This is a genomic window from Gemmata sp. SH-PL17 (genome assembly GCF_001610855.1).
GTDB classification, from domain to species: Bacteria; Planctomycetota; Planctomycetia; order Gemmatales; family Gemmataceae; genus Gemmata; species Gemmata massiliana.
The window spans coordinates 8,109,648-8,224,990 of sequence record NZ_CP011271.1 but is presented as its reverse complement, the minus strand read 5'-3'; the positions used below and the strand labels follow the sequence as shown (position 1 = coordinate 8,224,990).

The 115,343-nt window shown below is 64.8% G+C and carries 91 protein-coding genes and 1 tRNA gene (2 of these 92 cut by a window edge); 48 read left to right on the top strand and 44 right to left on the bottom strand.

Annotated elements, in window-relative coordinates:
• From gatA to VT84_RS34180, 11 genes are all read right to left on the bottom strand, one after another.
• Positions 1 to 1,411, bottom strand: the 5' portion of a protein-coding gene (gatA, locus tag VT84_RS34230) for an Asp-tRNA(Asn)/Glu-tRNA(Gln) amidotransferase subunit GatA (protein WP_052550681.1). The gene continues 53 nt to the left of window position 1, outside the view; the window shows 1,411 of its 1,464 coding nt (coding positions 1-1,411); the start codon lies at positions 1,409 to 1,411; its stop codon lies beyond the left edge, outside the window.
• Positions 1,412 to 1,496: 85 nt separating this feature from the next.
• Positions 1,497 to 1,805 carry an Asp-tRNA(Asn)/Glu-tRNA(Gln) amidotransferase subunit GatC gene (gatC, locus tag VT84_RS34225; RefSeq protein ID WP_052550683.1) on the bottom strand — a complete coding sequence of 103 codons (309 nt, stop codon included), beginning with the start codon at positions 1,803 to 1,805 and terminating at the stop codon, positions 1,497 to 1,499.
• A 300-nt stretch (positions 1,806 to 2,105) separates the two neighbouring features.
• A complete protein-coding gene (locus VT84_RS34220; protein ID WP_052550685.1) occupies positions 2,106 to 2,591 on the bottom strand; it encodes a hypothetical protein in 486 nt (161 codons plus the stop codon).
• Positions 2,592 to 2,862: 271 nt separating this feature from the next.
• Positions 2,863 to 4,776, bottom strand: a complete 1,914-nt coding sequence (gene dxs, locus VT84_RS34215) for a 1-deoxy-D-xylulose-5-phosphate synthase (protein ID WP_052550687.1) — start codon at positions 4,774 to 4,776, stop codon at positions 2,863 to 2,865.
• A 79-nt stretch (positions 4,777 to 4,855) separates the two neighbouring features.
• Positions 4,856 to 5,770, bottom strand: a complete 915-nt coding sequence (locus VT84_RS34210; protein WP_082842702.1) for a polyprenyl synthetase family protein — start codon at positions 5,768 to 5,770, stop codon at positions 4,856 to 4,858.
• A gap of 116 nt (positions 5,771 to 5,886) precedes the next feature.
• Positions 5,887 to 6,207 carry an exodeoxyribonuclease VII small subunit gene (locus tag VT84_RS34205; protein ID WP_052550692.1) on the bottom strand — a complete coding sequence of 107 codons (321 nt, stop codon included), beginning with the start codon at positions 6,205 to 6,207 and terminating at the stop codon, positions 5,887 to 5,889.
• A 69-nt stretch (positions 6,208 to 6,276) separates the two neighbouring features.
• The gene (gene xseA / locus VT84_RS34200) at positions 6,277 to 7,560 is read right to left on the bottom strand and encodes an exodeoxyribonuclease VII large subunit (protein WP_082842701.1); all 1,284 of its coding nucleotides are present in this window, start codon (positions 7,558 to 7,560) and stop codon (positions 6,277 to 6,279) included.
• A 39-nt stretch (positions 7,561 to 7,599) separates the two neighbouring features.
• On the bottom strand, positions 7,600 to 9,285 hold the full coding sequence (locus tag VT84_RS34195) for an ArnT family glycosyltransferase (RefSeq protein ID WP_157470156.1): 1,686 nt from the start codon (positions 9,283 to 9,285) through the stop codon (positions 7,600 to 7,602).
• Between the two features lie 136 nt (positions 9,286 to 9,421).
• Complete coding sequence (lnt, locus tag VT84_RS34190; protein ID WP_162271944.1) at positions 9,422 to 11,173, bottom strand: apolipoprotein N-acyltransferase; 1,752 nt, start codon at positions 11,171 to 11,173, stop codon at positions 9,422 to 9,424.
• 34 nt (positions 11,174 to 11,207) lie between these two features.
• Positions 11,208 to 12,413: a gephyrin-like molybdotransferase Glp gene (gene glp / locus VT84_RS34185; RefSeq protein ID WP_052550701.1), complete on the bottom strand. Its 1,206-nt coding sequence runs from the start codon at positions 12,411 to 12,413 to the stop codon at positions 11,208 to 11,210.
• A gap of 223 nt (positions 12,414 to 12,636) precedes the next feature.
• Positions 12,637 to 13,158: a hypothetical protein gene (locus tag VT84_RS34180; RefSeq protein WP_052550703.1), complete on the bottom strand. Its 522-nt coding sequence runs from the start codon at positions 13,156 to 13,158 to the stop codon at positions 12,637 to 12,639.
• Between the two features lie 123 nt (positions 13,159 to 13,281).
• Between VT84_RS34180 and VT84_RS34175 the strand changes: the two genes are divergently transcribed.
• The 3 genes from VT84_RS34175 (at position 13,282) to VT84_RS41495 (ending at position 15,025) form a co-directional block, all read left to right on the top strand.
• A complete protein-coding gene (locus VT84_RS34175; RefSeq protein ID WP_052550705.1) occupies positions 13,282 to 13,737 on the top strand; it encodes a YaiI/YqxD family protein in 456 nt (151 codons plus the stop codon).
• Positions 13,738 to 13,890: 153 nt separating this feature from the next.
• Positions 13,891 to 14,466, top strand: coding sequence for a hypothetical protein (locus VT84_RS34170; protein WP_239465556.1), 576 nt, complete (start codon positions 13,891 to 13,893; stop codon positions 14,464 to 14,466).
• Between the two features lie 241 nt (positions 14,467 to 14,707).
• The gene (locus VT84_RS41495; RefSeq protein WP_239465555.1) at positions 14,708 to 15,025 is read left to right on the top strand and encodes a hypothetical protein; all 318 of its coding nucleotides are present in this window, start codon (positions 14,708 to 14,710) and stop codon (positions 15,023 to 15,025) included.
• Positions 15,026 to 15,159: 134 nt separating this feature from the next.
• Here the strand turns inward: VT84_RS41495 and VT84_RS34160 are convergent, their stop codons facing one another.
• Positions 15,160 to 16,587, bottom strand: a complete 1,428-nt coding sequence (locus tag VT84_RS34160) for a HEAT repeat domain-containing protein (protein ID WP_082842697.1) — start codon at positions 16,585 to 16,587, stop codon at positions 15,160 to 15,162.
• A gap of 158 nt (positions 16,588 to 16,745) precedes the next feature.
• Here VT84_RS34160 and VT84_RS34155 point away from each other — a divergent pair, with 158 nt between their 5' ends.
• Positions 16,746 to 19,991 carry a LamG-like jellyroll fold domain-containing protein gene (locus tag VT84_RS34155; RefSeq protein WP_082842696.1) on the top strand — a complete coding sequence of 1,082 codons (3,246 nt, stop codon included), beginning with the start codon at positions 16,746 to 16,748 and terminating at the stop codon, positions 19,989 to 19,991.
• Between the two features lie 36 nt (positions 19,992 to 20,027).
• On the opposite strand, the gene VT84_RS34150 is transcribed toward VT84_RS34155, so the two are convergent.
• On the bottom strand, positions 20,028 to 21,212 hold the full coding sequence (locus VT84_RS34150) for a hypothetical protein (protein ID WP_082842695.1): 1,185 nt from the start codon (positions 21,210 to 21,212) through the stop codon (positions 20,028 to 20,030).
• A 159-nt stretch (positions 21,213 to 21,371) separates the two neighbouring features.
• Between VT84_RS34150 and VT84_RS34145 the strand changes: the two genes are divergently transcribed.
• Positions 21,372 to 21,665, top strand: a complete 294-nt coding sequence (locus VT84_RS34145; RefSeq protein WP_082842694.1) for a PAAR domain-containing protein — start codon at positions 21,372 to 21,374, stop codon at positions 21,663 to 21,665.
• Between the two features lie 127 nt (positions 21,666 to 21,792).
• On the top strand, positions 21,793 to 22,560 hold the full coding sequence (locus VT84_RS34140; RefSeq protein WP_157470154.1) for a CPBP family intramembrane glutamic endopeptidase: 768 nt from the start codon (positions 21,793 to 21,795) through the stop codon (positions 22,558 to 22,560).
• 123 nt (positions 22,561 to 22,683) lie between these two features.
• Here VT84_RS34140 and tssH read toward each other — a convergent pair whose 3' ends face one another.
• Positions 22,684 to 25,341, bottom strand: coding sequence for a type VI secretion system ATPase TssH (gene tssH / locus VT84_RS34135; RefSeq protein ID WP_204249838.1), 2,658 nt, complete (start codon positions 25,339 to 25,341; stop codon positions 22,684 to 22,686).
• Between the two features lie 291 nt (positions 25,342 to 25,632).
• Here tssH and VT84_RS34130 point away from each other — a divergent pair, with 291 nt between their 5' ends.
• Positions 25,633 to 26,250 (top strand): RNA polymerase sigma factor, encoded by a 618-nt coding sequence (locus VT84_RS34130; RefSeq protein WP_082842691.1) that lies wholly within the window; start codon positions 25,633 to 25,635, stop codon positions 26,248 to 26,250.
• Between the two features lie 95 nt (positions 26,251 to 26,345).
• Positions 26,346 to 29,921, top strand: coding sequence for a serine/threonine-protein kinase (locus VT84_RS34125; RefSeq protein ID WP_082842690.1), 3,576 nt, complete (start codon positions 26,346 to 26,348; stop codon positions 29,919 to 29,921).
• 381 nt (positions 29,922 to 30,302) lie between these two features.
• Here the strand turns inward: VT84_RS34125 and sucD are convergent, their stop codons facing one another.
• The 4 genes from sucD to sucC form a co-directional block, all read right to left on the bottom strand.
• Positions 30,303 to 31,217: a succinate--CoA ligase subunit alpha gene (gene sucD, locus VT84_RS34120; protein WP_082842689.1), complete on the bottom strand. Its 915-nt coding sequence runs from the start codon at positions 31,215 to 31,217 to the stop codon at positions 30,303 to 30,305.
• Complete coding sequence (locus tag VT84_RS34115; RefSeq protein WP_082842688.1) at positions 31,214 to 31,531, bottom strand: hypothetical protein; 318 nt, start codon at positions 31,529 to 31,531, stop codon at positions 31,214 to 31,216. Before VT84_RS34115 ends, sucD begins: the two co-directional genes overlap by 4 nt.
• 87 nt (positions 31,532 to 31,618) lie before the next feature.
• Positions 31,619 to 32,602: a hypothetical protein gene (locus tag VT84_RS34110; RefSeq protein ID WP_082842687.1), complete on the bottom strand. Its 984-nt coding sequence runs from the start codon at positions 32,600 to 32,602 to the stop codon at positions 31,619 to 31,621.
• Between the two features lie 32 nt (positions 32,603 to 32,634).
• Positions 32,635 to 33,846, bottom strand: a complete 1,212-nt coding sequence (gene sucC / locus VT84_RS34105; protein WP_082842686.1) for an ADP-forming succinate--CoA ligase subunit beta — start codon at positions 33,844 to 33,846, stop codon at positions 32,635 to 32,637.
• 203 nt (positions 33,847 to 34,049) lie between these two features.
• Here sucC and VT84_RS34100 point away from each other — a divergent pair, with 203 nt between their 5' ends.
• Positions 34,050 to 35,201 (top strand): M20 family metallopeptidase, encoded by a 1,152-nt coding sequence (locus tag VT84_RS34100; protein ID WP_082842685.1) that lies wholly within the window; start codon positions 34,050 to 34,052, stop codon positions 35,199 to 35,201.
• 214 nt (positions 35,202 to 35,415) lie between these two features.
• Positions 35,416 to 35,589, top strand: a complete 174-nt coding sequence (locus VT84_RS39230) for a hypothetical protein (RefSeq protein ID WP_157470152.1) — start codon at positions 35,416 to 35,418, stop codon at positions 35,587 to 35,589.
• An 83-nt stretch (positions 35,590 to 35,672) separates the two neighbouring features.
• Here VT84_RS39230 and VT84_RS34095 read toward each other — a convergent pair whose 3' ends face one another.
• Complete coding sequence (locus tag VT84_RS34095; protein ID WP_082842684.1) at positions 35,673 to 39,518, bottom strand: serine/threonine-protein kinase; 3,846 nt, start codon at positions 39,516 to 39,518, stop codon at positions 35,673 to 35,675.
• A 314-nt stretch (positions 39,519 to 39,832) separates the two neighbouring features.
• Between VT84_RS34095 and VT84_RS34090 the strand changes: the two genes are divergently transcribed.
• From VT84_RS34090 to VT84_RS41870, 6 genes are all read left to right on the top strand, one after another.
• Positions 39,833 to 40,315, top strand: coding sequence for a CAP domain-containing protein (locus VT84_RS34090; protein WP_082842683.1), 483 nt, complete (start codon positions 39,833 to 39,835; stop codon positions 40,313 to 40,315).
• 79 nt (positions 40,316 to 40,394) lie between these two features.
• The gene (locus tag VT84_RS34085) at positions 40,395 to 41,075 is read left to right on the top strand and encodes an SDR family oxidoreductase (RefSeq protein WP_082842682.1); all 681 of its coding nucleotides are present in this window, start codon (positions 40,395 to 40,397) and stop codon (positions 41,073 to 41,075) included.
• Between the two features lie 35 nt (positions 41,076 to 41,110).
• On the top strand, positions 41,111 to 41,707 hold the full coding sequence (locus VT84_RS34080; RefSeq protein ID WP_082842681.1) for a hypothetical protein: 597 nt from the start codon (positions 41,111 to 41,113) through the stop codon (positions 41,705 to 41,707).
• 34 nt (positions 41,708 to 41,741) lie between these two features.
• The gene (locus VT84_RS34075) at positions 41,742 to 42,629 is read left to right on the top strand and encodes a hydroxypyruvate isomerase family protein (RefSeq protein ID WP_082842680.1); all 888 of its coding nucleotides are present in this window, start codon (positions 41,742 to 41,744) and stop codon (positions 42,627 to 42,629) included.
• Positions 42,630 to 42,846: 217 nt separating this feature from the next.
• Positions 42,847 to 44,022 (top strand): hypothetical protein, encoded by a 1,176-nt coding sequence (locus VT84_RS34070; protein ID WP_082842679.1) that lies wholly within the window; start codon positions 42,847 to 42,849, stop codon positions 44,020 to 44,022.
• Between the two features lie 128 nt (positions 44,023 to 44,150).
• Positions 44,151 to 44,276, top strand: coding sequence for a hypothetical protein (locus tag VT84_RS41870; RefSeq protein WP_255359522.1), 126 nt, complete (start codon positions 44,151 to 44,153; stop codon positions 44,274 to 44,276).
• Between the two features lie 102 nt (positions 44,277 to 44,378).
• On the opposite strand, the gene VT84_RS34065 is transcribed toward VT84_RS41870, so the two are convergent.
• The gene (locus VT84_RS34065) at positions 44,379 to 47,321 is read right to left on the bottom strand and encodes a serine/threonine-protein kinase (protein WP_082842678.1); all 2,943 of its coding nucleotides are present in this window, start codon (positions 47,319 to 47,321) and stop codon (positions 44,379 to 44,381) included.
• A 122-nt stretch (positions 47,322 to 47,443) separates the two neighbouring features.
• The gene (uvrB, locus tag VT84_RS34060; protein ID WP_082842677.1) at positions 47,444 to 49,534 is read right to left on the bottom strand and encodes an excinuclease ABC subunit UvrB; all 2,091 of its coding nucleotides are present in this window, start codon (positions 49,532 to 49,534) and stop codon (positions 47,444 to 47,446) included.
• Positions 49,535 to 49,727: 193 nt separating this feature from the next.
• Here uvrB and VT84_RS34055 point away from each other — a divergent pair, with 193 nt between their 5' ends.
• The 6 genes from VT84_RS34055 (at position 49,728) to VT84_RS34030 (ending at position 54,539) form a co-directional block, all read left to right on the top strand.
• Positions 49,728 to 50,120 (top strand): hypothetical protein, encoded by a 393-nt coding sequence (locus VT84_RS34055; protein WP_082842676.1) that lies wholly within the window; start codon positions 49,728 to 49,730, stop codon positions 50,118 to 50,120.
• 158 nt (positions 50,121 to 50,278) lie between these two features.
• The gene (locus VT84_RS34050) at positions 50,279 to 51,316 is read left to right on the top strand and encodes a LysR family transcriptional regulator (RefSeq protein ID WP_157470150.1); all 1,038 of its coding nucleotides are present in this window, start codon (positions 50,279 to 50,281) and stop codon (positions 51,314 to 51,316) included.
• A gap of 454 nt (positions 51,317 to 51,770) precedes the next feature.
• Positions 51,771 to 51,843: transfer RNA gene (locus VT84_RS34045), tRNA-Met, on the top strand.
• Positions 51,844 to 52,632: 789 nt separating this feature from the next.
• Positions 52,633 to 52,836, top strand: coding sequence for a hypothetical protein (locus VT84_RS34040; RefSeq protein ID WP_052550765.1), 204 nt, complete (start codon positions 52,633 to 52,635; stop codon positions 52,834 to 52,836).
• A gap of 737 nt (positions 52,837 to 53,573) precedes the next feature.
• Complete coding sequence (locus tag VT84_RS34035) at positions 53,574 to 53,861, top strand: hypothetical protein (RefSeq protein ID WP_082842674.1); 288 nt, start codon at positions 53,574 to 53,576, stop codon at positions 53,859 to 53,861.
• Entirely contained in the window at positions 53,862 to 54,539 is a 678-nt protein-coding gene (locus VT84_RS34030) for an HARBI1 family protein (protein WP_239465554.1), read from the top strand.
• 123 nt (positions 54,540 to 54,662) lie between these two features.
• On the opposite strand, the gene VT84_RS34025 is transcribed toward VT84_RS34030, so the two are convergent.
• The 4 genes from VT84_RS34025 to VT84_RS34010 form a co-directional block, all read right to left on the bottom strand.
• Complete coding sequence (locus tag VT84_RS34025) at positions 54,663 to 56,315, bottom strand: hypothetical protein (RefSeq protein ID WP_082842673.1); 1,653 nt, start codon at positions 56,313 to 56,315, stop codon at positions 54,663 to 54,665.
• An 89-nt stretch (positions 56,316 to 56,404) separates the two neighbouring features.
• The gene (locus VT84_RS34020; protein WP_082842672.1) at positions 56,405 to 56,884 is read right to left on the bottom strand and encodes a hypothetical protein; all 480 of its coding nucleotides are present in this window, start codon (positions 56,882 to 56,884) and stop codon (positions 56,405 to 56,407) included.
• An 83-nt stretch (positions 56,885 to 56,967) separates the two neighbouring features.
• A complete protein-coding gene (locus VT84_RS34015; protein WP_082842671.1) occupies positions 56,968 to 57,924 on the bottom strand; it encodes a polysaccharide biosynthesis/export family protein in 957 nt (318 codons plus the stop codon).
• Positions 57,925 to 58,053: 129 nt separating this feature from the next.
• Positions 58,054 to 59,067, bottom strand: a complete 1,014-nt coding sequence (locus tag VT84_RS34010; RefSeq protein ID WP_082842670.1) for a magnesium transporter — start codon at positions 59,065 to 59,067, stop codon at positions 58,054 to 58,056.
• Between the two features lie 258 nt (positions 59,068 to 59,325).
• Here VT84_RS34010 and VT84_RS34005 point away from each other — a divergent pair, with 258 nt between their 5' ends.
• The 5 genes from VT84_RS34005 (at position 59,326) to VT84_RS33985 (ending at position 65,064) form a co-directional block, all read left to right on the top strand.
• Positions 59,326 to 60,303 (top strand): AAA family ATPase, encoded by a 978-nt coding sequence (locus tag VT84_RS34005; RefSeq protein WP_082842669.1) that lies wholly within the window; start codon positions 59,326 to 59,328, stop codon positions 60,301 to 60,303.
• A 130-nt stretch (positions 60,304 to 60,433) separates the two neighbouring features.
• Positions 60,434 to 60,790, top strand: coding sequence for a four helix bundle protein (locus VT84_RS34000; protein WP_082842668.1), 357 nt, complete (start codon positions 60,434 to 60,436; stop codon positions 60,788 to 60,790).
• A gap of 74 nt (positions 60,791 to 60,864) precedes the next feature.
• Positions 60,865 to 62,235: a DUF58 domain-containing protein gene (locus tag VT84_RS33995; protein ID WP_082842667.1), complete on the top strand. Its 1,371-nt coding sequence runs from the start codon at positions 60,865 to 60,867 to the stop codon at positions 62,233 to 62,235.
• On the top strand, positions 62,232 to 63,161 hold the full coding sequence (locus tag VT84_RS33990; RefSeq protein ID WP_082842666.1) for a UbiA family prenyltransferase: 930 nt from the start codon (positions 62,232 to 62,234) through the stop codon (positions 63,159 to 63,161). Before VT84_RS33995 ends, VT84_RS33990 begins: the two co-directional genes overlap by 4 nt.
• Positions 63,162 to 63,366: 205 nt before the next feature.
• A complete protein-coding gene (locus VT84_RS33985; RefSeq protein WP_082842665.1) occupies positions 63,367 to 65,064 on the top strand; it encodes a M2 family metallopeptidase in 1,698 nt (565 codons plus the stop codon).
• Positions 65,065 to 65,100: 36 nt separating this feature from the next.
• On the opposite strand, the gene VT84_RS33980 is transcribed toward VT84_RS33985, so the two are convergent.
• Genes VT84_RS33980 through VT84_RS41860 form a run of 4 tightly spaced genes read right to left on the bottom strand, consistent with a single transcriptional unit; the run spans position 65,101 to position 68,694 of the window.
• Positions 65,101 to 66,411 carry a PQQ-binding-like beta-propeller repeat protein gene (locus VT84_RS33980; RefSeq protein ID WP_052550791.1) on the bottom strand — a complete coding sequence of 437 codons (1,311 nt, stop codon included), beginning with the start codon at positions 66,409 to 66,411 and terminating at the stop codon, positions 65,101 to 65,103.
• Positions 66,412 to 66,432: 21 nt separating this feature from the next.
• Positions 66,433 to 67,545, bottom strand: coding sequence for a hypothetical protein (locus tag VT84_RS33975; RefSeq protein WP_082842664.1), 1,113 nt, complete (start codon positions 67,543 to 67,545; stop codon positions 66,433 to 66,435).
• 25 nt (positions 67,546 to 67,570) lie between these two features.
• A complete protein-coding gene (locus tag VT84_RS41865) occupies positions 67,571 to 68,083 on the bottom strand; it encodes a DUF1559 domain-containing protein (protein WP_162271943.1) in 513 nt (170 codons plus the stop codon).
• Positions 68,050 to 68,694, bottom strand: a complete 645-nt coding sequence (locus VT84_RS41860; protein WP_157470148.1) for a DUF1559 domain-containing protein — start codon at positions 68,692 to 68,694, stop codon at positions 68,050 to 68,052. Before VT84_RS41860 ends, VT84_RS41865 begins: the two co-directional genes overlap by 34 nt.
• 319 nt (positions 68,695 to 69,013) lie before the next feature.
• On the opposite strand from VT84_RS41860, the gene hemP reads away from it, so the two are divergent.
• The 3 genes from hemP (at position 69,014) to VT84_RS41485 (ending at position 71,197) form a co-directional block, all read left to right on the top strand.
• A complete protein-coding gene (gene hemP / locus VT84_RS33960; RefSeq protein WP_082842662.1) occupies positions 69,014 to 69,187 on the top strand; it encodes a hemin uptake protein HemP in 174 nt (57 codons plus the stop codon).
• Positions 69,188 to 69,899: 712 nt separating this feature from the next.
• Positions 69,900 to 70,424: a type 1 glutamine amidotransferase domain-containing protein gene (locus tag VT84_RS33955; RefSeq protein ID WP_082842661.1), complete on the top strand. Its 525-nt coding sequence runs from the start codon at positions 69,900 to 69,902 to the stop codon at positions 70,422 to 70,424.
• 77 nt (positions 70,425 to 70,501) lie between these two features.
• A complete protein-coding gene (locus VT84_RS41485; RefSeq protein ID WP_239465553.1) occupies positions 70,502 to 71,197 on the top strand; it encodes a hypothetical protein in 696 nt (231 codons plus the stop codon).
• A gap of 11 nt (positions 71,198 to 71,208) precedes the next feature.
• On the opposite strand, the gene VT84_RS33945 is transcribed toward VT84_RS41485, so the two are convergent.
• The 3 genes from VT84_RS33945 to VT84_RS33935 form a co-directional block, all read right to left on the bottom strand.
• A complete protein-coding gene (locus tag VT84_RS33945) occupies positions 71,209 to 71,967 on the bottom strand; it encodes an SgcJ/EcaC family oxidoreductase (RefSeq protein WP_082842660.1) in 759 nt (252 codons plus the stop codon).
• A gap of 208 nt (positions 71,968 to 72,175) precedes the next feature.
• Complete coding sequence (locus VT84_RS33940; protein WP_082842659.1) at positions 72,176 to 74,377, bottom strand: SUMF1/EgtB/PvdO family nonheme iron enzyme; 2,202 nt, start codon at positions 74,375 to 74,377, stop codon at positions 72,176 to 72,178.
• 139 nt (positions 74,378 to 74,516) lie between these two features.
• Positions 74,517 to 76,136, bottom strand: a complete 1,620-nt coding sequence (locus VT84_RS33935) for a TIGR02996 domain-containing protein (protein WP_082842658.1) — start codon at positions 76,134 to 76,136, stop codon at positions 74,517 to 74,519.
• A 636-nt stretch (positions 76,137 to 76,772) separates the two neighbouring features.
• Between VT84_RS33935 and VT84_RS42575 the strand changes: the two genes are divergently transcribed.
• Entirely contained in the window at positions 76,773 to 76,973 is a 201-nt protein-coding gene (locus VT84_RS42575; protein ID WP_082842657.1) for a DUF1778 domain-containing protein, read from the top strand.
• Positions 76,974 to 76,975: 2 nt separating this feature from the next.
• Here VT84_RS42575 and VT84_RS33925 read toward each other — a convergent pair whose 3' ends face one another.
• Positions 76,976 to 78,283 (bottom strand): PLP-dependent aminotransferase family protein, encoded by a 1,308-nt coding sequence (locus tag VT84_RS33925; protein WP_052550806.1) that lies wholly within the window; start codon positions 78,281 to 78,283, stop codon positions 76,976 to 76,978.
• A gap of 431 nt (positions 78,284 to 78,714) precedes the next feature.
• Between VT84_RS33925 and VT84_RS33920 the strand changes: the two genes are divergently transcribed.
• The gene (locus VT84_RS33920; protein WP_162271942.1) at positions 78,715 to 80,715 is read left to right on the top strand and encodes a protein kinase domain-containing protein; all 2,001 of its coding nucleotides are present in this window, start codon (positions 78,715 to 78,717) and stop codon (positions 80,713 to 80,715) included.
• Between the two features lie 355 nt (positions 80,716 to 81,070).
• Here VT84_RS33920 and VT84_RS33915 read toward each other — a convergent pair whose 3' ends face one another.
• Complete coding sequence (locus tag VT84_RS33915) at positions 81,071 to 81,484, bottom strand: FHA domain-containing protein (RefSeq protein ID WP_082842655.1); 414 nt, start codon at positions 81,482 to 81,484, stop codon at positions 81,071 to 81,073.
• A 588-nt stretch (positions 81,485 to 82,072) separates the two neighbouring features.
• Between VT84_RS33915 and VT84_RS33910 the strand changes: the two genes are divergently transcribed.
• The 3 genes from VT84_RS33910 to VT84_RS33900 all read left to right on the top strand — a co-directional run bounded on the left by VT84_RS33910 (position 82,073) and on the right by VT84_RS33900 (position 83,829).
• Entirely contained in the window at positions 82,073 to 82,333 is a 261-nt protein-coding gene (locus VT84_RS33910) for a hypothetical protein (RefSeq protein ID WP_082842654.1), read from the top strand.
• 177 nt (positions 82,334 to 82,510) lie between these two features.
• Complete coding sequence (locus tag VT84_RS33905) at positions 82,511 to 82,966, top strand: hypothetical protein (protein WP_082842653.1); 456 nt, start codon at positions 82,511 to 82,513, stop codon at positions 82,964 to 82,966.
• Between the two features lie 89 nt (positions 82,967 to 83,055).
• Positions 83,056 to 83,829 carry an NIPSNAP family protein gene (locus VT84_RS33900; RefSeq protein ID WP_082842652.1) on the top strand — a complete coding sequence of 258 codons (774 nt, stop codon included), beginning with the start codon at positions 83,056 to 83,058 and terminating at the stop codon, positions 83,827 to 83,829.
• Positions 83,830 to 83,887: 58 nt separating this feature from the next.
• Here VT84_RS33900 and VT84_RS33895 read toward each other — a convergent pair whose 3' ends face one another.
• Positions 83,888 to 86,584, bottom strand: a complete 2,697-nt coding sequence (locus VT84_RS33895; RefSeq protein WP_239465552.1) for a PAS domain-containing sensor histidine kinase — start codon at positions 86,582 to 86,584, stop codon at positions 83,888 to 83,890.
• Positions 86,585 to 87,007: 423 nt separating this feature from the next.
• Positions 87,008 to 90,904, bottom strand: a complete 3,897-nt coding sequence (locus VT84_RS33890; RefSeq protein WP_082842651.1) for a protein kinase domain-containing protein — start codon at positions 90,902 to 90,904, stop codon at positions 87,008 to 87,010.
• Positions 90,905 to 91,396: 492 nt separating this feature from the next.
• Here VT84_RS33890 and lpxA point away from each other — a divergent pair, with 492 nt between their 5' ends.
• The 12 genes from lpxA to VT84_RS33830 all read left to right on the top strand — a co-directional run bounded on the left by lpxA (position 91,397) and on the right by VT84_RS33830 (position 104,243).
• Positions 91,397 to 92,251, top strand: a complete 855-nt coding sequence (gene lpxA, locus VT84_RS33885) for an acyl-ACP--UDP-N-acetylglucosamine O-acyltransferase (protein ID WP_052550820.1) — start codon at positions 91,397 to 91,399, stop codon at positions 92,249 to 92,251.
• 44 nt (positions 92,252 to 92,295) lie between these two features.
• On the top strand, positions 92,296 to 94,803 hold the full coding sequence (locus tag VT84_RS33880; RefSeq protein WP_082842650.1) for an RNA polymerase sigma factor: 2,508 nt from the start codon (positions 92,296 to 92,298) through the stop codon (positions 94,801 to 94,803).
• Positions 94,804 to 94,975: 172 nt separating this feature from the next.
• Positions 94,976 to 95,572, top strand: coding sequence for a 50S ribosomal protein L25 (locus tag VT84_RS33875; protein ID WP_082842649.1), 597 nt, complete (start codon positions 94,976 to 94,978; stop codon positions 95,570 to 95,572).
• A gap of 168 nt (positions 95,573 to 95,740) precedes the next feature.
• Positions 95,741 to 96,385 (top strand): aminoacyl-tRNA hydrolase, encoded by a 645-nt coding sequence (pth, locus tag VT84_RS33870; RefSeq protein ID WP_082842648.1) that lies wholly within the window; start codon positions 95,741 to 95,743, stop codon positions 96,383 to 96,385.
• Positions 96,386 to 96,640: 255 nt separating this feature from the next.
• Entirely contained in the window at positions 96,641 to 97,156 is a 516-nt protein-coding gene (locus VT84_RS33865) for a 30S ribosomal protein S6 (RefSeq protein WP_052550828.1), read from the top strand.
• A gap of 157 nt (positions 97,157 to 97,313) precedes the next feature.
• Positions 97,314 to 97,829, top strand: a complete 516-nt coding sequence (locus VT84_RS33860; RefSeq protein WP_052550829.1) for a single-stranded DNA-binding protein — start codon at positions 97,314 to 97,316, stop codon at positions 97,827 to 97,829.
• Positions 97,830 to 97,937: 108 nt separating this feature from the next.
• The gene (gene rplI, locus VT84_RS33855) at positions 97,938 to 98,510 is read left to right on the top strand and encodes a 50S ribosomal protein L9 (RefSeq protein ID WP_052550831.1); all 573 of its coding nucleotides are present in this window, start codon (positions 97,938 to 97,940) and stop codon (positions 98,508 to 98,510) included.
• Between the two features lie 886 nt (positions 98,511 to 99,396).
• On the top strand, positions 99,397 to 100,242 hold the full coding sequence (locus tag VT84_RS33850) for a hypothetical protein (RefSeq protein WP_082842646.1): 846 nt from the start codon (positions 99,397 to 99,399) through the stop codon (positions 100,240 to 100,242).
• A 187-nt stretch (positions 100,243 to 100,429) separates the two neighbouring features.
• Entirely contained in the window at positions 100,430 to 101,059 is a 630-nt protein-coding gene (locus tag VT84_RS33845) for a Fe(2+)-trafficking protein (RefSeq protein ID WP_052550835.1), read from the top strand.
• Positions 101,056 to 101,724, top strand: coding sequence for a hypothetical protein (locus VT84_RS33840; RefSeq protein ID WP_052550836.1), 669 nt, complete (start codon positions 101,056 to 101,058; stop codon positions 101,722 to 101,724). The genes VT84_RS33845 and VT84_RS33840 overlap by 4 nt, the downstream gene beginning before the upstream one ends.
• Before the next feature lie 120 nt (positions 101,725 to 101,844).
• The gene (locus VT84_RS33835; protein WP_082842645.1) at positions 101,845 to 103,044 is read left to right on the top strand and encodes a hypothetical protein; all 1,200 of its coding nucleotides are present in this window, start codon (positions 101,845 to 101,847) and stop codon (positions 103,042 to 103,044) included.
• Positions 103,041 to 104,243 (top strand): PQQ-binding-like beta-propeller repeat protein, encoded by a 1,203-nt coding sequence (locus VT84_RS33830; RefSeq protein ID WP_082842644.1) that lies wholly within the window; start codon positions 103,041 to 103,043, stop codon positions 104,241 to 104,243. Before VT84_RS33835 ends, VT84_RS33830 begins: the two co-directional genes overlap by 4 nt.
• Positions 104,244 to 104,349: 106 nt before the next feature.
• On the opposite strand, the gene VT84_RS33825 is transcribed toward VT84_RS33830, so the two are convergent.
• On the bottom strand, positions 104,350 to 104,613 hold the full coding sequence (locus VT84_RS33825; protein WP_082842643.1) for a YunC family protein: 264 nt from the start codon (positions 104,611 to 104,613) through the stop codon (positions 104,350 to 104,352).
• A 153-nt stretch (positions 104,614 to 104,766) separates the two neighbouring features.
• Positions 104,767 to 106,146, bottom strand: a complete 1,380-nt coding sequence (locus tag VT84_RS33820; RefSeq protein ID WP_082842642.1) for an OprO/OprP family phosphate-selective porin — start codon at positions 106,144 to 106,146, stop codon at positions 104,767 to 104,769.
• Between the two features lie 250 nt (positions 106,147 to 106,396).
• On the opposite strand from VT84_RS33820, the gene VT84_RS33815 reads away from it, so the two are divergent.
• On the top strand, positions 106,397 to 107,833 hold the full coding sequence (locus VT84_RS33815) for a carbohydrate porin (RefSeq protein WP_204249680.1): 1,437 nt from the start codon (positions 106,397 to 106,399) through the stop codon (positions 107,831 to 107,833).
• Between the two features lie 48 nt (positions 107,834 to 107,881).
• Here the strand turns inward: VT84_RS33815 and VT84_RS33810 are convergent, their stop codons facing one another.
• The 6 genes from VT84_RS33810 to VT84_RS33785 form a co-directional block, all read right to left on the bottom strand.
• Positions 107,882 to 109,921: a SpoIIE family protein phosphatase gene (locus VT84_RS33810; protein WP_082842641.1), complete on the bottom strand. Its 2,040-nt coding sequence runs from the start codon at positions 109,919 to 109,921 to the stop codon at positions 107,882 to 107,884.
• A 246-nt stretch (positions 109,922 to 110,167) separates the two neighbouring features.
• Positions 110,168 to 111,133 carry a DUF1559 domain-containing protein gene (locus VT84_RS33805; protein WP_082843488.1) on the bottom strand — a complete coding sequence of 322 codons (966 nt, stop codon included), beginning with the start codon at positions 111,131 to 111,133 and terminating at the stop codon, positions 110,168 to 110,170.
• Positions 111,134 to 111,204: 71 nt separating this feature from the next.
• Entirely contained in the window at positions 111,205 to 111,555 is a 351-nt protein-coding gene (locus tag VT84_RS33800; RefSeq protein WP_157470146.1) for a hypothetical protein, read from the bottom strand.
• A gap of 357 nt (positions 111,556 to 111,912) precedes the next feature.
• On the bottom strand, positions 111,913 to 113,205 hold the full coding sequence (locus VT84_RS33795) for a hypothetical protein (RefSeq protein WP_082842639.1): 1,293 nt from the start codon (positions 113,203 to 113,205) through the stop codon (positions 111,913 to 111,915).
• A gap of 65 nt (positions 113,206 to 113,270) precedes the next feature.
• On the bottom strand, positions 113,271 to 114,218 hold the full coding sequence (locus VT84_RS33790; protein ID WP_082842638.1) for an SgcJ/EcaC family oxidoreductase: 948 nt from the start codon (positions 114,216 to 114,218) through the stop codon (positions 113,271 to 113,273).
• 20 nt (positions 114,219 to 114,238) lie between these two features.
• A protein-coding gene (locus VT84_RS33785) for a BatD family protein (RefSeq protein WP_052550860.1) crosses the window boundary here: on the bottom strand, positions 114,239 to 115,343 show its 3' portion. 182 nt of this gene lie beyond the right edge of the window; only the last 1,105 of its 1,287 coding nucleotides appear in the window; its start codon lies beyond the right edge, outside the window; it ends in the stop codon at positions 114,239 to 114,241.

Sequence of the window (115,343 nt, the reverse complement as noted above, 5' to 3'; positions counted from 1 at the left end):
CGATGCGGAGCAGTTTCTCTTCCGCGAACGGGGCGCCGAGCAGTTGCAAGCCGATGGGAAGCCCCGTCTTGGTGAAGCCGCAGGGCATGCTCAGGCCGGGAATCCCCGCGAGGTTACACGACACGGTGTAAACGTCCGACAGGTACAGCGCGAGCGGGTCGTCCGACTTCTCGCCCGCCTTGAACGCGGCCGTCGGGGTGGTCGGCCCCATCACCACGTCGCACGACGCGAACGCCTCGTCGAAATCCTTCTTCACGAGCCGCCGCACCTTCAGCGCCTTCACGTAGTAAGCGTCCTTGTACCCGCTGCTCAGCACGTAGGTGCCGAGGATGATGCGGCGCTGCACTTCCGGGCCAAAACCCTCGCCGCGCGACTTCGAGTACGTCGCGATGAGGTCGCCCTTCTTCGCGGTGCGGTGCCCATAGTGCATCCCGTCGAAGCGCGCGAGGTTGCTCGACGCTTCCGCCGGCGCCACGATGTAATACGCGGCCAGCGCGTAGGGGCTGTGCGGCAGCGACACGTCCACGAGTGTTGCGCCCAGTTTCTTGTACTCGTCGAGCGCGGCCCGCACGGAGGCTTCGATCTCCGGGTCCAAGCCCTGGCCGAAGAATTCTTTCGGGACGCCGATGCGCAACCCCTTCACCGGGTCGTTGACGGTCTTCGTGTACGCGGGCACCGGCTCGTTCACGCTGGTGCTGTCGCGCCCGTCGTGGCCCGCGATCGCTTCCATCATGAGGGCGCAGTCGGTCACGTCGTGCGTGAACGGCCCGACCTGATCGAGCGAACTCGCGAACGCGATCAGCCCGTACCGCGACACGCGGCCGTAGGTCGGCTTCATCCCGACGATGCCGCACAGCGCTGCGGGCTGCCGGATCGAGCCGCCGGTGTCGGTACCCAGCGATACCGGCGCTTGGCACCCGGCGACGCACGCCGCGCTGCCCCCGGACGACCCACCGGGAATGCGGTCCGTGTCCCACGGGTTCCGGGTCACCTGGTACGCGCTATTCTCCGTGGACGAACCCATCGCGAACTCGTCCATGTTCGTCTTGCCGAAGACGATCGCGTCTTCGGCGTGCAGGCGCTCAACGGTGTGCGCGTCATAGGGCGGAACGAAGTGTTCCAGGATCTTGCTCGAACAGGTGGTGCGAACGCCCTTCGTGCAGAGCACGTCTTTGACCGCCACGGGCACACCGGCGAGCTTGCCCAGCGGGGCCTTCGCCGCGCGCTTCGCGTCGATGGCCTTGGCGTGGGTGCGCACCGCGTCCGGGTCGGGCGGGAGCATGAACGACTTGAGTTTCGGCTCGCGCACGGCGGACGCGGCGAGGAACGCATCTGCGATTTCCAGCGCGCTTGCCTGCCCCGCGTTCTGAAGGGCAACGAGTTCGGCCGCGGTCTTCTCAATGAGACTCATGATGTGTCCTGGCGAGCGGCCGGGATGAGCCGGCCGGTGAAGCATTGGTTCGGTGAGTTCGGGCTGCGTGCGGCGGAACGACCGCTTAGTGGCTCACGGGTTCGTCGGTGTCGAAGACCGCCGGGACGCCGAAGTATTCGCCGACCTTGCTCGGCGCGTTTTGGAGCGCGGCCTCGACGGGGAGTGACGGGACCGGTTCGTCGGGGCGGAACACGTTCTGCACCGGCAGCGGGTGCGCGAGCGGTTCGACGCCGTCGGTGTTCAGTTGGTTCAGTTGGTCGACGTAATCGAGAATTGCGGAGAGTTGCTTTTGCATCCGCAGGAGGTCCGCTTCGGACATTTCGAGGCGCGCCAGCTTCGCGACCTTCGCAACCTGTTCAATCGAAAGCGACATTGCTTCGCCCTAGTGTGCGCTAAGATGTCGTGATTATAGGTGAATGGCACCAGAATGGACGGTCAACCCCGGCTACGAGTTCGGGGCTTGTAGGTGAATCCCGCCCGCAAGTGAAATCTAACTGCAAGGGTGGGGTCGTTAGCGCTGGGATCAAGGTCGCGGGGGTTCAGTACAGCCTATTTGCGACACGCTACCGGGCGCACTCACTGACCCGAGTTAAATATCGTGCCGGCGCAGTGGACGGTGCTTGGGCGGTCCTCCGACGTCTTGTCGCGCCGAAGGCCCGCTTAATCTTTGGAGCTACTTGAGGCACTTGACCATCCCAATTACGGCCCAGATGAACCCCCAATATTCGAGTGGAATAAAAAACATCGTGTGCCCGCCGCCGAACTGAGCCTGAACGAGTTCCCCGCTTTGCAGGTCCGCGAGGGTGCGAGTCTCGCTTTTGTTCATCCAGCGCCCGAGCGGCCAGAGAACTACGGCCGATACCAAGCCACCGATCAAGTACCCGACATCGTTGGCCCGTTTGGTCGCCTTCGCGCGCTCTTGTGCGCGCGCTGCGACTCGTTTGAGTTCGGTCGCCTTCACTTCCTCGGGATCTTCCTCTGGCGGGGGCGTCTCCGCGTCGTCAGTATCGTTCTGGGTTTGTTTGACGGCTTTTCGCTCCGCGCTTAGCGCTCGTATCGCGCGCTGTTTGGCAACTGCTTCCGCCCCGCCGATCGCGATCACGATAAGCACTGTTGGGATGAGGAGTCCGAGGATTCCCCACCGGGTCCAGATCACCATTGCTGCACTCCTCCGCCGAACAACCCAATTTACCTGTCCGGCCAACAGGCTGCGTATACGGGACCGCGCGGACACGCGATGCACACAACTGTATGCATTGCCCTTGTAAGTATTAAGACGATTTTTCGTAAGAAACTCCACCCGCTCGTTGTCACTCGCGGTTCGCCATACGACTCAGGCGAACCGCGAGTGACAACGAGCGGGTGGAGTTGTTGGCTGTCGGCGGATTACCCGCCGCCCTTGCGGGCGGGGTTCACCTGTGGGCGGCTCACTACCCGCACTTGGCGACTTCGGCCGAGCGGCTCGTGAGCACCAGTTCCACCAGGGCGTCCACGCTCAGCCCGATGTCCGCGAGCAGTTCGTTGCGCTCGCCGTGTTCGATGAACTTGTCGGGGATGCCGCGGCGCACCACGTTCCGGGCGTCGAGTCCAGCAGCGTTCGCGGCTTCCAGTACCGCGGAGCCGAACCCGCCCTCAATGGTCCCCTCCTCGACCGTCACCACGAGCGGGAGCGTTTCGACCGCTCGCAGGATGGTTTCCTTGTCGAGCGGCTTCACGAACCGGGCGTTGATGACGCCCATGTGGATGCCCTTGGCCTTCAGCTTCTTCGCGGCGGCGGTGCAGTTGGACAGCAGCGTGCCGAACGCGACGAAGCACCCGTCCTCGCCCCAATCGATGACTTCCGCCTTGCCGAGTTCGATCGGCGTGGGGGCTTCCGTGCGCTCGACCTTCTCCAAGTTCGCCTTCGGGTAGCGGACGGAGATCGGCCCGGTGTGCTTGAGCGCGAACTTCAGCATCGGCTGGACGTCGGTCTCGTCGCCCGGGGCCATGCTCACCATGTTCGGGAACAGCCGCATGTACGGCACGTCGAACACGCCGTGGTGCGTCGGGCCGTCCGGCCCGGTCAGCCCGGCCCGGTCCATGAGGAACGTGACGTGCAGGTTCTGGAGGCACACTTCCTGGAAGATCTGGTCGAAGCTGCGCTGGAGGAACGTGCTGTAGATGTCCACTACGGCGTTGGCGCCGGCCTTCGCCATGCCCGCGGCGAACGCGACCGCGTGGCTCTCGCAGATCCCCACGTCGTAGAAGCGCTGCGGGAAGTCCTCGCGCACCTTTTCGAGCTTGTTCCCCTGGCACATCGCGGCCGTCATCACCGCGATCGTCGGGTCGTCCTGCATCGCTTGGTGCAGCGCGAAACTGATCGCGTCCGTGTACCCTTTCGCCCCGCCCTTCTTGAAGGACACGATGGCCCGGTTCGGCCCGACCTGCTCGAACACCGGGGGCGTGTGGTAGGTGACCGGGTCTTCCGCCGCTTGCGGGACGCCGTGCCCCTTGTTCGTGAACACGTGCAGCAGGATTGGGCCTTCTTGCGACTTCAGGTCGCGGAGGATCTTCCGCAGCCCCGGGAGGTCGTGCCCGTCCACCGGGCCGAAGTACCGGAACCCGAGTTCCTCGAACAGCATGCCGTCTTTGAAGAACGCCTTCAGTCCGTCGCGGAACTGCTCCAGGGCGGAGTGGGCCATACCCCCTATTACCGGGATGTTGTTGAGGAGCTGGTTCAGCTTGCGCTTGCTCCCCTGGTACAACCCGGTCATGCGGCACTGGTCGAAGTACTGTGCCAGCCCGCCGGTGCGGGGGCAGATGCTCATCTTGTTGTCGTTGAGGATGACCAGCGTGTTCTGCTTCATCCCGCCGATGTTGTTGAGCGCCTCGAACACGATCCCCGACGGGAACGCGCCGTCGCCGATGACCGCGACCGCGTGGTTGTCTTTGCGGCCCATCAGCTCGTCGCCGGCCTTGAGGCCGGAGGCGGTCGACACGCTGCACCCCGCGTGCCCGGTCATGAACAGGTCGTACTCGCTCTCGCCGGGGTGCGGGAACCCCATCAACCCGCCCTTCGTGCGGATCGTGTGGAACTGCTCGTAGCGCCCGGTGATGAGCTTCTGCGGGTAGATCTGGTGGCCCGTGTCCCAGATGAGCCGGTCCTTGTCCTTCGAGAAATCGAAGGAGAGGTGCAGGGCCAGGCACAATTCGACCACGCCGAGGTTACTGGCGAAGTGTGCCGGGCGGTTGGTGAGCACCCGGATCAGCTCGTCGCGGATCTCGTGGGAGAGGGTCTGCAGTTGCTCGTCCGAGAGCTTCTGCATGTCGGCCGGGGACTTGATCTGCGGAAGTAAGTTTGTCATGTCGTTCCCCTTGGGCGAACCCCGCCTGTTTCGGGCGGTGGGTGGAGGTCGTGAACCCGCTCGAATGAGTGGTCGCGGCCTACCGGTCCCTCTGAACCACGTACCGGGCCAGGTCCGCGAGCAGCGCGCTACCGAGTTGTTCGGCCGCCGCCACCGCTTGTTGGCCCAGTTCACCCGCCCGGCGCCGGGACTCCTCAACTCCAAGGAGCCCCGGGTAGGTCAGTTTGCCGCGAGCGGCGTCTTTGCCCACTCGCTTGCCTGTTTTGTCGGCCGTACTTTCAACGTCGAGCAGGTCGTCCGTTACTTGGAACGCCAGCCCGAACGCCGCGGCGAAGTCGTCGGCCGCTTTCAGCGCCTTCGGATCGGCCCCCGCGGGCCGTTCGGCCTGCGCCGCGAACACCCCGAGCCGCAGTGACGAGCGGAACAGCGCCCCGGTCTTGCGGCGGTGAATGTTTTCGAGGTGATCGACCCCTCGATCTTTTTCCGTGGGGGCGGGAGTCGCCCCCGACAATCGCCCTTCGGCTTCCAGATCGAGCGTCTGACCGCCGACCATCCCCACCGCTCCGGAGCCGCGGGCCAGCTCTACACAACTAACCGCAGCCGTGCGCGCGGGGTAACCCACTGCGATCACCTCGAACGCGCCCGTCAGGAGCGCGTCGCCCGCGAGGATGGCCAGCGCCTCGCCGAATTTCTTGTGGCACGTCGGCTGTCCGCGTCGCAGGTCGTCGTCGTCCATCGCCGGCAGATCGTCGTGGATCAGCGAGTACGTGTGAATCATCTCCACCGCACACGCCGATGGCAACGCCAACTCCAGCGAGCCCCCGGTCGCCTCGCACGCGAGCGCCACCAAGAGGGGTCGGAGCCGCTTGCCGGGCGAGAACAGGCTGTACGCCATCGCCTCGGCCAGAGCCGGCGGCGCGTCCCGCGTGACGTCCCGGAGCGCGGCGCGGAGGGCCTGATCCACTCGGTCCTGGCGCGATTTCAGATCGGCCATTAACCGGTCGCCCGCCGACGCGGACCCACGGTCCGTTCCGGAGGAAGATGCAATGTTATCAACTTTACGTTGCAAAGCTAGGCGACTTTGAACGTCGTCTGTAATTGATCCCGGCGTCATTCGGATATTCCCGGGTCGCGTGCGGACTTGGGGGCGGGTTTGCGCACAGCGGCCTTCGCGGTTTCGATGGAGGCGACGTGGTCGAACGGCTTCAACTCGGCCCCACCTTCTTCGCTGACGCCCGCGAGCAGTTTCACCTTTTGCTCGGCGTCGCGGAGCTGGCCGTAACACTGGCGCAGGAGCGCCACCCCGCGCTCGTAGCGAGCGAGCGCGTCTTCGAGCGTGGTGGTGCCGTCTTCCAGTTCGCGCAGGATGCCGTCGAGTTCGGCGAGCGCTTCCTCGAAGCGCAGCGGTGCGGCCGGGGATGGGTCGGGCATGTGCGCGTCCCGTGCGTGGAGCGAGGGGCCGTCCGTGGCGGCGAGCTTCGCCCGCGAGTGGGGCGAAACTTACCCGGCACCGCGCGGTGCCGGTTCGCCGTGAGCCGTCGAGCGTTCGTGTTCCGTGCCTTGGGCGTCGGTGACGAGGGACCGGATAACTCCGGTGGCGACCCGCGTGACGAGCAGGTCGCCGGGGCGCAGGGCGCCCGCGTCGCGAACGAGTTGGCCGTCGTTCGTGTGCGTCAGACTATAACCACGGGCGAGAACCTGCAAGGGGCTGAGTGTTTCCAGTTGGGCGGAAAGGGCGGCGAGCTTCTCTCGTACCTGAACGAGCTTCTGGCGGGTAGCGCGTGCGAGACGCTCACTTGTGTCATCTAACCGCTGCCCGAGGTTCTCGATGCGCTGGAGCGGTAACCGAAACGCGGGGCGCGACGCGATCTGGTCGAGGTGCTGCTTGCCGAACCTGATCCGGCGCTCGACGGCGTCGCCCATTCGGGTGCGCAAGTCGCGCAACGCGGCGAGCAGCTCCTGTCGATCGGGGGTGAGCGCAACAACTGCGGCCGTCGGCGTTTCGGCCCGGTGATCGGCGACGAGGTCGGCCACCGTGACGTCGATCTCGTGGCCCACCGCGGAAATGACGGGCACGTTCGAGTGGAAGATCGCGTCCGCGACGGCTTCCTCGTTGAACGCCCACAAGTCTTCCGCACTACCGCCCCCGCGCCCGAGGATGATCGCGTCGAACGAGAGCTTGTTGTTCCGGTGCAACCAGTTCAGTTGCCGCACCGCGAGCGAGATGTCGTGTGCGGCCCCCTCACCCTGGACCCGAGACGGGCGCACGATCAGTTCCGTAAACGGCCACCGCTGCGCGAACACTTCGATCATGTCGCGTATCGCGGCACCTGTCGCACTGGCGACCAACCCCACGCGGCGCGGCGGGCGCGGAAGGGCGCGCTTGCGGGCCGGGCTGAAGTACCCCTTCGCGAGCAACTTTTCCTTGAGTTGACGCAGCGCGAGTTCCGCAGCGCCGACGCCCTTCGGCTGCAACTCTTCGACGATGAACTGGTACTCGCCGCGCGGGTCGTACACCGTGAGCCGACCGCGTGCGATGATCTCCATGCCGTCGCGTGGGTCGAACCGCAGGCGCAGGTTGATCCCGCGGAAGGCGACCGTCTTGATCTGGGCGTTCGCGTCCTTGAGAGTGAAGTACCAGTGCCCGCTCGCGGCCCGCGTGAAGTTCGACACTTCCCCCGCGACCCAGACAGAGAGGAACTTGGCTTCCAGTGTTCCGCGCACTTGTGCCGTGAGCTGCGACACCGAGAGCGGCTGAACGGCAGTTTTTGGGACAGCGCTCATTCGTTCCTCGCGGCCCGGCGCGGCAGAATTGCTTTCCGATCACTTCAGGGAGTTGCGCACAAGGTAAATCGGGTCACCCTGCTGATCGTTCATACACGATACCAATTCCAGGTGACCGAAAGCAGCCCGATCTTCCCACTCCTGCCGGATGAGCACCGCGAACGCGCCCGGTGGTAACGCCCGCACGTCCGTCAGACGCGACGCGGGCCGGGCGTAATAGAACATGACGCCCTCGTCCTTGAGCTTGAGCACGAACAGCGGTTCGCCGATTGGGGCGTGCTCACGCAGCGCTGCACCGGTGGCTTCCGCATTGCGGCCGGCCGTGCGCTGCGGGATCACCACTTCGACGAACACGACCTTCGCAACGACCCAACACAGGAGGAAGGCCAACAAGAACCTCTCTCTCCTGAAGGAAAGGGGGAAAGGTTGCAGAGAGGGGCGGTCGGAAGAACCTACCTCCCCGGCCCCCCTCCCTGGAGGGAAGGGGGAACAGGCGCGCGAAACCACTGAGATTGAGCCCGCGCCCGGCGACCGTTCTTTCTCCCCCTTCCCTTCAGGGAGGGGGGATGGGGGGGTAGGTTGTGGCTGTGACCCCTCCCCAACCCCTCCCCCAAGGGGAGAGGGGCTTAAAACCGCTGATGGTTTTGTTCCCCCTTCCTTCTTAGGGAAGGGGGTTAGGGGGTTAGGTTGCCTTTCCTCCCCCTTCACTTCAAGGCGGCTCGGTCGCTTCAGCCACGCAATCAGCCCCATCACACCCAGCCCCATCAACCCCGCGCTCATGGGGAGCGCGTAGCGGACGTTGTGGTTCGGCACGAGCGTCCAGAACAGCAGGTTCGGCCAGGTCCAGCAGTGTAGGAACTGGAGCAGGAGCTTTCCGCGTGCGTCCCACTGTGCCCAGAAACTGCGCCGGAACGTGATCAGCGCGAACGCGGACACGGGCAAGTGCGCGGCGAACACGGCGAGCGGGTACGTTGCGACGTCGGTCCACGGGTAGCCTTTGCTCGCCTTCGGCGCGAAGCGGTACGCGGCTTCCTTGCGAATCGTATCGGCGAGCGCGTCCCAGCCGACTTCTTGCACTACCGCAGCGGCCCACAGCGCGCATGCCGCACACGCGACCGACACCGCAAGCAGGTGCCGCCAACTCCACAGAAACGCGAGTTGCCGGCGCCACGCGAGTAGCGGAATCACGGTGAGGTAAAAGAACGCGGGCGCGGTCCACTTCGTGAGCGTCCCCCCCACGACGCAGAGCAGTGCTACGACCGTAAACCACAGCGACTCACGCTCATGGGATTCCAGCGCACGATGAAGCAGCACGATCGCGGCCGTCACCCAGCCCACGAGCGTCATGTCGATTTCCGCGCTCGGCACCTTATCGAGCCACAGCACCGAGCACGGTAACAGGACAGCCACGAGTAACGCCGCTCGCTCGCCCAGAACGCGCCGAAACATGCCGTGTATGAGTACGACCGCGAGTGTCGCGGCCAATACCGACGGCAGTCGGGCGCTCGCGGCGGTCACTTCGCCGAACGGAAGGCTGCACAGTCCGATCGCGACGTAATGACCGGGCGGTTTCGTGAGGAACGGTTCGCCGTACAGAACGGGATAGAGCCAGTGCCCTTCGAGACACGATCGGCCAATAATCGCTCGCAGAGATTCGGTGCGGTAAACGGGACCGGCCGCGGCGCCGTATAGGAACAGGAACGCACACCACCCCGCGACGAGCACCGGTGTCAACCGCGGTGCGGGGAGCGCAAAGCGAACGCGAATCAGCGACGCGAGTCGAATTGGCGGCCTCCTTGCCTGGGACCGCGGGCATCCCGCCCGCAGTTTCGCGCCGAATGCTACTGGACGTTATCTACAGTCACACGGCCACTTTCCGCTTCACCAAACTGGCCACCACGCCCACGAGTGCGATCAGCCAGCACCCGGCGGGCACCCAGTCGCCGAGGCTCGCGTACAGCGGGCGGCGCGTGTCGATGGGTACGGTTGCGGTCATGACGCCATCAATTTTCTTGGCCTCGGACCACTCACCCTGGGGCTTTTCTTTCAGCGTGAGCTTGTCGTTGCTGTCGCGGGTGAGTTGCCGCGGTAAGGTGACCACGCGCCCGTCGGCGTCGATCAGCCCCGAAATGCCCATGTTCACGCTGCGCACCACGGCGCGCCGGGCTTCGATCGCGCGGAACCGACAAATCGCGAGGTGCTGCTCGTGCTCCTCGGTGCCATCGAACCAGCCGTCGTTGGAGATGTTCACGAGGAAGTCCACCGGCTCGCTTGCGACGTACTGCCGCGCGAGGTACGGGTCGGAGTCTTCGTAGCAGATGAGACACCCGAACGTGAACGGACGCCCGTCGCGCGTGGTGAGCGGGAACCGCGTCCACTTTTCGCCGGGCCGACACTCGTAGCCCTTCTTGTAGGGCGTGAACCACGCCATGAACGGCAGTTGTTCACCGAGCGGCACGTACTCGCCGAACGGAACGAGGTGCATCTTGTCGTAGCGGTCCACGGGCGCGCTGGGGAAGAGAACCGGATCGCCGGGCAGCCACCCTTCGGGCTTCGGAGCGGGCTTCACCATGAACGCGGAGTTGTACTTCCACACGCGCGCCCCGTCCCACTCCAAACCGTTCAGTCCGAACAGCACCGGCGTGTTCCAGTCGCGTTCCAAAAACTCTTTCCGTGAGATCAACCGCCAGCGCTGGAATTCCTCCGGTGCGTCTTCTCCCTTTGCTCCCGGTGCGACGCTGCACCAGTCCACCGGGCAACACGTTTCCGGCCAAATAATAAGATCCGGGCGCGGCTTCTCGTTGAAGGCCGTCATGTGCAACTGGCTGTACGAGCTAACGAGCTTGGCCGTGTCTCCCATCTTGTCGCCCTGCGACACGTTCCCCTGAATCGCCGCGACCAGTGGGCCGTCGGTAAACGCGGTGTGATCGAAGCGCCAGTAGCCGTAGCCGATGCTCGTACCGACGAGCGCGAGAGCGAAGACGAGCCCTCCGGTTCGGGCGGCCTTCACTTGTGGCGCTGGCGAAGCCGCCGCTGTTCCTTCGGGGGTAGGTCTTCTGATCCACTCCGCCAGCGCGCCGTTCACTGCACCGACGACGAACGACACCACATACACGCCGCCGAAGTCCGCGATCTGAATCAGTTGCAGGAACGAGTGCTGCGTGTAGCCAAGATAGTACCAGCCGAAGCCGATCATCTGGTACGCGCCGATCTGCTTCATGAACGGGAAGCCGGTTGGGAAGTGCATCCGGAAGTATTCCATTGCCACCCACGCGACCGGCACCGAGAGCGCCATCGGCGCCCCAACGCGGTCGAGGCGCCGAATGATCGCGAGTGCGGCCAGCCAGAACACCGGCATGACCACCGCGAGGCCGAACCACGACATGAACATGTTGGGGTGCGCGACGCGGACCCAGTTCGTCGCGAGCGTGAAAAACACGACCCCGCCGAGATAGGCCGCGAAGTAGCGCCGACGGTTCGAGACGGGTGCGCGCACGAGCGTCAGCCACGGAACGAGCGCGACGAAGCCGAGCACTCCCAGGTCGAGTGGGAAGAACGCGGCCCACAGCAGTGCGCCGGAGGCGATCGCGGGCAGGAACACGTGAGTCTTCACGCGGAGTCCTTCCAAATTCGGACGGGGGCGCCAGTTACAGCAGCACCACTTCCATGAGTGTACCGCGATCGACGCGGGCTTCGCCGGCGGGCAGCACGAGCAGCGCGTCGGCCGGTTGCAAGCCGGCCAGGTCCGGCGCACCGGAATTCGGCAGCGGCCGCACGCTCCAGCCCGTTTCGCCCGGCACCAACTGCGCCGGTTTGTACGTCGGGCGGTCGTTGCTCTCGGCCAGCCCCTCCGTCACCGGTAGACGGATTTTGCGCGGACCAGGGGCTTCGTGTCCACCCAGGATTCGGAGCGCGGGTCGCACGAAGAGTTCAAACCCCACGAACGAACTCACCGGATTGCCGGGCAATCCGAACACCAACACGCCGGTTTCGGTGGTGCCGAACAGCAGTGGTTTGCCCGGTTTCATTCGTACTTGTTGCACGTGAAAGGAGACTCCGAGTTCCTTGAGCACGTTGGGAACGAGGTCAAAATCGCCAACCGACACTCCCCCTGCGATCAGCAACACGTGAGATTCGGCGAGTCCCTTTGCGATGAGCGCTTTTGTGACGGCGCGATCGTCCTTCGCGATACCGAGATACTGCGGAAACCCTCCGCCGCGAATGGTTTGGGCCGTGAGCATCGGCCCGTTCGAGTTGCGAATCTGGCCGGCGCTCGGCTTCTCGCTTGCTTCGACCAGTTCGTCGCCGGTAGCGATGATGCCGACACGCGGCCGCGGAAACACAGAGACTGTGGTTTGTCCGACGTTCGCCAGTACGCCCAACGCGGCCGGGTTAATCACCGTACCGACGGTCATAACCGGTTCGCCGGCCCGCATCTCCGTGCCGCGTGCGTACACGTACTGGCGCGGCTTCACGTCCGGATCAGTAACGCGAACGCGACCGCCTTCCAGTGTTTGGGTGTCCTCCTGCATTACGATCGCGTCCGCGCCGTCGGGGATCGGCGCTCCCGTGAAGATGCGGCTCGCTTCGCCGGCCCCAACCGATTTCGCGGGCATCTTCCCGGCGGGTACTTCTTCGATCACCCGCAGTTCCGTGTTCGGCGAAGCGCAATCCGCAGCCCGTACCGCGAATCCGTCGCGTAGCGACTTCGAGAACGGCGGCGAATCCGTGTCTGTAACGACATCGGCCGCGAGCACCTGCCCGAGTACGTCGGCCGCGAGTGTGGTCACTTCGGACTTCAGCGGCTTCACGTGCTCCAGCACAATGGCCAGCGCGTCGGCAACTTCGCGCATCGGAACCTCCCGGGTGGATTCGGATGGTATACCGATACCGGAGAATTGAGCGATTTCGATTGCAGAAGCCATCTTAACGCAGCAAAGTGCGGACGTTCCACGCCCCCCACTGGGAGCATTCGTGACCGAAGAGAAATGACTGATAGGGGTTGTGAGGTGTCGAGAAAGGAAGGCTCGCCCGCAGATAAGTTCATCCGCGGGCGGTTAAACGATGTACCTGAGCTTACATCGCCCCAGGCTGCATTGTTGGTCCCGATGCCAGATCGTGTCCGTGTTGATGCAGGATCGACCACGCGCGGTCGCGTGCGTTACCCGAGTTCACTGCCAAGACGAACGGCCCGTCGCCGGGTGCGGGAGCGGGAGCATCTACGCCGCGTCGGTGCATGCTCATTCCGATCCATCCGCCGACGAAGCTGATGAACAGCGCCCCGAACACGGCACAGGTGATTTCCAGGTAGAATAAATCACTCGGGCCGGTCGGTGGGGACATCAGTCGGGCCAGTCCGGGCGCGATTGCGACACCGAGCGCCGCCCCGATGATTCCCCCCAAGGTCGCCCCGGCGAACGAGTGGTCACGTTCCATCAGGTCCGTGGTGTGACCGTTCGCGAGCCGCCCTGTGTAACCGATTTGCTTGTCCCGGAACCCGGCGAGGCGCAACTGGAGCAGAGCCTCGTCCGCATCGTCTTGGTTGTCGAAGGCCGCAATCACGTCCGCGGTCGGCGACTTGTTATCATGCGCCCACATGACGTACCCTCGTTTGTACTCGGCTTGGGCTACTCGAAAACGCTGCAATTGGTGCGCCGAGAACGGTTCGCGGGGCGTCCCGAGTGTGTTTAATGTGACCGAGATCGATCTTTAAGGAGATGAATGCTAACGATTTACATCGATGCCGATGCGTGTCCGGTCAAGGACGAGGTGTACAAGGTCGCGCGACGCCACGCGATGAAAGTGCTCGTCGTTGCCAATAGTACGATGCGCGTGCCCGTTGAGCCGTTGGTCGAACTAGTCGTGCGCACGGGGTTCGGTGCGGCCGACGACTGGATCGCGGGCGAAATCGGTCCGTGTGACATCTGCATCACGGCCGACGTTCCGCTGGCCGCGCGCTGCGTCGCGAGCGGGGCCGTGGCTCTCGATCCGAAGGGCCGGTTACTCGACGCTAACAGCATCGGTGAAGCGGTCGCCACGCGCGACCTGATGGAAGAACTGCGGGCTATGGGACAAGCGGCCGGCGGACCGGCACCGATGACCCCAAAGGACCGCTCCCGGTTCCTGGCGAAACTCGATGAAGCGGTCAACGCCGCGCGCCGGGCCGCGTCGAGGTAACGCGGTGCCGCGCGTCGAGCAAACGGGTGCTCGGTGGCTTTAACGGGTCGTTTGGGACGAGCCGCTCCCTTGCCAGTAGTTTCAAGGGATTTGGCCGTGCCGCATGGGAGCTCCTAAGTTCAAGGTTCTCAGGCACTTGAACGGGACGCTCCCATGCGGCACGGTTACTCTACGATCACCCCGGCAGCGGTCCACGCGGTGACGCGCCGGACCTTGGAACGGGCCCTCGGTTGGACCGACTACAAGGGGTCCGCCACCGGCCCCCAGTTACTCGACCTGGTGCTGCGGGTCGCGCGCACCACGCGCCCCCTGTTCGCGGTGGTCACCCGGTACTTCGGGTTCTCACACGAGACCGCACGACAGGCCGTTCGTGCCAACCGGGGCTCCGGGGACCAACGCACGGCCCGGTTGGTCGATGCCCTTCACCCGGTGGCGGGGTTCACGCGCCGGGACCGGAAACGCCGGTGGACCGTCGCCATCGACCTGCATTACGTGCCCTTTTATGGGGACCGCACCACCCCGGGAATCCTCGGCGGACCCAAGAAGGCCGGAACCGCGTTCTCCCACGCCTACGCCACGTGTGCTCGGATCCACACGCGCCGACGGTCGGGTTGTTGGCGCTCCGCAAGGGCGCCGAGCCGCACGATCCGGTGCGGCCCTTCTGGACCACGTGGCCTCGCGCGGGCGAACCGTCGGTGGAGTGGTTCCGGGCGCCGGGTTCGATCGTGAGGAGCCCCTGTTACTGTTACAGGAACGGAACCGGAGCTACGCGGTCCCGATGCGCAAGAAGGCAAGGGTACGAACCGGCGCAACGCGCGCGACACGCACCCGTCGGGCACGATCGCCACGATGGAATGGGTGACCGAGAAGAGCCGCAAGGCGGTGCCCACACGGGTGCTGGTGTGGGCACCGCACGGGTGAATCGCACGCGCGGGTGTATGCGTTCTCGGGTCGGGGCGACCCGGGGGCGGTGTCCGAGGCGACGCGCGCGCGGCTGGGACGGCGCCGGTACCGGGAGCGGTTCGGGATCGAAACGAGCTACCGGCAGAAGGACCAGGCCCGAGCACCGGTTGCTGTTGGAAGGGTGGCGCTGCTGTTGCCCCAGGTGTGGGTGTGCTTGGCACTCCGGATCGCCCGCGCCTGGAACCGGAACCCGAATGCGTGGGCGCGCGAACTCCCGTTGGTCGAGGTGCTCGACTGGCTCACACAACGCATCCGCTCACGGTACCCACGCACGCGGTGTATCACCCTGACCAACTATGCACTTACAAACGCGGCAATGCCTTGAAACTACTGGCAAGGGAGCGGCCCGTTCGATCGCAACGGGGAACTGAAACGGGCCTAACGCAACGAGTCGCGCCCACCAGGAGCGCGGCTCGTTGCGTTAGACCCGATGATCCTGACGTGACTCAATCGCCAGCACTACTGCTTCTTCGGTTCCGGCTGAGCGACCGCGGGGCTGGTGGACTTCGCGCTCTCGATGTGCTTGATCGCTCGTTCGACCAACTTCACGAGTTCCTCGTTGGTCCGCCGCTCGTGCTCCTTGACCTTCAGCATCTCCTCGGCGACGCGGCGCTCCTGGTCCTTCAGTTTGAGCAGCCCTTCGGCGGCTTTCCGCTCCTGGTCCTTCAGCGTGTCGATGACCTTCCCCGTGTCCGCCGCGAGCTTCTTCAGGTCCGGGATCGCGGGCTTCGCCCCGGCGCCCATCGCGGCGATCGTGTTGATCGCCGTAATGGTGAGTTGGAGCGGCTGATCCTTGTCACCGAGCAAGCGCACCACCGCGTTCAGTTTCTTCGCGCCCGATTCGCCCATGAAACTGAGCGCCTGGAGCGCCTGGGCCTTGACACCCACTTCGGCCCCACTCAAGTGGCGGGCGAAGGCCTCCATGTTGTCATCGTTGATTTCCCGGGGATCGAACCGCATCAGGACGAGGCGCGCCCAGATCTCGACCTGCCGGTCCTTCTCCAGCCCCGGGGTCTTCGTCTTGGGCTCGCCGACCCGGTGCTTCATGTACGAGATGATGACCGCGGCCGATTTCGCGTTGATGGGCGGGTCCACTTTCGAGTCCGCTTTCTTCACTCCGTCCCAGGGCGGGCCGAGGAGCATGAGCGACTGGAGCGCCTCCATGCGCACGGGGGCGCTCACGTCTTTCGCGAGCACGTCGGCCAGGGCGGTGAGGGCCTTCATGTTCGGGCCGGTCGTCTCGCTGAACGCGACCCGGCCGAGCGCGCCCGCGATGGCCCGGCGCGTCTCGTAGGAGGCGTCCGTCATCGCGACCCCGGTGAGCTTCACGATCGTTTCGTAAGCCCGTGGGCCGAACATTGTGATCGTTTGGACCGCCTGGTAGCGCGAGGCGCCGCCGTTCACCCCCGTGTCCACCACGTCGGCCAGGATGCGGAGGGCCTCTTTGTTGTCGGCCTCCGCGTCGAACGCGATCGCCCCGACAGCGCCGTACACGGCGAACCGCACGGTGGGGTCGCGCTCGGCGGTCATGCGCCGCAGGAGGAGCTTGCTCACGTCACCCTTCTGGGCGGGCGGGCCGAAGCTCGACAGCGTGCGCGCCGCGAACTCGCGGGTGGCCGGGTCCGGGTCTTCCATGTCCTTCATCACGGTCTTGAGGTCCTTACCGTTGATGTCGGTGGGCCACCGCGTTTCCAGCTTGGCCGGTTCCTTTTTCTCCGGCTCCTTTTGGTCCGGTTCCTTTTTCGGCTGGGCGGCGCCCGGAGCGGGCGGTTGCGCGCTTACGAGGGTCGCGACGAACACCGCGAGCAGAAGTGCGCAGGTGCCGCGGAGCGCAGCGACCCGGCCCCCACGACCGGGAGGGGTAACGGACGGCGAGGCGGGTTGCATATCGATACCTCGGTGACTCTTCCCCGATACTGACTAACGTTAAGCATACCCGCTGCGTTGGCGCCGCGGCAACGTCATGTGACCGGTCCATTTCGGTAGCCCGGGGCACGGGGAGGCCGCTAACATATCAACCATTCGCGCCGCCCCGAGGACCGGAAATGCCCATCGAGTTCGTTTGCCCCACGTGTAACGGCACGCTCCGCGTGGAGGACGATTTCGCGGGCCGCGTGATCCGGTGCGGATCGTGCCAGACCATGTTGCGGGTACCGAACGAGCCGAACGCACCTGATCCCCTTACTCAATCGGTTGTTCCGGTCGCACCGCCCGACGCACCAGCGCCAAGCGCGAGCGAGAACACGACCGATCCGAACCAATCTCTATTCCGCGACGCAGACCCGTATCACTCCCCGGACCGGCACCCGGACTTTGAACTGAGCCCCCGGCGCCGGAACCGCGACCGGGACGATTCTTACGACCGCGCGCGCGACCGAGACCGCGATCGCGATGACGAGCGCCCGCGGCGCCGGCGCCGACCACCGGCCCCACCGCCGGGCCGCGGGATGTTCTTTTGGCTGGTGGTGTGCGGCGGGCTGTTGGTGCTCCTCACGTTCGGGTGTTGCGGCGGGCTGTACCTGCTGCTCCCCGGCGCCAAGTGGCAGAAGCACGAGTCCGCGAAGGGGGGCTTCAAAGTCGACCTGCCGGCCGCTCCGCGCAACGATTTGCCGAAACTAGCGGGGAAGGAGCGCGACCCCAGCGTGCAAATGGAGGGCACGATCCTGATCAGCCGGGCCGAAGAGTTCGCGGTCGTTTACGGCGACACCCCGCCCGCCGGGCAGCGATTCGGCACCGACCAGCAACAGATCGACGAAGCCGTGAAGGGGATGCAAACCACCGGCGACGTGCGCGCGGTGCTCAGCCAGAAGGACATGACCGTGGGCGGGTTCCCGGCGCGCGAGGTCGAGTTCAGCGCCAAGAGCGGCGGGTGGTACGTGTCCCGGATCGTCGTCGCCGACGGGCGCGTGTACGTGCTCATCGCGGGCGGCCGGTTCGCCCGGCCCGGCAACGAGAACGCGCGGCGGTTCCTCGACTCGTTCGAGATAACCGACCCGCGCCTGAAGGCCGCCGGGCAAAAGCGCGCGGAAGGCGAGAAGCGCACTGAAAAACAGGCCCGGCTCCAAAAGGAACGGGACGAGCGCGAGCAGACCGAGCGCGCCCGAGCCGCAGAAGAAGAGGCCCGTGCGGAAGTGGAACGGCGGAAAGAACAGGAGCGCTTAGCAGCAGAGAAGCGCGCGGCCGAAGAAATCCGCCGGCGCAAGGCCGAGGCGAAAGCGGCGCGGTTCCAGGCCGCACGTCCCGGCCCGGTACCACCCGACCCCAGCGAGCTACCCGGTTTGCTGCTCCACCTCCCGTGCGAGGCACTCGAAGACAAGGCTACACCAATGCTCCCGAAAGGCGCGGCTACGGTGCCGATCGGGACAATACTCGGACCCGGGGTCCGCGGAAACGCCGTGTACCTGCCCGCGCGCCCGGGGGGCATTTCACCCGCGCGCGAAATCGTCCCGCCCGAGTTGCTCGCGAGCGACAAAACGGTCACCGTCGCCGGGTGGATCAAGGTGCGGGACACGGCGTGTGAACTCGTCACCGTGCGCACAGCGAACGGGGGGGGCGGTGGGGTATCGCAATTTAGCGCGGGGGTAACAGACACCCAGGCCCGCGCCTTCGATCGCGTTCTGGCCAACGTCTATCCGTCGGGGCGGATCGGCCCTCAAAAGATCGCGCCGCTGATTGCAGATTGGGCACCGGACGAATTGTGGCACCACCTCGCCGTGACGCGACGAGCCAACGGAGAGCGAGTGACGATCACCCTGTACCTGGATGGAACACCGGTCGCGTCGTACCCGTTCGGGACCGCACGCGGGGAACGGGATGAGCAACGGGTGCTAGTTTTCGGCCACTCAGTTCCGGTACGGGCGCTCGTGGGGGAACCCGATCCGTTCGTTCAAAACAACCTGAAAGATGGCGCCTACGACGTGCCCGATCCCGACCTGCCGATCTCGGCCCTTGACGGCGTGTGCGCGTTCGGGCGCGCGCTGACGGATTCGGAGATCCGGTACCTCGCGGGCACCGGTACGCGCCCGCCCGCGGGAACCAGACCCGTTCGACTCGTCCCGGAAGCCACCATCGATGCGAACAACGGCGTCGCGTTCGACCCGGCTCGTGAAACGATGTGGGTTGTGACCGCGGCCAACGGGTACTGGCGCTCCGTCGAGGTGCGACTAGGGGCCGTCGAGAAGCAATCGTACATCCGGTCGTACTCGTACCCGAGCTTCCAGTCGGGGGAGCGCTACTCGCTCCCGGCACAGCGTGCCCGCGTCGAGCGCCCCGTGCGGGGCGGCTCTCCACTTCTGGACCCTAAAAGCAACCGCTTGTATCTGCCGATCGACTACACCCCTATCGGCGGCTCCCCCCTGCAGTACAAAACCGATTCCACCGGGTTCCTCTACGCATTCGATCTCGGTGCGCTGCCGGAACCCGGCGGAGCAAGTTTGCGCCCCGTGGCGCAAATGAAACCGACCCGCCCGGGTGCCACCGTACAGGCCTACGACGCCGCGCTCGCACCCGACGGGAAAGGCCTGTACTATCTCGACTCGCGCGGCCCGTCCCAACTCGAACCGCCCCCGACGGGAATCGGCCGGCCCCTACCGGGCGTGTGGGTGTGCCAGGTCGGAGCCGAACTGGACTCGGCCCCGCGCGGAGTACTGGCACCCACCGTCTCGTCGTGGATGGGGCCACTCTGGGTGTCGCCCGACGGCAAAACGCTGCGAACGGTCACCTCCAGTCGCGGCGCGAACGTGCCCCAAGAGCAGGTCGGGGTGCTGGAAGTGGACGTGGCAACCTGGAAGTCAAAAGTGCTCCCGCTGCCGATCGCCAACTGGCGCGCCCCCCAACCGGCCGCGTGGCACCCGGACGGCCGCCTGTTCGTTTCCGGTGGGCCGTTGGGGATCTGGGAATTTGACCTCGCCACGAACACCAAACGCTACCGACCGGCGCCGGTCGGCGCCACATCGCACATGCGCGTGTCGGCCGACGGGCGATACCTCGTGGTGTCCGATTCCGAGGAGCCGGCGAACGTGGCGGAACGAATTCGGAACCGCGTCGCGCTACTCGACGCGGCGCGGGAACCGGCTCAGTTGGGGGAACTCGCGTCCCTTGAAGAAGCGCCGGACTTGCGGATTGGTGGCCCGTGTTGGCCCAGTCCGGACGGGCGGTTCATCGTGTTCCGATCGGGCGCCGTGCTCCGGGTCGACGACGGGCGCCCGCCACTCCCGAAGCCGGCCCCGCGCCTCCCGATGGCCCCAGCGCCGCGCGAGCGGAAAGCCAATACACCACCGATCGACGAGTGACGGATCGGAACCGCTCGCCCGCAGTCCCAGAAACAACTACTCTTTGGCCGCGATGAGGCCCGCGAGGAACCCGACGGCGTCGTTGCGGGCTTTCGCGGCTTCGGCCATTGCGGTGAAGTCGCCCGTGCGCCGGGCGAGTTCGTTCACGCCGGGGCAGATCAAGTTGCGCTCGTCTTCCGCGAGCAGGAACCGCCGCGCGGCCGCCAGCGCTTCGCCCGGACGGTTTGCACGCAGGAGCAAATTCACGTACACCTGCGCCGCGTAGGTCGCGCCCTCGGCGGCTTCGCGCGCGGCCTTCGCCTCGAACCGCGCCAGCCCCTCTTCAACCTGCTCACCAGCAAGCACGTTCAGGTAGGCCAAGTAGTCGTCGTAGTTCTCTTCAAAGGGTGCGTCGTTGTTGCCCTGGAGATTCGGCGCGAGTTTGCGCCCGTAAACGCACAGGTCGCGGGCATAATTCAGCGCGGGGCCGGCGGGGAGATAAGTGCTCATCTGCACTACACTCGACAGGTGCGACGTGTCGATGTGGTACGCATCGTCTGCGAACAATTCCGGGTGCGAGTTCACGATCTGTGTAATACCCGCGCCGGCCGCCGCGGGGGTGTCGCGCCCGGCGAGATCACCCTTCAGGCGCTCGGTGAGCTGCTCGTGAAGCGCGGTCGCGAGTCGGCCGACGCAGTATTCACGCAACTCCGGGTTCGACGCGAGGTCCGAACCGCCGACCATCGTGATGGCCGAACAGATGCCGTGCCGGTCCAGCACGAGGTCGAAGCCCTTTTGGGGCAGCACGCCGTTCTGCCACGCGATCTCAATGACCGGGTACACGTCGTCGTCGGGACCGGGCGTGTACGCTTCAAGCGCCGCTCGCACCGGTTCGGGTTCGCCGAGCATCCGGTAGAAGGCCCACGCCTTCGCGTACTCCTTGCGCGCGAGGAGCAGTTCACCGACGTGCCGCCCGGCAGTGCGGATCGCTTCTTCGTAGGGCTCGTGCGTGTGAACCGGCAGTTCGTTCGCCGGCCCCGTGGGAAAGGGCGAGACACCGAGTTCGATCCGCTTCTTCATGAGGAGCGCATAGAACAGGCCCTGAAAGTCTTCGGCCCGGCGCAGTTCGGCAACAAGCTCGTCCACCGCGGCGGTCGGCCCGCGCTCCGCGAGAGCGCCCTTCAATCGGTCGAACGCGGCGTCGCTGATCGCGGGCGCCTGCGGTTCAGCGGGATCGTACATCGGCGGTGCTCCGGCGAATGCTCTGAGGGTGGGATGTCCTCAGTGTAGCACCGCCGCGCGCGAGCGTCGCGGGCCGGATGGGTGGGGCATTTGGAGAACGGTGCAACTTCGTGCGCGGTTCTGGAGTATCATCTCAGGACCATTTATGGGAGCGTCGTTATGGGAATGCCGGCCGCGCGCCTCACGGATATGCACACGTGCCCGATGGTCACGGGCATCATCCCCCACGTCGGCGGCCCGATTGCGGGACCGGGAGCACCCACGGTTCTTATCGCCTCGCTGCCGGCCGCGCACGTCGGCGACATGGCCGTGTGCGTCGGCCCGCCGGACAGCCTGGTAAAAGGGTCCGCCACAGTGATGATCGGCGGCACCCCGGCCGTGCGCCTCGGCGACAGTACCGCGCACGGGGGCGTGGTGGTGTTGGGGTGCCCGACCGTGTTGATCGGGGGATAGACGAGCCGGCCGGTGGATTTCGTTGTGGCGTCTACTCGGTATGTGGCTCCAACAAATGCGGACGTGGTAGTGCGGGAGGCGTGGAGATAGGGTTGGATGTTTGGTTCCCGACGGCCGCGGGGCACCGATGGTCACACCTCTCGACCTGCTCTACGTGGCCCTATTCGCGGTCGCCGTGCCGTTGTACGACTACGTCATTTCCTGGCCCGCGTACCGCCGCCAGTTGCGAGTTGACCCGGTTCGGGCGAAGACGCGGTTCTGGGCGCTGTCGATCGGTTGGTTATGGGTGCTGGTCGCAATCGGGTTCGTACTCTGGCTGTCCAACGACCGATCCTGGACGTCGCTCGGGTTCTCGGTGCCCAACGGCTGGCGGTTGTGGGTGTCCGTCGCCCTGATCCTGCTGCTGTTGGCTTATGCCGCCCAGACGATCGTGACAGTCGCACGCAACTCTGCGGCCAGAGCGAGCGTGCGTGAACAGATCGGAGAACTCACCACCGACATCATGCCGCGGACGCGGGCGGAACTGTACTGGTTCGGCGGTGTGGCGCTGACCGCAGGGTTCTGCGAAGAGTTCCTGTTTCGCGGGTACTTCATTTGGGCCTTCGCGCCGTGGATCGGCTGGTGGGGCGCCGCTGCGGTGTCCGTTCTGGTATTCGCGGTGCTGCACGCTTATCAGGGGTGGAGCGGCGTCCTGCGTGTCGGAATCCTCGGTGTGTTCTTCGCGCTAGTCGTGGCGATTTTCGACTCCCTTTGGCCGGCGATTGCGCTGCACGTCCTTGTAGACCTCCACGGCGGGATTCTCGCGTGGCTGGCGCTGCGCGAGGAGCCGACAGGCGGCAACGAGATGGTGGCCGCAAAGCAACCCGAACCGCAATCGGGGTCGGACAGCCCGTGAGAGAGACCAGGGTCTGATGTCTCTCACGCGCGGTTCGCCAAGCGCCTTGGCGAACCGCGCGTGTTAACGAGCGGGTGTCTGTGACAAAATCCACCGGCCGGCTCACACCGGCCGTTCGCCCGGTCACTCCACGGTGACCACGAACTGCGACTTGGTGTCCACGTCCACGGTCACCTTCGTCACCTGCTTGCCTTCAGCGACGCGGGTGAGCACCTCTGCCGAGATCATCGTGAGCACGGTGCCGGTAATGATGTGGTCCGCGTTGCGGGCGCCGCTATCCACGTCCTTGCAGCGCGCCGCGATCGTGTCCACCACCGCCGGCGTGCAGTTGAACGCGGCCTTGTAGTTCGTTTTGAGGCGGTCCCCGATCTGCTTCAGCTTCAGTTCGATGATCTTCTTCAGCACCGAATCGCCGAGCGGGTAGTACGGCACGACCGTCATGCGACCGAGCAGCGCCGGCTTGAACGCCTTCAAGAGATCGGGCTTCAGCATCTCGGCGAGACCTTCGGGCGAAGGCGCGGTATCGGGGTCGGCGCACGCCTTCATGATCGTGTCGGTACCGGCGTTGGACGTGAGCAGGATGATGGTGTTCTTGAAGTTCACGTCCTCGCCGTCGTCGTTCTGGAGCACGCCCTTGTCGAACACCTGGTAGAAGATCTCCTGCACGCTCTCGTGGGCCTTCTCCACTTCGTCGAGGAGCACCACGCTGTACGGCCGGTTCTTGACCGCGTTCGTGAGGACGCCGCCCTCGCCGTAACCGACGTAACCCTTGGACGTACCGACCAGGCGCGAGACCTTGTGCGACTCCTTGTACTCGCTCATGTTCACGATGACCATGTTCCGGTCGCCGCCGTAGAGCAGGTCGGCGAGGGCCATCGCCGTTTCGGTTTTGCCGACGCCGCTCGGCCCGGCGAGCAGGAACACCCCCTGCGGGCGCCGCGGGTCCGCGAGGTCCGCGCGGGCGGTGCGAATGCGCTGCGCGATCGCTTCGAGCGCGTGCTTCTGACCGACGACACGTTCTTCGAGCTTGTCCGCCAGTTTGAGAACGGTCTGCACCGCGTCGAGGACCATTTTGCCCATCGGGATGCCGGTCAGCCCGGAGACGACTTGGGCCACCGCGCCGCCGTGAACCACGGGGTACACAAGCGGGTTTTCGCCCTGCACCTTCGTGAGAGTCGAGTTGAGTTCGGCGAGGGCGAGCTTTTCTGCTTCGGGCGCATCGGCCCCGGTCTTCTCGATCGCTGCGCGCTTGTCGCGGATCTGCGTAACGAGTTCCTTTTCCTTTTTGAGTTGTTCTTCGAGCGCGGCCTTTCGGCTCTCGGCTACTTCCTTGCGGCTCGTGAGGTCCGCGACGCGCTCCGGGTTCCCGGTCGATACGCGGCCCTCGCGTTCGAGGAAGTCGATTTCCGTCTTGAGGTGCTGAAGTTCGCGGTTGGTGTCATCGAGTGCGGGCGGAGTTGCGGACTGGCTCAGCGCGACGCGGGCGCACACCGTATCGATGAGGCTCACCGCCTTATCGGGGAGCTGGCGGTCCGGCATGTACCGCGTCGAGAGCCGCACGGCGTCGACGATAGCCTCATCGAGAATGCGGACCTTGTGGTGTTTTTCGAGCATCGGCACCAGCCCGCGGAGCATCCGGATCGCCTTCTGCTCGTCGGGCTCATCCACCTTCACCTGTTGGAACCGGCGCTTGAGCGCGGCGTCCGTCTCGAAATACTTCTTGTACTCGGCGAACGTGGTGGCCGCGATGGTGCGCAGCTCGCCGCGTGCGAGGGCCGGCTTGAGCAGGTTGGCCGCGTCGTTCTGCCCGGCCTGCCCGCCGGCACCGATGAGCGTGTGGGCCTCGTCAATGAACAGGATGATCGGCATCGGTGAGCGCTTCACCTCGTCGATGACCGACTTCAGCCGGTTCTCGAACTCGCCTTTGACCCCGGCCCCGGCTTGAAGCAAGCCAAGATCGAGCGTGTGGAGTTGTACGTTGCGAAGCGGCTCGGGCACGTCGTCCGCCGCGATCCGCTGGGCCAGGCCCTCAACGACGGCCGTCTTACCGACACCGGCCTCACCCGTAAGGATCGGGTTGTTTTGCCGGCGCCGCGTGAGAATGTCGATCACTTGCCGGATCTCAGAGTCGCGCCCGATCACCGGGTCCATGCCGGCCTTGGCCTTCGCGGTGAGGTTCACAGTGAACTGATCGAGCGCGGGTGTTTTCCCCCCCGCACGCGGCGCTCCTCCTCCACTAGTCATCCCCCCACCGGTTGCCGCGGCGACCGCCGTCGCGCTGGCTTCCTGGGCGGCTTCTTCACTCTGCATGCCGGGCAGCAAATCGCGAATATCGGAAGCGAGCTTCTCCTTCGAGATGCGCCCAAATTCCGCCGACGCGCGCTTCAGTTGCTCGCCCATGTTGTCGTCGGCGAGCATTGCGTACAGCAGGTGGGCCGAGCGGACCAGCGGGGCGCCGAGTTCGAGCGAGCCGAACACCCAGGCTTCGCGGACGGCGTTGAGGATGTTGGTGGACAACCCCGGCGCGCTGGTGTTGCCCGTTTTGAGCCGGTTCAGGGCCGCGTCGAGATCGCGTTTCACCTTGTTGGCGTCGATCGCGTACTGGCGGAGCAGGAACCCCACGTCGTTGTTCGGGTTCGCCAGGAGCGCGGCGAGCCAGTGCTCCAGTTCGACGTAGAAGTGCGTGCGCGTCATGCACAGGCGAATGGCCTCGTCCACGAGCGTGGTGCGGCACGTCGGGTCCAGTTTCTCGATCAGCGCGCGGGGGGAAACGGCCATCAGCGGCTCCGGATTACGGGTGAAGTACGATGGTTACGGAACGGACGGGCCGAATCTTTCTGGCGCGGAGCAACGAATGACTCGGCGGCGGAGTATAGACGTCGATTTGTTGGGATCGCCGGTCCGTTCCGCCCGTTCAAATATGAAGACCGGAATTATTCGGTCGCCGGTTGTTTTCGGAACGATGGGTGTTCGCGGTGCGCCGCCCCTTTCTGTTCCGCGGTCGGTCAGTTAAGCTAACCCTGCTTACCGCACCGTGAGCAGCCGCTAAACTTTCGCCCCCGGAGCGTAGGGATGGGTGCCGACTCCGCCGACACCACGCGCGTGACGCTTCTCCACCGGCTGAACCAGGATCCGGCCGACCAGATCTCCTGGGGCGAGTTCTTCCGGCTCTACAGCCCGGCGATCCGGAGCTGGCTCATGCACTGGGGGCTACAGGAGGCGGACGCTCAGGACGTGTCTCAAAACGTACTGATGCGGCTCACACAAAAGCTGCCGCAATTCAAATACGACGCGACCCGGAGCTTCCGCGGGTGGCTGAAGACGCTCACGCATCACGCCTGGCACGACTTCGTGACCGAGGCCGGGTACCGCACCCGCGGGAGTGGTGACACCAGCATTTTTAATCAGCTCCAGTCGATCGAGGCGCGCGAAGACCTCGCGGCCCGGGTCGAAGCGACCTTCGACAAGGAACTGCTCGAAATGGCCCTCCTGCGTGCGCGGGAGCGGGTCGCGGAAGGCACCTGGATGGCGTTCAAGCTCGCCGCGCTCGACGGCGTGCCCCCGCAGACCGTCGCGGACCAGCTCGGGGTCCGCGTGTCACACGTGTACCTCGCCAAGCACCGTGTTCAGAAGCTCGTTCAGGAAGAGATCAAAGCGATCGAAAGCCCGGGCGCGAGCAGCGCAAGCTAACCGGTGGTGGTTGATGAGTGCGGACCGGGGCGGCCAAACCCGCTCCGGTCGTTACTTGGCGCCCGGCACTCGTCACGCACCATTTTGGGTGTTCCATGTCCGATTGCCCCGATGACACCGATCTGGCCGGGTTCCTGAACGACTCGCTCGGGGCCGACCGGCTCGCGCTCGTGTCCGGACACGTGGACGGGTGCCCGGAGTGCCAGGGCCGGCTCGACCGGCTGACCGAACAGGCGAGCGGGGCCGTGGCCCGGTACAAGGAACTGTCCTCCGGGGTGCTCCCGGACGCGCGCTCGGGTGGCGTCGCCTCCACACCAGAAGACGCCACGCTGATCGTGGGCGGGAAGCCGGCCGCGCCGGTGTTCGTCGGGCTGCCGCGGGTGCCCGGCTTCGAGGTGCTCCGGGAGATCGGGCGCGGTGGGATGGGGATCGTGTACAAGGCGCGGCACCGGCGCCTGAACCGGCTCGTCGCGCTCAAGATGATCCTGGCCGGTGCCTCGGCCGACTCGCGCGTCGTTCAGCGGTTCCTGTTCGAGGGCGAAGTGCTCGCCCGCGCCCAGCACCCGCAAGTCGTTCAGGTGTTCGAGGTGGACACCTACGACGGGCCGAACCACGTCCCGGTTCCCTATCTCGCGATGGAACTGCTGGAGGGCGGGTCACTCAGCCGCAAGCTTCGCGCGACCAACGACGGCACGGCCCCGCGCCTCACCCCGCGCGAAGCGGCCGAACTCCTGGAAGGAATCACACGGGCCGTCCACGCCGCGCACCTCCAGGGCATCATCCACCGCGACCTCAAACCGGGCAATATCCTCTTCGCGAGCGCGGATTTCGGTACCCCGAACCCGGACCTGAAGCCGGGCAGCGGGGACAAAAAGACGGTCGCCGCGTCCGGGGCGTCGCGCACCACACTGCGCACCCCGAACCTCGCGCTCCCCAAAGTCACCGACTTCGGGCTCGCGAAGTTCACCCAGGAGTCCGGCGCGGACCTCACGCAGACCGGACAGATCGTTGGCACTCCGCACTACATGGCGCCGGAACAGGCGGCCGGGGACCGGCGCATCGGTCCCGCGGTGGACGTGTACGCGCTGGGTGCGATCCTGTTCGAGTGCCTCGCCGGGCGGCCCCCGTTCATCGGTACCGAGCCGTTGAGCGTGATGATGAAGGTGGTGAACGAGCAACCGCCGGACGTGCGCTCGTTCCGCCCGGAAGTGCCACGCGACCTCGCCGCGGTCACGATGAAATGTCTGGCGAAAGACCCGGCCCGGCGCTACGTCAGCGCCGAAGCCCTCGCCGACGACCTGCGCCGGTTCCTCGACGACCGCCCCACCAAGGCGCGCCCGGTCACCAACTTCGAGCGCCTCTGGCTCTCCATCAAGCGGAACCCGTCCGTCGCGGGGCTGCTGACCCTACTCGCGATCGTGCTGTGTACTGCGTTCGTCACGTTCGGTTCGATGTGGGCACGCGCGGAAGAAAAGGCCCGGCGGGAAGAGAGTCTGAAACAGTTAGCTGAGGGCTCGACCATTCGCGCCAAGGACGCGATGACGGAGACTCAGAAGCGGGAAGCGCAACTCGTCTTCCGCCGGGCCGTGAACTGGTGCGAAGAGGGGCGCCTGGACGAGGGGTTGGAACTGTTCGTGCGGGCCGCGGAACTGGCCGTGGAACTCGGCGACGAGAACTTGGAGCGCGTCGTCCGGATCAACCTCGCCGCCTGGGAGCGCGACCTCCCGCTCCCGCGGAGCCGGTTCCTGCACACCGAGCAACCGCGTCTGGCCGCGTTCCACCCCGACGGCAAGCACATCGTAACCGCCGGGCGGTCGCGCGAACTGTACCTCTGGGACATTGCTTCGCGGAAACGGGTACGAACCTACAAACCCACACTCCAACTCAGGCGAACGGCCCTCGGCTTCGCGCCCAAGCTCCTCACGTATTGGACCGTGGCCATCAGCCCCGACGGGCGGACGATCGCGGCCGGCGGAACGGATGCGTCCCTTACACTGTGGGAAACGAATCTGGACCGCCAGACCGAGGAAGTGGCCCCGATCGGCACGTTCGACGCGGACGACGCGGACGTGCGCAAGATCCAGGGCAACGACCTGAGCCTGTGGACGATGGCGTTTTCGACCGACCGGGTGCTCTGGACCAGCGACGCGGCGAACGGGGTGAGGCGCTGGGACATCACGAATCCCCGCGCTCCAGTGACCAAGCGGTTCATCCCCAAGTCCGGAGCGAACGGGGCAACGCTGCAAATCATGGTCGCGTCGCCCGACGGTCAGAAGTTGTACACGGGGGACCGCGCCGGGTGGGTGCGCGAATGGGACGGAACCACGGGCGCAGAACTGGGCCGGTGGCCCACCAAGGGGTGGATCACCGATATCGCCCTGTCCCCGGACGGTCGGCGCGTGGCCGTGACCGGCCCGAACGGGTTCGTGCGCGTTCTCGACCTCGGGACCGGTAAAGAGGTTCTCGAACTCAGTCTCGCGGGGGCCTACGGCAACGGGGTCGCGTTCACGCAGAAGCAACCGTTCCTGGTCGCGTCCGACGGAGACGGGAACGTGCGGTTCTGGCACCGCGACACCGGCCAGCCGATCGGCATCCCGCTCCGGTTCCACGGCGAGGTCATGCGGATGCGGTTCCGCCCGGGCACGGACGAGTTCGCGGTCCCCGCGGGCAACTCCGTTTACCTGTGTACCGCGCCGGACCCGCCGTGCGACCTGATCTCCGCGGGCCGCGGGGTGCGGATCCGCGGGCTGGACTTTTCACCCACCGGGGACCGGCTCGCGGTGGCCGACGACCGGACGTTCGACCTGTTCGACCCGCGCACCCGCAAGCGCGTTCCGATCGCGCTCGACCTCTACAACGACGCGCTCACGGTCCGGTTCGATGCGAGTGCCGAGCGCGCGCGCGTCTTCCAGGGAACGCGCGACGGGCTCGACTGGTTCGCGGTCCCCAACGGGAAGAAGGTCGAACCCGTCCCGTCGCTCGGTTTGGGCCGGGTCCACCGACTGGAGCCCCTGCGCGACGGCACGGCGCTCTTCGTCATGGGTTCGACGCTCGTCGCGCGGTACGATGCGGCCACGCTCAAAGCGTCCAAGTCCCGGCCACCGACCCAAGCGCTCCCGGCGGGGGTGGAACTGAGCGCGATCGCCGCTCGGCCGGACGGCAGAGAAGTATTCGTCGCGTTCGGGGACAGTGCCGCCGTCCTGGAGGGCGACGCGCTGACGCCGCTCCGCGAGTGGGCCATCGGCGACGAGGTACTCGACGCCCGTTACACCCCGACCGGAGACAAGATCCTGCTCGCCATGCGCTCGAACGCGGCCGAACTGCGCGACGCACAAACCGGTGCCCGGGTGGGGCCGCAAATGCCACACGAGCGAGCGGTCACAGGGGTCGCGATCAGCCCGAACGGGGCGCTCCTGGTGACCGCCAGCCGCGACGGGACCGCCCGGTTCTGGGACGCGGCCACCAACTTGCCGCTCGGCACGCCGTTGCGCCACGCGGGACCGGTCACGCACGTCGCGTTCGCCCCCGACGGCGGACACATCGCCACCGGCACCGGGACCGGTCACGTGACGCTCTGGGACATTCCTCCCAAGCCGCGGAAGGGCACGCTGGAAGAACTGCGCGAGACGTTCGGCAAGAAAGAACACAGGGAAAAGGCGCCCGCGCAATGAGGGTGCTCCGTCGTCGTTATGGGCGAACGAGCCGCGACCGCGAGGGCGCGGGAGACACGCGGTTCCCGAGATTCGTACCTAACACACGGGGTGTCTCGGCCCGCTCCCTTGCGGTCGCGGCTCGTCGTGAGCCAGAGACCGCGCGGAAGTCCGCCAGGGGTTGCGCTAGCGCTTCACCCCTGGCTACTCGCCTACATCCCTACCGGGCTTAAAAGTACGTTGTTGTTTGATCCGTGTGATCTGCGTTATCCGCGACTCTTCCTTCTGCTTCTCACCCGCTGGGCATCTCCGCTCTCTCGCGGGCGCGACTCGTCAAAGCCAAAAAACAGACGGGGCGAGCCTGATGGCTCGCCCCGTCTGTTTCAATGCCTCTGCGTAGCGTTATTTCTTCTTCGCGATCGCCTTTTGTACGGCGCTGCCCAGATCGGCGGGCGTGGGGGCGACCTCGATGCCGGCCTTCTCCAGTGCCGCGATCTTGTCGGCCGCGCTGCCGCTGCCGCCGGAGATGATCGCGCCCGCGTGGCCCATGCGCCGGCCCGGGGGAGCCGTCTGGCCCGCGATGAACGCCGCCACCGGCTTCTTCACGTGTTTCGCCACGAACTCGGCCGCGGCCTCTTCCGCGGTCCCGCCGATCTCACCGATCATCAGGATCGCGGACGTCTGCGGGTCGTTCTCGAACATCTCCAGTAGTTCGATCTGGTTCGTGCCGATCACCGGATCGCCGCCGATCCCGACGCAGGTGCTCTGCGGCAGCCCCAGGGCGGTGAGCTGGAACACGGCCTCATAGGTGAGCGTCCCGGACCGGCTGATGACGCCGATGCCCTTTTCGCCCGCGCCGCAGGGCTTGTGGATGTGCCCCGGCATGATGCCGATCTTGCACTGGCCCGGGGTGATTACGCCGGGGCAGTTCGGCCCGACGAGCCGCACGCCGGGCTTCGTCTGCAGGTAGCGCTTCGCGCGGGCCATGTCCAGAACGGGAATGCCTTCGGTAATGGCAACGATGAGCGTGACGCCCGCGTCCGCGGCCTCCATGATCGCGTCGGCCGCGCCGCCGGGCGGGACGAAGATCATGCTCGCGGTCGCGCCGGTCGCCTTCACCGCCTCGGCCACGGTGTTGAACACCGGGAGCGATTTTTCCGACTTCTCGCCCTTCCACGTCGTGCCGCCCTTCTTGGGCGTGACCCCGCCGACGAACTGCGACCCGTACAGCAGGCACTGGTCGGTGTGGAAGCTCCCGGCCGAGCCGGTGATGCCCTGGCAGATGACGCGGGTGGACTTGTCGACGAGGATGCTCATAGCGGGGGTCCGGATTTTTGTTGCGCGCGGATCAGGTCCGCCAGGTGCGCGGTGAGTCGGTTATTCGATTGATACAAGTGACTGCGGTGTCCGGCGAGCGCGAGGTAACCGCCGAGCGTGACGAGCAGCACCGGGCCGAGCCACGCCCACGGCGGGATTTCAACTTCGGGGCGCAGCGCGAGTTTTACCCCGCCGAACAGCCCCGCGGCGACCACGAACAGGCCGAACACGATTTCCAGTTTCGCCCAGAGCGGGTTGAAGCGCTTCAGGCCGAGGTCGCGGTGCAGGCGATCGAGTGAGTCGTCGGGCGCCATTCGTCCCCCGAAAGCACCGACCGGGTGAACAACACCGTGGTGCGGTACCCGTAGCGGAATCGGCCCCTGCTACGGGAAGGCCGCGGATTACTTTCGCGCTTCGGACACTTCGCTCACGAGCCACTCGCCCGGGGTCGTCCCCTTCACGAGCTTCACGACGATCGTCTTCTTCCCGGAGGGCTTGGTGAGTTCCGCGCTGAACGTCAGGTCGGCGATCTTCGAGACGCTGAATTCTTTGGTTCCGCCGCCGAACTCGGTGGCTTTGACCGTCAGTTTGCCGGTACTGTAGTCGTACCCCTGTTTGGTATCTCCCTCGAACGGGGAGGCCCATGAGGTCCGGAGCGCGGGGACCATCGCGTGCGCGAGGGCCGGGGCGCGGTTCTTCGGCTCCATCCCGTTCGAGTCGGCCAGGAGCTCGACGAACGACGTCGCGGCGAATTCCTGGAGCGCGGCGTCCGCGGGGCCGACCGCGATGCGCCCCTTGAACTCCGCCGACGTGATGGCCAGCGCGTCCACCTTCCACGCGCCGGCGTCCTTAATCAGCCGCAGCGAGTACCCGCCACCGGTAGGCGGCAGTTGGCGCCCGTTGACCTGACCGCGCCAGATCACCACGTCCCCGGCCTGCTGCCGGTCCAGGGCCAGCGAGAAGGTGTACCCTTCGCCGATGTACTTGAGCCACCGGGCCGCGGCGTCGGGGCTCACACCGTTCTTGATGTCGTCCGGCAGTTCGAGCGGCTTGCCCACGTCCTTGAGGAGCGCCGGCGAGAGAGCGTCCGCTTTCGCGGTCCCCTGGCCCAAGTCCTTCAGGAACGTCTCCGCCACCTTTTCGGCAGCCGGCTCGACCGGGCCGAGCATGTTCTGCGGCCCGGTGCTGGGCGCAGAGCCTTTTTTGGGGTCCGCGTCCGGTCCCTTCTTCGGGTCCGCGTCCGGTCCCTTCTTCGGGTCTTCTTTCTTGTCTTCCTTCTTCTCAGCTTGGGGTGTGGACCCGCCGCACCCGGGCAGCGCGGCCAGCCCCAGCAGCACCGCGAGGAGCGCGGCCGCCGCGCGACGCGACGTCAGGGGGACAATCATCTTCGGGTTCCTCTCCGGAAGAAGCGGGTAAGTCACTTGCTCAGCTCGACGATCAGCTTCGCGGCGCCCGTCAGGTCGGCGGCGGTCTTCAGGGTGGGGAGGTCGGCGGCCGCGGCGGAGAGAATGGCCCGCGCCTTTTCGACCTCGTTGCCCTCGAGCCGCACGACGACCGGCACCTTGAACCCGACCTCCTTGCCGGCCTTCACGAGCGCGTCGGCGATGGTCGCGCAGCTCGCGATCCCGCCGAACACGTTCACCAGAATGCCCTTCACCTTCGGATCGGAGAGGATGATGCGGAACGCCTCGACCGCCCCGGCCGCGGTCACGCTCCCGCCCACGTCCAGGAAGTTCGCCGGGCCGACGCCGTGGGCCTTCCCGTGGTAGTTAATGATGTCCATCGTGGCCATCGCCAGGCCCGCGCCGTTCACCAGGCACGCGATGGTCCCGTCCAACTGAATGAAGTTCAGGTTCGCCTTGCCCGCCCGCAGTTCGGCCGGGTTCTCCTCGCTCTCGTCGCGCAGAGCGGCGACGTCCTTGTGGCGGAACAGAGCGTTGTCATCGAAATCGAACTTCGCGTCGAGCACCACGACGTCGCCGGACTTCGTGACCGCGAGCGGGTTCACCTCGGCGAGGGTCGCGTCCTTCTCCAGGTAGACCTTCGAGAGCGCGAGCATGATCTTCTCGGCCTTCGCGACCTGATCGCCGGTGAACCCGAGTTCGTAGGCGAGGCGCCGGGCCTGAAACGGGAGCAGCCCGGTTTCCGGACTGAACGGCACCTTGATGATCTTCTCGGGCGTGTCGTGTGCGACCTTCTCGATGTCCATGCCGCCGGCCGCGGACGCCATGAGTACCGGCAGCCCGATCCCGCGGTCGAACACGACGGCGACGTAGAACTCCTTGTCCGGTTCCGCGTCGGCCTGGACGATGAGCGTGCGGATCGGTTGCCCCTGCGGGCCGGTCTGGAGCGTCTTCAGCGGGTGTTTGAGCATCGTCTCGGCGATCGTCCGCGCCTTTTCTTTGCTGTTACAGAACTTGACCCCGCCGAGCTTGTCCGCGAACCCGACGAGCTGTCCGGCCCCGCGTCCGCCGGCGTGGATCTGGGCCTTCACCATGACCCCGCCGCCGTTACTGAGCTGGTCGAACGCGGCGGCGGCCTCGTCGGGCGTCTTGCAGACGATGTGCTTGGGCACGTTCGCGCCCGCGGCGGCGAGCAGTTCTTTGGCCTGGTACTCGTGAACCTTCATCGTGCGGCTCCGGCTGTGAACGAGGGAGTTGTGCCGTTATAGCGGTAGTTGTTGATCGCTGAAAGAGGGGCGAGGATAATGCTACCAACCCGCGTTGGCGCACGGGCGCCCGCAGGTCGTTTTCTCGTACAGCGCGCCGGGCCGCTCCGCTTCTCCCCGTGGTCGCCCTTTGCGAACGCCGCCCCCCGGGTACACCAGACCTCATGCTCCCACTGCCACAACTGCTCGCCGAACTCGTGCGGCTCCCGTCCATCAACTCGATGGGGCGCACGGACCTCGATCCGGCACTCGTGTACGAATCGCGCGTGACCGATTTCCTGGAAGCTCAGCTTCGTGCACTCGGAGGCGAGTTCTACCGCCAGCGCGTCGCCGACGGGCGCGAGAACCTCGTCGCCACGTACACCCCGCCCGGACCGGCGCCGGGCCACGTCCTGTTTGAAGCGCACCAGGACACGGTGCCCGTCGACGGAATGATCGTCGAACCGTTCGGCGCGAAAGTCGAGGGCGGGAAGCTGTACGGGCGCGGGTCGTGTGACGTGAAGGGCGGCGGGGCGGTCATGCTCGCCGCATTCACGCGGCTCATCCGGGAAAAGCCGGCCAACTCCGCGAAAGTGACGCTCGCGTTCACCGTGGACGAGGAGCACGGGGGCGCGGGGATTCAGGAGCTGATGGCGTCCGGGTTCCGCGCGGACTGTGCCATCGTCGCCGAACCGACGCTGCTCAACATCGTGAACGCCCACAAAGGCGTCGCGCGGTGGGTACTCGAAACGACCGGGCGCGCGTGTCACTCGTCGCGGCCCGAACAGGGCATCAACGCGGTGTACCGCATGGCCCGGCTCCTGCAAGGCATCGAGGAATACGCGCGCACGTTACAAAGCGCGCCCCCGGACCCGGTTCTGGGGCCGCGCACAATGTCCGTGGGGCGCGTGACCGGTGGGGTGTCGCCGAACACCGTGCCGGACTTCTGTCGCGCGGACCTGGACCGGCGCTTGCTGCCCGGCGAGACCTACGAGAGCGCGACCGCGGAACTCGAGACTGTTTTGAAGGCGCTGCCCGGTGTGGATTTCCCGTTCACCCTCACGCGCAGTTCGGCCGGGTGCCTCCCCCTCAGCCCCGCACTCTCGGTGGACCTCGTGAAGCGCTTCGGCGCGACCATCGATTCCGTTACCGGGAGCCACACGGTTCACCCGGTTCCGTTCGGCACCGACGCCGCGACCGTTGCCGCCGCGGGCGTGCCGGTGATCGTGTTCGGCCCGGGCGACATCGCACAGGCGCACACCAAGGACGAGTGGATCGACCTCGCACAGTTGGAGCCCGCGGCCGAGATCCTGTTCCGATTCGCCTGCGGAAAATGAGCACGAACCACGCTCAAAGGTACGGGCACCCGTGACAACGCGCCGAGTGTGACTTACACTAGTTCACGACGACCACCATTACTCGTACCACGTCGGGCTGATTCGTGACCTCCTGTAGCCGGCCCTTTGTGGGGCCGAGGCGCCCAACTAAGGGTGCCCGCCCCCGGAGGCCCGCGACAGACATCACCCCGACCGGTACCACACAGGGGCTGCCATGAGCATCGTTCGGATGGGTATGTCGGAAGACAGTAAGTTCGGTGAAGGGTACGACGCGATTTTCGGTACGAAGAAGTCGGGCACCAAGAAGCCGGCCGCCAAAGCCGCGCCCGCCAAGAAGCCGGCCGCCAAAGCCGCGCCCGCCAAGAAGCCGGCCGCCAAGAAGAAGTAGTCCCCGAGCGGAAACGAGAGCGGCCCGGGACCGGTGGATTCGACCACCGGTCCCGGGCCGCTCTCGCTTTTATATCTGCACCGTCACTCGAGGTCCGGTTTCATTTCGTCGGGCGCGGTCGGCAGTTCTTTCGGGTCGGCGCCCGCCTCGACCAGCTTCGAGCCGATCAGTTTCGAGTCGAGCGTAGCGGGGAAGTCGGCGTCCTTCACTGCGACGTCTGCCGGTTTGACGGCCGCGAGTTCCTTCACAGTTGGAGGGGCCGCGAGCGTCACTTTCCCGAGGCGCTTACCGGCCACGGAAGTCGGCTCGCCCACGTTACCGATCCAGTCGTCCCAGCTCCATTCCTTCGCGGTACCCTCGCCGTGGAGCGGGCGGATCTGCGCGACCACGGCCGTTGCCTCGAAGTTCGCGTAGAGGTTGGGCTTCTTCACCTGCCAGTTCAACACGGATTTCCAGTCGGTCGGCTCGACGCCGTCGAGTTCCACGAGCGCGCGCCCGGCGAGCGGCACCCCGACGAACAGGCACTCGTCCGCCTCCACGTCCAGTCTCATGAGGCCCGCGGTGCGCATCGTGTCAGCGGCCTTTGCGCCGCGCATCTCCACGATCGGCCCGGCCACCAGAGCCGTGACGCGAACGAACCGCGCCGCGCTCGCACTGGTCGCGACCGGCTTGCCGCCCGCTTCGGACAACAGCACCGGACCATCGAGCGCGGTGAGCGTGTCGGTCATTTCCAGGTTCAGCGGGCGGGTCACTTCGACCCACACGCCGCGCCCGCGCCCGCGGATCATGCAGTGGTCGAACACCACTCGAGGCACCGGTCGCGCGCCCGGGTCCATCTCCATCACCGGCTTGAGGTTCGGCAGGTACACGGCCGCGATCTGGGCGTCGTCCTTTTCGGAGAGCGTGAACGTGCAGTTCTTGAACGTGCAACTTCGGCCCCCGAGCACCGCGACCGCGGCCGTCACCTCGTTTTTCGGTCGGCTCGGTTTCAGGACGAAATGGATCCCGTCGAACGTCACCTCGCCGGACTTCAACTTGAACAGGCTCTGATCGACGTCCTCGTCCTCCTGGCTCCCCAGGACAAACGCGCACCCGGGGTACGGCTTGAACGTGACGCGGAGTTCGCCCTCACTCGGCTTGGTCGCCGCCTTCAGCTCTTCACCGTCGACTTTCAGCGCGCCGTTGTGCCGGATCAGGATCGTATCCCCCGGGCGCACTTCCCGGAGGAGTGTGCGGAGGCTGGTGAACTCGCCCGGCGCGAGTTTCGTGCCCGCTTCCGCGGAAGGGTACCAGATCTTTTCCGCCAACTTGGAAGGTGCGATCGGTCGGGGCGGCGGCCAGAACGTGATGTCGGAGTACGCCAACCGGCGCGCACCAGCCAGCGGCCCGTTCTTGCCGTCTTTGACGTGGAACACGGCGCCGAACGGTTCCGTCGTCTCCCCCTTGTTTTCCATGAACAGCGAGCGATCCGTCTCCACATGGAGACGGAACGCTTTATGCGGGGTGTTCGAGACGACCGTTGTAACCGGGTTCGGGTCGGACCAGGGCGCCTGCGTCAACTCGCTGCGGCTCTTTTCCTCAGTTGAAAGATCGGGTACGCCCTTGCATTCCTCGAAAGAGAACGAGCTTTTCGACGTCCCGATCGGGTGAACGCGGTAGAAGGCGTTCGCGCGTCCGGACGGAACCGAGAATCGCACGCTCTTGAGGTTATCAAGACTCAGTTTGTCGCCGCGCACGCGGGTGACGGTCCCGTATTTCACAAGATCCAGTGTCCCGAACGGGGGGCGGAGCTCCTTCCCGCCGACCAGTGCGAACAGACTGTCCGAGGCCTCGACGGACACGCGCACCGATGCGCCCACTTCAACCGCGGCCCCACCGGGATTGAGCATGAATGACGAGCGCTTGATCGAAATCACAGATGGGGGTGCCGGTTCGCTCGCAACGGAGGCGTCAGTGGTGATTTGCACGGCGGCCGTCGTGTGCGGGGCGAACCCACTGTCGGTGATTGTCACCTCCGAACCCGCGGGTAGCGCCAACCCGACCACCCCGGGGGCAAACAGGCACCGCGTTACGGCGGTGGTGGTAGTGGTGGCCCGCGTAACGACCACCGCCCGGGTCTCGTGGTTCTGACTCACCTGTGAACTATCCGGAACAAAGGCGCAGTCGGTAAATTCGATCTTGGTTACATCGTCGACCTGCAGTCCCGTCGGAGCACCAGACGCAACAAGGGAAAGGTGCTCGTCGTGGCGGAACTCGAACCACACGTCGCTGATTGCAACGGCTCCCGCACCCGCGATCCGCGCGGACGCCGAGCCAGGGGTCACGATAATCCGGGTCGTGCCGTTCCTCGCCCCCACGAGTTTCAGAGAAGAACCTTGGAACAAAATGCCCTGGGGCAAAGCGCTTAAATCAAAGGAACGGGGCGCGAGTTCTACTTCTGTCGTGTTCGGGTCTTCGAGTCGCTTCGCTAACTCTCCGATCGTTTGCACCGGGCCGGTCGCGGCCGGCAGTGGCACGGGCGGGGTCGGTTGCGTACCCGAATCGCCGCCCTTCTTATCTTTGTGGTCCTTGTCTTTTGGTTGGGTGCTAGCGAGGCCGGGAATACCGGGCGCGGGGCCGGGATCGCCGGTGGACACAACGAACGCGACCACCGCCAGCGCCACCGCGACGACCGCCAGTACCCACCACGGGCGGAGCCGAGGGGTTTGTGGCAGGAGCCGGAGTTCGGCGGGAACCGCTTTCGTGGCACTGTCGTGCGAGAGCGGGTCGGCGACGTGGAGGCGCTCCGCCAGTCCCTTCAGGTGCGAGATCAGTTCGTTCGGCGTTTGGTAGCGGGCGCCCGGGTTCTTCATCATCATCCGAGCGAGGACCGCGGCCAGTTCGTCGGAGATCGCCGGGTTCAGCTCGCGCGGGTCGAGGAAATCGTCCTCCTGGTGCGCGCGGAGCTTCCGGGCCGCGGTCCCTTCGGGAACGGGGGGCCGCCCGGTGAGCGCGTGGTAGAAGGTGCAGCCGAGCGAGTAAATGTCGCTCCGCACGTCCGCGCGGCGCGGGTCGAGCGCCTGTTCCGGCGAAATGTAGTCGAACGTGCCGAGCGTCACCCCGGACTGCGTGACGGTACCGTTCACCAGTTCCGAGCCGAGGTACCGCGCCAGCCCCATATCGACGATCTTCGCGCGCCCGTCCGGGGTGATGAGGATGTTCGACGGCTTGATGTCGCGGTGAACGACGCCGCGCTCGCCCGCGTGGTTCAGCCCCGCGGCCACCTGCATCATGTAGCGCACGCACTCGCCGGGCGGCAGTTGCCCGCGCCGGTCGATGATGACCCGCAGGTTGTCCCCCTCGACGAACTCGAACGCGATGAAGTTCAGCCCCTGGTCTTCTCCGCAGAAGTACACCCGAGCAATGTTCTCGTGGTCGAGTTTCGCGGCGGACCGGGCCTCTTGCTTGAACCGCGTGACGCTTTCCGGGTCGCGTGCGGCCTCGGGGGGCAGAATTTTGAGCGCGACAATGCGCCCGAGTTCGAGGTCACGGGCCTTCAACACGGCCGCCATCCCGCCGGAACCGATCGCCTCAATGAGTTCAAAGTGCCCCAGGCGCCGGCCTGCAATCGAAGGCGGTTCCCCGGTGACCGTGAGCGGCACTGGGGGGGCGGGTTGGGGCGATTTCGCGTTGTGAGTGATGACCGTGGGCGCGTCATCGGAATTCGCCGCACCGCCCTGTGGGTGCGCGAGGAACTGCGCGATATCGGACTCGTTCGTGCGGGTCCGCGACGACCCGTTACTCTGAATCAGTTCGGACAGGGAACTGGTCGGTCGGTGCGAATCCGTGGACCCTTCTTTTTTGGGAGGCGCCGGTTCACCCGACGACGGTACCGGCCCAGCGATTTTCGCCGAGGACGGACGGCCGGTCGGATCGGTCGGCGTTCCCATTTCGTTTCGTACCACGGGCGCGGGCGCGGCCCGCAAGAATTCCTATCGGCCGCCCCGACAGAAGGGATTGGCGGCTCATTTGAACGGCTCCCCACAGACGGGGAACCAGCATCTTGCTCGCACGAGAGCGGACATCCGGCCCGCACGCAAAGACGCGATCACGAATTGAACGACTCAACTATAGCTTATTGCGCGCCCGGGTGTCAATTCGCACAAATTGTGGCGATCGGGCGAAGCGCGCAACCAGCCCATTGTGTCGCACGCGGCGACCGGGCACAATAGGCTCCGGAATTCTATCGCGCGGAGCAAGCCAAATGAACCGGCTCGCTTGTTTACTGTTCGCGATCACCCCGAGTTTCTTTTCCGGCGCTCCCGCAGATGACAAGAAAGACGCCCCGCGTGAGGATTTAAAACTCACCGCGGACGAACAAGCCGTCGTCGATCTGACCAACGCGGAGCGGAAAAAAGCCGACCTGCAACCACTGAAACCGAACCCGCAACTGATGGAAGCGGCCCGCGGTCACGCGCAAAACATGGCCAAACAGGACAAACTCGAACACGTATTGGACGACAAAACGCCTGCCGATCGGACCAAAGCCGCGGGATACAAGTCCGGTACCATCGGCGAGAACATTGCGTGGAACCAGAAGAGCGCGAAAGACGTCGTCGCGGGGTGGATGGATTCGGAAATGCACCGCGACAACATTTTAAAGAAGGACTACACCGAGATCGGGGTTGCCGTAGCGAAGAACGAGAAGGGGGAACCGTACTGGGTGCAGGTGTTCGGGAAGCCGTAAGAGCGTAACCCACACCAGCACTCGCGGTTCATTTTACTCTGTATTTCCCTTTCTCGCGAAGGACGGGGGCGAGGATCTCGTGAGCAAAACGATCGTTATTACGGGCGCGACACGGGGATTGGGCCGGTCGCTCGTTTCGATGTTCGCGGCGGCCGGGCACACCGTCATCGGGTGCGGGCGCAGCGACGGGCATGTGCGCGCCTTGCGTACCGAGTTCCCCGCGCCGCACGACTTCAAGCAAGTCGACGTGACCGACGCGACCGCAGTGAGTTCGTGGGCGCACGAGGTACTTTCGCGGTTCAGCCCGCCGGACCTGCTCATCAACAACGCGGCACTCATGAACACCCCGGCCCCGCTGTGGAAGGTGCCCGCGGACGAGTTTCATTCGCTCCTTGATGTGAACGTGAAGGGCATTTTTCACGTGATCCGCGCGTTCGTTCCAGCGATGGTGGCACGAAAGACGGGCGTGATCGTGAACCTTTCGAGCGGGTGGGGGCGCAGCACCGCACCGGACGTGGCTCCGTACTGCGCCACAAAGTACGCGGTAGAGGGGTTGACCCTCGCGCTCGCTCAGGAACTCCCGAACGGGATGGCCGCGGTGCCGCTAAACCCGGGGATCATTGACACGGACATGCTTCGACTGGCCTTTGCGGGCGGGGCGAGCAGTTACCCCAAGCCTGATGCGTGGGCAAAGCGCGCTGCGCCGTTCCTGCTGAACTTGAGCGCCAAAGACAACGGCCGACCGATGACGGTTTCGTAACCGGTTCGCGCCCAAGTACGCAGAAGGAGGCTTTCGTGTTTCACTCACGGCTCGCGCGCACCGCTCTCCTCGTGGCGATCATTGGCACATTCGTGCTCTCGGCTCCCGTAGCGCCCAGCGCACCGGTTCCGAAGCACTTGATGCCGAAGGACGAACCGGTGTGCTTCCCGACGCGGGTCGGTGACCGCATGGTGTCCGAGTTGCGCGGGCAAGAGATCGTCTGTGTCGTCACCAAGGTGGAGAAGACGGACGACGGGATCGCCGTGACGCAGGAGTTCGAGGACAAACAGGGCGCGCGGACGCACGATCAAACGGTGGTCGCGTCGGCCGCGGGGCTGAAAGTCGTGCGGTACTCCGACCGCGATCTCGACAAATCGGTGTGGTGGTTGAAACTCCCCCACGTCGACAACAACACTTGGACCGACAACTTACACGGGCAAGAAACCCGAACGCTCGGCTGGGAAGAGATCGAAGTCCCGGCCGGCAAGTTCAAAGCGATCCGCGTCGATCGAAACGATAACCCCAACGGGACCGCGAAGACGTCCTACTGGTACGCGCCCGGACTCGGGTGTATCAAGTGGTCGGACGGAACCGCCTCGCGCGTTCTGACGGCGTTCAAACCGGGCAATTAATCTCGCTGCACCATCCCTCTGGAGCCTCTCCCAAATGACACCCAATCGCCGCACGTTCCTGTCCGCCGGCGCGGTAGTCGCGCTGGTTCCGTCGACCGGCCGGGCCGAACCCGAGTCGAAGGTCGCAAAACCGGGGCAGACCAAGAACACGAAGTTCGCCGTCAACATCGAGATGTGGTGGCGCAAGGAGCGGGATTATCTCAAGCGGCTCGAAGCCGCGGCCGCACTGGGCTTCAACGCGGTCGAGTTGTGGCCGTGGGAGAACAAGGATCAAAACGCGGTCGCCGAGACGTGCGAGCGGCTCGGGATCAAGATCGTGCAGTTCACCGCGTGGGGCTTCAAACCCGGTCTCAACGACCCCAAGAACCACAACCAGTTCGTGGAGAAGATCGAGAAAGGGTGCGAGGTCGCGAAAAAGTGGAAGTGCTCGATGATGTGCGTGGTGGCCGGCGACGACATCAAGGACGTGCCACAAGAGAAGATGCACGAGAACGTCATTGAGGGGCTGAAGAAAGGCGCGCCGATCGCGCAGAAGCACGGCATCACGCTCATCCTGGAGCCGATGAACATCCGCGTCGATCACAAGGGCCACTGCCTGTACGGGTCCGCACCGACTCTGAAGATCGTCAAGGAAGTCAACTCGAAGTACGTCAAGATTCTGTGGGACTTGTACCACATGCACATCACCGAAGGCGACCTCTGCGGTCACCTGCGGGAGGGGTTCGCAGCAGACATGGTCGGCTACATCCAACTCGCCGACCACCCCGGGCGCAACGAACCGGGTACGGGCGAGATCCACTACCCGCGCGTGCTGAAGGAACTGAAGGCCCTCGAGTACACCGGGTACGTCGGCCTCGAATGCACCCCACTGGGCACGGAAGAAGCCGCCGCACAAGCCGTTTACGCCGCCGATAACTGGTAAGTCAACTTGCCCGCCAGGGGTTGCACTCGCGTCGCTCGCTCCACCCCTGGCTACACGCTGCCGCCCCTATCGGGGCTTAAAACCGAACTCGCATCTGGTCTCTGCCTTCTGTTCTCTGCCCTCTGCTTTTGTGGCCAATCTGATTTGGTTTTGATCTGCGTTCATCCGCGATTCCTTCCCTCCCCGTTCCCCGCCTCCCTCCTTCGAGCACATCCCCATGCCCAAGAAAAAGATCGCTGCCATTGTTACCGAGTATCGCAAGTGGTCGCACGCGGACGTGATCCTGCGGAACCTCCTTGATGGGTACCCGGGCGGGGCCAAGCCCGATCTCGAACTCGTGTCGCTCGTCACCGATCAGGTGCCGAAGAACGACATGAGTCGTGATCTCGCCAAAAAGCACGGCTTCAAGATTTGCAACACCGTGGCCGAAGCGCTCACGCTGGGTGGGAAAGGGCTCGCGGTGGACGGCGTGCTCTCCATCGGCGAGCACGGGCAGTACCCGACTAACGAGAAGGGGCAACTCCTCTATCCGCGGCGCCGGTTCTTCGATGCGATTTGCCAAGTGTTCGAGGACACGAAGAAGTCCGTCCCGGTGTTCAACGACAAGCACCTCGCGGCCACCTGGGACGACGCGAAAGCGATGTACGACCGGGCGCGGAAGTTGTTCGTGCCGATGCTCGCCGGATCGTCGATCCCGGTAACGTGGCGGAAACCGAACGTCGTGCTGCCAAAGGGGTGCGAGATCACCGGCGCGGTTCAGATCGGGTACGGTCCGTTCGAGGCTTACGGGTTTCACGCGCTCGAAGGGTTGCAGTGCATGATCGAGCGACGCAAGGGCGGCGAAACCGGCGTTAAGGCCGTCACGTGTCACACCGGGAAGGCGATGTGGGACGCGGTCGACAAACACGAATGGACCAAGCCGCTACTCGAAGAGGCACTGAAACTCGCCACCGCCCACGCAAACGGCGAAGTGCGCGCGATCACCTCGAAAACCGCCGACGCGGGTACGTTTGAGGTCGAGTACCGCGACGGGTTCCGGGCATTCGTTGTGATCCCCAACGGCTGGGTCCACGAGAACGACGGCTCGCCGTTCATCTTCGCCGGCCAGCGCAAAGGGCAGGACAAGCCCGACGTGTGCCAGTTCTACTTGCAGCAGCCGGACCCGTTCGCGCACTTCGCGGAACTCACGCGGGCAATCGAGTCACTCGTCACCACCGGGCACGCACCCTACCCCGTGGAGCGCACGCTGCTCACAACGGGCGCCCTCGACGCGGCAATGACGAGCAAGCACGAGAAGGGGAAGCGGATCGAAACGCCGCACCTGGAGATCGCGTACAAGCCAACCGAGTGGGGACCGGCCAAAGGCGAGATTCCGAAGCCGGACAAGAAGTAACCCGCTCGTCTTCTGCTCGACCGAGCCATTCGATTCGGCACAGCGCTTGCATTACTCCATATCGGCCAGTCACGGACGGCCAAACCAGGAATCATCGTCCCATTTCACTCCGCTGAGGAGATACCGATATGATGCCGCAAGAAGAACCCACGACGCGCTGGGGAAAGATCCGCTGGGGTTTGGCCGCACTGCTGCTCGGCTTACCACTTCCGGTGGTCCTCATCGCGTTCCTGGCCCCGGGCTGTGGCCGTTAACGCGAGCGCAATGAACGCGAGCGGGGCGGGGTGGGAAGACAAGTTCTCACCCCGCCCCGCTCGCGTTCATTCTCTGTGGATCGGTACAGATGCCGCAGCCTTTTACCGCTTCTTGGTTTCTCGCGGCGGCGGGGCAACGTGCTCGGCCTTTTCTTTCAGGCGGTCCGCGAGGTTGGCCTTCGCTGGCCCGTTATTGGGATTGAGCCGGAGCGCTTCGCGGAACTCGGCGATCGCACCATCCAAATCACCCGTATCCGCCAGGGCGTTACCCAATCCGTTGTGTCCGGCCGAGTGATTGGGGTTGAGTTCAAGAAGCTTCCGGTACGCGGCGATCGCACCGGGCACATCGCCACTCGCACGCAACACAATTCCCAAACCGTAGTAGGCACGTGCGTGCTTCGGGTCGAGGCGGATGGCTTCGCGGTATTCGGCGATCGCGCCGGGCGCATCGCCCTTTTCTTTAAGAAGAAGGCCCAGAGAGTAGTGCGCGCTGGTGAAATTCTTGTCGCTAGCGATGGCCTTGCGGAGGTACTCCTCTGCGCCGTCCAGGTCGCGCTTGTCCCATAGTGCATTGGCTAGCGTGTAAAGGAAATTGGGTTCGTCCGGTTGAAGGCGAACGGCCTCGCGGAACTCGGCAATAGCGCCGTCCAGATCCCGCGACAGCAGCAACGCGGTTCCCAGATTGTGGTGAGCGCCGGCGTGCTCCGGGGCGAGCCGGACCGCTTCACGAAGTTCCGCGATCGCGCCCGGCAAGTCACGGTCCATGCCGAGCGAGGTGCCGAGTAATTCGCGGATCAATGCTTCGCGCGGGGCGAGTCGAACGGCTTCACGGAGTTCCGCGATCGCGCCACGCACATCGCCACTGTCCCTTAGCGCCTTCGCCAGGTTGTAATGGCACCAGGCGTTCTCGGGACCGAGCCGGACCGCGTCGCGGAAGCACCGAATCGAATCACTTTGTTTCCCCTGTTCCCAGAGAGCGATACCCAAGCTCATCCGCGGAACGAACGACTGCGGGCGAACCGAAACCGCGGCCTGGCACCACCGCACCCGCTCGCCAATTGCAGCGGGCGAGGGATTGGGACGTGTCCCACCAAGCCCCATAAGGACGGCGAAATCGTTGGGAGTTCGAGCCGCGGCTTGCTCCAAGAGTGCCCGGCGCTGGTCCCAGGCGATTTCGGGAACGATACCCACGGCCGCGACGAAGCGGGTCGGTTGTTCGGGCGTTCCGGTTCCTCCGACGAGTTCCTTGACCTTCTGGCTCACTCGCGCCCAAGCTTTTTGGCGCGATTCATTCCGAATCGCGTCTCGGGTCGGATCTGGATCGATCGCGTGAAGGGTTTCTGACAATCCCGGCGGGGTGCCGAACAAGTGCCACAACTCCAGGGACGCGAGCACGCGCTCGCGAATGGGAGAGCCCTCCAAGAGCCGAACAACGTCCGCCGGTGCCGTAGTCCCAGGAATGATGCCGTAATCGTTAAACGCTCGCCCCCAATGCGGAACGGCGGCGGAGGGCGGCGGTAACGATCCGCGTGTCGGGGTCCAGCGCTGGTCGTCGATACGGTTGAGGGTCACCAGCATCGCGCGATCCTTGCGGCAGCGGTCGATGCGCGCGCGAAAGTCTTCCGCACCAGGTGCGTTCGCCCGGCGGTCGATGTCTGCCAGGGCCGCGCCCGCGGCGAGTTCGTCACTCGCGACAAGTGCTTCTTCGCACCGCTTCACGAGTTCGGTGAGTGCTTGCCGGTTCTCGGCCGCGGCCTCGTTGTCCTTCGCCTGTTGACGCAGCGCGGCTTCCTGTTTTTCGCGTTCGGCCCGTTCGATATCGGCCTTGTGCTCGGCGGCCAATCGGCTCGCTTCGAGCCGGCGCTCGGCCGCTTGCTGCATCTCCCACACCGTGAACGCCGCGGCACTGAACAGGAGCAGTACAAGCGCGCCCGCCAAAGCGACCTGCACGCGGCGCCGTTTGCGTAGCTCGATCGCTTTTGCTGCATCCGCGGCGCGCTGGCGCTCGGACGTGCGCAGCCGCTCCTCCACGCCCGCGCGGTACGCCGCGACCGCGTCGGCTACGGCCTTACCGTCGGCGGGGCGGTCGGCCGCGTTCAGCGATAAGCAGTGTTTCGCCAGCGCGACCAATTCGGTATCCGCGCCGCACGCATTCAGCCGGTCGAGTACGTCGCCGATATCGTTGGCCGCGGTACACGCGACGACTTCGGCCGATGTCTTCCCGACGAACAGGCGCGCACCGGTGAGGATCTCGGACAGGATCGCGCCGAGGGCGAACACGTCAGCGCGGCTATCGACCAGTTCCCCGCGCGCTTGTTCTGGGGCCATGTACGCGGGCGTGCCCATCACTTGGCCGGCCTGCGTTTCGTCACCGATTTCGGGCGCGGGCGCGTCCGGCTCGCGCTCGTCGGTCGCGGCCACCGACTTGGCCAGTCCCCAATCCATGACCTGCACTTCGCCGAACGCCCCGACCATGATATTCGACGGTTTCAGGTCACGGTGGATCACGCCCTGGGAGTGTGCGAACCCGACGGCCAGACACACCTGCTCGAACGTCTGCACGAACCGCGGGAGATCGTCGGTCGGCGCCGTTCGGCTCCGGAGTGCGTTCGTGAAAGTGGTGCCCGCGATCAGCTTCATTGCCAAGAAGGGCGAGCCGTCGGTGAGGGTACCGAGGGCGTACACGGGCGGGACGTTCGGGTGCGGGAGTCGCGCGGTGATTTTGGACTCGGTCACGAACCGCGACACGGTGTCGTGTATTGCGGTCCCCGGGAGCAGCACCTTGATGGCAACCTCGCGGCCGAGTGTGAGGTCGCGCGCAGCGAGCACGCGGCCCATCCCCCCCCGAGCGATCTCCCGCAACACCTCATAGCCCGGAATCGTCGGGAGGCTAGATGCCGTGGGGCGCCCTGAGCGGAGCGTTGAATTGCCGAGGAGCGCATCGGTGGCGGGCAAATCGGCGGGGCGAACGACGGTTGGAGAGGGTTCGTCGGCGGGCAGGCGGTCCGTGGCGGGTACGCGCGTAACGTCCGGATCGTTTGGCACGGCGAATCTCCGGGAGGGTCAGATTGATCTTATCTCCCTTCCCGAAGACCGGTTACACCCAACTTCCCCTTCTCATTTCTTCGCGAATCGTGCCAGATGGCGATTCTCATCGCGAAGAATTATCACGTTCCGCCCTTCTTCCACTTCGACTTGCGTTTGGCGCCCGCCGGCTGGCTCACGGGAACGCTCTTGTTGCCCAGAACGCTCGGCGGTGCCGCGGCGCCGTGTTTCTTCTTGAGTTCGCCTTCAAGTTTCACAATCTGGTCGCGCAGCGCCTGAGCACGCTCGAAATCCAGTGTCTTCGCGGCTTCGAGCATCTCTTCGTAGAGGCTCTGCACGTACTCAACAGTCACGTAATCTTCCGCCGCGGCGGTGCTGCCGGTCGCGGCGGCCTGCGCCATCTGGTGCGCCTCGATCTCGTCCTCGATCTCGTTCTTGATCGCCGTTTTCACCGTTGTGGGGGTGATGTTGTGCTCCACGTTGTACGCGAGCTGAATCACGCGCCGGCGGTTCGTTTCGTTCATCGCGCGGCTCATCGAATCGGTCACGACGTCCGCGTACAGAATCACTTCCGCGTTCACGTTGCGGGCGGCGCGGCCCATCGTCTGAATCAGCGACTTGTCGGACCGGAGGAACCCCTCCTTGTCCGCATCGAGAATCGCGACCAGCGACACTTCGGGAAGGTCCAGTCCCTCACGCAACAGGTTCACGCCGACGAGTACATCAAACTGCCCCTCGCGCAGTTCGCGCAGCACCGTGATGCGCTCGATGGCGTCGAGTTCCGAGTGCAACCACTTGCACCGCATCCCGGCGTCGCGGAAGTACGTCGTGAGGTCTTCGGCCATGCGCTTCGTCAGCACCGTGACGAGCGCCCGCTCGCCCTTCGCGGCGCGGGCGCGCACTTCCGCTTCTAGGTCTTTCACTTGTCCGCGTGCGGGTTTGACGTGAATGACCGGATCGACCAGCCCCGTCGGGCGAATGACCTGTTCGACGACCTCGCCGCCGACTTTCTCCAGTTCGTAGGGACCGGGGGTGGCGGAGAGGCAAAGGCACTGCTTCATCCGGCCCTCGAACTCGTCGAACTTGAGCGGCCGGTTATCGAGTGCACTGGGGAGTCGGAAGCCGTGCTCGACGAGCGTTTCTTTGCGGCTACGGTCGCCGAAGTACATCCCGCGCACTTGGGGCAGCGTGACGTGCGATTCGTCTACGACGAGCAGGAAATCTTCCGGGAAGAAGTCGATGAGCGTGTACGGGGGCTCGCCCGGCGCGCGCCCGCTGAACCACCGGGCGTAGTTCTCGATGCCCGAGCAGTAGCCGACCTCGCGGAGCATGTCGAGGTCGTACCGGCAGCGCGCTTTGAGGCGCTCCATTTCGAGAATCTTACCCTCGTTCTTGAACTGTTCGAGCCGGGTGTTCAGTTCGTCTTCGATGCCCTTCACGGCCGCTTGCACGCGCTCTTCGGGCGTGACGAAGTGCTTGGCCGGGTAGATGTACAGTTCGTCGAGCGGTTTGATTGTTTCGCCCGTGAGCGGGTGAATCACCGAGAGCGTTTCGACCTCGTCACCGAACAGCTCGATGCGGTACGCGAACTCTTCGGACGCGGGCCACACGTCGATGGTGTCGCCGCGCACCCGGACCGTCCCGCGCTCGAACGCGATGTCGTTGCGCTTGTACTGGACGTCGATGAGCCGCAGGAGCGTGTTGTCGCGATCGAGCGTCTCACCCTTCTGGATGTAGACCATCATCCGCTTGTAGTCGGACGGGCTACCGAGACCGTAAATGCACGACACGCTCGCCACAATGATGACGTCCTCGCGGCTCACGAGCGCGGACGTCGCGGCGAGCCGGAGCCGGTCGATGTTCTCGTTGATCGAGGAGTCTTTTTCGATGTAGATGTCGCGCTGCGGGATGTACGCTTCGGGTTGGTAGTAGTCGTAATAGCTGACGAAGTAGTGGACCGCATTGTTTTTGAAGAACCCCTTGAACTCCTTGTAGAGCTGCGCCGCGAGCGTCTTGTTGTGTGCGAGGACGAGCGTGGGCTTCTGGAGCTTCTCGATCATGCAGCTCGCGGTGAACGTCTTCCCGGTCCCGGTGGCGCCGAGGAGCACCTGCACCTTCTTGCCGTTGGCGAAGCCCTGCGTCAGTTGCTCGATGGCCTTGGGCTGGTCGCCCGCGGGGGCGTACTGACTGGTGAGCTGGAACTTGGCGGCCATCGTCTCGCCTCCGGCGGATCGCGCGAAAAGAATTGGTAGCGTAACGCTATTGGACCGGGAAACGGAAGGTCAGTAGAAGTTTTGCCCCTAGTGCGGGTGCAGGACCGCATTTGTGATAGCAAGTGCCTCGGCCCTCAGTTCGGAATAGGATTTCCTGCGGCGCCCGAGTCGGAACCTGTTGCCGGGAGGGAACATGGCCACGCACAAGCCGACACCCGAGGATTTGGAGCGGATCACCGAACTGGCCAAACGGTGGGGCAAAATCATCGTCAAGGAGCACTGGGGCGAACACGGACCGGGGCTCGACATCAATCTCGACCAAATGGAACAAGTCGCTCTCGCCGCGGTTCGTGGCCTGCTGGCCGGCACCCTCGAAGTGGCCACCCAACAGCAGGCTCACGCGCTGGGCACACAACATCCCTGTCCCGACTGCGAACGGTCTTGTCCGTTGACCACCGAGGATCGGCTCCTCACCACCGGCGAGGGCTCCTTCGAGCACCACGAGCCCCAGGCCCACTGCCCGGACTGTCGCCGGGACTTTTTCCCCCCAACGGGTGCCGCTGGGGTTCAACAGCCACGCGTATAGCCCGCGTGCGACCCGCAAGATCGTGGACGCCGGCGAATTGAAGTCGTTCGCGGCCGCGGCACGGGTTCTGAAGAACCTGGCCGACCTCACCATCAGCGCCTCGCACATCCGGCGCCTGACCGAGGACGTGGGCCGGGAGTTGGCCACCCGACGAGACCGTGAGGTGGAGGACTACGTCCACCACCGCCGCGTCGAGCGGGCCGCCCCCCGCGGGTGCGGTCGTGGCGGTGGACGGTGGTCGGATCCAGACCCGTGTGCCCCACCCGGGCAAAGGGCCGGGCGTCCACGAGCACGGGTGGAAGGAGGACAAGGTCGCCTGCCTGTACACCCTCGACGGGGCCGAACCGGGCACCGATCCGCCGCGCGTGTTCACCGACCGCAACCGCGTGGACGAGTTGGCCCGAGCGATCCACGCCCAACGGGGTACGAACCCGGATTGGCCGGCGCTCCCGGCGGAGGCCGGGTCCGCGCCCCTTCCGGAGGCCGCGCCGGAAGCGGACGCGCGCCCCCGTGTGCGGCCGCCGGCGCGGGGCGAGCGGAGTTGCGTGGTGAGCATGCAGGACCGCGACCGGTTCGGGAAGGTGGTCGCGGCCGAGGCGTACGCGCGGAACTTCTACGGATCGGGACGTCGGGCGTTCTTGGGCGACGGGCCGCGGTACAACTGGGCGATCCGCGACAAGTGGTTCGCGGACTTCGAGCCGGTCGCCGACTTCGTCCATGTGCTGTCGCACCTGTACGCCGCGGCGACCGCCCTGTCGGCGGATGCGGAGGAGCGCTGGTGGTTGTACGTGGGCTGGATGACCTCGTGCTGGCAGAGCAAGGGCGGTGAGGTGGTGACCGCGATCCGAACCCGCGCCGAGGACCGGGGCTGGAGTCCGCCGGGTGCCGAGGTGTCGGAGGGCGATTGGCGGGTGGTGGTGGAGCGGACATTGACCTACGTGAGCAACAACGCGGGCCACATGGAGTACCCGCGGTACCGTCGGTTGGGCCTGCCGGTGACCAGGGCGGCGGTGGAGTCGCTGATCAAGGAGATCAACTACCGGGTCAAGGGGACGGAGAAGTTCTGGAACGAGTCCGGAGCGGAAAGCGTTCTCCAAGTTCGGGCAGCAGTGTTGAGCGAAGACGAACGACTCGCCAAGCATCTCGATGCTCGGCCGGGGTCAGTTGTCCGCAGGACGAGCACCCAGGCTGCTTGATTGCAAATGCGGTCCTACACCCTGAACTGAGCGGCCACCTCATTGACCGTCTTGTCCCCCTTGAGGGCGGCCAGTGCGACCCGGGCCTTGAATGCCGCCGAGTGACTCTTTCGCTTGCCCGCCATCGGTTCCCCTTTCCTGGGCCGCCGGTGTAGCTTAACGGTGGTCCAGTTTTCGGGGTCCACTATATCAACCCCATCGAGTTGGCGTTATCCAAGCTCAAGGGGCTGCTTCGAGCCGCCGGCAAGCGAACCATCGACGGGTTGTGGGACTTCTTGGGTAGGTGTTGGATGAGTTCGCGCCGGACAAGTACCGGCGCTACATCCGGCACCGCGGATACAAAATTACCGATGCTACAACGATGCCGAAAAGAGGCTAAATGTAGTTTCGAGTATATCGCTAGGATACTAGTTGCCGAGGACCAGCTTGAAAATACAGTAAATACAAGACCCCTGGCGGGGTAGCTCAGAGGTTAGAGCACTCGCTTCATAAGCGAGGAGTCGTGGGTTCAATTCCCACCCCCGCTACTCGACACAACCCCTGGAAAAACCAGGGGTTGCTTCATTTTCCGGAAGTCCCGTTTTCTGCCCCCATTAGGCCAAAATCCCCCACTAAACCCCACTAACCAGAAACACACGGGGAACAGCCCGGAACACGGGCGAGCTTTTGACCATGCGCGATGCTAGAAGCTGAAAAGATGTCGACAGAATTTTTCGTGCCAAATCTATCTTTTTCTTCTGTTTTCAGCTTCCGCCTCAAACGCGCATCCGCTACTGTTGACACATCTGACAAACAGTCGCCCAAGCAAGGGAACAACACGTGTACGAATGCACGGTGGAAGAGATTCACGCGCCGATTCAAGAATCTCTAAACGGGGAACTGGTGCGCATGCCGAACGGCTACACGATTATCGGGTATCGGGGGTGTGGTGCGAGACCGGCGAACGGGGCGAAAAGTGAAGTCAATCCGCCCTTACCGGACCGCGGGGGAAGCCGTCGAGAGTGCGGCTGCGTTCGCTAATTCATGCTTGCGGCGAGGGTTCTAAGAATGGAACACGATGTCCTCAGTGCCGTCAACCCAACTGACGCTCAAACCGATGCTCTGTTGCCCTATCGCAACCAACTGGTTCAGGTAGACAACCGGCAGGGAACGCTATCGGTTGACGTAACACATAATGTCCTTCCCCAAGGACGGCAAAACGTCGTGCTAGTCGATTTCCGGATGCCGAATGGTCAACCAGTGCCGCAAGCGATCCAGGACACAATCGACCAAATGACCTTCGCGCCTCGGCACTAACTCAACTTGGAGAACGCTCAATGAACTGGAAGGCACTCGGTGCGGACGGCTGGGAATCGGACGATGGAGCGCTTCGAGTTAAGCGCGATGGAGTAGCCAAAGACAAATGGCACATCGAGCAGAACAAAGACGGCAAGTGGATCGCACTCGCTCCGGTTGAGAAGTACCCAAGTCCAGAAGATGCTTTGAGCAGAGCAAAAGAAATGGTCGAACTGTTGAGCTAAGCCCTAAGCCGCACGCTGAACACGTCTGTTACCCCACTGGAGCTTACCCGTGGGGCAATTTCGCGAACTGAAACTACTGCAAAAAACCTTTCGCGAGATGCAGCATGATCCGCTTCAGCAACTGTTCTTTTCAGAAGAAATCAGCAAATCTCCCGTTCTGAGGTGTTGCCTCAACCGGAAGGTGTATAAGATCAAGACGCGATTCTTAATTTCGTCAAGATGACGGAACAATCGCGGAACTCACGAGACAACTATGACTGAACATGCAGAGCACATCAAACTCGATGCCGAACCACCGCTGTCGGTTGGGCAACGAGTGCGACATGCGGCGACTTGGCGAAAAGGAGTGGTTGTAGCAATCGCTAACACTGACGCAAGTCGCGGAGAGGATCGCTACCGCATCCGGTGGTACGATTGGAAGCGGTCAGAACCCATCACGAACGACATCGGCCGATTCTTCCTCGATCCGATTTGAACCGCTCTTCGCGAGCATTTCCGATGCCCCACTGGCGTTTACCGGTGGGGCAATTCTGCGAACTGAAAGTCACTGCAAAAATTTTGTGCGAACCTTTCTGCCCATTCTCCTGTCAGCAGCCAGCACTTCTGCAATGGGGAACTCCTAGCACCGACGGGGCCAACTGGTGCGAGAGGAACCGCCGTGCTTGGAAGGCCGGCGGCCAAGCGCGGCGGCCTCGCTGAACGATGCGTTGACGTCCAGACCGCAATGGACCTGCGACATGTTTGGGGAGATCGGCGGTCGCCCGTTTCTCGGACATCTCATCAAACGGTGGAACGCCGATTTCAACACCAGCCCGAACGCGCCAGTACGTTTGTGGCTCGAACCGGCCGAATTGCCGCCCGCGCGCATCCGTGTGTGCATCGAGAATCACCAGCTGGAAGACCCGGAAAAACTGTGGACGTTAGCGGAAGATGTCGAACGGCAGTGGCGCGGGAAGGCGAAGGGAGTGGCTCAGTCAGTCACGGTCCCCCCCCGGTTCCCGACGCGCCGACCGGGGTGCGACTGAATGTCAGTGAGAATCGGGTTCTTATTAGATTCGTTGCAAACGTACATCACGCAGGAGTTCGTGGGATTCTTGTTCGGCGTGGATAAGGGAACGGTGTCGCGAAAGGTTCAGGAACTGAGCCTGTGCATGACCGGTGTGTTCCGCATCCCGGAGAACAAGGTGCGCATCGATCCGGACGACCTCGAAGCGGTGTTCGTGGACGCGACCGAGCAACCCGTGAATCGCCCCACGCGAGGCCAACGGCGCAGTTACTCGGGGAAGAAGAAGCGTCACACGGTGAAGCATCACGTGGTCGTGACGCGGGCGCGCAAGGGACCGGGCGAGAAACAGAAGGTGCGGATCAAGGCCGTGTCGAAGGGGGCGAAGGGGCGCGTTCGCGACAAGAAGGTGTACGACCGGTCGCGGTTGCAGGTTCCCGAGGGCGTGCCGAAATCGGGCGATAGTGGGTATCAGGGGAGCCACTTACGGGTACCCAAAAAGAAGCCGAGGACGGGGCAACTGAGTGACGAGCAGAGGCACGCGAATCGGCGGTTGGCGAAGGAGCGGATCGTGGCCGAACACGGGATCGGGAAGATGAAGATCTGGCGCATCGCCTCAGACCGGTATCGCAATCCGCTCCGGCGCCACACGGTGATGATGAAGAACGTCGCGGGCCTCCACAACCGCGTGTACGGATAACGGCCACACGACTGCATGGCCGAAGTACGCCTGGATCAGCGCCTATTGCGCAACAAGTCTATTATCTCCCCGGTCTGTAAGCCGGCCGTTCGCCAGTTCCGGTTCACACCGACCGTTCACTTTTCACTTCACGATAGCGCAGAAGTCGATTTGATACGGCGCCAGTTCCTTCTGACGGCTGAGATCGGTGACGAGTCGTTGAGCTTCGACCGCGGTCCGCACCTCGAAACTCACAATCAGCTTCTTCGTACCGGTCCAGCGGACTTCCACAAAGGTGGCGCGCCCTTGACACACTTGACGAACCAGAGTCGTGATCGGGTCCGGGGTGTTGTCCGACATTTGTGCCCGGGCCACGACGGGTTTCACGTTTGCCGCACCGGACTTCCACGCCGGTGCTTCGTTCGCGGGCGGCGCGGGCGCCGGGGTGGGCGCGGGCTGAGCGCTGCTGGCCGGCGCCCAGGTGCCGGGAGCCGGCTGCGTGGACGCGGGGGCCATCTGCCAGTGGTACTCTTCGCGCTTCGGCGCTTCTGGCGGCTTCGGCTCCTTCACTTCGACGCGCGCGGGCGCTTCCGGCTTCGGCTCTTCAGTCACCGAGATCGGGAGCGGGCCGGGCGGGAGTTGCGGGACCGCGACTGGTTTGGTGGGTTCCACCGCCGGGAGAACGGACGGAGCTGCGATCCGCGGGCCGACGGGTTGCTCGGCAGCCGGTTCCGGCTTCGTCATAGTCGTTGCGGGTGGAAACGGGATCGGGGCCGGTTCCTTGATGGCGACCGCGACCGCGGGCGGCTCGGGAACAACAGGTGGTGCGATTGCAACTGGGGGCAGAACCGGCGGCGCGGTAATGCGCGGTAAGTTTACGGGCACGGCCGGCTTCTGGACGGCCGCGGGCGGAGTGCCGGCATCCGGTGCGGGCGCGAACTTCGATTCCCCCGTCGGGTTGAACTTCGGTAGCTCGGGCCGATCGTTTTGCGGGACCTGAGCCGGCGGAATCTGCGATTGCGGTTGCGGGCGCGGCTGAAACTGCGGCGCGGGTTGCAACGACGGCTGCGATTGGGTCGTAACCGGAACGATCGCTTGCTGCGGCGGATACGTACCGCGGTTCGCACTGTAGTTCGGCGGTTCGGTACCGGGCGGGGTGCGCAGCGGATTCATGACGGGAACGGGAAACGCACCGGGCGTTGCCCCCGTGATCGAGTACCAGTTCGCAGACGCCTTCGGGTATTCCCCTGCCGGGGCGAACGGGTTCGCGCCCGGGGTCACCGTGCCCCACCCGAACCAGCGGTACGCGGGCGGTCCGGCGAACACCGGCGACCCGCTCGCGCTCGTCCCGCGGAACGGGGTCGAGGCGGTCGGTTCTGGTTGCTGCGTCTGAGGTTGCGGTTGAGGCGCGTGGCCTTTCAACCGGTCGAACCCCTTCGACAGCAGCCCGGGCTCGTCCTTCGGTTGCGGAGTGAGTTGGCGCGCGTTGTTACCGCGCGTCACGCTCCCACCGGCGGGAACGACTCCCGGGTCCGCGTTCGGCCCGTTCAGCCACGCGGGACCGGCCACGCCCGGGCGCCCGGAGCCGGTTCCGGTGTTCGGCCGCGTGACCGGCGTACTGGGAAACGACGACGGTGGGAAATCGTCCGCGGCGGCGCCGCGTGCGACCGGTGGTACGTCACCGGGTTTCAGCGGTTCGGGCGGTAGAAAGGTCGCGCCACGCTCACGCGGTGGTTGCGCCACGGCCACCGTGACGGCCAACCCCAGCACCGCGATCACGCCCACAAATGTCCGCATGGCCTCGTCCTTGAGAGCTTCGATAGTGCTGCGGAGAACGTGCCGGACCGCGTCAAGAATCCTTCTTCCGCGGTACCGGCCCTCAGAGTTTACCTTTTCGGCGTCAGCGGGACCGATGTCCCGATCCCGGCCAACCCGGACCGGGAACCGCCACGGCTCCCGAACGGCGACGGGAAGTAACCCATCGTGTTACTGAACACGACCGCGTGCCCGGCCGGGGGCAGCACGCTGCCGACGCCGACCTCGCGCGGTTGGAACGGATCCTGGGCGTTCGCCAGTTGCGGGAAGAACAGGGTCCGGTTCCCGCCGGCGGCCGTGAACGGCGCGCCCAACCCGCCTTGACCGGCCCCGCCCACGGTGCCCGGGCGCACGCCGTAATAGTAGTTCACGCCAGGGTTACCGCCGCGCAGCAGGTTCAGGTACGGGCTGAGCGGTTGGTTCTGCGGGTTGTAGATGTTCGGCATCACACCCCCCGGCGGGTACTGTTGCTGCTGTTGCATCGGGTACTGGGCCGCCGCGGTCCCGGCCGAGCCGAATACCGCGACCGTCATCAACAAGAAGCGCATCATGTCGTGAATCCTCCGAGTTGAGTGCCCCACGAGCTTCTAACCACACTCCAGGCCGCACCTCGCGTTCCGAACGCCCCGCACGGTCAGTTGTTGTTCCCGAACCCGTTCCCGCGCCCGGCGATCTGGTTCACAGTGCTCGACCCGAGGAGCGTGATCCCGAATATCCGCTCGACAGGGGCGATGACCCGGGCGAGCGTGCGGTCGATCGTCACGAGGCGCTGGGCCTTCACATACACGCGGTCGCCGGGGAGGATCTGGTAGTTCGTGTGCGTGATGCCGTGTTGACTCAGCCCGACCCAGTCGACTGGCAGGATCTGCCACGGCTGCCCCGCGTGCGGCGTGCGGCGTGCGACCCAGATGTTCCGGCGGCTGGACACGTCGGACAGGCCGCCAATGTTGGAGATCGCGTCCAATACGGTTTCGCCACCGGTAATGGGCAACGACACGACCTGCTCCCCGGCGCCCTGACCGCCCCCGTCCACAATGACGTAATACCGCTTGCTGTTGTAAGCAATTACGTCCACGATCACGATAATGCTCTCCGGCTTCGTCTCGAACTTGTTCAGCGCCGCCTCTCGGGTCAGGTGAGTTTTAATCGCTTCGGCCGCCTGATCGAGCGTCAGCCCCGCAACCGGCACCGCTCCCCAAAACCCGAGGCCAACAGAGCCGTCGAGCCGAACCTGGAACGGCCCCGAGATCGGTTGGACCGTGAGCGGAATGGTCACGTCTTTCTTGCGCTCGGTCCCGTCCGTGTTCAGGAGCGGTTTGCCGCTCACCGTGTCAAACTCCGTGATCTTGGTCCGCTGAACGACCTCAATGAGTAATTGGTCGGGGGCCTCGATCACGTAGGGCGGGAGCGTGATCTTCTTCATTTCGCGCGGCACGGCGTCTTCCGGCGGCACCTGGATGTGCGCGTTCGCGTCGTTGGGCATCGGGGCCGACCCGAACTGCCCCACGTGCGAGCCGTGCATGCAACCGGTGGCGGTCAGGACCAGTCCGGCGACGACGAACAGGAACTTGCACCGACGCGCCGCTGCCATAACCGCTCCCCCCAGCACGAAACGACCCCGGTAACTACCGGTATCGCTTGTGTTATCGGCGCGGCCGGAACCGTTCGTGAACCAAACCTCACGATTCGCGCGAGTTTGGTTCAAGTCTGGCGATCTGGGTTACGTGAGCAGGCGCGCGAGGTTGAAGTAAGCCAGTAACGCGGCCACGTCTGCACAAGTTAGCGCGATCGGCCCCGCGGCGACCTGCGGGTCGCGTTTCAGTAGCCGCAAAACGTGCGGCACCGCCATTCCCGCGACCGCGGCACACGTTACGCCGATCCCGATCCCACCCAGCACGATCAGGAACAGCACCGCAAGGTTCTGCCAGATGGCCGCAATCACCCCCACCAGAAGGCCCGTGGCGAGACCGAGCAACAAACCGGTCAGCGCTTCGGGGCGCAGCCGGCGGAAGAGTTCGCGCCACGAGGGACCGGTTTCGCGGAACGCTTCGAGCGCGAGTGTCACTGACTGAATCGCGACGCTTTCCGCGAGCGCGAGAACAACCGGGATGAAGAGCGCGAGGACCGCGTGCTGCCAGTTCAGTTCGACGTGGTAGATTTCCACGAGAATCGCCGCTAGCGTGCCGCCCGCGACGTTACACAGCAACCACGGGAACCGCCCGCGGAACGCGACCAACGGGCGCGCCTGCTGCGACCGGGTGAGCCGCACACCGATTAACTGGAACACGTCGTCGCGCGGGCCGGGGGACGCCGGTGCGGGGGTGGACTCGCCGGTTTCGGCTAGTTCTTCCGCGTAAGCTTCAATGTCGATAACGCCGAGCAGCCGGCGCATTTCGTCCACGACCGGGAACGCGAGCAGCCGGTGCATGGTGAAGAACTCGCACGCATCGAGGAGCGTGGCCGAAGTCGGGATCGCGATCACGGACGCGATCATGACGCTCTTGACGGGCGTCTCAAGGGTCGCGAGCAGGAGCCGGCGCGTGGGCACCACCCCGACGAGCCGAAGGGCCGCGTCGACCACGTAAAAGTAGATGATCCGGCCGGGCGGCGGGTGCTTGCGCATGTGCGCGAGCGCCTCACCCACGGTCCACTCCGGGTCCAGGGTGGCGAAGTCGGCACGCATGTACGTGGTCACCGGCTCGTTCAGTTGGGCTTCGGTCAGGTGTAGGGGCATCGCGCTCCACTTTCGCTTCGATCCGCTGAACAGCTCCTACCCGGCTCCACGCTGCATTTTACCCGCGCGAGAAGTGCAACCCGGCCCGCGAAGCGCCGGTCCGCGAGAAATCGCGCGCCCTCTACGCCGCGAAACCGGAATCGGTGACCGCGAGCGGCGTCTTTCGTGGGTGCCCGCCCTTTTTGAGGAAGGGGGTTGGGTGGTTAGGTTCTGGGCGTAAGCTGAACACTCGGACTCGCATCTACTTCGGAAAGCCTTATGTCTACCGACGTGGCGGGCATCGCCAACCGCATCATTGCCAACATCGAGAAGGTCATCATCGGCAAGCGCCCGCAGCTCACGCTCGCGGTCGCGGCGTACTTCTCGGAGGGGCACATCCTGCTCGAAGACGTGCCCGGTGTCGCGAAGACGATGCTGGCCCGGGCACTCGCGAGAAGCGCGGGCTGCACCTTTAAGCGCCTCCAGTGTACGCCAGACCTGCTCCCCACCGACGTGACCGGCGTGAACGTGTACAACCAGAAAACGGCCGAGTTCGAGTTCCGGGCCGGTCCCGTGTTCGCCCAAACGCTCCTGGCCGACGAAATCAACCGCGCCACCCCACGCACGCAAGCCGCGCTGCTCGAAGCGATGGGCGAGCGCCGGGTGAGCGTGGACGGCCAGACCTACGTGCTGAAGCCCCCGTTCCTCGTGATCGCGACGCAGAACCCGGTGGACCAGGAGGGCACGTTCCCGCTCCCGGAAGCCCAACTCGACCGGTTCCTGATCCGCCTGAGCCTCGGGTACCCGAGCATGGAAGAAGAGGGCAAGATGCTCTCGCGGTTGCAGATGGGCCACCCCATCGACGAGTTAAAGCCCGTCGTGACGGCCGAAGACGTGATCGCGTGCCAGGAAGCGGTCCGCGGTATCCACGTGGACGAGAAGGTGAAGCGGTACATCCTCGAAGTGGTCCACGCGAGCCGCAACAACGAGGACGTGCTCCTGGGCGGCAGCCCGCGCGCGTCGATCGCGCTGTTCCGCACGGCCCAGGCGCTCGCCGCGGTCACCGGGCGCGACTTCGCGCTCCCCGACGACGTGAAACGCATGGCGCAGCCGGTCCTCGCGCACCGGCTCATCCTGAAGCCCGAAAGCCGGCTCCGCAAGCGCACCGCGGTCGCCGTGGTGAAGGACTTGGTCGACGACGCGAAGGTGCCGATCACCGACAAGATGAAGGCCACGCAACAGGACTACTTCTCTTAGTGAAGGAAAAAGGAAAAAGGCGAAAGGCAAAAAGGTCGGAGAAAGCAAAAAGAAGAGAAGAAATCAAAGACCAAAAGGCAAGTAAAAGAGGTACATTGTTCGCGTTTACCCCCGTATTTGGAGCCGCCCAATGCCCCCATACGACATCACGGAACGGACATTCGAGTTCGCTGTTCAGATCGTGGACCTGTGCGTGCGACGCGGCGAGCGCCCGGGCGCTCCGCGGCGGATCAGCGACCAGCTGTTGAAGGCGGGAACGTCCATCGGAGCCAACGTCGAAGAGGGGCAAGCGGGACAGAGTCGCGCCGACTTCATCAGTAAGAACGCAATCGCCCTCAAAGAAGCGCGAGAGACGGCGTACTGGCTCCGCCTCCTCAAGCGAACTCTGCTCGTCGGTTCCAGCGAAGTCGAAACGCTGCTGGCAGAAGCCGAAGAACTCAAGCGAATACTCGGTGCCATCGTTTGCCGCGCGAAGGAAAACGCTTGAAGCACTGTGCCCCGTTCGTCTTCTTTCCCCGCACTCGTTTTTCCTTTTCTCTTTTTCCTTTTGCCTTATTTAAGATGCGTTGGTTTCTCGTAATCGTCGCACTCATCGGCGCCGCGATCGCGCTCCAGGCGGGGTTGGTCGCGTTCGCGGGGTACGTGCTGCTCGGCGTGTACCTGCTGTCGCGCTACTTGGCCCGGAGATGGGTGCGCGACCTCGGCGCGACGCGCGAGTGCGACTCGGCCCCGCGCGAAGTGGGCGAAACGACCGAAGTGACGGTTACACTCACGAACACCGGGGCGATTCCGATCGCGTGGGTGCTGGTCGAGGATCTGCTACCGGACTTCGCGGTGAAGGCCCGCACGCCGCGTATTACGGTCAAAGGCAAGCGCGTTCACGTCGTGACCCTTCGCGGGAAGCAAACGAAGACGATCAAGTACAAGGTCACGTTCGCGATGCGCGGGTACTACCCGCTCGGGCCGACGCTGCTCGAAACGGGCGACGTATTCGGGCTGCACCGGCGCCACCGCGTGATCGGGAAGCCGATTTACGTGATGGTGTACCCCAAGGTCGTGGACCTGCCCAAGTACAACTTCGCGTCGGAGCGGCCAATTGGGGAAGTGCGACTCCAGAACCGGCTCTTTGAAGACCCGACTCGGACCGCGGGCGTGCGGCAATACGTCATGGGCGACCCGCTCCAGCGCGTCCACTGGAAGGTGACCGCGCGCACGGGCCAGCTCCACAGCCGCATTTACGAACCCACCACGCTCGCCGGCGCAACGATCCTCGTCGACTTCCACCAGGACGGTTACCACAAGCGCGGCGAACCGCACCGCTCGGACCTCGTGGTCACTACGGCCGTGAGCATCGCCTACGCGGTCTCGGTGCTGAACGTGCAAGTCGGGTTCGCGAGCAACGGGCGCGACGCCGCCGATCGCATCCGGGAAGAGTCGCTCGCCGCGGAATCGCCCGAAGCGCAAGTCGAGGGGCACGCGACGCGCGACGAGGCCCGGGACCGGTTCGCACTAAACGAAGAGAGCGACCGCATTCGGCCGGTCGTGGTGGACACGCGGCGCGGGTTCGATCAGTTCCAGCAGATCCGCGAAGCGCTCGCGCGGCTCGAGTTCACGGACGCCTTCACCTTCGCGCAACTCGCGTTAGAAATGGCCGCGCGCATGCCCCGCGACGCGACGGTGATTGCCGTACTTCCGCGGGTGCCGGTCGAAACGGCGATCGCGCTCGGCACGCTGCGGAGGCAGGGGTTCGCGGTGAGTGTGATCCTCATCGGGCTGGACGAGAATCACAAACTCGAAGCGCACGGGCGCCTGCTCGCCGAAACGGTTCGCGACATCCGGTACGCGAACACCGTGGAGGAACTGGCGACCCTCGGCGCGAACACGGCCACTCACAGTCCGGCCGCGTACACGGTCGATATACCACTTTCATGAACCGCGACCGACTGCTCGCCTTTGCTCAGCTCCTCCGCATCCCGAACGTGTTTACCGCGTTCGCCGATATCGCGCTCGGCGCCTGCGTCGGCGCGGCCCTGCTCCCTTCAGCGCCGATCCAGTTTTGGGGCGCGTACCTCATCCTCGCGCTCGCGTCGGGGTGCTTGTACCTCGCCGGGATGGTCTGGAACGACTTCTTCGATTTCGCCGAAGACAAAAAGGCGCGCCCGTTCCGGCCGCTCCCGTCCGGGCGAGTGAATCGGGGAACTGCGGTCGCTCTCGGCGTGCTGCTGTTCGCGGCCGGGGTCGCACTCGCTGGAGCGGCCGGGTTCGTGGCGCAAGCGGAGTGGACCCACGAGCCACTGGTGTTCGCGCTGGGGCTAATCGCGGCGGTGCTCATTTACGACGGCGGGGCGAAGCGCACACCCTTCGGCCCGGTCGCGATGGCCGCGTGCCGGTTCCTGAACGTGTTGTTCGCGCTGTCACTCGTCCCCGATTCCGCACTCGAAATCGAAAAGCGCATCCACCTCGCGGGCGTCGTGGGCGTGTACATCGTGGGCGTGACGTGGTTCGCCCGCACCGAAGAGAGCAAGAGCCGCCAGCGAGACCTCGCTCTCGCGGCCGGCGTCATCGGGCTCGCGCTGTTCCTCGCGCTGCTGCTCCGGGTGAAACTCGGGAGCGCGTTGGGCACGTTCGCGTTCCCGTACCTGTTGGTCGGGTTCGGGTTCCTGGTGGGTCTGCCCGTTTCGCGCGCGATCGCCGACCCGGGACCGCGCAACGTGCAAGCCGCCGTCAAGCGGTGCGTCCTCGGGCTGGTGTTCCTCGACGCGGTACTCGCGACGATGTTCGTCGGGCTGCCCGGGCTGCTCGTGCTTTTGTTGTTGCCCCCCGCGCTCTGGCTCGGAAAATGGGTCTACTCGACCTGAGTAAAATGCCGGGCGAAGAAGAACCGCAGATCACGCAGAGAACGCAGATCGAACACAACGAGGCATTGGGACGAAACAACGGAAGTCGTGAAGGACGCGCCCATCTTATTCTGTCCGACGCGAGTTCTCCGCTTTTTGCATTGATCTGCGTTCTCTGCGTGATCTGCGGTTCTTCTGTATTCAACCTCAAACACCCAACACCACCATGCAAGACCGTCGCACGTTCCTGCTCACCGGAGGCGCTACCGTGGCCGCTACACTGATCCCCGACGCGCTCTCGGGCGCGGACGGCAACGACGAAGCCGCGGCTGTTATCAAGGCCCACGTCACGAAGTTGCAGCCCCTGGAGGTCGCGAGCGGGATCGCGTGGTGGACCGCCAACACCACCGGCAAGGACGAGGACTTCCAGAAGAAGGAAGAGGCGCAGAACAAGATCGACGCGGCGCTCTCCGACAAGAAGATGTTCGACCGCGTGAAGGCTCTCAAAGCCGCGGCCGATAAGGGCGGCATCAAGGACGCACTGACCGCGCGCCAGATCCAACTGCTGTACCTGCAGTACCTCGAAAAGCAGGTCGCACCGGAACTGCTCAAGAAGATCACCGCGAAGGCGAATGCCGTCGAGCAGGCGTTCAACGTGTTCCGCGCGAAGGTGGACGGGCAGGAGATCCCGGACAGCAAGGTGCGCAGCACGCTCAAGGAATCCACCGATTCGACGCTGCGTCAGAAAGTGTGGGAAGCGAGCAAGGGCGTCGGCGCCGCGGTCGAGGCGGACCTCGCCGAGTTGGTGAAGCTCCGCAACGAAGCGGCCACGCAGCTCGGGTTCAAGAACTTCCACGCGCTGCAACTCACGCTCAACGAGCAGGACGGCACGGAACTCATCAAGCTGTTCGACGACCTCGACAAACTCACGAAGGAGCCGTTCACGAAGTCGAAGGCCGAAATCGACGAGCGGCTCGCGAAGAAGCTCAATGTGGCAGTCACCGACCTACAGCCGTGGTCGTATTTTGATCCCTTCTTTCAAGAATCGCCCGCGGTCTTCGACGCGAACCTGGACGCGCCGTACACGAAGGCCGACCTGCTCAAGCTCTGCCGCGACTTCTACGCGGGCATCGGGCTGCCCATCGACGACGTGATCGCGCGGAGCGACCTGTACGAGAAGAAGGGCAAGTCGCCGCACGCCTTCTGCACCGACATCGACCGCGAGGGCGACGTGCGCGTGCTCGCGAACATCGTCCCCAACGAGTACTGGATGGGCACGATGCTCCACGAACTGGGGCACTCGGTGTACTCGTCGAAGAACATCCCGCAGACGGTGCCGTACCTGCTGCGGGCCGAAGCCCACATCCTCGCGACCGAGGGCGTCGCGATGCAGTTCGAGCGGTTCAGCAAGTCGCGCGCGTGGCTCGAAAAGATGGGCGTGAAAGTGGACGCGCCGGCCGAATTCGACGAAGCCGCCAAGAAGGTGCAGCGGAACCAACTGCTCATCTTCAGCCGGTGGTGCCAGGTGATGCTGCGGTTCGAGAAGGCCATGTACGAAGACCCCAAGCAGAACCTCAACAAGCTCTGGTGGGATCTGGTGGAGCAGTACCAACAGGTGAAGAAGCCGAAGGACCGCAACGCGCCGGACTACGCGAGCAAGATCCACATTTGCAGCGCCCCGGTGTACTACCACAACTACATGATGGGCCAGTTGTTCGCCTCGCAGGTCCACCACGCGCTCTCGAAGGCCGTGTTCAACGCGGACCCGAAGACCACCATCTACATCGGTGAGAAGAAGGTGGGCGGGTTCATGAAGGAGAAGGTGTTCGAGCCGGGCCGCACGAAGACGTGGAAGGAACTGGCCAAGTTCGCGACCGGGGAAGAACTCAGCCCGGCCGCGTTCGCGAAAGACTTCGAGGGGTAGTGCGGGCGCGCCTCTCGACGCACCCGCGCGGGAGGCTTACTTTCCGACGCGGAACAACTGTGTACCGGTGCGAACGAAGAACGCGCCGTCGACCGCAGCGACCCCGTACACGATGGGGTCGAGGTACTCGCCCGGGGTGTCCTTCTTCTCCGGAGCACCCGCGGCGGCTTTGGGCTTCGGCTTCGGTTCCCACAGCTTGTTCGACGCGACCAGATCGAACTCCGAACCCGCCTTGAGCACGCTGGTCGTGCCGTCTTTGCCGAAGAAGTAAACGTACTTGCCTGCGCCCAGCGGCGACGCCCAGCACGCCCCGTCGATCCGCTCGGAGAACAGCTCCTTACCGGTCTTCAGGTCGTGCGCGTACACCACGCCCACCTGATTCACGAAGTACGCGACGCCCTCGTAACCGAGCGGGGTGGCGTAGTTGGAGATCCCGACCTTCGCGGTCCAGGCGGTCTCGAACCCGGGCTTGCCGTCCTTCGCGACGAGCTTCAGGCACCCGTTGCCCTTCGCGCCCGCGGGCGGGTCGTCCTTGGAACGGCTGGCACCGCCCCCGAACAGCACCCGGTCACCGACCACCGACGCCGACGGCAGCGTGTTCCCGACCACGTTGTCGAGCTTCCACAGTTCTTTGCCCATATCGGCCGCGTAGCCGATCACGGTGCCGGCGCTGCTGGCGATCACTTCCTGCTTGCCGTCACGGGTCGCGATCACGGGCGAGGTCCACGCGCCCTTCTGCTCGCGCTCCGTCTTCCACTTGTTCTTGCCGGTCGCCTTATCGACCGCGAGCAGGTACGACGGCCCGCGGTGATCGATCAGAATGTAAATCGCGTCAGCGGTTTGGGCCGGCGAGCTGCCGACCCCGTGACCGCCCTGGAACTCGCCGTACTCCTTCGAGAGCGACCGCTCCCAGCGCACCTTGCCCGCGTGCGTGAGGGCAATCAGGTTACCGCCCTCGAAGAAGCAGTACAGCCCGTCCGCGTCGACGCACGGGGTCGGGGCCGCGCGGCTAATGGTGAAGCCCCACTTCGCCTTCTGCGTCGGCTCGAACGTGTGGCGCCACTTCTCCTTACCGGTCTTCGCATCAAGGGCGACGACGAACCCCTTCTCGCGCTGGTCCCCTTCGACGGCCGTGAGGTACACTGTGCCGCCCCACACCACTGGCGACGACTGCCCGTATCCCGGAAGGTCCGCCTTCCACGCGACGCCGTCCTTCGGCGACCACTGGGTCGGGTAATCGCCTTTAGCCGCACCGTCGCCGGTGCCGCGGAAGCTGGGCCAGGCATCGGCCGCGGTCGCGGAGGTACCCGCGACCGCCAGCCCCAAGAGCGCGAGAATCGTTCGCATTACTATCCTCAAAAACCTTCGTTAACGGGGCGAAAGGACGTCGTGCATCCCAAGTCCGAGTGCGGTGGCGACCCCGACACTAAACAGCAGAACGACGAACCCGAGTTTGCGCGTGGCCTTGAGCTGCCACCACATGAAGATACCGGACACGCCCCAAAACACCATGACGAAGGCCATCGCGTCGACGATGACCGCCCAGAACCACTTCGCGTTCTGCCCCCCGGGGAACCCGTGCGTGAGGTGCAGGCGCGTGAGGAACCGGCGCGTCGAGAGTTCGTCGGCCGGCGGAGCCGCGTCGGTGGACGCGCCGCTCACAGTGCCCTCCATCGCGTTGTAGCTCACGCGCCAGGTCTTCGTGCCGTCGGACATCAGGAAGCTGAGATCCGGCACGCTGCTCACCTTAACTTCACCGCCCTGGAAACCAGTGCGTTCCAGAACGACGGGCACGGCCGCCTTCACGCGCTCGTGCATCGGGTCGGGCAGCGCGAGCGGGCCGGTCATGGGCGCAGCGGCCGCGGGCGCGTCGGACTTCTCTCCGCCCTTCGGAGCGGGCCGCTCTCCCCGACCACCACCGCCGCCACCGCCCCGATTACCACCACCTTTGGTGGCGCCGCCCTTGGCGCTACCAATGGCGAACGGCGCTTTCTCTTCGACCTTTGCGGCCACCGGAGCCGGGCGCGAGCGCACCGTGCCCCCCGGGTTGGTCACGTCGAAAAGGACGCTCACCTCGCGGTCATCGACCTTCACCGTGGCGAACGCGAAATCGCGCGTGTACTTCACCTTCTCCGGCTCTACGAGCGCGTAGGGCTTCCCCTCTTTGGCGCGCTCGTTGAGGGCCTGAACCACCTGTTCGGCGATCGCGCTCGGGGCCGGCAGCGATTCCATCGGCGTGTCACGGATCTCGCTCGCACCGAACGAGACGAACGGTGCGTCGCTGAACGCCGTGGGGTGGTTGAACAGGAACCCGGTGGCCCCGTACAGGATCACCCAAGGCAACAGGAACAGCCCGAAATACAAGTGCCCCCGGCGCACCAGGTGCATGGCCCGTTTGCGCATCGGGCGCCGGGCCACGCGCGGGACCGGCGTGCGGGCCGCAGCCGGGGCCAACTGCTCGGTCGGTTCAGCAACGCTCATCGTCGTCTCCCTGGGTTCCCCGAATTTAGTAGTCGCCGCCGATCACTTCGCCACCGTTCCGGCTCCCGAGCGCGCGGTACGTGGTCATGTCGATGGAGTCGCGGACGAACTTGACCGACCCGTCCCCGAACACGAAATTGCACCCGCCGGTGTGTGAGCTATTAAAGGCCGAGAGCGCCGTGTTCCGGTACCACGCGGTCGCGTCGTTGGTGCTCAACCCGCCCGCGGTCGCGGACGCGGTGCCCGCCTTGGCGTTCACCGTGGCGCTCTTGCCCACGAGGGTCCGGGTGTTCATCGGGGTCATCGTGACGCCGTCGCTGGTGTCGGCCCCGGGGTGCGGGAACGCATAGTTCGTGTTGCCCGTGTACGGCCGGCCGGTCAGGTCCGAGCCGTCGAAGTTGCTCGTCCCGCTCACCCACGTGCTCCCGAGCACCCGGTAGTGCTTCTCGCCCACCAGGAACGTGTTGGACAGCCCGTCCGTCACGCTCGCCAGGTTGATTTTTGTTACGGTCCCCAGGACGGTCGTCGGCGAGCCCACGGGGGCGGCTGGAAGGCGGAGGCCATCATGCCGTCGTCCGCGGTCCAGCGGAGCTTCGGCGAGGTGACCACGGTCCCGCTGGCGTCGGTGGCGTACTGGAAGTTCCCGCGCGACGCGGCGTAGCTGCAGTACGCCCCGTACCCGGTCGCGGTGGGCGCGGGCATCCCCGGGCACAGGTACGTCGGGATCGGGTTCTTCGTGAGATCGAAGTTGGTCGGCCCGCCGGCGACGAGCGGGGTCGTCTTGTCGGTGGCTCCCTTGGCCGGGTTGTACTGCTTGGCGATGTTGTCCTGCTCCAGGTACGGGAGCAGGTACAGGAACCCGCTGTGGTGCTTGGACGGGGCTTCGGGCGGTAAGGCGTTGGACGTCGAGCCGCCCTCGTCGTGCCCGTTCGGGGCGTAACTGAACGGGGGCAGTTTCTCTACCGCCCCGTGGTAGTTGTGAACGGCAAGCCCGATCTGCTTGAGGTTGTTGGCGCACTTCATCCGAGCGGCCGCTTCGCGGACCTTTTGCACCGCGGGCAGGAGCAGCCCGATCAGGATCGCAATGATCGCGATCACGACCAGCAATTCGATCAACGTAAATGCGCGGCGGAACTGGTTCGGATTCACGGTGCACTCCGGGAAAATCTGTGGAGAGGAGCTGCGTTGCGGAGCGCGGTGGGCGCGAAGCGGGTCAGGGCGCGTCCCGAGCAATAGCGGAGCAAGCTCCCGCGAGAACGACCCGAGGCAACTCAGGCGGTTCTCATTGCGGGCATTGTTGAGACAAATTCTCAACAAGATGGCTTTACATTACGGCCGGATTAGATACTGTCAACATCCGAAGCAAAAAAGATCGCACTGAATCACTGCGAGTTTGCTCGCGGGCGGAATTCGGTGCGGCAGAAGCCTTTGAAATTGCGTCTCAGTACCGCAATTGAAAGGTGCCGCCATGAGCGACACGGAACTGGAAGAAGACCGCGACGAGGCCCCGGATGTTGGCCCGGACCGAACCATCAAGGCGGACGAACTGTTCGCCGGCAAGCGCGAGGTGTGGATCGACCTCGACGGGGTGCGATATCGTTTGCGCATCACCCGGCGCGGGAAGCTGATTTTGCAGAAGTGAAGACGGGAGAAAGAGAAAGGCAAAAAAGGACGCAAAAGTGAATCGCATAAAAGCAAAACAATAAAGCGCAGTTCTCGCCTAGTCGAGAACGCGCCTACATTACTCAAAGTCTTGCTCTGTTGAATTCCTTGGTCGAGTAGCGGCATCCGAAGTTGTATGAAGCCATTACACCCCGTGACCGAGTCCCCCGCGAGCCGTCGCTCGGGAAACTCTGCGCCTGGCCCGCGCAGCCCTTCCGGCGTACTCGTCGAAGCTCCGCCGTGTGGAACAACGTGGACCGGATGAAGTACCCGGAGTACCGCAAGGCCGGTCTTCCGGTCACCCGTTCGTGGGTCGAGTCGCTGGTCAAAGAGATCAACTACCGGGTCAAAGGCACCGAGACGTTCTGGAACGAGCCACGGGGCCGAGAGCGTGTTGGCCGTCCGAGTGGCCGTGCTCAGCGACGACGAGCGGCTCACCAAACACTTCGCCGCAAGGCCCGGGCCCCATTCCAGCGCCGAACCACAGCCGCATAACTCACAAACCCGGTCCTGCACCCCTGAGATTAGGGCGTCTGTGAAATACGCAGCGCGATTTCGGGCGCCGGTTCGGGAAGCGTTCGCGCTCCGGTTTCCGGTTCACTCTTCGGCGCTGTTTTTGCAAGGCGAACCGAAACCCCGTTCGTCCGCTGACCAATACACTTCTCATCGCCCACCTCTTTACGGAGCATCCCATGAACCTCGCGGGTAAGCGCGTCGCGGTGTTAGTCGAACAGCAATACCAAGAAATGGAAGTGTGGTATCCGGTGTACCGGCTGCGCGAGGCCGGGTGCGAGGTGGTGCTCGTCGGCCCCGAAGCCGGGAAGACGTACCCGAGCAAACTCGGCTACCCGGCAAAAGCGGATGCCTCCGCCAAGGACACCAGCGCCGATCGGTTCCACGCGATCGTGATCCCCGGCGGCTTCGCGCCCGACTACATCCGCCGGAGCGAACCGATGCTCAAGCTCGTGCGCGACCTGTCCGCGCAGGGCAAGCCGGTCGCGGCCATTTGTCACGGCCCCTGGGTGTTGTGCAGCACGACCGCGCTGAAGGGCAAAAAGGTGACGTGCTTCCACTCCATCAAGGACGACGTGACCAACGCGGGCGGAACTTACGTCGATCAGGAAGTGGTGATCGACGGGAACGTCATCACGAGCCGCACACCGGACGACCTGCCCGCGTTCGTGGTCGCGATCATCGAACAGATGCAGAAGGGGTAAACACGTCGGCTCAGAGTTTCGAGCCGACTCGCACTCGCCTCTGGCTGCGTAAGTCGCGCTAAGACTCCGGAGGGCCAATGATGACCGAAACGGAGTGGTTGAACGCCACTACTTTCAACGGCTTAGTCGATCGCATTCGCATCACAGCAAGCGAGCGCAAGTTGCGTCTCTTAGGGTGTGCTTGCTGCTGGCGCCTCCGCGACGATTTGCCTTACGGGTGTGCCGAAAGGATTGTGGCTGCAGAACAGTTTGCGGACGGGATCATTTCCGAACCGGAATACTTGGCACGCTTTACCGTGGCAAGTCAGATGAGGAACGAACCAGGATCGGTTCGAGGTGCGGCACGGTTGGCTGTGAATTCACTTCACGACTCAAGCGCGACTGGTGTGATGCAAACGAGCCTGTCTACTGCCAGTGTTCGGGCGCTGGTTCACTGCAAATGGCAATTCGGTAAGAGCTACCATCTTGGACAACACACCATCCGGTTTGGAAATCTCGTTGCGCGCGAACAATCGCAACAATGTGCTCTTCTCCGTGACATCTTTGGTAACCCATTTCGCGCTACCCCCTTTTCCTCGTTGTGGCTTACCAGCGCGGCGGCGTCCCTCGCGGCGCAGATGTACGAATCAAAAGACTTCTCTGCGATGCCCATTTTGGGTGACGCGCTTCAAGATGCCGCGTGCGACAACGCCGACATCCTGAGCCACTGTCGCGAATCGGGAGTACATGTTCGTGGGTGTTGGGTCGTGGACTTGGTGTTGGGCAAAGAGTAGCCACCTCCTACTTACTGACACTCGCCGAACACCAATACGTGGCCGCCCGGGTCGGTGACGGCGAACTCGCGGCAACCGTACTGCCGCTGGTGTATCGGTCCCACTTCCGGAACCTTCGCGCCCACCGCGTCGCGGATCGCGCCGATGTCAAGCACTCGAATGTAGGCACTCATCCCCGAACCAATCGCATCAGGCACATGAATGCCCGCAGCGACTTTCTGCAATATCAGCTCGGCTCCGTCGCGATGGAGGATGGCGAATACGGGTTCGCCGGATGGACTGAACGGATCTGCTGAAAACCCGAGCACATCCCGATACCAATCGATCGATGCCGTCACGCTCTTCACCTGCAACACCGGCACCGTAGTACGAATTCCGCGGCGCACGGGTTTTGGTGTTAATAAGTTGGCGTCGCGGGTCAGGAGCCAGCGCCCGTCGGACTGCTTGCGGAACACCGACATCGTGTACCCGGACATCCGCTTTGGTTCGCTGCCTTGCGGTGTCACCGTGATCTGTAACCGGGTTCGGGTGTACGCCGTGTCGCCCGTGATCGATACTTCCAGCACCTCATTCGTGCCCTCGAACCGGACCCGCCCCGCCGCAGCGCGCGAGGCCGCGGCAAACGCTTCCTTGCCGAACGGTGGTTGGCTCGCGGTCACGAAAATTACGTCGTCGGACATGAGCGAAAGCACGCGGTCCAGATCGCCCTCCGCGGAAGCGCGGACCCAAGTCTGGATCACGTCACGAATCGCCCGTTCGTCGCCGCTCATTGTTCTCCCCTACCGCGCGTGTTGTAACGAAGTTGGGTAGGGCACTTGTGGTGATGAGAAAATGCAAGGTCAGCAACGAACCGCACCTGCAAAGGTGTGCGAGCGCGACCCGAACGGTCGGTGTAGGCGTGTGACTTCCTTCGTGGCTGTCGGATTCGGAAGTTCATCAATAAACGGCAGCGCCCAGCCCTTGTGAATGCGGCACTAATCACCCGATTTCCATCACGACACGGAACCCGATCATCTCGGATGGCGATTCCGGGGCGTGTCCGCGGCGCGCGGCGCTGCGGCACTCCACAATAGGTAAGCCCCAGCACCCGCCGCGGATCACGCGCATCTGCCCGCGCTTCGGGCCGGGCGGGTCTTCGAGCGGGCTGTCGAAGTAGTAATATTCGTCGAACCAGTCGTTCACCCACTCCTGCACGTTTCCGTGCATGTCCTGCAGCCCGAATGCGTTCGCGGGGAACTGCGCGACCGGTCCCGAGCTTTTGCCGGACTGCTTGTGACCCGACGTTGAGTACAGCGCGTCGCGCGGTGTGAGCCGGTCCCCACAGGAGAAATCGGTAGAACTCCCGGCCCGGCACGCATACTCCCATTCGGCCTCCGTCGGGAGCCGGTAGCTGCGCCGGTGGACCTCTTCTTCGGGCATGCGCGCGAGCTTGTCGCAGAACCGGAACGCCTGGTCCCAGGTGAGGTGCTCCACCGGGTGGTCAAGACCGCCCCCGCGCGAGCGGCTGAACTTACTCGGGTTCTTGCCCTTCACGGCTTCGTACTGCGCTTGCGTCACCGGTACGACGGACATGTAGAACGGGCGCGTGATCTTGACCGTGTGAACCGGGCCTTCGTAGGTACGGCCGGACGTGTCGTCGCCCATCCGGAACGTGCCCGCCGGGACGCGCACGAACGTCATACCGATGGAGTTCTTCATCAACCGAATCACGCCGGTCGTGGACGTGCCCGGGCCGCCGCTGGTGAGTGGCCCGCCGCCCGCGGCTGCGAGCATCGCGGCCGCCGCGCCCGCGGCGGCTTCGGCGCTGTACTCGCGCCCGCGCGCGGTCGTGACCGCCACGTGCAGGGACGAACCGGAGTTCTTCAGCGAGATCAGCTTGGACCCGTCCTGGCCCGCCGGGTCGGGTGGCGCGACCGTCACGTTGGCGAGTGCCTCAACTAGCGCCGCGGCGCTCTTGGGGCGTTTGTCGGGGCGCGTACAGAGACACGACTGGAGCACGCTGGCCTGCGAATCCGTGAACCCGGCGTGGCGCAGTTCTTCGATCCATTCCGCGCCGAACGGCGCCGGAGCAGAGGGATCGCGTTTGAGCAACTGGTACCAGATCACACCGATCGCGTGAACGTCGTCGGTCGGTGCGGGTAGTTCTTTCTTCACTTGTTGCGGGCACGCATACAGGCTCGTGGCCGCGCCGCGGTGAGCGAGCCGCAGTTGCTCCCCGCGGGGGCCACCCTTCGCGAGTTCGAGCGCGCGAATGCTCTCGATCTGTCCCCAGCCGTAGTCGCTCACCCACATGGTGAACTTGCCGCCCTCGGTCGGGTGCAGCAGCACGTTGCTCGGCTTCAGGTCGCGGTGAATTACGCCCTTCTCTTGCGCTTTGGCGACGATCGCCGCGAGGCGCCGAACCAGCTTGAGCGCGGCCTCGGGTTTGGCGCTGTCGTAGCGCCACTTCCACTCGAACATCAGCCCGGCGAGATCGTAACCGTCCACGAACGGGGCTTCGAGGCACGGCGGGTCCGTTTCCAGGTACACGCCGCGCAGCGGGAGCACGCCGGACACGTTGTTCAGATCAAACACGTCGGTGAACAGATCGGTGTTGGCCTTCACCCGCTCGCACGATTCGCTGTCGATTACGAACTTGAGCGCGACGGGCCGGGCCTCGCTCTGGTTCGGATCTTCGCCGCGCCACACTTCGGAGTTCTGGCCCAGCCCGCGCAGCTCGGTGAGGGTCCAGTCGTCCAGACCGGTGGGTTTGTCGCCGGGGCGGAACCGCGGGATGCGCGGCGGTAGGAACACCGCGAACTCTTCCGACTTGAGCAGTTCAAACTGCTCCGGCACCGTGTGCCCTTCGGGGTCCGAGGGGCGCCGGAGGCTCTGGCGCACCGAAACTGGTAACGCGCGGAGGTAGTCGGCGAGTTCGGTCTTGGGAACCGAGTGCGTGGTCGCGAGTTCGGCGATGAGTTCGCCCACGCGCCGCTCGTACTCGTCCGGGTCTACGGCCGCGCAATCGGCGATGGCCGTGCGCAGATCCTTACCGGGCAGCTTCTTGTGCGCGTAGTCGAACGCGGCGCGCGCGACCTCGGGGAGCACATCGGCGAAGGGCCACAGGCCCTGGAGTGCCTTGCGACCCTTTTCGCAGAGCGCTTGACCGACGCATTCGAGCAGAGCTTGCAAACGCGGCATGGCGACGCCTCCGGGCGGAGAGTTTTGCCGGCGTCAAACGTAAGTGATGCTACGAGTGTAAACGAATCAAACTTAATTCACAAGCCTATACGCGATCCGCTCGCGGTGCACTCACGGCCCGAGGGCAAGACGACGCGCTCTACTCGCTCTCACGGGGCGGAGGCGCTTCGAGTGTGAGTCGCGCCCCGAATCGCCGTCGAAGGCGATCGAGCGCGGCTGGCTCGGCCTCGCCCTCCATTACAGACAGCAGGTCCAACTCTGCGAGGTACGAGGAACGCGCGAGCGCGTCCGCGGTGGTGGTGCTAAGTGGCACGTTCAATCGCAACTCGCGGAACTGAGCGGCTTGTGGCGACGCCGCGAGTTGGGCGAGGAATTCTGGGGCCGGCTTTCTGTCACCAACGGAGAGTGAAATGAGACGCGGGAATCGCTCGACGCGCGACAGGAACTCTTTCAGTGCGTCGTCAGGGATCGGGTTGTTAAGCACATTCAGGCTCTCCAGGTGCGGCCACCCATCGGGCACATCGAGTAAGTCGCTCAGGTGCTCGCCCGTAAGTGATCCGCGGGGTATTTCGAGCACGCGGAGCACACCCGGCAATCGGGAACGAACCAGTTCGTTTATTTCTGCTCCGCCGACTCGCTTGGATTTCAGAACGCGCACCTCACTTAACCAGTCGGTCGCCAGAAATCCCGCACGCACTTCCATGCCCTTCTGATACCCTGTGCGGTTGCGCCCCGGCAGAGTCACTCGAATCGGCCGAACCGCGGTGCGGGTGGCCAATTCTTTGAGAACCAGCCCCTCGAAATCACACGCGCTCAGATCCAAATCGTGTACGGCGTCGAACCAGCCGGATCGCACTCCCGCGGTGACTTGCGCGGCGTTCTCTGGCGCGATTTGTCCGTAAGGGCCGAGGTAACCGCGTAGGAACAGGCGCTGGAGCCGGGGGTTCCAGTCGGAACCGCGTGTGAGACGATCGGTCAGCCCCTCGAACACGTCCCCATCCATCGCCAGGCCGCGTAACCCGAATAGCCAACTGCTCTGGTCGAGTTCGCGAATAGCATCGGGCGGCTGGCGCGGCCCCGGATCTCCGCAATCGCTCCAGATCTGAAACGTTTCTAGTGCTGCAAATTGTGGAGCGTTGAGGAGCGCGTAAAACGGGTCTACGGCAATAACTTCTGAGTAAACACCCAGGTGCCGGACTCGTTCCATGCGGCGCGCGGACACCAGGGCTTCCAGCCCTTCTCGTTCCTGTCCCCACAAGGAGATGCTTAACTCACGGAGTGGGTTCAAGTGGGAGCCGTCGGCGAGCGCGGCCCGGGCCAGCTCGTAGTCCAAGTGAAAACCGGCACTTTCAATTGGGAAGCGAGCGAACAGTTCGTGCCCCGACTGGGCAAACCATTCCGGCAGCGCGGACACAACACTTGAGAACCCGCGCCGGAACCCCGAGTGCGAGCCGCGCCCCCAGTGCGTCAGGAATGCCCCCGGCTGATTCAAAAGGTCCGCGTTCAATTGGCGAAGTGGGTCCAACCATTCCGGATGCTCGGCGATCAACCTCCGACACCGCACATCGGCCGCGGTGTACCCGTCGTCCCATTCGTTCATGAGAGCGAGCCGGCACTGGAGCCGGATGAACTCGGCGCGGTGGTGATCGCCCTGTTCGTCGAGGTAGTCCGCGAAAACGAGACGCGGCGTATCTTCGTCGGGGTGCGCGAGGATCGCCGCATAGAGGGCGTCGCGCGTCGCATCGGCTGCGGTGCTCATGCTTCAGTGCCCGGAGTAGTCGGTTGAACCGGGAGTTTCAGACACACGTCTGTATGTCGCTAACATTTGCTAACATTCTCGGGTGCGAGGACCGCAGGGATCGCGTGTTGGCCCTCGCTAACTACTGATATTTCAAGCTCTTCAGCGCCACGGCACGCATTCGCTCCGTCGCACTGGCTGCTAACAAACGCCTCAACGGGAACAATGCCGTGGTGAGCGGTGCATCTACTTTCGCTGATTCTGACATCATCCGCGTGTGCCGGGAACAATTCATCCCGATAACCGACGACGGCTGGCACCAGTGCCGACGCAAAGGCAAGGGAAGCAACACACCAAGGGCGGCTCATCATTTACGACTGATGGCACCACGATCAACGCGATCGGAATATAGACGCAACCGAGAAGGGTATTTGAGGCTGAAGTGAACCGGTCCAGGGTAACCGTGTCACATTTCGGGAAGGCGGCGAAAGACGATCTGGTGTAGGTCGGGCTGTGCCCGACACAACCTTCTAACGGCAACCGGCCGGAAACATAGTCACTGACGTCGGGCTGTGCCCGACCTACGAATACCGGGTTTAGCTCGTGGTCCCAAATCCACAGTCGCGATCAGCCAAGTGTGTTTCAATAGAAGATCAGATGGCACCCCAATCGCAAACTCAAGCGTCAGAAAACGTCGGCGAGGTTGGTCGTATACCGACGTCAGTAACTTCGCTGTCAAAGGCAGATTGGTCGTTGTTTTTGTCGCTTCTGGACAATCCTCCACCGCCAAACGCTTCCCTTAAGAAAGCGTTTGCTCGGCGGAAGCAGCGGCTTAAGTCAAAGCCTTCAGCGGAGTGACATCACACGCCGGCCTTCACCTTTTCGCGCTTGCCCGCGCTGATCGCGGCACAGGCTTTTCGCAACCGGCGAATGCCTTCGGGGATCTGGTCTTCCGTGGCCACACCGAAGCACAAACGGCACTCGTTGTTCGGCACCGAGTCGGTGTCGTCGAACACGTGACCGAACTGGCCCGGCACGTACATCACACCCGCTTCGAGCGCTGCTGGGACCAGCGGACCGTCCGGGCCGGTGTCGATGCCGTCGAACGTGAGCCACACGTAGAACCCGCCCGCGGGGACGGTCCAGCGCGCCGCGGGGAAGTCGCGGAACTCTGTTTCTAGCGCCTGAACCATCAGGTCGCGCTTCTTGCGGTACACGTTGCGGAGGTGCTCCGCGTGCTTCGCGTAGGCACCGGACGCGATCAACCGCGACGCGACGTGCTGCGACAGGTTTCCGGAGCCGAAGTCGTGGCTCCCTTTCAAGTGAAGGAGCGGGGCCATCACGTCGGGCGGCATGAGAGCGTAGCCGGTCTTCAGCCCGGGCGAGCACGGCTTCGAGAACGTGCTCGTGTACACCACGAACTCGTTCGTCGGATCGAACCGCTTCACGCTCGGTAGGTCGGCGCCAGTGAACCGCAACTCGCGATACGCCGCATCTTCGAGAACGATGATCCGGTGGTTCGTGCTGTACTGGCGCGCCAGTTCCACCAGCTTCGCCCGGCGGTCTACAGCGAGCGTCAACCCGGTCGGGTTCTGGAAGTAATCGACGGTGTAGATCACCTTCACGCGAGGCAGGTCACCAGACCGGCGGAGCCGTTCGAGTAGCGATTCGAGCGCGTCCATCCGCATGCCGTGCTCGTCCAGCGGTACCGTCAGTACCTTCGCGCCGTGAGACTGGAGCAGGCTGTGGAACACGAAGTACGACGGCGCTTCCGTGATAACGATGTCGCCCGGATCGAACAGCACTTCGCCGAGCAGGTACAGCAACTGTTGCGAGCCGGTCGTGATACACACGTCGTCGGCCGTGAGGTTGACATCAGAAGGGCGCACGCCGTCCGCGTCGCACACCAACTGGAGCACCTGTTCGCGCAGTTCCGGTAAACCCTGCGTTGAGCCGTATTGCAGCGCGGCGCGGCCCGTGAGCGGGTCGGCGACGATCTCGGCGACCGCTGCCCCCACTTCCTCCACCGGCAGCGAGCCTTCGTCCACCAATCCGGCGGCGAACGAGATCAGGCCCGGCGTTTCGAGCGCCTTCTGGATGAAGTAACTGATGGGCGAATCGGTGGTGCGGCGGGACTTGCCCGACCGCGACAGGGGCGCCGGCGGCATGCGATTCTCCTTGGAAAAGCAAAAAGCCCCGGAGGGTTACTCCGGGGCCGACGAGTGTTTCAGAACACGGTCGAACCCGGAGTCAGGTGACTGCGGCAACGGCGAAAATAACGGCAAGCGCGAGCGCGCCGGCAGCCGCGTAAGCGACGTGTGCCAGCCGAACTCGCGCCAGAGCCGTCATTTCGTGCCGATCCCTTTGTCCGGTTTTCTCGACGGAAGTTTACTACCGCGCGAACGCGCTCTCGACAAGCGAAATATTCGATCGCCGCTCCGCTTGCCCCCGTTACCACCGGTATCTGATGAGATCGGCACGCGGGGCACAACTGAAAACGTGTTCTATGGTTGGGTGCGTATCGTGCCGCGTCGAGGTCGGGTTACGCCCGTATCGCGGTTTTTCAGATCACACACGAACGAATCCGGCACCGGTTCCCATGTCTGCCTCCCTCGTCGCGAACCCCGTGGACGCTACGGCCCTCGCCGACGAGTTGGCCCGCTACCGGGTCGTTGACGCGGACCAGTTGAGCGGACTGTTGACCGAATTTCACGGCGACGGCGCGGGCGCGTTTGCGGACTTCCTCGTTCAGCGCGGTGCGATCAGCGCGTTCCAGGCCGAACGCGCGCTGTCGGGCGAATCGTCCCAGTTGGTGCTCGGTCCGTACCGGCTCGCCGGGGGCGCGGGCCGCGGAACGTTCGGGCCGTTGTTCTCTGCGACACACACGACCAAGCCCGGTGCGTTTACGATCCGGACAATGCCGCTGCGGAGCTTGTGGAAGGCGCGACAGGCGAAACAACTCGCGCGGGCGCTCGCGGTGGGCGAAGCGCACCCCGTGGTTATTCCACTTATTGAAGTCGATTCAGCGAACGGATTGCATTATCTTGTATGGTCACAAACCGACGGTGTGCGACTGTCGGATTATGTGGACGGCAACGGCCCGCTGCTCGCGAACGATGTGATCGCGATGCTGAGGCACATGGCTTCGGCGCTTGCCGCGTACCATACTCGGGGTGTCGTACACGGGGCGCTGACCCCGAGCTGTGTCGCGATCGGGACCGACGGCCGACCTCGGATACTCGAACTCGGCGCCGGCACGCTACTCGCGCAGAACCTGGACGCCGACGAGTCGCTGTTCGATTCGATGTCGGCCGCGTTCGCTTCGGCCAGCGTGCTAACGTTCGCGGCCCCGGAACTGGCGGTGTCGCCGCTCGCCCCGACGCCCGCGTGCGATCAGTACGCTCTCGGCACGGTGTGCTACTTCGCGCTCACCGGGTTGTCCCCGTACCCGCACCCGGCGCTCGCGGAGCAGCTCCGGGCGAAGCGGAACGGGCCACCCCCGTCGGTCGCGATCGTGAACCCCGACGTGCCGCGCGAACTCGCGGCCGTGCTAGACCGAATGATGGCTCCCGCGCCGGGCGCCCGGTTCCCGTCGCTGCACGAATTGGAAGAAGCGCTCGCGGAACTGGCGCTCACGGAACTGACGCCGGTCGAGCAACCGTCGGTGGAACCGCTCCTCTCGCGCCTTCAGAAGCGGAGCGGCGAGACGAGCAAACCGATCGCGCGGGTGGTAACCGGATCCGGTACACTGCGCCCCGCCGCACGCGACGACTCGGACGCCTCGATCTCGTTCGACTTGCCCGAGGCGACGGAACTCGCGCCCGAAACGGACCCGGTTCCGCGGCTCGCCCAAGCAGAAACGCTACCCAGCGGCAAACCGTTCGATAATGACCATACGCCCTCGCCCGTTTTCGCTCCGTCATCCTCACCCGCTCATTCGGGGGACCAGGACATGGCGAATCGGCTCCTCGGGGCACTGAACGGCGGTGGGAACCGCCCGGACCCGCCGCCCGATCCGCGCCTTTCGGTACCGAACCCGGTTCAGTGGCAAGCGCCCGACGCGACCAGCGGGGCGCCACAGGACCAGCCTTCCGGCGTGCGTAAGGGACCAGCGCCCGTACCCCCGGAGCAGCACCCGCCCGCGCACTCGTTGTTTTGGAAGAGGTTGCGCCGGAACCTGTTGTTCTGGAAGCCCCCGCGCGACACCGTGCAAGTGAGTGTGTTCGGTCCGGCCGCTGCAACTCCCGGTCAGACGGTCCGGCTCACGCTGTTCCTGCACCAACCGGATGCGGTCGATAACGTGCGCACGTTGTCGCGCGTGTTCCAGAAGGACGCGGAACTCGTCGGGACCGGCTACCTGATGAGTGAGATCGTGCGGGCCGCGGAACTGTCGGTTCACGTGTCGGTGTCCAACGCCGGGATCTCGCGGACGATGATGAAGTTTCAGTGGCGCGGACAGCCTCAGCGCCTCGGATTCGATTTGCACATCCCCTGGGAGAGCGCAGAAGGTTGGCTTCCTGGGTTAGTGTCCGTCGGCCTCGAAGACGTGCGCGTGGGCAAGATCGAGTTCTGGCTGAACGTGCCCGCACGCAAGGCTTAATGGGTGGACGATAGAAGCCGCGGATAGCGCAGATTACGCAGATCAGACAAGAGAACGATTTCTAGCCCCGGATGGGGCGTAGGCGAGTAGCCAGGGGTGAAGCGTAAGCGCAACCCCTGGCGGTCTGAGCAAATCGACTCCGTCCTTTTACCGTGATATCCGCAATGAGTTTCCGCCTCCGCCGGGTTCGGTGGAGGCTCGCCAGGGGTTGCGCTTACGCTTCACCCCTGGCTACTCGCCTACGCCCCTCTCGGGGCTTAAACGCATCTCCATTCTGATTTGTTTTCTGCCAGATCTGTGTTATCCGCGGCTCTGCTATCTGCTTCCCCTTGTGGCCATTCTGCCCTAACACCCGCTAGCCCTTTGGTGCCTTCTGCTCGGGGTACACGTCGGGGAGCGCGTTGCGGCGGATTTGGTGTGTAACGGCGTCTTTTTTGCTGCCCTTCTGAGAGCCGCCCTCGTTTTCTTTCTCCAATTTGTCGAGTTCGGCGCCGAATTTGACCACGTACTTCACGTTCGCAATTGCGATCGTGTCGTTGGGCAGCAGCGCCGCCCGGCGGACGCGCTGACCGTTGACCCGCGTGCCGTTCGTGCTCCCGAGGTCGCGGAGCAACAGTAGGCCGTCGGTCTTCACGATGACGCAATGGAGCTTTGAGACACTTTTATGGTCGAGGCGCACGTCGCAATCTTCGTCCCGGCCGAAGAGCGTCATGTCTTTGAGCAGGTCGAGGGACGGACCGCCTTCGGCGGACACCAACCGGGCGCGCATGAAATCACCCTGACTCGGGCGGAAGTTACCGCTGCATTCTCGCTCGCCGTGAGCGCGGGAACAAGAGACACGACTTACTAAATTAGTACCACATTCCGTCCGGCCGCGCATGGCCGGTACGGGTGGGGGCGGTCAATCGGCACAGCGATTGCGACAAGATACTTTCGCCCGATCCGTTTGCCGAGGAACCACCTATGAGTTCGCCACATATTCCGCCCGCACCGGGACCGGACGTTCCGACCCAACCGCACCCGGTCCCGAAGCCGCCCACGATCCCGCCGGATGTGGAGCCAGCGCAACCTGGGATCGCGCCCGAAAGCCCGGCTCTGCCGTATCCGGTAAACCCACCGTCCCCCGGTCCCGCGCCGAGCGTCCCACCGACTTGGGGTTGAGTCCGCGCAACCGCGTTCCTATTTCCCGTGTACCGGCGCGGCGCCCGACTTCGGTAACTTTGCGATACCACCGAGGCTCATCGCGGGTTAGAATCCAAAAGCACGTCCTCTCTGGATTCTACCGCCCCGAATCCGTGCTATTCGTAAGAGTGCCGAACCGCCGGCCGCGCCGGGACTTTGAAAGGGACGCTCGCTCATGGTCATGCGGAACGGGAACGACGGTCGGGGCGCGCGCCACTGGGACGACGTACCCTCGCGGCTTCGTACCCGCGTGTCGAGTCAACTCCGGTTCCCTGAGCCGTCCGAGGCTAGTAGCGAGTTCCCGGAACCGCAGCCCCTCTTTACCTTCGGTGAATTGGTCTACGATCTTTCACGACTCGCGCTCCTCTTTTTCGCAATTGCGGTCGCTAACACGGTCTTTCTGCTCGTTGCGCTCTCATTTCTTCGTGGCGGTTGATCGAACACTGCCACTGTGATCGCCCTTTCGCGCCTCCGAACGCACTTCTGCTTCGCCACCTTTCCAGAACACCAACTCGTTTCGTCCGCGTGTTGCATCGCGCCAGCGGTCTACGGTAAGATGCTTTCTCCTGCCTCACCGCACTTTCCGTTCTGTTCCACCTGCGGAGCCAATTCGATGCTACGGACCCACGTTGCGGCCCTCGTGCTGTTGGGCGCATCCGTCGTACACGCGGACCCGCCCAAGCCCACCGCGCCGCCCGCCGAACAGAAATTCTGCCCGATCATGACCAAGGACGAGATCGACCCGAAAGAGTCCAAATTCGAGACGTACAAGGGCGTGAAGATCTACCTCTGCTGCGACACGTGCGTGGCGAAGTTCCGCCGCGATCCGGCCGCGTACCTCGATCCGAAGTTCGTCCCGGCGCTGGCGGGCGTCGAGCTGCCGAAGCGCGGGATCGAGCAGCAGTTCTGCCCCGTGTACCGCGACAAGAAGATCTCCGAAAAAGACCCGTCCACGACGTACAAGGGCGTGAAGGTGTACTTCTACAACGCGACCGCGAAAGAGCGCTTTGAGAAAGATCCGGAGCGCTACGCCAGCGCCGAAGTGCTGCCGCAGTTGCCGAAAAAGTGAGAGGGTACCAGAGTAGTGAGGGTATGAGGGGCAGAGGGTGAAGCACTCTCGCGCTCTCGTACCCTCTGCTCCCTCTCACTGGAGGCCCCATGCGCTCGCTCCCACTGGTCGCCCTCACGCCGTTGGTCGCGCTACTCGCGCCGGCCCTCGCACCCGCAGCCGAAAAGGAAGCCCGCTTGTACGAGATGCGAACCTACTACGCGGCGCCGGGCAAGCTCGACGCGCTGAACGCCCGGTTCCGGGACCACACGCTCAAGTTGTTCGAGAAGCACGGGATCACCAATCACGCCTACTTCGTGCCGATCGACAACAAGGACAACAAGCTCGTCTACTTCGTCTCGTACCCGAACAAAGACGCCCGCAAGAAGTCGTTCGAGACGTTCGGGGCCGACCCGGACTGGAAGAAGGCCCACGCCGACAGCGAGAAGGACGGCAAACTGGTCGACAAGATCGAGTCACTGTTCCTGGCGGAAACCGACTACTCGCCGGTGTTCAAGACCGAGAAGAGCAAAGAGGACCGCGTGTTCGAGCTGCGGACCTACATCGCGACGCCGAACAACCTGGGCAACCTCAACGCCCGATTCCGGGACCACACGCTCAAGCTGTTCGAGAAGTACGGCATGACGAACGTGGTGTACTGGAACGTGGCGAAGGGCGAAAAGGACGCGGACAAGCTGCTCGTGTACCTCCTGGCGCACAAGAGCAAGGACGCCGCGGCGAAGTCGTTCGACGGGTTCCGCAAAGACGCGGACTGGCTCGCGGCGCGGAAGGCGAGCGAGGAGAAGGGCGGGAGCCTGACCGAAGCGAAGAACGGCGTGGTGTCCGAGTTCCTCAAGCCGACGGACTACTCTCCGCTGAAGTAGTCGCACAAACCCCGCGCGCCGGGCGAACTTCACTCGCGCCCGGCGCAATAGCTCGCGCCTACCGCTCGCTGAGCACTTCGCGGAGCTTGGCGCCGAGCGAGGCCGCCGTGAACGGCTTCTGGAGGAACGCCACGTCCGCCTGGAACACGCCGTGGCGGACGACCGCGTCGTCGGTGTAGCCGCTCACGTACAGCACCTTTACCTCCGGCCGGATCTGCTCCAACTGCTCGGCCACCTGCCGCCCGCTCAGTCCCGGCATGACCACGTCGGTCACCAGCACGTCGATCGGCCCCGGGTGGACCCTGCACGCGCGCAGCGCTTCCTTCCCGTCCGGCGCTTCGATCACATCGTACCCGAGTGACTCCAGCGTCAGCCGGGTCAGCCCCCGGACCTGGTCGTCGTCCTCGACAACGAGTACCGTTCCGCTGCCCGTCGGCAGGGGCTGGTGCGCCGCGGGGCCGCTCTCGGCCGGTGCCGCGCGCCCGACCGACGGCAGGTAGATTTTGAACGTGGTGCCCCGCCCGACTTCGCTGTGTACGGTGACGCACCCGTCGCTCCGCCGGACGATGCCGAACACCGTTGCCAGCCCGAGCCCGGTTCCCTTGCCGACCCCCTTCGTGGTGAAGAACGGCTCGAAGATCCGGGTCTTCACCTCTTCGGTCATCCCCGTTCCCGTGTCCGACACCACCAGTAGCACGTACCGCCCGGGCGCGATCCCGGCTTGGACCCGCACGCGCGCCGCGTCGATATCGACGTTGGCCGTCGAGACGGTCAGTTGCCCCCCGGTCGGCATCGCGTCGCGGGCGTTCACCGCCAAGTTGACCAGCACTTGTTCGAGGTGGCCGGCGTCCGCCCGCACGCGGTCCAGCCCCGGGGCCAGCGCGGTTTCAAGCCGAACGTCCTCCCCGATCAGGCGCTTCAGCATTTTGCACGCCCCGTCCACCACCGCGTTCAGGTCGAGGACCGCGGGCTCGACCACTTCCTTGCGGCTGAACGTCAGGAGCTGGCGCGTGAGGAGCGCGGCCCGTTCGCCGGCCTGGTAGATTTCTCGGACCGGACCGCGGTTCGGGTCGAGCACCGGTAGGGACGACAGGATCAACAAACTGTACCCGCTGATGACGGTGAGGAGGTTGTTGAAGTCGTGGGCCACGCCCGCCGCGAGCTGCCCCACCGCTTCCATCTTCTGGGCCTGCCGGAACTGCTCCTCCAGGACGGCCCGGTGCGTCACGTCTTGGCCCAGGCACAGTAACCCGGTGAACCGGCCCCCGGCATCCGTGAGCGGGGTGTTGAACCACTCGAAGGTGACCGTCCGCCCGTCCCGGGTTCGGTTCTCGTGGACCGCGTGGGCGGCCATGTCCCCGGCGCGAATCCGCGCGAGGAGCGCGTCCGTCCGCTCCCGGGCGCCCGGCGGGATGAGGTCGAACGGGGTCTTCCCGAGTGCCTCCGCCCGGGTGTACCCCAGGGCGCGCTCGGCGGCCGGGTTCCAGTCGGTAACGCGGAAATCGGCGTCGAATAGCACGTAGCTGAGCGGCATCCGCGCGACGTGCAACTGGAGGCGCGCCAGGAGCGCGTCGCGCTCGGCGGCCACGCGCAGCACCTCGGTCACGTCGCGGGAGATCCCGATCAGGCCGATAACGTTCCCGTCCTTGTCGCGGTACGGCACTTTGGTCGCCAGGTAGGTGCGCGTCACGCCCGCCGCGGTGAGCGTCTCCTCCTCCGTCTCCGGGGTTCCGGTTCCCATCACCCGGCGGTCCCGGGCCATCACCTGCTCGGCCCCGTCCGGGGTGAACAGCGCCGTGTCGTCCCGGCCGAGTACCTCGTCGGCCGACCGGCCGAGGAACCGTGCCGTGGCCGGGTTGCACAGTAGGTACCGGCCGGCCCGGTCCTTGACGAACACCGCGTCGGTGATTCCCTCGGTGACCGACCGGAGCAACTCGTTGCTGGCCTGGAGGTCGCGCTCCGCCCGGCGCCGAACCAGGTCCGTCCGGTCCAGGACGCGCACGGTGGTCCAGACCACGGTGCCCAGGACGACCACTTCGAGGGCCGCGAACAGCACGATCCCGAACGCGGGCTGGTAGTACCCCGCCCACGTTCCGGCCAGGACCAGCCACGCGATCCCGATCGTCGCCCCGACGACCACCGGGACGAGCCGCCGGGCCAGGTACCCGCCGAGGCCGTCGCCGAGCAGGACCGAGACGGGACCGCTGTCGGGGCGGTACGAAAGGAGCCCGGTGGCGAGGACCACGAACGCGAACGCCGTGGGCAGGGCCATCGACGTGTAGGGGTTGTAGGCGGAAACCGATTTCTCGCCGGCCAGGTAGCTGAGCAGCGAGAGGACCGAAACCAGGCCGGTGACGAACGTGACGAGTTGGGCGGTGGCCACCCCGCGGTTGCGGTGGAGCGCGATCAGGGCCGGTCCGAGGACGAGGAAGTTGATCGCGGTCGTGAACGCCATTCGCCCCGGGGGTGGCCCGAGGGAGGGCACGGCGAATTTGTCGCGGGTAATCAGCTCGTCGATCCCCAGGTTCCACCCGGTCACGAACTGCGAGCCGACGGCGAGGCCGCTCAGGGCGGCGAACAGGGCGCAGGCGGCCGCCGCCCGGCCCGCACCCGCCACCGACAGCCGAAGGGCCGCTCCGAGGGCGAAGAAGCCGATGGCGGTGTTGACCTTCATCTCGACCAGGCCCGGCAGAACGCTCTTGAAGACGGGGATATCAAGCGCCCAACCGCAGAGGTTGGCGGCACCGACCGACATGACTACGCCCGCCGCGAGACGGGGAATTGCTGTTCGCATGGACCAAGAGACTCGGGGAGAGGGCGGGTGACCCCGCTGGCCGGGTGCGACGTCTCATCCGGGGGGCAGGTTACGCGGCGAGTTCGTCAGCGATTGATGTGTAACCCTGTCGACCGGGTAAGACGTTCAATCATGATCGATCAGAACCGACGTCGTTAGCTAAAATTTTCGCGATTCTCACGGGGCTTTCAAGATCGTCCGATAATCAAATTGCGACACGTTCGACGGCACACGAAGTGTGCGCGATTCACCGATAGGAATGCGGAAGAGTGCCGGCTAGATCGGTGGGGGGCGGCCGGGTTGGGATACACAACGTGAGCACTTACGCTGTTACTGGCCGTAAGTAGACAGGCTAACGAGCGCACGCTCTTGAGGGATTCCGGTTCACGTTCGCGGGAGGGCGGGCGGGAGGCGCGGGCCGGATTCGGACGTGGTGGGACGCACGTCCGCGCGCCACCGCTTGACGGCCCCGTCGCGGCTCACACTCACGAGTGACGTGCCGTCGGCGTTGAACGCAACTTCCAGGACGCGGTCCGCGTGCCCGGTGAGCGCGAGCCGCTCGCGCCCCGCTACCGGATCCCACAAGATCACCGCGCGGTCGTCCCCGCCGGACGCGAGCGTGCGACCGTTCGGGCTGAACTCCAGCGCGTGAACCGCGCCGGTGTGTCCAACGAGGTCGCGTGCGAACATCAGCCCGCCGCTCCGGTCCACGTCCCACAATTTAATCAGCCCGCTCGCGTCGCCGGTCGCGAGTAGCCCGCTAGTCCGGTCGAAGGCCGCTGATTCGATGCTCGCCCGCGGCCCGTGAGCATCGGGAACGTGAGCGAGCACTTTGCCCTGGAGCGTGACGATGCGCACCCCGGAATCGACCGCGACTGCCAGCCAGTTCTGGCGCGGGTGGAACGCGATCGCCCGCGCCCCTGGGACCGCAAGCACGACTCGCCCGCCCTTAAGATCGATCGGACGGTCTGCCGTCGCGGGGATCGATCGGAGGTCGTAGATTCGCACGGCGTCGGAGTCGACGGTTACGATCCATTGACCCGTCGGGTCGATGCCGACGGTGTAAACCGGGAGCGGCGTTCGTACCATCACGGCCCGGGTGAACGCCCCGCGAGGAGGTGTGTTGGGCGACGGCAGGAACGGGCGCCCGGTGAACGGGAACGGCTGCCACACGAGCAGGCCGCTCCCGTTGGCGACGACGAACGTGCGGCCGTCCGGCGACGTTGCCGCGGCGCGGATCGTGTCTTTCGAGGACGGGATACCGAACGGGAGCGGGGTTAGCGCGAGCGGTCCCGGCGGTCCCGGAATCGGCGGGCGGTTCGGGGGCACGTAATCGGCGGCCATGATCCGCACTCGGCCGGTGTCATCAGCCACAACGAACGCTGTGCCAGCGCCGCCCACGCCCACCGCGGCCAGCCCCTGAGCGGCGCTGGCGTTTCTGCCACTCGGGTCGCGCGCCAAACGCAGAAAGTCATCGGGTTCGTGTGTCCGAATGGCCGTCTGCCACACCACCGCGGCGCCGTCCATTCCTGCTGATACAACCGTGCGCCGGTCCGGGCTGAATGCCACCGCGTTGACCTGCTGCGTGTGGCCGGTCAGTTGCCCGCGCTCGCGCCCGTCTTCCGCGTCCCACAAGCGCACCGTCTTATCGAAGCCCGCGCTGGCGAGTAACTGCCCGTCGTCGCTGAAGGTCAGCGCGTAAATGCTGGCGGTGTGCCCGAACAGTCGGCGGTCGCGCCACGTCTGCGTGTCGAACAGGCGGACGTGATTCGTCGCGCCGTTGTTCACGGTCGCGACGGTCTGGCCGTCCGGGGAAACCGCTACGGCGCGGACCGCTTCGGCGTGGAGCGGAAGAACGCGGATCAGTCTTCGGCCGTCGGCGGAGATTACGCGGGCGATGCGATCGTTGCCGCCAGAGGCGAGGATTTTGCCGTTCAGAGAGAAGGCAACACACAGCACTCCACCGGCGTGGACTTGCAGCGCGCGCGATTCCCACACCGCGTGGGCGTTCGGCGATTGGGTCGCGCGCCGGGCGCTCGCGGCCACGGCTCCCAGTCCGCCGAGCGCGGCGAGATCGGGCGGCGCCGGGCGCCACGCGGTCAGTTCCCACCAGCGCAGGAACCCGTCGCCGCCACCGCTAACTAGCGCGCGCCCGTCCGGGCTGAACGCGACGCAGCTCGCGCCGCGCTCGTGCGCGTCGAGGGTAAGCGTGGCACCGATGTCGGGCACTTTAATCAGCGGCTCGAACACGGAGGTGGCCCAGGCGAACCGGCTCGCGAACTGGCGGGCCGTTGTGAGCACGTCGAGCGGGAGCACCCACAGCCGGACGGTGCCGTCGGCCCCAGCGGACGCGATTGTGGTTCCGTCCGGGCTGAACGCCAGTCCGAGCACCGCTCCCTCGTGGCCGCTGAGTGTGGCCCACGTGCGCCCGGTCCGCGGGTCCCACACCCGGACCCGCCCGCCGTCGCCCGCGGTCGCGACGAACTCACCGGTCGGGGAGTACGCGACCGCGCGGAGCGGGTCGTCCGCACGGTGGTCGAGGTACGCGCGGTCGTCGCGCTGGCACAGCCGGCGCAAGTACGCCCAGGCGAAGTCGCGCAGGTCCGGCGGGCACCGGGTCTCGTCTTCGAGGAGCGTGGCCGCGCGAAGCGGGTCGCGCTCGCACAGGATCGCGACCTGAGCCAGTTGCAGTGCGTAGGCCGCGCGCCGCGTGCGCTGGGCCTCGCGCTTCAGTTCTTCGGCCCGTTCAAGTGCATCGTTGCGCTGCTTCTCATTCTCGGCCGCCAGTGCCTCGGCCCGGCGCTTTTCGGCTTCCGCGCGGTCGCGCTCCTGCTGAGCGATCCACTTCTCGTGCGCTTCCGCGGACGCCGCATCGCGCACGCGGAAGTACGCCGTTGACAGCACGGCGACCAGCGCGACGGTCGCCACGATGGTCATGCTCAGGAGCACGGCGAGCGACGGGTGCCGCTTCGCCCACTTCGCCCCGCGCCCCCACGCCGAGAGCGGGCGTGCCAGGATCGGTTCGCCGTTGAGGAACCGGCGCAAGTCGTCGGCCAGTTCGGAGGCGCTCGCGTACCGATGGATCGGCTGCTTCGACAGGCACTTCAGGCAGATCGTTTCGAGGTCGCGCGGGACGAGCGGGTGCAGGCGCTTGGGCGGCACCGGGTCGTCGTGGAGCACCTGGAGGACGGTTTCGAGAGGCGTTTCGCCGCGGAACGGCGGGCGCCCGGTGAGTAGCTCGTAGAGAATCGCGCCGAGCGCGTAGACGTCGGCCGCAGGTCCGATGTCGCGCGTCCGCCCGCCCGCCTGTTCCGGGGCGATGTAGCTCGGGGTACCCATCACCGCGCCGGTGCGCGTGCCGACGTCGCCGCCGAACGTTTCGTTGAGCCGCTTCGCGAGTCCGAAGTCGGTGACCTTCGGGACGAACCCGGCGCACGCGGCCCGGAGCGCGGAACCGGCCACCAGCGCGCCCTCGGTTGCCTCGCGCTCCGCGTTCAGGAGCACGTTGCCCGGTTTCAGGTCGCGGTGAACGATGCCCGCGGCGTGCGCGAACTGCATCGCCCGCGCGAGGATCTCGATCAGCTCGGCCGCGCGCTTGTCGTTCCACGGGGCGCCGCTGAGGTGCTGCGCGAGGCTCCCGCCTTCAACAAATTCCAGCGCCAGGTACGGGTGCCCGCTGGCCTCGCCGATGTCGAAAATCTGGACGATGTGCGAGTGCTGGAGCGCGGCGACCGATTCGGCCTCGCGCTTGAACCGCTCGCGCTCGGTCGGTCCGGCGTGGATGCCGGACAGGATCATCTTCAGCGCGACGGTGCGGTTCAGGTTCAGTTGCCGGGCCTTGTAAACGACCCCCATCCCCCCGCGCCCGACCTCGTTCAGAACCTCGTAGCCCGGGATCTGTGGCGGGACGAAATCGATCGTGTCGCCGGTCCCGAACGGCACCACACTGCTCGGTTCCCTCCCCGGACCCGACTCGGACGAGTTCGCTTGCGGGGGAACGAACCCGGCGAGCGATTTAAATGACGAGTCGGGCGCGTCCGCTCCACCGGGGTGCGTGAACGCGACGGTCGGCGGTTCGTTGTGAGCGGAGGAGGCCGGAGGGAAGTTGAGGGTCGCGTCCTGGCTGCCGGGGGCGTCACCGCTCACGGCGAGCACAAACTGTTCTTCGCGCTCGGTGATGGCAAGGACGAGGGTATCACCACACACGGGGCACGCCGGGGACGCCGACCCGTTCGGCGGGTTCCAGGTGTGGCCGAGTGAGCAGCGAAAACCACCGGCCATACTGGAACCTCGGAGATCGGGGCACCACCCTGCAATTATCCCCGCGCTCGCGCCCGATTCAAGCACCCGGACGCAACCGTCGAATTTCTGCGCGGACCGACACGGAATGATTGCCCTGTACCGGACGAACGAATCGAAAAAAATTGCTTTCTTGTGCGATGTATTTCGCCTCGAAGTGACACTTATTAAGTGCCCAACCGGTTTGTTGCAGCGCTCAACGCTGCGACGTGGAGTGCTGCGCGCTCGGTGCCGTCACTCTTGCGGTAAATTGGGCTGTAAGGCCTTTCTCGGAAATATTTTGCGCCCGTGCGATCTCGGTGGGGCATGTCAGGGGCGTTATTCGCGCTGCGGAGGAGCAGAAAAGGTATTACGATGCCGGGCACCGGAGACGATAAGGAAAGAGCCGCACGCGCAGTTGGACTGGTGCGCGGACGGAGAATGGCGTATTGGACCGGGCCGGGAAAGCTGGGTTCTGTCGGAAAGGATGCCCCCATGACGCGCCCCACGCTGCCTCACGCGCACCCCACCGCGATTATTTCCGCCGAAGCGAATTTGCCCGCCGATGTGAAGATCGGGCCGTTCGCGGTGCTCGAAGGACCGATCACCCTCGGTCCCGGGTGCGTAATTGGTCCGCACGCTCACCTGATCGGCCCGCTCACGCTGGGCGCGAACAACGAAATCGGTAGCAGCGCGGTGATCGGCGGCGCGCCTCAACACCTGGGTTACAAGGGCGAGATCACTTCCGTCGAGATCGGCGACGGGAACGTCTTCCGCGAACACGTGACCGTTCACCGCGGGATGCCGATCGGTGCCGGACCGGGCACCGGGGTAACGCGGATCGGGAACCGCAACTTCTTCATGGCGGCGAGCCACGTGGCGCACGATTGCGTCGTCGGCAACGACGTCATTTTCGCGAACGCGGCGCTCATCGGCGGGCACGTGACCGTGGGCGACCGAGCCTTCATTAGCGGGAACTCGGCCGTTCACCAGTTCTGTCGGGTCGGTCGGCTCGCGTTCTTGAGTGGGGCGTCCGCGTCGAGCAAGGACATCCCGCCGTTCTGGGTGATGCAGGACGTGAACTACGTCCGCGGGCTGAACCTCGTGGGCATGAAGCGGGCCGGAATGCCCCCCGCGGAGCGCATGGCCGTGCGCAAGGCGTACCGCACCATCTACATGACCCGGCCGGCTCTGCCGCTCTCAGTGGCGCTCATGCGGATCGAGGCCGAACTCGGGGCGTTCCCAGCAATTCAGGAACTGGTCGAGTTCATCCGCACGTCGAAGCGTGGGATCTGCGGTGCCCACCGGCTCGTGGGGACCGGCGACGATGACGAATCTGTAGCCGCATAAATTTTTTCTGCACGCGCGGTTGATGGTGGCGACATGATGGTGGTATGCGAACCGCCGCTGCCGTTTACCGCGAACTGATCCCGGACCGCCGAACCGACGGCGAACTGCTCGCCGCGTTCATTTCCGAACGGTCCGAACCCGCGTTTATCGAACTCGTCCGCCGGCACGGGCCACTCGTTTGGGGTGCCTGTCGGCGCCTCTTACCGGACCCGGCCGACGCGGAAGATGCGTTCCAGGCCGCGTTCCTGGTTCTCGTTCGTCGCGCGCATCAGGCCGCACGCAACGGCTCGGTGGGGCCGTGGTTGCACCGCGTGGCGGTGTGGACCGCGCGCAACGCCCGACGCAAGAACGCCCGGCGCCTCGCCCGGCAGCACGCGCTCGTTGAAGACGCCCCGCTGTTCGCGCCCGATGGCGACCTCCGGGCGGACATCGACGGCGCCCTGCTCGCCCTTCCCGCGCGGTACCGCGATCCGATCATTCTGTGTCACTTGCAGGGCTATTCGCGGCGCGAAGCGGCCGAGCGCCTGGGGTGCGCGGAGGGCACGCTCTCGGCGTGGCTCAACCGCGGGTTGGCGAAGCTCCGCACGCGCCTCCGTGACTTTGATCCAACGAAAGTGCTACCCGTCTTGGCGGCGGGGGCGGTGCCGGCGGCACTGGCAGCGAGCACCGCTCGCGCGGCCGCCGTGTCCACCGTTGCCGCGGTGACCGTCACCCCCGCCGTTTCCTCGATCGTCGAAGGAGTGCTCCAAATGCTCTGGATGAAGAAGGCAACGGCCGCGTCGTTCGCGCTGTGCGCCGTGTTCGCGATGGGGGTCGGGGTTGGCCTGGGCACGCGCCCGTCGTACACCGGCGCGGTGGCTCAGGACGGCGATCCAGTGACTGGGGTCGCAGTCGCACCCTCAAACGATCCCAAGCCGAAGCCGAACGCACAGCCGAATCCGAAAGCCAACCCACAGCCGAAGCCGAACCCGTTGTCGCCAGACGATCTCGCCGCGATCGAGGCGCAAGCTCGCCGCGCGGAGGCCGAACTGCGTCGGCTCGCCGAGCTTCGGAAGCAGACGGAGACAGAGATTGCCGCCGCCACCGCGGAGTTGCAGGCGCTGAAGCGGTATCTGGATCGAGTAAAAGGGACCGAGAAGTCGGGGGCGCGTACCGCGGACGAGATCGTTGCGCTGGAAAAGGTGATCCGGGAGAAGGAAGCTCTGCTCAAAGGCGGCGGTTTGCGGGATATTGATGTGGCGAACCTTATCGAGAAGAAGCTGGCGTTGGATCAGCTTCAGAAGAACGTAGGCGCCAAAGCTGAGGATCTGAAGGCACTCAGAGAAGAGATCGCCAAATTAGATAGGGCCGAAAATTTCCAGGACCACAAGGCCCTCAGGGAGGAGATCGCTCGGCAGCCCAAGATCGAGAAGCCGGATGTCGCGAAAGAGTTGAAGGCGCTCAAAGACGACGAGCTGGCTCTGCAAAACAAGCTCAAACTGGCGACCGATCTGAAACTCAAGGAAGAAAAGCTCGGCGCCCTTCTGCACGCCGAGAAGACGGTCGCAGCGAAAGAGATCGCGGCACTGGAAGAAGCGACTCGGGCCAAGGAAGCACAGCACCAAGCACTGCTCACTGCTCTTAAATCCCTGGGGAATTCCAAACTAGCAGACCCCAATGAAGCGACTGCCCTCAAGGGTGTAATCGAGCAACTGCAGAAGTCCGCGGATACGTCCGCGGCCGAACTGAAGTCGCTCAAAGACCAACTCGCCAAACTGAAGAGCGCCAAGCCCATCCAGGAACAGCGCACCGAGAAGGAAGCCAAAGAAGTCAAAGAGAAGCTTCAAGAGCGCAACAAGGACAAAGAACTCAAAGAGAAGATCCAGGAACGCAACAAGGACAAAGAACTCAAAGACAAAGAGATTGACCAGAACAAGGCCCTCGCTGAAATTCAGGCGCAACTTGAGCGGCTCGTGGCCGAAAAGCAGCGGCTCGTTGCTCAATCGAAGGCCACCGAAAAGCAAATCGCGGACGCGGAAGCGGCGCTCCGGGAGTACCAGCGAAAGACCCAGTTGATGCTTGCTGAAAAGATGTTGGCGGAGAAGAGGGTTGCGGAAGCGAGCCGGAAAACGATTACGAGCGGCGGGTACATCGAACTCACCATCGCGGGCAAAGCCGGGGCGTTCGAGTTCACGATCACCGAAGTGCCGGCCGGCGACGGCAAGGCCCGCGGGCTCCAGGCGAAGTACGGTCCGGTCACCACACGCGACCCGGCGGCCCTGGCCGTGCTGCTCGCTCGTGCGAAGAAGGACGCCGGCGGCCCGCAAGAGGTGCGCGTGATCGCGCAACCGCAAACGGTGCTCGGTGCCGGACCGGTGGCCGCGCTGGAAGCGTGCGATAAGGCCGGGTACAAGACCGTGAAGTTCACCGGGTACGTCTTCGGCGGCGGGTTCGCGACCGAACTCAAGTCCGACCAAAAGGGCGAGGTGCGCGGGTACAAGCGGCTCGACGGGACCGAGGTGCGGCCGAAGGAACTGGCGGAAGAGATCCAAGAGGGGTTACGCCGGTTGTAATAGCGGTTTTTCCGGCCCGCACTTGTCGGTCAGTCGGTCGCCCGCCATAATCTCTCCTACCAACCGCGAGGCGGTTCCCTTCGGAACCGCTTCCTGTCGTTTGTAAGTGCGGGTCGACGAGGGTAGCGGGCGCGATTCGCCTGCGAGAGTAACCTTCCCGCGAGGAAATAGCATGTCCGACAGCGTTACCCTCAAGACCACTGCGCGCACCGAGAGCGGCTCCCGCGCCGCGATCAAGCTCCGCAAGCAGGGGCTCGTTCCGGCGATCGTGTACGGGCACAAACTCGAAAACGCGCAGGTCGCCGTGAACGCGGAAGAACTCGACCGCGCGATCCGCATCCAGCACGTCCGCGTGCTCGATCTGGACATCAACGGCAAGGTCGAGACGGTCCTCATTCGCGAACTGCAATGGGACTACCTCGGCAAGCAGATGATCCACGTGGACTTCGAGCGCAAGGACCGCTCGGAACTCGTCCGCGTGACGGTGCCGGTCGAACTGCGGAACGCCCCGAAGCAGACCGGGGGCGGCGTGCTCGATCAGCCGCTGCACGCGCTCCACGTCGAGTGCCCGCTGGGTAACATCCCCGAAGCGATCCGCATCGACATCACCAACCTCACGCTCGGCAACCCGATTCACGTTCGGGAACTGGCGCTGCCCGAGGGCGTCAAGGCCCTGGAAGCTCCGGAAGCCGTCGTCGTGCAACTGAAGCTCCCGGGCATCGAACCGGTCGCGACCGCCACGACCGAGCCCGGCGCCGGCCCGAAGTAATCAAGCCGGAAAAGAAGAAGGCCGAGGACGCGGACGAGAAGTAACCGCGATTTCGGGTTGCAGGGCCGTGATCCGGGATCTGATGGTGGCGAACCCGCGCGACGGACGCGGGGCTCCCTACCTGACGACCGATCACGGTTCTGAAATCTGGGGTCAACGGAACTCGCCATGAAAGTCATCGTCGGTCTCGGGAACCCCGGCCCGAAGTACGCGGGCACCCGGCACAACGTCGGGTTCGATGTGATCGACTACCTCGCCGCGGGGCCTGGAGTCGGGGCGTTCCGCGAGAAGTTTGAGGCGTTCATCGCGGAAGCGAAAGAGGGCGACGAAACGGTCCTCTTCGTCAAGCCGCTCACCTTCATGAACCTGAGCGGGCGCGCGGTCCGGGCGATCCTCGACTTCTACAAAGTACCCGTCGAGAACGTGCTCGTGATCTGCGATGATTTCAACCTGCCGCTCGGCAAGTTGCGAGTCCGGACGAAGGGGAGCCACGGCGGGCAGAACGGGCTGCGGAACATTCAGGAACAACTCGGCACGGACGGCTACGCCCGGCTCCGGATCGGGGTGGGACAACCGGCGGTCGGCGAAGCGATCGACCACGTGTTGTCGAAGTTCAAGCCCGGCGAGCGGACCGCGGTCGAAGACGCCGTAGCTTCCGCGGCGAAAGCGGGCCTCGTGTGGGTGAAGCAGGGCGTCGAAGCCTGCATGAACAAATTCAACGGCGGCGACGACAAAGAGAAGCCCAAGAAAGAGAAGAAGCCCAAACCGGACGGAACCAAGGCGGACGACAAGAAGCCCGGTACGAACGGTTGATAACGGACCACTGACTACGAAGACGAAGCCAGGGTCGCTCCCCGCTCAATGTGTGGGCGGGGTCGCGGGTTGTTGTGCGAAGGAAAAAGAGAAAAGTTAAAAGGAAAAACTCGAGCCGAATACAAAGCCAATAGCTGGCCTCTTGTTTCGCTTTTTCATTTTATCTTTTACCTTTTTCCTTCGCAGCCAACGGCCGCGTTGAACCACGGTGACCACCGCGCCGGGAACGTGGCGCGGACAACCCAAAGGGACGACATGCCGAAGCAGACATACGAAACGCTGTTCCTCCTCGATCCCACGAAGGTGTCGGCCGACGCCGAAAGTGTGAAGCAGCAACTGCACACGCTCATCGAGCGCCACGGCGGGCACGTCGATATCAGCCGCCCGTGGGACTACAACCACAAGCTCACGTACCCGATCGGGAAGTCCAAGAAGGGCAGCTTCCACATCATTTACTACACGTTCGAGAGCACCAAGCAGGCCGAACTCGAACGCGACTTCGCGCTGCAAGAGGGGCTGATCCTCCGGCAGTTGACCTCGAAGCTCGACCCGAAGTGGAAAGAGGAGATGCTCCGGATCGCCCGCGAGGACACGGGCAACGGGTTCGCGCTCCGCGGCATGCAGGACGAGCAGACCGTGCAAACGGACCCGTCCGCGATCGGCGGCGAATCGATGGGCGAAGAGGGCGGCCCGCCCCCGCGCGGGGACCGTGGCGAGGGCGGCGGTGGACCGCGCCGCGGGCGCCGCGATATGGCCGAAAAGCCCGAGTGATTCCGGGCCGGCCGCGCCCGGCGCGGCCCCCGACCGACCTTGTGACGAGGGCCACGGTTCGCGTACATTCTTCCTTGCGACACCCCCGACACACTTAAAACTCCACGTGTGTCTTTTACTCCCCTACGTCGGGCGGGTCGTGTGAGGAGAGTTCGTTATGGCGAACCTCAATAAGGTCATTCTGATCGGTCGGTTGACGGGCGACCCCAAAAGTACCCCGTTCAAGACCGGCGGGATGGTGGCGAAGTTCGGTTTCGCGGTAACCAACCGCAAAAAGAACTCTCAGAGCGGACAGTGGGAAGACGACCCGATGTTCATCGACGTCGAGGTCTTCAACCGGGGCGATACCGGGAAGCTCGCCGACCTGGTGATGGATAAACTGAAGAAGGGTTCCCAGGTGATGCTCGAGGCGAAACTGCACCTCGACCAATGGGACGACAAGAACGGTGGCGGGAAGCGGTCGAAGCACAAGCTCGTGGTGGACAACCTCCAACTGCTCGATCCGCGATCGGAGGGTGGTGGAGGGGGCGGAGGCGGTGGTGGCTACGGCGGCCGCTCCTCGGGTTCCTCTGGCGGGCGCAGTGGTGGCGGATCGATGCCGCCCGACGACGGGGACGATTACGGCGGGGACGGGGGCAATTCGGGCGGGGGCAACGACCCCATCCCGTTCTGAGCCCGAGCGGTTCGCACCTTCCCGTCGCGAGTGAACTAGTAATTTCCCGGGCGCCCCCGTTAACCGACGGGCGCCCGGTTCAACACAAGCACGGGACGGGATCTAATCATGGCCAAAACCGCGAAGAAGGGCGAAGCCGCGAGCAAGCCCGCCGAAAAGAAGCTGCCCCAGAAGAAGGTCCGCGTGCGGAACCAAGTCAAGAAGGGGGCACATGGCGGCACGCTCGTCGTGCTCGTGGACGACACCGCACACGTCGGCAAGCAGGGCGAGATCGTCGAGGTGAAGGCCGGGTACGCCCGGAACTACCTGATCCCCTACGGCAAAGCGGTGGTCCCCACCGCCGAGAACCTGCGGACCCTCGAACAGTACAAGATCAAGGTCGAGAAGGCCCGCGAAGCCCGCATCGCGGACCTCAAGGTGCTCGCCGAGCAGCTCACGCGCCTCCCGGCCGTCACCATCGAAGCGAACGCGACCGAGGACAACCACCTGTACGGGTCCATCGGGCCGGTCGAGATCAGCAAGACCCTGAAGGGCAAGAACCTCAAGGTCGAGCCGGAAATGGTGAAGCTCGAGAACGCGATCAAGGAAGCGAACACGCTCACCGAAGTCCCGCTCTCGCTCGGCTTCGGCATCGAAGCGAAGATCCAGGTGCTCGTCGTCGCGCTCCAGGGCAAGAAGTAGTCCGCACGCGGAACGCGGAGTTCGGAACGCGGAGTTCGGAACGCGGAACGGAAAACACGAAACGCGAGGTGGCCCCACACATGCGGTACCACCTCGCGTTTCGCTTTTGAACGTGCGATAAAACACAGGGCGGGAGCCCTGTGCTATGTCAGCCGGCCCCTCCGGGGCGGAAAGGCATTGGCCTTCACCACCACACCGAGAGCACGCACCCGCTCGTTAGCACTCGCGGTTCGCCTGAGTCTCTTGGCGAACCGCGAGTGCTAACGAGCGGGTGGAGTTACGCAACCGCGAGAACTCAACGCCCCTGGGTAACGGGTAAGTTTGTTGTTTTCGTCCCGGAGGGGCCGGCTGGCGTAGCACAGGGCTCCCGCCCTGTGGTCCGATGATCGGTGATTTGAATTCTGTCTTCTGTTCCGCGCTCCGCGTTCCGAACTCCGCGCTCGAAATAAAGCGAGCCTCCGGGGGTAGATACTCCCCCCGGAGGCTCTTTTTGGGCGGCCGGCTTACGGTCCACCCGTAGCGGCCGTTAAGACAGCCGGCCCATACACGTACATTGGTCACTAGGCACAGGACCACCTCCTTTCAACATTGTCACGCCTCCGGCCCCGCGACCAGGCGAGTTCCTTCGGCCTTCAGTCCGTCGCACCACGGACGTGCGACCCGTCGAGCCAACGGAATAATACACCCTCAATGTGTCGCGCGAAGCCCATTTCGGCATTTTTCCCGTTTCGCACTTGCCGCTTCAGTCGCGCAGTTTGATACACACGGACCGGCTCCGGGGCCGGCGCCCGAAGCCGCACTGGTCGGAACCGTCAACACTGGAGAGAATACGGTGTTAGACCTTGCGGTCCCTTCGTTCCGTTCTCAATTCGGGGGATAGCCGACCATGATAGCCACGATCGCTCTCGCCGTTCTCGCCGGGCTCCCGGCACAACCGGCTGGTACCGTGAAGTTCACCAACGTGCGGACGACCGTCGGCGAATTGGGGCCGACCCGCGAGAACAACAAGCTCGTGCCGGGCGACGTCCTGTTCATCGCCGCCGACGTCGAGGGCATCACCATCGACGACAAGGGTAACGCCGAGTACACGATGGACATGGAGGTGGTGAACTCGGCCGGTACGCGCGTGCTCCCGCCCCCGAACGAGCCGAAGCCGAAAGCGGAACCGCGGGCCGAGTTCTTTCCGCTGCGCGGGAACAAGATGCCGGTCCGCGTGTTCGTCACCGTCGGGCTGGATTTGGCCGCGGGCAACTACACGTGCAAGGTGAATCTCACCGACACGAAATCGAAAGCGACGACCAACCTCGACGTGAAGTTCGAGATCGCGAAGAAGGAGTTCGCGGTCGTCGCGGTGCGCACCAGCTACGACCAGAACGGTGAGATCTCGGCCCCGACGTCCGGGCAGGTCGGCCAGATGGTGTTCGTCCAGTTCAGCATCGCGACGTTCGAGCGCGACATGAAGACCAAGCAGCCCAACATCGAACTCGCGTTCCAACTGCTCGACGACAAGGGCGCGCCGACGATGAAGGAGGCGCTCAAGGTGATTCAGGACGACAAGTCGTCCGCGTCGGTCGCGCCGATCAAGGAGGGCGACGGCATGTTCCGCGTGATCCCGTTCCCGCTCTACATGAACCGCCCGGGCAAGTTCATTCTGGAAATCACCGCGACCGATCGCGTCTCGAAGAAGACCGCGACCTACAAACTGCCCGTCACCGTGACGCCCAGTAACTGAGGGACCTAACCCCCTAACCCCCTTCCCTAGAAAGGAAGGGGGAACAGGACCACATACAGCAGACATCAAATTCCGTGGCGGTCTCAAGCCCCTCCCTTTTTAGGGGAGGGGTTTGGGGTTAGGTTCTTCCCCTCCGTGCGTACAATACCCACATCTCTGATTTCGCACACTCACCGATTCGCGACCCATGAATAACTTGGCCGATCAGATTGCCCGCTTTCGCAACATGGCGCAGGAAGACCCCGAGAACGACCTCGCGCACTACCGGCTCGGGCAGTTCCTCCTCGAAGACGGACAGTTCGAGGAGGCGGCGAAGTCCTTCCGGCGCACGCTCGAAATTACCCCGGAGTTCTCCACCGCGTTCAAGTTTCTCGGCGAGAGCCTGCTGAAACTCGATCGTAAGGACGAAGCGATTGAAGTGTTCACGAAGGGCTGGGCCATTGCGGACGACCGCGGCGACCGCGTGCCGCGCGACGCAATGGCGAAGCACCTGGAACAGCTCGGCGCACCGATCCCCAAGAAGCAGGTGACCGCGCCGGTGGACGACGGCACCCCCGGAACCGGGTTCCGCTGCGAGCGCCCCGGGTGCATGGAGGGCAAGCGCGCCCGGCAACTCGATAAGCCGCCGGTCCCCGACGCGATCGGGCTGCGCATCCACCAGGAAATCTGCTCGGCGTGCTGGACGCTGTGGCTGAAAGACCTGAGCGTGAAGGTCGTGAACGAGCTGCGCCTCGACCTCAGTTCCGAGGGCGGCCAGCAGGAGTACGACAAGAACATGCGCGAGTTCTTCGGGTTCGAGCCGGAAGCCGCTCAGTGACACCATCCGCACTCGTACAGTACGGCCGGTCCGGGTTCGTCGGCCGGTTCACCTCGGCCGCGCCGGTGTTGCGGTCCGCGCGCGTGATCGTGCGCGGTCCGCGCGGCGTCGAGCCGGGCGTGGTGCTGTGCGAACCGGGCGAGCGGTTCACCCCGGCGCTTTCTACCGAGGGCGAACTGCTTCGTGCTGTAACGGCCGAGGACGATTCGCTCGTCGCGTCGTTCCCCGCGCGCGAGGCCGAACTGCTCGCAGCAGCGAACGCGGCCGCTTCCGAATGTGGCCTCCCGCTCACGTTCGTGGATGCGGAACTCACGCTCGACGCACACCTCATTCTGCACGGGCTCGCGTGGGAAGCCTGCGACGCGACCCCGCTGTTCGCCGATCTCTCCGCGCGCTTCGGCCTCTCAGTGCGGTTGCTCGACCTTTCGCAAACGGCGGTCACCAAAGATCCCCCACCGCCATCCACGAGTTGCGGTAAACCGGGCTGCGGGTCCGAGGGCGGGGGCTGTTCGTCGTGCGGTACGGACAGCGGGGAGAAGGGTGGCTGCTCGACCAAGTCGTGCTCGCGGGGAAAGGTGAAGTCCGCCGACGAGCTGACCGCGTATTTCTCCGACCTGCGCCAAAAGATGGAACGGTCCGCGGCCACGCGCACCCCGTTGATGTGAGAGCAATTCTTGTTATCCTTGTCGGACGAGTCTTGTTGTTCTCGTAATTCGTGCAGTGTTTGATCCCGCACGAGTGACAGATCACGTTCTGCGTTCCCACCAAACAGGGAGGCGATTCTTATGCAGCGGTGGACCTGTATCGCGGCCACGCTCGCGCTACTCGGTGCCGCGCTCGCGCTCGCACCGGCGCGCGCGGCCGATGACGACATGACACGGGCGCTGACCGCGCTCAAGGCGATAACCAAGGAGGGGCGCGGAAACGAAGACGCTGGCCCCGCGTGGAAGACGCTCGTGAGTCGCGGAGGGGCCGCGCTGCTTCCGGCGCTCGAAGCGTTCGACGACAACAACCCCACAGCGGCCAACTGGCTTCGCACAGCGGTGGACGCGATCGCCGAAGGCGAAAAGGCCGCGAACCGCCCGCTGCCGGCCGACAAGCTCGAAGCGTTCGTGAAGGACACGAAGAACGCGGCCAACGCGCGGCTCGTGGCTTACGAACTGCTCGTGGGGCAAGACGCCGCGGCGAAGGAGCGTTTGCTGCCGGGGTTCCTCGACGACAAATCGCCCGATCTGCGCCGCGACGCGATCGGCCACCAACTCGACACCTTGGAAAAGTCCACGCGCGCGAATGTTCGGACCGACCTGGAGAAACTCTTCACCTTCACACGCGACCAGGACCAGGTGGAATCGCTCGCGAAGAAGATCGAGGAGAAGGGCGGGAAGGTCAGCGTCAGCGAACACTTCGGGTTCGTCACCCACGCGGCCCTGATCGGCCCGTTCGACAGCACCGCGGGGAAGGGGTTCGACACCATGTATCCTCCCGAGAGCGCGAAGGACACGGAGGGCAAATTTAAGGGCAAGGAGGACAAGGAGCTAAAGTGGGGCGCGTTCACCACCACTGACAAGTCCGGCACGTTCAACCTGAACAAGATGCTCGCCGCACACAAAGATGCGGTGATCTACGCGCGGGCGATCGTGGTCGCGGGGGCCGAGACGCCGGCCGAGATCCGCGTGACCAGCCCGACCGCGGTTCAGATCTTCCTCAACGGCAAGAAACTGTTCGCCCGCGAGGAGTACCACCACGGGGCGCCGTTCGATGCGAACATCGGAAAGGCCACACTTCAGAAGGGCGAGAATGTGATTCTGCTGAAGGTGTGCCAGAACAACCAGCGGGAAGATTGGGCGCAAGTTTGGCAGTTCCAAATGCGCGTGTGCGACGCGACCGGTGGCCCGCTCCCGCTAGAGCAGAAGGTCACGGTGGACGGCAAGTCACTAACGCACAAGCTCGGCTGGCTCCCGGAATCGAAGGAGGAGAAGAAGTGATTCGCTACCTGCTAACTTCTGCACTCGCACTCACGCTCTCTTCCGCCCTCTTCGCAACGGACTGGCCGCAGTTCCGCGGGCCGAACGCGACCGGCGTTTCCGTGGATAAGAACCTGCCGACCGAGTGGACGAAGGATAAGGGCTTCAAGTGGAAGGCGACGCTCCCTGCACGGGGTGTGTCGTCGCCCGTTGTAGTCGGTGATCGCGTGTACGTGACGTGTGCGTCTGGTACACGCGGCGACCGCTTGCACGTGTTGTGCTTCGATGCGGAGAGTGGAAAACAACTCTGGCACCGCCAGTTGCAGGCCACGGGGAGCACCGCGTGCCACCCGAAGTCGGGCATGGCCGCGAACACCCCGGTCGCGGACGAGACCGGCGTTTACGCGCTGTTCGGCACTGGCGACCTCGCGGCGTTCGATAAGGACGGCACCCTGCGCTGGTACCGGTCGCTGGTCAGCGACTACCCGACCATCACGAACGCCGTCGGGATGGCCGCGTCACCTGTTCTGGTGGCGGGTAAACTCATCGTGCCGATGGACAATTCGGGCGAATCGTTCCTCGCGGCCGTCGACACGAAGTACGGCAAGAACATCTGGAAGACCGAGCGCCCGCGCGAGATCAACTGGACCACGCCGATCGTGCGCCAGGTCGGATCGACTACCGAACTGCTTTTTGCGGGGCCAAAGGGCCTGACCGCTTACGACGCCACGAGTGGAGCGGACCGTTGGACGTTTAAGGGCGGCGGCGGGGCCATTCCGATCGGCGTGGTGGACGGCGACGCGCTGTACCTACCAGTAGCCGGCGTGAGTAAGTTCAAGATCGACGCGAAGGGCGTGGCCGAGAAGCCCGAGTGGAACGCGAAGGACATGCAGACCGGGTACCCGTCCCCTGTAGTGTACGACGGCCGCGTGTTCACGGTCGGGAGCCAGGGACTCGCAGTGTGTACGAACGCGAAGACCGGCAAAGTGATCTACAAGGAACGCCTCAAGGGTGCATACTCGGCGTCGCCGGTCGCGGGCGACGGGAAGGTGTACTTCCTGAACGAAACGGGCCTCTGCACCGTGGTGAGTGCGAAGGCCGACGAGTACGAACCGCTCGCCACCAATGACCTCGGCGACGGCTCGCTCGGCACGCCCGCGATCGCCAACGGCCGTATCTACATTCGTACCGACAAGGCGCTCTACGCGATCGGGAAGTAGCCCAGCGCCCCAGTTGTTGACCGCCCGGTGTCGGCGCCATCGAGCGTCCGGCACCGAGTTAAAGCTCTGCCCGAGTGCGAACCAACCGTTCCTCGCTCGTGGCAGACTATCGAATCACGTCCAGAACCTCGGCCCCGGTCATTCCCACTTGAAGACCGGCAGCGGCGCCACTGGTCGACACGGCCGTGACCTTGGCCACCAGCATGTCGTCGAACGAGCGCACCCCGGTAACGATCGCGGCCGCCTCACCGGTCTTGTCAAACGTGGCGACGGCCAAGTACCCGCAAGCCAACACCCCACGGCTCCCGCGAATCAAAAGCAGCGGGAGCTTCAGGTCGATTCGGTGCTGTTCCAGTCCGTCCCAGTTCATGGTGTGTTCCCCTTCGGTTCGGTCGGAGTCGGGCGCCCAGGTTCATCAAAGCTCCTGGCTCTATGATCGCATACAGAGGTAGGCGCTCTTCGGCGAATGCCCTCCTGCGCCGCCTTGCAGTTCCGTCGGTGCTCGGCCCAAACGAGATAGAAACTACCAGAATATCGCGGTGCGAAATCCGAAGACGTGGACCGGTAGGGCCGGTGTCCCGCGCGCTTCTGGCGTGGCCATTGTGTAGTTCACCATGATCCGCGTGTAGTCGTTCAGGTACCAGTTCGCCCCAAGCGTCGTCTGTAAGAGGCGCGCCCCCTGCGAAGCGGACGCGAACGGGCCGCTGGTGGGTTGCGGCAAATTCGACGACATGAAATCGCCCAGAGCGAACCGGGCCGCGAGTTCCACCGCACCGAACCCGGTCGCGGACTTACCCGGTGTTCGGACCAGCGGGCGCAGCACCGAAACGTTCGAGAACGAGGCGTCCGTCCGGTTGTACCCGCGGTGCTCGCCGGTCAAAAAATAGCTCGCGTCGACGTAGGCCCCGTGCAGAAAGATCGGCCCGTCGCCGATTTGCTGGATCACAGTGCCGAACCACTCGCACTGAACCGAGAGCGGGCCGTAAACGCCCGCGGCCTGAAGGTTATAGAGTTGCTGACTGCTCGCGGGAATGTTGATCGTCGGCAAGAACGGCGACGCGGGGCTGTCGCTCACGTCGAGGATGTTCGATTGCGCGTCCGGGGCGTAACGGACCACACCGTTGAGCGGAACCCGGTGCGAGAACGCGCCGCCGATGTGAACGAGGCGGAACGTGCCCTCGTCGGCGGAGTAGATCGGCAATCCGGTGAGCCGGGTCGTGATGGCCCAGTTCCCGCTGTCTCCGCTACTGAACCCGCCGCTACTCGTGCCCACGCGGAACGCCCCGAGTGCGAACGTGGCGCGCTCGTTCTCGGTCCACCACCGCCCCGCAATGCCCCAATCGCGTGCCGGGTCCAGTTCGTTCAACGGCGAGCGCTCCATGAACGTGATGAAGCGCGAACTGGTGGCCCCGTCCAAACTAAACGGCTCGCGGAAGTAGCCCACCTGCAACTCGCGGAGCCCCGGGAGCGCGGTCAACCCCACGTACAGGTCGCGTGGGCGGAAGTTCCCATTTGCGAAGTCGACTTCTGCAACCCAACGGGCGGAATCGCCTACGGTGCCCTGGGCACCGAGGCGCGCGCGCCGGAACCCGTAACCGTTTTGCAAGTCACCGATTAGGGCTTTGCTCGACGTCGATTGCGAGACCACTACGGCGTCTGCTTCGATACGCCCGCGGAGTTCAAAGGTCGGTTTCAGCCCCAACCCCAGCCGCTCGCTCAGTGGATTCGTTACAGACGCAGGGAGATCGGGAGTAGCTGGCGTGGCGGGTGTTAGCGCTGGGGCGCTGGGAGGAACCGGTTCCCCCATAGGCGCGGCCGTTCCCCCTGGAAGATCACCCGCGCTTGCTGGCGCCGAGATCGCCCATGCGACGACGAGCACACCCCACGCGGCCCAGCGGGTCATGGTACCCCGAAAAATCGCTCAAGATTTCCCGCTCCATAGTCGGAGCACGGTCCGTAATCAACGTCAAACTGTTCCGCATGTAGTAGTCCGCTTCCCCGGCTTTAATATCTCTCCCCGTTTTTCCATCACAACCGTCTTTCCACGGCACCGATAGTTTTCGTGACTGATCGGACGAGTTGCGCTAACAGTGCTTCGAGTCTGGTCCCGCCCGAGCTGTGCCACGGACGGCGCGTCGTGAAGGACTCACGCCATGCGGAAACTCTATTTCGGCTTGCTGGCGACGGTCGCCGTGGGCTTAACACATACGGGAAGGGGGGCGGCCCAGAACCCGCCCCCGGCCGTGTTACCCGACGGGCTCCCGACCGCGGTTCCGGCAGACCCACTCACGGTCACTCAGCCCCCCGCACCTCAACCCGGCGCGCCAGGAGCGTTTGACGCGCTCCAGGGCATTACGGGCTGCGCGCCTGCGGAACCACCGACTCCTCCCGCGCCGCCACCCTACGGCGGCCCGTTCCTGGAGCGCCAGAAGTTATTAGGCGGTTGGTTCGGTGCACGGGAGCGCCTGCGCGATCACGGTGTGACTCTCGACATTCACTCAACAAACATCATCAGCGACTTGGCCAACGGTGGGCTGCGTGAGAGCTTCCAGCAGCGCGGGCGCATCGACTATCTGATGCACGTTGACGGCGAGAAGGCCGGATTGTGGAAGGGATCGTTCATCGATCTGCACGCGGAAATGGCATACGGCACCGCGATCAGTGGGTACACCGGCGCTCTGGAACCGGCGAACATCGCGCAGATCCTGCCCACTCCCAACGGGTACGTCGGCGCCCTGACTGGAGTGAAATTTACACAGGCTTTATCGGAACGGTTCATTACCTTCTTCGGGAAGATTAACACGGCCGAGGCGTTCAACCAGCCGTTCACCGGCGGCGCGCTCGGGGTCGACGGGTTCATGAACGGGGGCCTGACGATCCCGGCCGTGTTCGTGCGCACCATCCCGTACTCGACCTACGGTGCGGGCTTTGCGTACCTCAAGGGTGCCGAACCGGTCTTCTCGTTCAGCCTCTTCGACGCGAACAACACGCCGACGCGCGACGGGTTCGACACGTTCTTCGATAACGGTGTGGTGTTCGTCCCGCAGGTCAATGTCCCGACCAAGTTCTTCGGACTTCCCGGGCACCAGGGGCTCACCGGGTCTTACAGCACCAAGCGGTACACCATTATCGACCGCACGGCGTTCATCAACCCGATCCTCGGGCTGACCGCGCCGACCAAGAGCGGGTCGTGGGCGCTGTCGTACAACTTCGACCAGACCCTCTACGTCGCCCCGGACAACCCGAAGCGCTCGTGGGGTACGTTCGGGAACCTCGGCCTCGCGGACCAGAACCCCAGCCCGTTCCGATGGTTCGCGAACATCGGTTTCGGTGGGAGCAGTCCCATCGCGTCCCGCAAGCTCGACACGTTCGGCGTCGGGTACTACTACTTGGGGCTGAACAACGCCCTTCAGAACCTCGCCCCGCGCTTGTTGCCCTTCCGCGACCACGAGCAAGGGGTCGAAATGTTCTACAACTGCGCGGTGACCCCGTGGTGCCACCTCACCCCGGACGTGCAGTTCGTGATCCCCGCACAAAAAAGAGCCGATGCCCTGACGGTCTTCGGCCTTCGCGCGAAAATCGATTTCTGATATCTCGCGATTCGCCCGTTTCGTCGTAACGATTCGAGACATCGCTTGTCACTCGGCTCCGGTCGGTGTGCCCATTTTGATGACGACGAAGGTGACGTCGTCGACCGACTTGACGTCCCCGCGGAACGCGGTGAGGTGCTCGCGAACGGCCGCAGCGATGCTATCAGCCGATCCCGCGGCCGACGCGCGAATCACGTCGCGCAGTCGGTCCTTCCCGAACTGCTCGCCGGTCACGTTGGGCATTTCCCACACGCCGTCGGTTCCGATGAAGAGAACCCGACCGGGCGGGAACGCAGCGGACGTTTGTTCGCGGTACTGCGTGTCGTCCATCACGCCGAGCGGCAGATCGCCCTCGCCCACTTCGGCGAAGCTCCCGTCGGCCGGGTCGTAGACGATCACCGGATCGTGCCCCGCGCTCACCCAGCGCATCGTGCCGGTCTTCGAGTCGATCACCGAGAGGTGCATCGTCATGAACCGGTCGCCGCCGTGGTCGGCCGAAATGAGGCGGTTGAGTCGGCCCATCAGGTCCGCGAGATCCCCCGCGACGACCGCCCGGTCGCGCAGCACCGCTCGCACCCCGGCCATCACGAGCGCCGCAGCGACCCCGTGGCCCATCACGTCCCCCAGTGCGACGAGTACCGCGTTCGGTGCGGCCTTGTCTAGCACGAGGAAGTCGTAATAGTCGCCACCGGTTTCGTCGCAGTACGTACTGTGCCCGGCCACATCGAGTCCGCGCACAACGGGCGCAGCGGTGGGTAGCAGGCGCTGTTGCACCTCCATCGCGATCCCGAGCGAGTGCCGGAGTCGGAGCCGGTCTCGCAGGTCCGCGATCATACGATTAAGCGCATCGGCCAGTTGCCGGAACTCGCGGCTCCCGCCGAACTCGGCTTTCGCTTCCAGGTCTCCTCCACCGACCCGCTGCATGAACCCGATGAGCGCCGACACCGGGCGCGACACGATGTTCGCCAGCGCGAACGCGAGCACGACGGCGGCCAGTACCGCGAGCGCGGCCGCCACGAGCGCGAGCACCTGCGTGCGCCACACGTCGCCAACAAAATCGGACTTCGGCGCGACCACAGCGACCGCCCAGACCAGATCGTCGCCGACCCGGAAAGTCGTGACCGACCCGAGGTAGTCCGTGTCCGCGTGGCGGAACTCGAAGCGGTGGAAGTCGTCACTGGTCGCAGAGGTGAGGTATTCGGGTCGGAGGTTCGCGCGGTACGCATCGACGAGCGGGTCACCGACGTCCGCGAGCGTCAGAATCTTCCCGCTGTCGCGCGCCCCGGGCGCTCCCACTCCCCGGTGGTCCGGGTGCGCGAGCAGGCTCCCATCAGCAGTGAAGAGGAACACGCGCGAGTGCGCGCTCACCGACAGTCCGGAGACGAAATCCGAGAGCGCGTTTAGATCGAAGTCCACGCTCAGTACACCGCGAACCGCGCCCGTGCCGTCTTTTACAGGTGCCGCGCACGAGATGCCGGGGACGCCCTGGTTGTAAAACACATACGGCGGGAGCCACACCAACCGGCCCAGTGCTTTCGCCCGAACGTAGAACGGGCGCGTCCGCGGGTCGTACCCGCTGTCGTCGTCGGTCTTGAACACCTTACGGCTGCCACCGGGTAGCACGTCGTACTCGACGAGTTTCGTCTTCCCGGCCACCATCCGGCTGTGGTTGATGCGAAGCGTGCCCTCCGGGGTTCGGTACGCGCCGGTAAACGTTCCGGCCTCGTCGCCGTAGCTAACCCAACTCAGACCGGGGTTCGCGCGCAGAACCGCGAGCAGTTGCGCGGCGATTCGTTCGTGGTCTGTCACCGCGAGCCCGTTATCAGCGAGTTGCACGAGCGATTCGACGACCGGCGCCGCCCGCAGCACGAATGCGTGCGTGTGCGTTGCGGCCCGCGCGCTGACTTCCCGGAACACGGCGCCGGTGAGGGCTTCGGTGCTGGCTCGCGTGCTGCGGTGCGCGAGCCACAGAACCACGGCCCCCGTGAGCAGCACCAGTCCGCACACGCCCAGCACCAACTTCGTGCGGAAGCTCAGCCCGTGTGCCACGGGCGCGGTGGTCGGCGGCGCGGGTGCGATCGGGTTCATGATCCGTCCAGTTTCAAGGAACACAATCACCCGCACGCACCCGCTGCGGAGATGATCGGGAGTTGGACGGACCCCGCAGCGAGAGCGACTACGATTGGGATTGGTTGAGCGCGTACCCGAGGATCATACCCCGTTCTGCGAGCCGGTACGAACGTATTTCCGACGTGGAAATGCGGGAATTTCGCCCGAAACGCGAAGGCCCGCCGGAACGCCGCCGACGGGACTTCGTACTGGTTCGATTTTGGGTCAATCGTTCCCGTTCACTTCACCGGCCTGAGCGGTCACCATCCGGGCGAACATGCGAATGTCCATGCTCTCCCGCAGGAACCGCACCGATCCGTCGCACAGGCCGACGCTGATCCCGCCGGTGTGGAACGCATACGGTTCGCCGTTGTTCGTGCAGTTCATCGCCTGGAGGCCCGGGCGGGTATCGTTCGGGGGCGTGCAGCCCTGGAACCCGAACTCGGACGCCTCGTCGCACCACGCGGCCCCGGGCACCGTGGCCCCGGTGGAGCTGAGGCGCCGGTTCGCGCGCCACCCGTTCGGGCGCCCCGCGTCCTCGACGTAGAAGAGCGTGTTCGACAGCCCGTCCGTTACGCTCGACCAGGTCATGATCCGGTACGTCGAGCCGGTGTTGTACGAGAACGACCCCCAGGCGGTCGAGTCGGTGTAGGCGTCCACGTTGTTGGGGAAGCTACTGACCAGGTCGGCGGACACCCGGTTGATGACCGAGTAGTCGGTCACGGCCGCGTTGTCGATCGTGAACCCACCGTGGGTCCAACTCACCGCGACGCGCTCCGAGTTAGGGGTTGATGGACAGTTGAGCACGTTCACCTTGGTCGTAACCGCGGTGCGGTTGTTCGCGTGCCCGAAGTGGAGCTTGATATCGTAGGCCTTCCGAATATTGTCCTGCTCGATGTAGGGCAGGATCCACACCAGCGCGCCCTGGTACGCCCCGGCGGGGACGCCGAGTTTCGGGAACCCACCGCCGGCGGACCGCGACGGCGGGACCACGCCCGTTGCGTCGTGGAACCCGTGGCACGCGAGCCCGAGTTGTTTGAGGTTGTTCTGACACTTCATGCGCGCGGCGGCCTCGCGCACCTTCTGAACCGCGGGCAGAAGGAGCCCGATCAAAATCGCGATGATGGCGATGACGACGAGCAGCTCGATCAGCGTGAATCCGCGCTTCGAGCGATGGGAGGAGAGGGGCATGGGCAACTCCGGGAGGGCAAGGGCGGAAAACAGAATGGGCGATTCGGGCGGCCGCTCGGTGGTCGAGCGGGTCACTTCAACTTGAACGGCGCGAGTTCGTTCGGGCCGTCCTTGATTGTGGCTTTCAACTTTGTTTGGCCGGGGTCGCGGTACCGCCCCTTGAGCCGGTCTTCGGCCGAGTCGCGCCCGTCCTCCGGCCACGTCACAGCGACCGAGTACGCCCCGGCCGGGGCGCCGTCGTTCTCGCCGTAAGTGCTCAACTGGAAGTCGCCGTTGGCGTCCACGGTCGCACGGGGGCGCGGGTCGGGGTTGGTGGTCGGTTCGTTATCCGGGATGAACAGAACGAACGCACCCGCGGCGGGTTTGTCGGCGATGAGGAGCTTCCCGCGGACGGGGTGAACGGGCTTTTGTCCGTCGGGCACTTGCGTGGAACCGCAGCCGAGCACGAGCAATGACAAAAGGAGGACGGAGCGCCGTGAACGGCACTTGCACCGGGAGAGGGCGGGCATGGTGGTGGACCGACTGTTTATGAAAATTTCGGGTAGGCGGAGTGAAGATTTATCATAAATGTCGGCTCTGCCAAGCCCAAAAATGAAAGTGCAAAAGACGAATACAGTCTGCGCGTCACAGAAATGTGGCCACTCAATGAATTTCAGCCGCGTCGTTATTCGGAGAAAAGTACGGAGATCGAGCGGAAAGAGATGAGTTGCGGTGTGCGCTATTGTGAGCTGCTCGCACCGAGGGCCGCGAACGGCGTGGCCCTCGGGCGGTAACTTGAGCTACTGCTTTTCGTCCTTCGGCTCCGGCAGGCGCACCAGGATCATTTGCTGCGTGCTTTCCTTGCCGTAGTGGACCAGGATCGTCGATTCGTCTTTCGTGAGGTTGTTCAGCCCGGTCTCGAACACAATGTCCTTCTTTTCCCCGATCGACCACGCGACGCGCTGCGTCTTCTTGTCCACGGACCCGTACACCTGGAGCGTGTTGTCGGCCACGGCGTCGTAATAGTTCCCGCGGAGCACGCCGTCCTTGTTCACCGCGATCTGGACGATGCGCTGCGCGACCTTTTCGTCGCTCTGGATCAGCCCGAACACTCCGAGCGGTTGCCACTCGTCGTTTTCCGCCGGCTTCACCGCGCGCCCGGCGTCGGCGATGGACGTCGCTTGTGTCGCGTACTCCGTCGCGGTGCCGGCCGATTCGCCGTTCACATACACGTTGTCGTCCTGAATGACGACAGTGCTCCCGTAGTCGTACTCGACCGGCGGGGCCGAGACGCCGACGAACGTCGAGACCGTGTTCCACACGGGCGGAGCCCATAACGCGGCCCCGACTACGTACCGCGGCGCGACCCAAGCGACCGCGTGGGTGCGGTACCACGTCGGCGAGAAGTACGGGTACGGGGTCGCGCGAATACCAACCGCTGCGCCACGAACCGCGACCGGACTGACGTACCCGGTGTAGTGCCCGACCGCTCCGACCCGCACACCTCCTGCGGCGTACCCGCCGTAGGGACCGGCGACCGCCCCGCGTCGCACGCCCCCGGCAGCGTACCCACCGTAAGGACCGACCGCGGCCCCGCGCGCGGCGCCACCCGCCGCGACCCCGCCGTAGGGTCCGACCGCGACTCCCCCGCGTCGCCCGACGGCCGCGGCTCCGGCTGGTCCGTTGACCGCCGCACCAGCAGCCCCACCCGCGCGAACGCCGCCCGCCGGACCGACCGCGACCCCGCCTCGGTGCCCGGTCGTGTACGAGTTCCCGCCCGGTCCCGTGACGCGAGTGGCCCCGCCCCCTCCGGCGCGAACGCCGCCGTAGGGTCCGACCGCGGCGCCTCGACCGCCGACGTGCTGAACCGTCGCACCGCCCGGACCGGTATACGTTCCGCCGTGTACGTTCCCTCCCCGAACGCCACCATACGGACCGGTCGCGACCCCGCGTGCGGCGCCGCCCGTGCGAACCCCTCCCCCGGGACCGACCGCGGCCCCACGGACCGCGCCCCCGCGCCCGAACGCTTGAACCGGCCCGGTCGAAATTGCCACAACCATTCCCGCGGCTATCGCGCAAATTGCGAGTTTCATATGTAGTTCCTCTCGGAAGACGCTGTTATGAGTTTCCCAATTGATCCACCCGTGTGACGCCCGCGTTACTTCTTGACGCGCGTGACCTTGATCGGCGGAAGCGCCGGGAGCGGGACGTCGTCGGCTTCCCGGTCCGTGGTCTGCCAGGTGAACGAGTCGGGGCCGAGCGGGATGAGGACGTTGACGGAGCTGATCTCCGTTCCGTCCGGGAGCACGCCCGTTGCGTCGTTGATCCAGCGCTTACCGTCACGAACCCAAACAGCGTCGCTTGTGGTCCCGGAGCTGTCGAACATCCACGACCGCAGCCCGCCGGCCGGGTTCCGCCCGATTATCTGCGTGCCGGACGACACCGTTTTGCCGTCCTTCGTGATGGTGTACTTGCTGTTGATGAACACCTTGTTCTCGTCCCACGCATACGTCAGTTTCAGTTCCCCGCCCTCGCCCTTCGCGGTCCAGTCGCCGACGAGCCATTCGAGGTGCTGGGGGGTAACTTCGGTCGCGGGGTCCGGTACCCACTCGCGCACCGACGCGGCGCGCCACACGCCGTCTTCCAGTACGTGGAGCGCGGTGTACCGCGATTCGACCGCCGACTCGGTGCCCGGGAGCTTCAACCGCACCACGCCCTCGGCCGACGCGGTCCCGCGCCCGATGAGCCGAACCGATTCGATCTGAACGTCGACGGTCGCCTTGGGGTGCTCTTTGAAGAGTTCGGCGAGGCTCTTTTCGATCGCCGCGCGCCCCGTCACGGTCTCGTCATCGGCCCCCACGTACTCGCCCTCGTCCGTCCAGAGTGCGGCCGCGGCCTTGGCGTCGGCCGCGTTGAACGCCTTCGCGTACTCGGCGGTGATCTTCTTGATCCCGGCCTCTGCGCCGTCGGCCTTCGCGGGTTGGGCCGCGGCCTTTTCCGGTTGCGCCGCGGGCGCGTTCGTGAGCGACGGGGCGCGCCCGCCACTGACGAGCACGGCAGCGCTGACCGCGACAACTAGGCCCAGAATCATTCGGTGCCGTTTCATCGGTGCTTCCTCCCGAGGGGTCACCCGACCGGGTTCAATGGCGGCAAAGCCCGCGCCCCGGGCCGGGTCGTTGAGGGGCGCAGTGTACGACGGGCAAGTTTGATGCGAGCGAATAGTTGATGTGCGGTCCACGGTCCGGGAGCACCCGCCCCCGGGCGAACGTAGACGCGACTCGTTAGGTCCGCGAGCGCGCTAGACAGTTCGGGATCGGCGACTCGGCGCTCGAATTCGGCGAGAGACGTGAATCCGAACCGATCGAGCCATTGTTCCAGAGCGACGAACACGGCGTGCGCGTCGTGAGAGCGGCACGCGCGTTGAAGTCGGGCGAAGTAAGCTGACTCGGACGCACTCCACGCGGCGTAGCGTCGGGTACCCCACGACCAGAGACGCACGACCAGAAACCCGCCCAGCGCGGTCACACCGACGAGCACAGCGCCCACCCGCCACCACCGGCCGCGTGCATTTGAGGCAGTGGAAGTTGTGGTTGGCTCGGGCGCGGGCGCTGGAACGGCCGCTACTGTGAACGTCTTGCCGGGCAGTTTCACGATTTTCAGTTCGTTGGTGCCCAAGTCGAACCACGTCAGCGTTCGGTCCGGGACGGTCACGGTGCCGGCTTCTTTGCACACGTAGGTAACGATTTCGGTGCGCTGGCCCGTCAGCGCGCCGCGCTCGGTGCGATCGTTGACGACCGGCTCTTTGGGGTACGCGGCCAGTTCGTCGATCTCGTCGAGCCGGAACGGAGGGAACACCATCCCCGGCACGCCGTCCGCGGTCACGGTGAGCGCCCGCGTGAGCGCGTCACCGACTTTCAGCGCCTTCGGGTCCGGCTTCCAATCGTCTGTCACCTTGAGGTCGCGTGCAGCGATCACGGTCCCGAGTCCCTCCGCCCCCGGAGGAGTTTTCGCGGTGAATGACGCGCTCGCCGTGGTGACGAGTCGCTGAATCGTGGGCTTGCCGAACCCGGCGTTCGACTCGAACCGGACCGCGAATGCCGGGATCTGGACCGCTCCGGCCCGCTGCGCGTAAACGGCGAACTCGTGGCGCTGGGTGGTGAAACTCGTGTCACCGATCGTTTCCGAACCGACGATGGAGCCGCTCGGGGGTAGCACGACCGCCCCCGGGATC

Bases quoted from the DNA above. Each gene is read 5' to 3' on its own strand.
- VT84_RS33995 (WP_082842667.1), top strand. From the start codon at position 60,865: ATGCGTTGGTTTCTCGTAATCGTCGCACTCATCGGCGCCGCGATCGCG.
- VT84_RS34205 (WP_052550692.1), bottom strand. From the start codon at position 6,207: ATGCCCGACCCATCCCCGGCCGCACCGCTGCGCTTCGAGGAAGCGCTC.
- dxs (WP_052550687.1), bottom strand. From the start codon at position 4,776: ATGACAAACTTACTTCCGCAGATCAAGTCCCCGGCCGACATGCAGAAG.
- VT84_RS42575 (WP_082842657.1), top strand. From the start codon at position 76,773: ATGGCACCCCAATCGCAAACTCAAGCGTCAGAAAACGTCGGCGAGGTT.
- VT84_RS33890 (WP_082842651.1), bottom strand. From the start codon at position 90,904: ATGGCCGGTGGTTTTCGCTGCTCACTCGGCCACACCTGGAACCCGCCG.
- VT84_RS41485 (WP_239465553.1), top strand. From the start codon at position 70,502: ATGATGACCGAAACGGAGTGGTTGAACGCCACTACTTTCAACGGCTTA.
- sucD (WP_082842689.1), bottom strand. From the start codon at position 31,217: ATGAGCATCCTCGTCGACAAGTCCACCCGCGTCATCTGCCAGGGCATC.
- VT84_RS34020 (WP_082842672.1), bottom strand. From the start codon at position 56,884: ATGATGCGCTTCTTGTTGATGACGGTCGCGGTATTCGGCTCGGCCGGG.
- VT84_RS33875 (WP_082842649.1), top strand. From the start codon at position 94,976: ATGTCCGACAGCGTTACCCTCAAGACCACTGCGCGCACCGAGAGCGGC.
- VT84_RS33915 (WP_082842655.1), bottom strand. From the start codon at position 81,484: ATGCGCGCCCGGTTGGTGTCCGCCGAAGGCGGTCCGTCCCTCGACCTG.
- VT84_RS34000 (WP_082842668.1), top strand. From the start codon at position 60,434: ATGCCCCCATACGACATCACGGAACGGACATTCGAGTTCGCTGTTCAG.
- VT84_RS33985 (WP_082842665.1), top strand. From the start codon at position 63,367: ATGCAAGACCGTCGCACGTTCCTGCTCACCGGAGGCGCTACCGTGGCC.
- VT84_RS34150 (WP_082842695.1), bottom strand. From the start codon at position 21,212: ATGTACGATCCCGCTGAACCGCAGGCGCCCGCGATCAGCGACGCCGCG.
- VT84_RS34155 (WP_082842696.1), top strand. From the start codon at position 16,746: ATGCCCATCGAGTTCGTTTGCCCCACGTGTAACGGCACGCTCCGCGTG.
- VT84_RS33925 (WP_052550806.1), bottom strand. From the start codon at position 78,283: ATGCCGCCGGCGCCCCTGTCGCGGTCGGGCAAGTCCCGCCGCACCACC.
- VT84_RS34170 (WP_239465556.1), top strand. From the start codon at position 13,891: ATGCGGCACGGTTACTCTACGATCACCCCGGCAGCGGTCCACGCGGTG.
- VT84_RS34040 (WP_052550765.1), top strand. From the start codon at position 52,633: ATGAACTGGAAGGCACTCGGTGCGGACGGCTGGGAATCGGACGATGGA.
- VT84_RS34130 (WP_082842691.1), top strand. From the start codon at position 25,633: ATGGGTGCCGACTCCGCCGACACCACGCGCGTGACGCTTCTCCACCGG.
- VT84_RS33790 (WP_082842638.1), bottom strand. From the start codon at position 114,218: ATGAAACGGCACCGAATGATTCTGGGCCTAGTTGTCGCGGTCAGCGCT.
- VT84_RS33945 (WP_082842660.1), bottom strand. From the start codon at position 71,967: ATGAGCGGCGACGAACGGGCGATTCGTGACGTGATCCAGACTTGGGTC.
- VT84_RS33905 (WP_082842653.1), top strand. From the start codon at position 82,511: ATGCTACGGACCCACGTTGCGGCCCTCGTGCTGTTGGGCGCATCCGTC.
- VT84_RS33815 (WP_204249680.1), top strand. From the start codon at position 106,397: ATGCGGAAACTCTATTTCGGCTTGCTGGCGACGGTCGCCGTGGGCTTA.
- VT84_RS34210 (WP_082842702.1), bottom strand. From the start codon at position 5,770: ATGGCCGATCTGAAATCGCGCCAGGACCGAGTGGATCAGGCCCTCCGC.
- rplI (WP_052550831.1), top strand. From the start codon at position 97,938: ATGGCCAAAACCGCGAAGAAGGGCGAAGCCGCGAGCAAGCCCGCCGAA.
- VT84_RS34055 (WP_082842676.1), top strand. From the start codon at position 49,728: ATGGCCACGCACAAGCCGACACCCGAGGATTTGGAGCGGATCACCGAA.
- VT84_RS34220 (WP_052550685.1), bottom strand. From the start codon at position 2,591: ATGGTGATCTGGACCCGGTGGGGAATCCTCGGACTCCTCATCCCAACA.
- VT84_RS33820 (WP_082842642.1), bottom strand. From the start codon at position 106,146: ATGACCCGCTGGGCCGCGTGGGGTGTGCTCGTCGTCGCATGGGCGATC.
- VT84_RS34180 (WP_052550703.1), bottom strand. From the start codon at position 13,158: ATGTGGGCGCATGATAACAAGTCGCCGACCGCGGACGTGATTGCGGCC.
- VT84_RS33880 (WP_082842650.1), top strand. From the start codon at position 92,296: ATGCGAACCGCCGCTGCCGTTTACCGCGAACTGATCCCGGACCGCCGA.
- VT84_RS33825 (WP_082842643.1), bottom strand. From the start codon at position 104,613: ATGAACTGGGACGGACTGGAACAGCACCGAATCGACCTGAAGCTCCCG.
- xseA (WP_082842701.1), bottom strand. From the start codon at position 7,560: ATGAGCGCTGTCCCAAAAACTGCCGTTCAGCCGCTCTCGGTGTCGCAG.
- VT84_RS39230 (WP_157470152.1), top strand. From the start codon at position 35,416: ATGAGCATCGTTCGGATGGGTATGTCGGAAGACAGTAAGTTCGGTGAA.
- VT84_RS34090 (WP_082842683.1), top strand. From the start codon at position 39,833: ATGAACCGGCTCGCTTGTTTACTGTTCGCGATCACCCCGAGTTTCTTT.
- VT84_RS34015 (WP_082842671.1), bottom strand. From the start codon at position 57,924: ATGGCAGCGGCGCGTCGGTGCAAGTTCCTGTTCGTCGTCGCCGGACTG.
- VT84_RS34160 (WP_082842697.1), bottom strand. From the start codon at position 16,587: ATGCAACCCGCCTCGCCGTCCGTTACCCCTCCCGGTCGTGGGGGCCGG.
- VT84_RS33865 (WP_052550828.1), top strand. From the start codon at position 96,641: ATGCCGAAGCAGACATACGAAACGCTGTTCCTCCTCGATCCCACGAAG.
- VT84_RS34175 (WP_052550705.1), top strand. From the start codon at position 13,282: ATGCTAACGATTTACATCGATGCCGATGCGTGTCCGGTCAAGGACGAG.
- VT84_RS33860 (WP_052550829.1), top strand. From the start codon at position 97,314: ATGGCGAACCTCAATAAGGTCATTCTGATCGGTCGGTTGACGGGCGAC.
- VT84_RS33935 (WP_082842658.1), bottom strand. From the start codon at position 76,136: ATGAGCACCGCAGCCGATGCGACGCGCGACGCCCTCTATGCGGCGATC.
- VT84_RS34070 (WP_082842679.1), top strand. From the start codon at position 42,847: ATGCCCAAGAAAAAGATCGCTGCCATTGTTACCGAGTATCGCAAGTGG.
- VT84_RS34100 (WP_082842685.1), top strand. From the start codon at position 34,050: ATGCTCCCACTGCCACAACTGCTCGCCGAACTCGTGCGGCTCCCGTCC.
- VT84_RS33900 (WP_082842652.1), top strand. From the start codon at position 83,056: ATGCGCTCGCTCCCACTGGTCGCCCTCACGCCGTTGGTCGCGCTACTC.
- VT84_RS33975 (WP_082842664.1), bottom strand. From the start codon at position 67,545: ATGAGCGTTGCTGAACCGACCGAGCAGTTGGCCCCGGCTGCGGCCCGC.
- VT84_RS33910 (WP_082842654.1), top strand. From the start codon at position 82,073: ATGGTCATGCGGAACGGGAACGACGGTCGGGGCGCGCGCCACTGGGAC.
- VT84_RS34025 (WP_082842673.1), bottom strand. From the start codon at position 56,315: ATGCGGACATTTGTGGGCGTGATCGCGGTGCTGGGGTTGGCCGTCACG.
- VT84_RS34145 (WP_082842694.1), top strand. From the start codon at position 21,372: ATGGGAATGCCGGCCGCGCGCCTCACGGATATGCACACGTGCCCGATG.
- lpxA (WP_052550820.1), top strand. From the start codon at position 91,397: ATGACGCGCCCCACGCTGCCTCACGCGCACCCCACCGCGATTATTTCC.
- gatC (WP_052550683.1), bottom strand. From the start codon at position 1,805: ATGTCGCTTTCGATTGAACAGGTTGCGAAGGTCGCGAAGCTGGCGCGC.
- VT84_RS33940 (WP_082842659.1), bottom strand. From the start codon at position 74,377: ATGCCGCGTTTGCAAGCTCTGCTCGAATGCGTCGGTCAAGCGCTCTGC.
- glp (WP_052550701.1), bottom strand. From the start codon at position 12,413: ATGCGCGAAGTTGCCGACGCGCTGGCCATTGTGCTGGAGCACGTGAAG.
- VT84_RS33955 (WP_082842661.1), top strand. From the start codon at position 69,900: ATGAACCTCGCGGGTAAGCGCGTCGCGGTGTTAGTCGAACAGCAATAC.
- VT84_RS33835 (WP_082842645.1), top strand. From the start codon at position 101,845: ATGCAGCGGTGGACCTGTATCGCGGCCACGCTCGCGCTACTCGGTGCC.
- VT84_RS33980 (WP_052550791.1), bottom strand. From the start codon at position 66,411: ATGCGAACGATTCTCGCGCTCTTGGGGCTGGCGGTCGCGGGTACCTCC.
- VT84_RS33990 (WP_082842666.1), top strand. From the start codon at position 62,232: ATGAACCGCGACCGACTGCTCGCCTTTGCTCAGCTCCTCCGCATCCCG.
- hemP (WP_082842662.1), top strand. From the start codon at position 69,014: ATGAGCGACACGGAACTGGAAGAAGACCGCGACGAGGCCCCGGATGTT.
- VT84_RS41870 (WP_255359522.1), top strand. From the start codon at position 44,151: ATGATGCCGCAAGAAGAACCCACGACGCGCTGGGGAAAGATCCGCTGG.
- VT84_RS33810 (WP_082842641.1), bottom strand. From the start codon at position 109,921: ATGAACCCGATCGCACCCGCGCCGCCGACCACCGCGCCCGTGGCACAC.
- VT84_RS33795 (WP_082842639.1), bottom strand. From the start codon at position 113,205: ATGAAACTCGCAATTTGCGCGATAGCCGCGGGAATGGTTGTGGCAATT.
- VT84_RS34115 (WP_082842688.1), bottom strand. From the start codon at position 31,531: ATGGCGCCCGACGACTCACTCGATCGCCTGCACCGCGACCTCGGCCTG.
- VT84_RS34140 (WP_157470154.1), top strand. From the start codon at position 21,793: ATGGTCACACCTCTCGACCTGCTCTACGTGGCCCTATTCGCGGTCGCC.
- VT84_RS34005 (WP_082842669.1), top strand. From the start codon at position 59,326: ATGTCTACCGACGTGGCGGGCATCGCCAACCGCATCATTGCCAACATC.
- VT84_RS34010 (WP_082842670.1), bottom strand. From the start codon at position 59,067: ATGCCCCTACACCTGACCGAAGCCCAACTGAACGAGCCGGTGACCACG.
- VT84_RS34030 (WP_239465554.1), top strand. From the start codon at position 53,862: ATGTCAGTGAGAATCGGGTTCTTATTAGATTCGTTGCAAACGTACATC.
- VT84_RS33845 (WP_052550835.1), top strand. From the start codon at position 100,430: ATGAATAACTTGGCCGATCAGATTGCCCGCTTTCGCAACATGGCGCAG.
- VT84_RS34075 (WP_082842680.1), top strand. From the start codon at position 41,742: ATGACACCCAATCGCCGCACGTTCCTGTCCGCCGGCGCGGTAGTCGCG.
- VT84_RS34125 (WP_082842690.1), top strand. From the start codon at position 26,346: ATGTCCGATTGCCCCGATGACACCGATCTGGCCGGGTTCCTGAACGAC.
- VT84_RS34110 (WP_082842687.1), bottom strand. From the start codon at position 32,602: ATGATTGTCCCCCTGACGTCGCGTCGCGCGGCGGCCGCGCTCCTCGCG.
- VT84_RS33920 (WP_162271942.1), top strand. From the start codon at position 78,715: ATGTCTGCCTCCCTCGTCGCGAACCCCGTGGACGCTACGGCCCTCGCC.
- pth (WP_082842648.1), top strand. From the start codon at position 95,741: ATGAAAGTCATCGTCGGTCTCGGGAACCCCGGCCCGAAGTACGCGGGC.
- VT84_RS34095 (WP_082842684.1), bottom strand. From the start codon at position 39,518: ATGGGAACGCCGACCGATCCGACCGGCCGTCCGTCCTCGGCGAAAATC.
- uvrB (WP_082842677.1), bottom strand. From the start codon at position 49,534: ATGGCCGCCAAGTTCCAGCTCACCAGTCAGTACGCCCCCGCGGGCGAC.
- VT84_RS33895 (WP_239465552.1), bottom strand. From the start codon at position 86,584: ATGTCGGTCGGTGCCGCCAACCTCTGCGGTTGGGCGCTTGATATCCCC.
- VT84_RS33850 (WP_082842646.1), top strand. From the start codon at position 99,397: ATGATAGCCACGATCGCTCTCGCCGTTCTCGCCGGGCTCCCGGCACAA.
- sucC (WP_082842686.1), bottom strand. From the start codon at position 33,846: ATGAAGGTTCACGAGTACCAGGCCAAAGAACTGCTCGCCGCCGCGGGC.
- VT84_RS34035 (WP_082842674.1), top strand. From the start codon at position 53,574: ATGTTTGGGGAGATCGGCGGTCGCCCGTTTCTCGGACATCTCATCAAA.
- VT84_RS33805 (WP_082843488.1), bottom strand. From the start codon at position 111,133: ATGCCCCTCTCCTCCCATCGCTCGAAGCGCGGATTCACGCTGATCGAG.